At 64.9% G+C, this 115,343-nt stretch carries 109 protein-coding genes and 1 tRNA gene (1 of these 110 only partly in view); 42 read left to right on the forward strand and 68 right to left on the reverse strand.

Features of this window, described 5'->3' with window-relative positions; translation table 11 throughout:
• The 4 genes from sepX to CH281_RS15365 form a co-directional block, all read right to left on the reverse strand.
• Nucleotides 1-161, reverse strand: the 5' portion of a protein-coding gene (gene sepX / locus CH281_RS15350) for a divisome protein SepX/GlpR (protein WP_032371228.1). It extends 712 nt beyond the left edge of the window; the window shows 161 of its 873 coding nt (coding positions 1-161); it begins with the start codon at nucleotides 159-161; its stop codon lies beyond the left edge, outside the window.
• Between the two features lie 149 nt (nucleotides 162-310).
• The gene (locus CH281_RS15355) at nucleotides 311-958 is read right to left on the reverse strand and encodes a GNAT family N-acetyltransferase (RefSeq protein ID WP_032364078.1); all 648 of its coding nucleotides are present in this window, start codon (nucleotides 956-958) and stop codon (nucleotides 311-313) included.
• 37 nt (nucleotides 959-995) lie between these two features.
• Nucleotides 996-2,255, reverse strand: coding sequence for a molybdotransferase-like divisome protein Glp (glp, locus tag CH281_RS15360; protein WP_027496053.1), 1,260 nt, complete (start codon nucleotides 2,253-2,255; stop codon nucleotides 996-998).
• A 33-nt stretch (nucleotides 2,256-2,288) separates the two neighbouring features.
• Complete coding sequence (locus tag CH281_RS15365) at nucleotides 2,289-3,242, reverse strand: UTP--glucose-1-phosphate uridylyltransferase (RefSeq protein WP_027496052.1); 954 nt, start codon at nucleotides 3,240-3,242, stop codon at nucleotides 2,289-2,291.
• A 106-nt stretch (nucleotides 3,243-3,348) separates the two neighbouring features.
• Here CH281_RS15365 and CH281_RS15370 point away from each other — a divergent pair, with 106 nt between their 5' ends.
• The 4 genes from CH281_RS15370 to mscL all read left to right on the forward strand — a co-directional run bounded on the left by CH281_RS15370 (nucleotide 3,349) and on the right by mscL (nucleotide 5,759).
• Complete coding sequence (locus tag CH281_RS15370; RefSeq protein WP_094694731.1) at nucleotides 3,349-3,945, forward strand: 5-formyltetrahydrofolate cyclo-ligase; 597 nt, start codon at nucleotides 3,349-3,351, stop codon at nucleotides 3,943-3,945.
• 143 nt (nucleotides 3,946-4,088) lie between these two features.
• Nucleotides 4,089-4,433 carry an FmdB family zinc ribbon protein gene (locus CH281_RS15375; RefSeq protein WP_027496050.1) on the forward strand — a complete coding sequence of 115 codons (345 nt, stop codon included), beginning with the start codon at nucleotides 4,089-4,091 and terminating at the stop codon, nucleotides 4,431-4,433.
• 89 nt (nucleotides 4,434-4,522) lie between these two features.
• Nucleotides 4,523-5,185, forward strand: a complete 663-nt coding sequence (locus CH281_RS15380; protein ID WP_032388588.1) for an RcpC/CpaB family pilus assembly protein — start codon at nucleotides 4,523-4,525, stop codon at nucleotides 5,183-5,185.
• A 94-nt stretch (nucleotides 5,186-5,279) separates the two neighbouring features.
• Nucleotides 5,280-5,759 (forward strand): large conductance mechanosensitive channel protein MscL, encoded by a 480-nt coding sequence (mscL, locus tag CH281_RS15385; RefSeq protein ID WP_032371230.1) that lies wholly within the window; start codon nucleotides 5,280-5,282, stop codon nucleotides 5,757-5,759.
• A gap of 110 nt (nucleotides 5,760-5,869) precedes the next feature.
• Here mscL and CH281_RS15390 read toward each other — a convergent pair whose 3' ends face one another.
• The 7 genes from CH281_RS15390 to CH281_RS15425 all read right to left on the reverse strand — a co-directional run bounded on the left by CH281_RS15390 (nucleotide 5,870) and on the right by CH281_RS15425 (nucleotide 13,047).
• Nucleotides 5,870-6,319: a hypothetical protein gene (locus CH281_RS15390; RefSeq protein ID WP_094694733.1), complete on the reverse strand. Its 450-nt coding sequence runs from the start codon at nucleotides 6,317-6,319 to the stop codon at nucleotides 5,870-5,872.
• A gap of 120 nt (nucleotides 6,320-6,439) precedes the next feature.
• Nucleotides 6,440-7,231 carry an MspA family porin gene (locus tag CH281_RS15395; RefSeq protein WP_094694735.1) on the reverse strand — a complete coding sequence of 264 codons (792 nt, stop codon included), beginning with the start codon at nucleotides 7,229-7,231 and terminating at the stop codon, nucleotides 6,440-6,442.
• 764 nt (nucleotides 7,232-7,995) lie between these two features.
• On the reverse strand, nucleotides 7,996-8,493 hold the full coding sequence (locus CH281_RS15405) for a MogA/MoaB family molybdenum cofactor biosynthesis protein (protein WP_197077495.1): 498 nt from the start codon (nucleotides 8,491-8,493) through the stop codon (nucleotides 7,996-7,998).
• A gap of 89 nt (nucleotides 8,494-8,582) precedes the next feature.
• A complete protein-coding gene (locus CH281_RS15410; RefSeq protein WP_080735530.1) occupies nucleotides 8,583-10,118 on the reverse strand; it encodes a S1C family serine protease in 1,536 nt (511 codons plus the stop codon).
• Nucleotides 10,119-10,218: 100 nt separating this feature from the next.
• Nucleotides 10,219-11,613: a HAMP domain-containing sensor histidine kinase gene (locus tag CH281_RS15415; protein WP_094666207.1), complete on the reverse strand. Its 1,395-nt coding sequence runs from the start codon at nucleotides 11,611-11,613 to the stop codon at nucleotides 10,219-10,221.
• A gap of 56 nt (nucleotides 11,614-11,669) precedes the next feature.
• On the reverse strand, nucleotides 11,670-12,356 hold the full coding sequence (locus CH281_RS15420; RefSeq protein WP_027496041.1) for a response regulator transcription factor: 687 nt from the start codon (nucleotides 12,354-12,356) through the stop codon (nucleotides 11,670-11,672).
• Between the two features lie 76 nt (nucleotides 12,357-12,432).
• Nucleotides 12,433-13,047 (reverse strand): trimeric intracellular cation channel family protein, encoded by a 615-nt coding sequence (locus CH281_RS15425; RefSeq protein WP_032364082.1) that lies wholly within the window; start codon nucleotides 13,045-13,047, stop codon nucleotides 12,433-12,435.
• Between the two features lie 114 nt (nucleotides 13,048-13,161).
• Here CH281_RS15425 and CH281_RS15430 point away from each other — a divergent pair, with 114 nt between their 5' ends.
• Nucleotides 13,162-13,443: a PASTA domain-containing protein gene (locus tag CH281_RS15430; RefSeq protein ID WP_032371235.1), complete on the forward strand. Its 282-nt coding sequence runs from the start codon at nucleotides 13,162-13,164 to the stop codon at nucleotides 13,441-13,443.
• On the opposite strand, the gene CH281_RS15435 is transcribed toward CH281_RS15430, so the two are convergent.
• On the reverse strand, nucleotides 13,440-13,868 hold the full coding sequence (locus tag CH281_RS15435) for a VOC family protein (protein ID WP_094644505.1): 429 nt from the start codon (nucleotides 13,866-13,868) through the stop codon (nucleotides 13,440-13,442). The genes CH281_RS15430 and CH281_RS15435 overlap by 4 nt on opposite strands.
• 78 nt (nucleotides 13,869-13,946) lie before the next feature.
• On the opposite strand from CH281_RS15435, the gene CH281_RS15440 reads away from it, so the two are divergent.
• Nucleotides 13,947-14,963, forward strand: a complete 1,017-nt coding sequence (locus CH281_RS15440; RefSeq protein WP_094694737.1) for a magnesium and cobalt transport protein CorA — start codon at nucleotides 13,947-13,949, stop codon at nucleotides 14,961-14,963.
• A 64-nt stretch (nucleotides 14,964-15,027) separates the two neighbouring features.
• Here the strand turns inward: CH281_RS15440 and CH281_RS15445 are convergent, their stop codons facing one another.
• Complete coding sequence (locus CH281_RS15445; RefSeq protein WP_094694739.1) at nucleotides 15,028-16,746, reverse strand: metallophosphoesterase; 1,719 nt, start codon at nucleotides 16,744-16,746, stop codon at nucleotides 15,028-15,030.
• 445 nt (nucleotides 16,747-17,191) lie between these two features.
• Between CH281_RS15445 and CH281_RS15450 the strand changes: the two genes are divergently transcribed.
• Complete coding sequence (locus CH281_RS15450; protein WP_032381732.1) at nucleotides 17,192-17,488, forward strand: hypothetical protein; 297 nt, start codon at nucleotides 17,192-17,194, stop codon at nucleotides 17,486-17,488.
• A gap of 86 nt (nucleotides 17,489-17,574) precedes the next feature.
• Here CH281_RS15450 and CH281_RS15455 read toward each other — a convergent pair whose 3' ends face one another.
• From CH281_RS15455 to mrf, 5 genes are all read right to left on the reverse strand, one after another.
• Entirely contained in the window at nucleotides 17,575-18,756 is a 1,182-nt protein-coding gene (locus CH281_RS15455) for an RtcB family protein (protein ID WP_094694741.1), read from the reverse strand.
• Nucleotides 18,757-19,068: 312 nt separating this feature from the next.
• Entirely contained in the window at nucleotides 19,069-20,133 is a 1,065-nt protein-coding gene (locus CH281_RS15460; protein ID WP_048319434.1) for a VIT1/CCC1 transporter family protein, read from the reverse strand.
• A gap of 78 nt (nucleotides 20,134-20,211) precedes the next feature.
• The gene (rpmF, locus tag CH281_RS15465) at nucleotides 20,212-20,379 is read right to left on the reverse strand and encodes a 50S ribosomal protein L32 (protein ID WP_032388658.1); all 168 of its coding nucleotides are present in this window, start codon (nucleotides 20,377-20,379) and stop codon (nucleotides 20,212-20,214) included.
• Between the two features lie 3 nt (nucleotides 20,380-20,382).
• Nucleotides 20,383-20,643, reverse strand: a complete 261-nt coding sequence (locus tag CH281_RS15470) for a type B 50S ribosomal protein L31 (RefSeq protein WP_032365913.1) — start codon at nucleotides 20,641-20,643, stop codon at nucleotides 20,383-20,385.
• Complete coding sequence (gene mrf / locus CH281_RS15475; protein WP_094694743.1) at nucleotides 20,640-21,872, reverse strand: ribosome hibernation factor-recruiting GTPase MRF; 1,233 nt, start codon at nucleotides 21,870-21,872, stop codon at nucleotides 20,640-20,642. The genes CH281_RS15470 and mrf overlap by 4 nt, the downstream gene beginning before the upstream one ends.
• Before the next feature lie 137 nt (nucleotides 21,873-22,009).
• Between mrf and rpmB the strand changes: the two genes are divergently transcribed.
• The 7 genes from rpmB to CH281_RS15510 all read left to right on the forward strand — a co-directional run bounded on the left by rpmB (nucleotide 22,010) and on the right by CH281_RS15510 (nucleotide 25,107).
• Nucleotides 22,010-22,246: a 50S ribosomal protein L28 gene (rpmB, locus tag CH281_RS15480; protein WP_032365915.1), complete on the forward strand. Its 237-nt coding sequence runs from the start codon at nucleotides 22,010-22,012 to the stop codon at nucleotides 22,244-22,246.
• A complete protein-coding gene (rpmG, locus tag CH281_RS15485) occupies nucleotides 22,243-22,413 on the forward strand; it encodes a 50S ribosomal protein L33 (protein WP_170944568.1) in 171 nt (56 codons plus the stop codon). Before rpmB ends, rpmG begins: the two co-directional genes overlap by 4 nt.
• Before the next feature lie 3 nt (nucleotides 22,414-22,416).
• A complete protein-coding gene (rpsN, locus tag CH281_RS15490; protein WP_027496028.1) occupies nucleotides 22,417-22,722 on the forward strand; it encodes a 30S ribosomal protein S14 in 306 nt (101 codons plus the stop codon).
• A gap of 14 nt (nucleotides 22,723-22,736) precedes the next feature.
• A complete protein-coding gene (gene rpsR / locus CH281_RS15495) occupies nucleotides 22,737-22,991 on the forward strand; it encodes a 30S ribosomal protein S18 (protein ID WP_008719028.1) in 255 nt (84 codons plus the stop codon).
• A gap of 80 nt (nucleotides 22,992-23,071) precedes the next feature.
• A complete protein-coding gene (locus tag CH281_RS15500) occupies nucleotides 23,072-23,998 on the forward strand; it encodes an AEC family transporter (RefSeq protein ID WP_032381729.1) in 927 nt (308 codons plus the stop codon).
• Nucleotides 23,999-24,044: 46 nt separating this feature from the next.
• A complete protein-coding gene (locus CH281_RS15505; RefSeq protein WP_027496026.1) occupies nucleotides 24,045-24,509 on the forward strand; it encodes a hypothetical protein in 465 nt (154 codons plus the stop codon).
• A 25-nt stretch (nucleotides 24,510-24,534) separates the two neighbouring features.
• Nucleotides 24,535-25,107 carry a DUF1707 SHOCT-like domain-containing protein gene (locus CH281_RS15510; RefSeq protein ID WP_094694745.1) on the forward strand — a complete coding sequence of 191 codons (573 nt, stop codon included), beginning with the start codon at nucleotides 24,535-24,537 and terminating at the stop codon, nucleotides 25,105-25,107.
• On the opposite strand, the gene CH281_RS15515 is transcribed toward CH281_RS15510, so the two are convergent.
• The 11 genes from CH281_RS15515 to CH281_RS15565 form a co-directional block, all read right to left on the reverse strand.
• Nucleotides 25,108-27,054, reverse strand: coding sequence for a vWA domain-containing protein (locus CH281_RS15515; RefSeq protein ID WP_094621657.1), 1,947 nt, complete (start codon nucleotides 27,052-27,054; stop codon nucleotides 25,108-25,110).
• Nucleotides 27,054-28,439: a sigma 54-interacting transcriptional regulator gene (locus tag CH281_RS15520; protein WP_027496024.1), complete on the reverse strand. Its 1,386-nt coding sequence runs from the start codon at nucleotides 28,437-28,439 to the stop codon at nucleotides 27,054-27,056. Before CH281_RS15520 ends, CH281_RS15515 begins: the two co-directional genes overlap by 1 nt.
• A 116-nt stretch (nucleotides 28,440-28,555) precedes the next feature.
• Nucleotides 28,556-29,428 carry an endonuclease domain-containing protein gene (locus tag CH281_RS15525; protein WP_094694747.1) on the reverse strand — a complete coding sequence of 291 codons (873 nt, stop codon included), beginning with the start codon at nucleotides 29,426-29,428 and terminating at the stop codon, nucleotides 28,556-28,558.
• 149 nt (nucleotides 29,429-29,577) lie between these two features.
• Nucleotides 29,578-31,134 (reverse strand): bifunctional phosphoribosylaminoimidazolecarboxamide formyltransferase/IMP cyclohydrolase, encoded by a 1,557-nt coding sequence (gene purH, locus CH281_RS15530; RefSeq protein ID WP_094694749.1) that lies wholly within the window; start codon nucleotides 31,132-31,134, stop codon nucleotides 29,578-29,580.
• A complete protein-coding gene (gene purN, locus CH281_RS15535) occupies nucleotides 31,131-31,745 on the reverse strand; it encodes a phosphoribosylglycinamide formyltransferase (RefSeq protein ID WP_094694751.1) in 615 nt (204 codons plus the stop codon). Before purN ends, purH begins: the two co-directional genes overlap by 4 nt.
• A 79-nt stretch (nucleotides 31,746-31,824) precedes the next feature.
• Nucleotides 31,825-33,195 carry a cell division protein PerM gene (locus CH281_RS15540; RefSeq protein ID WP_256983595.1) on the reverse strand — a complete coding sequence of 457 codons (1,371 nt, stop codon included), beginning with the start codon at nucleotides 33,193-33,195 and terminating at the stop codon, nucleotides 31,825-31,827.
• Between the two features lie 171 nt (nucleotides 33,196-33,366).
• A complete protein-coding gene (locus CH281_RS15545; protein WP_057473741.1) occupies nucleotides 33,367-34,575 on the reverse strand; it encodes a DUF5336 domain-containing protein in 1,209 nt (402 codons plus the stop codon).
• A gap of 93 nt (nucleotides 34,576-34,668) precedes the next feature.
• Nucleotides 34,669-35,793, reverse strand: a complete 1,125-nt coding sequence (gene sfnG, locus CH281_RS15550; RefSeq protein WP_057473740.1) for a dimethylsulfone monooxygenase SfnG — start codon at nucleotides 35,791-35,793, stop codon at nucleotides 34,669-34,671.
• Nucleotides 35,794-35,901: 108 nt separating this feature from the next.
• Complete coding sequence (locus tag CH281_RS15555) at nucleotides 35,902-37,125, reverse strand: acyl-CoA dehydrogenase family protein (protein ID WP_094694755.1); 1,224 nt, start codon at nucleotides 37,123-37,125, stop codon at nucleotides 35,902-35,904.
• Nucleotides 37,126-37,190: 65 nt separating this feature from the next.
• Complete coding sequence (locus tag CH281_RS15560) at nucleotides 37,191-37,532, reverse strand: DUF2200 domain-containing protein (protein WP_094694757.1); 342 nt, start codon at nucleotides 37,530-37,532, stop codon at nucleotides 37,191-37,193.
• A gap of 9 nt (nucleotides 37,533-37,541) precedes the next feature.
• Nucleotides 37,542-38,030, reverse strand: coding sequence for a hypothetical protein (locus tag CH281_RS15565; protein WP_027496016.1), 489 nt, complete (start codon nucleotides 38,028-38,030; stop codon nucleotides 37,542-37,544).
• 155 nt (nucleotides 38,031-38,185) lie between these two features.
• On the opposite strand from CH281_RS15565, the gene CH281_RS26915 reads away from it, so the two are divergent.
• Nucleotides 38,186-38,359, forward strand: coding sequence for a hypothetical protein (locus CH281_RS26915; RefSeq protein WP_155288490.1), 174 nt, complete (start codon nucleotides 38,186-38,188; stop codon nucleotides 38,357-38,359).
• 117 nt (nucleotides 38,360-38,476) lie between these two features.
• On the opposite strand, the gene sucD is transcribed toward CH281_RS26915, so the two are convergent.
• The 3 genes from sucD to CH281_RS15580 all read right to left on the reverse strand — a co-directional run bounded on the left by sucD (nucleotide 38,477) and on the right by CH281_RS15580 (nucleotide 42,569).
• Nucleotides 38,477-39,388, reverse strand: a complete 912-nt coding sequence (gene sucD / locus CH281_RS15570; protein WP_027496015.1) for a succinate--CoA ligase subunit alpha — start codon at nucleotides 39,386-39,388, stop codon at nucleotides 38,477-38,479.
• A gap of 8 nt (nucleotides 39,389-39,396) precedes the next feature.
• Nucleotides 39,397-40,560, reverse strand: a complete 1,164-nt coding sequence (gene sucC / locus CH281_RS15575) for an ADP-forming succinate--CoA ligase subunit beta (RefSeq protein ID WP_027496014.1) — start codon at nucleotides 40,558-40,560, stop codon at nucleotides 39,397-39,399.
• 146 nt (nucleotides 40,561-40,706) lie between these two features.
• On the reverse strand, nucleotides 40,707-42,569 hold the full coding sequence (locus CH281_RS15580; RefSeq protein WP_256983597.1) for a hypothetical protein: 1,863 nt from the start codon (nucleotides 42,567-42,569) through the stop codon (nucleotides 40,707-40,709).
• Between the two features lie 232 nt (nucleotides 42,570-42,801).
• Between CH281_RS15580 and CH281_RS15585 the strand changes: the two genes are divergently transcribed.
• The gene (locus CH281_RS15585) at nucleotides 42,802-43,806 is read left to right on the forward strand and encodes a M23 family metallopeptidase (RefSeq protein ID WP_032365931.1); all 1,005 of its coding nucleotides are present in this window, start codon (nucleotides 42,802-42,804) and stop codon (nucleotides 43,804-43,806) included.
• A gap of 73 nt (nucleotides 43,807-43,879) precedes the next feature.
• Here CH281_RS15585 and pcrA read toward each other — a convergent pair whose 3' ends face one another.
• Nucleotides 43,880-46,369 (reverse strand): DNA helicase PcrA, encoded by a 2,490-nt coding sequence (gene pcrA / locus CH281_RS15590; protein ID WP_094694759.1) that lies wholly within the window; start codon nucleotides 46,367-46,369, stop codon nucleotides 43,880-43,882.
• Between the two features lie 328 nt (nucleotides 46,370-46,697).
• Between pcrA and CH281_RS15595 the strand changes: the two genes are divergently transcribed.
• A complete protein-coding gene (locus CH281_RS15595; RefSeq protein WP_027496010.1) occupies nucleotides 46,698-46,988 on the forward strand; it encodes a chorismate mutase in 291 nt (96 codons plus the stop codon).
• 44 nt (nucleotides 46,989-47,032) lie between these two features.
• On the opposite strand, the gene CH281_RS15600 is transcribed toward CH281_RS15595, so the two are convergent.
• Nucleotides 47,033-48,484 (reverse strand): NAD-dependent succinate-semialdehyde dehydrogenase, encoded by a 1,452-nt coding sequence (locus tag CH281_RS15600; protein WP_094694829.1) that lies wholly within the window; start codon nucleotides 48,482-48,484, stop codon nucleotides 47,033-47,035.
• 83 nt (nucleotides 48,485-48,567) lie between these two features.
• Here CH281_RS15600 and pgi point away from each other — a divergent pair, with 83 nt between their 5' ends.
• Nucleotides 48,568-50,217 carry a glucose-6-phosphate isomerase gene (pgi, locus tag CH281_RS15605; protein WP_094694761.1) on the forward strand — a complete coding sequence of 550 codons (1,650 nt, stop codon included), beginning with the start codon at nucleotides 48,568-48,570 and terminating at the stop codon, nucleotides 50,215-50,217.
• A 154-nt stretch (nucleotides 50,218-50,371) separates the two neighbouring features.
• Nucleotides 50,372-51,340 carry a type IV toxin-antitoxin system AbiEi family antitoxin domain-containing protein gene (locus tag CH281_RS15610; RefSeq protein ID WP_094694763.1) on the forward strand — a complete coding sequence of 323 codons (969 nt, stop codon included), beginning with the start codon at nucleotides 50,372-50,374 and terminating at the stop codon, nucleotides 51,338-51,340.
• 65 nt (nucleotides 51,341-51,405) lie between these two features.
• On the opposite strand, the gene CH281_RS15615 is transcribed toward CH281_RS15610, so the two are convergent.
• On the reverse strand, nucleotides 51,406-53,022 hold the full coding sequence (locus CH281_RS15615) for an acyl-CoA dehydrogenase family protein (protein ID WP_094694765.1): 1,617 nt from the start codon (nucleotides 53,020-53,022) through the stop codon (nucleotides 51,406-51,408).
• On the reverse strand, nucleotides 53,009-53,611 hold the full coding sequence (locus CH281_RS15620; RefSeq protein ID WP_094694767.1) for a TetR/AcrR family transcriptional regulator: 603 nt from the start codon (nucleotides 53,609-53,611) through the stop codon (nucleotides 53,009-53,011). Before CH281_RS15620 ends, CH281_RS15615 begins: the two co-directional genes overlap by 14 nt.
• Before the next feature lie 60 nt (nucleotides 53,612-53,671).
• On the opposite strand from CH281_RS15620, the gene CH281_RS15625 reads away from it, so the two are divergent.
• Genes CH281_RS15625 through CH281_RS15635 form a run of 3 tightly spaced genes read left to right on the forward strand, consistent with a single transcriptional unit; the run spans nucleotide 53,672 to nucleotide 55,951 of the window.
• Nucleotides 53,672-54,436: a crotonase/enoyl-CoA hydratase family protein gene (locus CH281_RS15625; protein ID WP_027496004.1), complete on the forward strand. Its 765-nt coding sequence runs from the start codon at nucleotides 53,672-53,674 to the stop codon at nucleotides 54,434-54,436.
• Nucleotides 54,433-55,689, forward strand: a complete 1,257-nt coding sequence (locus CH281_RS15630; protein WP_094694769.1) for a hypothetical protein — start codon at nucleotides 54,433-54,435, stop codon at nucleotides 55,687-55,689. Before CH281_RS15625 ends, CH281_RS15630 begins: the two co-directional genes overlap by 4 nt.
• Before the next feature lie 16 nt (nucleotides 55,690-55,705).
• Entirely contained in the window at nucleotides 55,706-55,951 is a 246-nt protein-coding gene (locus CH281_RS15635) for a DUF2630 family protein (RefSeq protein WP_027496002.1), read from the forward strand.
• 33 nt (nucleotides 55,952-55,984) lie between these two features.
• On the opposite strand, the gene CH281_RS15640 is transcribed toward CH281_RS15635, so the two are convergent.
• Nucleotides 55,985-56,743, reverse strand: a complete 759-nt coding sequence (locus CH281_RS15640; RefSeq protein ID WP_032371257.1) for an SDR family oxidoreductase — start codon at nucleotides 56,741-56,743, stop codon at nucleotides 55,985-55,987.
• Between the two features lie 29 nt (nucleotides 56,744-56,772).
• Here CH281_RS15640 and CH281_RS15645 point away from each other — a divergent pair, with 29 nt between their 5' ends.
• Nucleotides 56,773-58,203: a dihydrolipoyl dehydrogenase family protein gene (locus CH281_RS15645; RefSeq protein WP_094694771.1), complete on the forward strand. Its 1,431-nt coding sequence runs from the start codon at nucleotides 56,773-56,775 to the stop codon at nucleotides 58,201-58,203.
• A 5-nt stretch (nucleotides 58,204-58,208) separates the two neighbouring features.
• On the opposite strand, the gene CH281_RS15650 is transcribed toward CH281_RS15645, so the two are convergent.
• The gene (locus CH281_RS15650; RefSeq protein WP_094694773.1) at nucleotides 58,209-59,615 is read right to left on the reverse strand and encodes an APC family permease; all 1,407 of its coding nucleotides are present in this window, start codon (nucleotides 59,613-59,615) and stop codon (nucleotides 58,209-58,211) included.
• Nucleotides 59,616-59,675: 60 nt separating this feature from the next.
• Here CH281_RS15650 and CH281_RS15655 point away from each other — a divergent pair, with 60 nt between their 5' ends.
• Nucleotides 59,676-60,284, forward strand: a complete 609-nt coding sequence (locus tag CH281_RS15655; protein ID WP_027495998.1) for a TMEM175 family protein — start codon at nucleotides 59,676-59,678, stop codon at nucleotides 60,282-60,284.
• Nucleotides 60,281-61,054, forward strand: a complete 774-nt coding sequence (locus CH281_RS15660) for an IclR family transcriptional regulator (RefSeq protein ID WP_228139160.1) — start codon at nucleotides 60,281-60,283, stop codon at nucleotides 61,052-61,054. Before CH281_RS15655 ends, CH281_RS15660 begins: the two co-directional genes overlap by 4 nt.
• Here the strand turns inward: CH281_RS15660 and CH281_RS15665 are convergent.
• The 5 genes from CH281_RS15665 to CH281_RS15685 form a co-directional block, all read right to left on the reverse strand.
• A complete protein-coding gene (locus CH281_RS15665; protein ID WP_032385703.1) occupies nucleotides 61,042-62,031 on the reverse strand; it encodes a 2-hydroxyacid dehydrogenase in 990 nt (329 codons plus the stop codon). The genes CH281_RS15660 and CH281_RS15665 overlap by 13 nt on opposite strands.
• Nucleotides 62,028-62,951 (reverse strand): hydroxymethylglutaryl-CoA lyase, encoded by a 924-nt coding sequence (locus tag CH281_RS15670; protein ID WP_032385704.1) that lies wholly within the window; start codon nucleotides 62,949-62,951, stop codon nucleotides 62,028-62,030. The genes CH281_RS15665 and CH281_RS15670 overlap by 4 nt, the downstream gene beginning before the upstream one ends.
• On the reverse strand, nucleotides 62,952-64,163 hold the full coding sequence (locus tag CH281_RS15675; protein WP_032385705.1) for a CaiB/BaiF CoA transferase family protein: 1,212 nt from the start codon (nucleotides 64,161-64,163) through the stop codon (nucleotides 62,952-62,954). It abuts the gene before it with no gap.
• A gap of 29 nt (nucleotides 64,164-64,192) precedes the next feature.
• Complete coding sequence (locus CH281_RS15680) at nucleotides 64,193-65,584, reverse strand: GntP family permease (RefSeq protein WP_032385841.1); 1,392 nt, start codon at nucleotides 65,582-65,584, stop codon at nucleotides 64,193-64,195.
• Between the two features lie 125 nt (nucleotides 65,585-65,709).
• Complete coding sequence (locus CH281_RS15685; RefSeq protein ID WP_032365947.1) at nucleotides 65,710-66,270, reverse strand: molybdenum cofactor biosysynthesis protein; 561 nt, start codon at nucleotides 66,268-66,270, stop codon at nucleotides 65,710-65,712.
• A gap of 74 nt (nucleotides 66,271-66,344) precedes the next feature.
• Between CH281_RS15685 and CH281_RS15690 the strand changes: the two genes are divergently transcribed.
• Complete coding sequence (locus CH281_RS15690; protein ID WP_032385706.1) at nucleotides 66,345-67,889, forward strand: carboxylesterase/lipase family protein; 1,545 nt, start codon at nucleotides 66,345-66,347, stop codon at nucleotides 67,887-67,889.
• On the opposite strand, the gene CH281_RS15695 is transcribed toward CH281_RS15690, so the two are convergent.
• Nucleotides 67,882-68,748, reverse strand: coding sequence for a DNA-formamidopyrimidine glycosylase family protein (locus tag CH281_RS15695; protein WP_027495990.1), 867 nt, complete (start codon nucleotides 68,746-68,748; stop codon nucleotides 67,882-67,884). The two genes, CH281_RS15690 and CH281_RS15695, sit on opposite strands and share 8 nt — an antisense overlap.
• Before the next feature lie 29 nt (nucleotides 68,749-68,777).
• Between CH281_RS15695 and CH281_RS15700 the strand changes: the two genes are divergently transcribed.
• Genes CH281_RS15700 through CH281_RS15710 form a run of 3 tightly spaced genes read left to right on the forward strand, consistent with a single transcriptional unit; the run spans nucleotide 68,778 to nucleotide 70,465 of the window.
• Entirely contained in the window at nucleotides 68,778-69,578 is an 801-nt protein-coding gene (locus CH281_RS15700) for a thymidylate synthase (protein ID WP_027495989.1), read from the forward strand.
• Entirely contained in the window at nucleotides 69,575-70,084 is a 510-nt protein-coding gene (locus CH281_RS15705; RefSeq protein WP_032385707.1) for a dihydrofolate reductase, read from the forward strand. Before CH281_RS15700 ends, CH281_RS15705 begins: the two co-directional genes overlap by 4 nt.
• Before the next feature lie 54 nt (nucleotides 70,085-70,138).
• Nucleotides 70,139-70,465, forward strand: coding sequence for a cupin domain-containing protein (locus CH281_RS15710; protein WP_027495987.1), 327 nt, complete (start codon nucleotides 70,139-70,141; stop codon nucleotides 70,463-70,465).
• On the opposite strand, the gene CH281_RS15715 is transcribed toward CH281_RS15710, so the two are convergent.
• Both CH281_RS15715 and CH281_RS15720 read right to left on the reverse strand, forming a co-directional pair.
• Nucleotides 70,458-71,318: a universal stress protein gene (locus CH281_RS15715; RefSeq protein ID WP_032373071.1), complete on the reverse strand. Its 861-nt coding sequence runs from the start codon at nucleotides 71,316-71,318 to the stop codon at nucleotides 70,458-70,460. The genes CH281_RS15710 and CH281_RS15715 overlap by 8 nt on opposite strands.
• Nucleotides 71,319-71,421: 103 nt before the next feature.
• A complete protein-coding gene (locus CH281_RS15720; RefSeq protein ID WP_032385708.1) occupies nucleotides 71,422-72,327 on the reverse strand; it encodes an acyl-ACP desaturase in 906 nt (301 codons plus the stop codon).
• A gap of 334 nt (nucleotides 72,328-72,661) precedes the next feature.
• Between CH281_RS15720 and CH281_RS15725 the strand changes: the two genes are divergently transcribed.
• The 7 genes from CH281_RS15725 (at nucleotide 72,662) to CH281_RS15755 (ending at nucleotide 81,167) form a co-directional block, all read left to right on the forward strand.
• Nucleotides 72,662-73,894 carry a PucR family transcriptional regulator gene (locus tag CH281_RS15725; protein ID WP_027495984.1) on the forward strand — a complete coding sequence of 411 codons (1,233 nt, stop codon included), beginning with the start codon at nucleotides 72,662-72,664 and terminating at the stop codon, nucleotides 73,892-73,894.
• Nucleotides 73,895-73,968: 74 nt separating this feature from the next.
• A complete protein-coding gene (locus CH281_RS15730) occupies nucleotides 73,969-74,673 on the forward strand; it encodes an ABC transporter ATP-binding protein (protein ID WP_179274207.1) in 705 nt (234 codons plus the stop codon).
• Nucleotides 74,670-77,141 (forward strand): ABC transporter permease, encoded by a 2,472-nt coding sequence (locus CH281_RS15735; RefSeq protein WP_032385709.1) that lies wholly within the window; start codon nucleotides 74,670-74,672, stop codon nucleotides 77,139-77,141. Before CH281_RS15730 ends, CH281_RS15735 begins: the two co-directional genes overlap by 4 nt.
• A gap of 152 nt (nucleotides 77,142-77,293) precedes the next feature.
• Complete coding sequence (locus tag CH281_RS15740; RefSeq protein WP_179274208.1) at nucleotides 77,294-77,920, forward strand: isochorismatase family protein; 627 nt, start codon at nucleotides 77,294-77,296, stop codon at nucleotides 77,918-77,920.
• 115 nt (nucleotides 77,921-78,035) lie between these two features.
• Nucleotides 78,036-78,111: transfer RNA gene (locus CH281_RS15745), tRNA-Arg, on the forward strand.
• A 106-nt stretch (nucleotides 78,112-78,217) separates the two neighbouring features.
• On the forward strand, nucleotides 78,218-79,579 hold the full coding sequence (locus CH281_RS15750; protein ID WP_094694775.1) for an HNH endonuclease: 1,362 nt from the start codon (nucleotides 78,218-78,220) through the stop codon (nucleotides 79,577-79,579).
• Between the two features lie 223 nt (nucleotides 79,580-79,802).
• Nucleotides 79,803-81,167 carry a DEAD/DEAH box helicase gene (locus CH281_RS15755; protein ID WP_052068934.1) on the forward strand — a complete coding sequence of 455 codons (1,365 nt, stop codon included), beginning with the start codon at nucleotides 79,803-79,805 and terminating at the stop codon, nucleotides 81,165-81,167.
• Nucleotides 81,168-81,196: 29 nt separating this feature from the next.
• Here CH281_RS15755 and CH281_RS15760 read toward each other — a convergent pair whose 3' ends face one another.
• Complete coding sequence (locus CH281_RS15760; protein ID WP_032365954.1) at nucleotides 81,197-82,453, reverse strand: MFS transporter; 1,257 nt, start codon at nucleotides 82,451-82,453, stop codon at nucleotides 81,197-81,199.
• A 39-nt stretch (nucleotides 82,454-82,492) separates the two neighbouring features.
• On the opposite strand from CH281_RS15760, the gene CH281_RS15765 reads away from it, so the two are divergent.
• Both CH281_RS15765 and CH281_RS15770 read left to right on the forward strand, forming a co-directional pair.
• On the forward strand, nucleotides 82,493-84,523 hold the full coding sequence (locus CH281_RS15765; protein ID WP_230591090.1) for an ABC transporter ATP-binding protein: 2,031 nt from the start codon (nucleotides 82,493-82,495) through the stop codon (nucleotides 84,521-84,523).
• Complete coding sequence (locus CH281_RS15770; RefSeq protein ID WP_032371267.1) at nucleotides 84,520-85,257, forward strand: energy-coupling factor transporter transmembrane component T family protein; 738 nt, start codon at nucleotides 84,520-84,522, stop codon at nucleotides 85,255-85,257. The genes CH281_RS15765 and CH281_RS15770 overlap by 4 nt, the downstream gene beginning before the upstream one ends.
• Before the next feature lies 1 nt (nucleotide 85,258).
• Here CH281_RS15770 and CH281_RS15775 read toward each other — a convergent pair whose 3' ends face one another.
• The 14 genes from CH281_RS15775 to CH281_RS15840 all read right to left on the reverse strand — a co-directional run bounded on the left by CH281_RS15775 (nucleotide 85,259) and on the right by CH281_RS15840 (nucleotide 102,117).
• Nucleotides 85,259-86,869, reverse strand: a complete 1,611-nt coding sequence (locus tag CH281_RS15775) for a VWA domain-containing protein (RefSeq protein WP_230591091.1) — start codon at nucleotides 86,867-86,869, stop codon at nucleotides 85,259-85,261.
• Nucleotides 86,870-87,017: 148 nt separating this feature from the next.
• On the reverse strand, nucleotides 87,018-88,649 hold the full coding sequence (locus CH281_RS15780) for a substrate-binding domain-containing protein (protein WP_094694777.1): 1,632 nt from the start codon (nucleotides 88,647-88,649) through the stop codon (nucleotides 87,018-87,020).
• A gap of 20 nt (nucleotides 88,650-88,669) precedes the next feature.
• Nucleotides 88,670-89,101, reverse strand: coding sequence for a type II toxin-antitoxin system Rv0910 family toxin (locus CH281_RS15785; RefSeq protein ID WP_027495972.1), 432 nt, complete (start codon nucleotides 89,099-89,101; stop codon nucleotides 88,670-88,672).
• Between the two features lie 84 nt (nucleotides 89,102-89,185).
• Nucleotides 89,186-90,820: a solute symporter family protein gene (locus CH281_RS15790; RefSeq protein WP_032373078.1), complete on the reverse strand. Its 1,635-nt coding sequence runs from the start codon at nucleotides 90,818-90,820 to the stop codon at nucleotides 89,186-89,188.
• Nucleotides 90,821-90,831: 11 nt separating this feature from the next.
• Complete coding sequence (locus CH281_RS15795; protein WP_063216896.1) at nucleotides 90,832-91,131, reverse strand: DUF485 domain-containing protein; 300 nt, start codon at nucleotides 91,129-91,131, stop codon at nucleotides 90,832-90,834.
• Nucleotides 91,132-91,332: 201 nt separating this feature from the next.
• A complete protein-coding gene (locus CH281_RS15800) occupies nucleotides 91,333-93,075 on the reverse strand; it encodes a sodium/solute symporter (protein ID WP_032371271.1) in 1,743 nt (580 codons plus the stop codon).
• 6 nt (nucleotides 93,076-93,081) lie between these two features.
• Nucleotides 93,082-93,441 (reverse strand): hypothetical protein, encoded by a 360-nt coding sequence (locus CH281_RS15805; RefSeq protein ID WP_032371272.1) that lies wholly within the window; start codon nucleotides 93,439-93,441, stop codon nucleotides 93,082-93,084.
• A 13-nt stretch (nucleotides 93,442-93,454) separates the two neighbouring features.
• A complete protein-coding gene (locus CH281_RS15810) occupies nucleotides 93,455-94,258 on the reverse strand; it encodes a LytR/AlgR family response regulator transcription factor (RefSeq protein ID WP_032371273.1) in 804 nt (267 codons plus the stop codon).
• A complete protein-coding gene (locus CH281_RS15815; RefSeq protein WP_032365963.1) occupies nucleotides 94,255-95,427 on the reverse strand; it encodes a sensor histidine kinase in 1,173 nt (390 codons plus the stop codon). Before CH281_RS15815 ends, CH281_RS15810 begins: the two co-directional genes overlap by 4 nt.
• Complete coding sequence (locus CH281_RS15820) at nucleotides 95,424-96,605, reverse strand: alpha/beta hydrolase family protein (RefSeq protein ID WP_179274209.1); 1,182 nt, start codon at nucleotides 96,603-96,605, stop codon at nucleotides 95,424-95,426. The genes CH281_RS15815 and CH281_RS15820 overlap by 4 nt, the downstream gene beginning before the upstream one ends.
• 29 nt (nucleotides 96,606-96,634) lie before the next feature.
• The gene (locus CH281_RS15825; protein WP_032381694.1) at nucleotides 96,635-98,260 is read right to left on the reverse strand and encodes a Na+/H+ antiporter; all 1,626 of its coding nucleotides are present in this window, start codon (nucleotides 98,258-98,260) and stop codon (nucleotides 96,635-96,637) included.
• Between the two features lie 76 nt (nucleotides 98,261-98,336).
• Complete coding sequence (locus CH281_RS15830) at nucleotides 98,337-98,525, reverse strand: antitoxin (protein WP_032371276.1); 189 nt, start codon at nucleotides 98,523-98,525, stop codon at nucleotides 98,337-98,339.
• A gap of 41 nt (nucleotides 98,526-98,566) precedes the next feature.
• Nucleotides 98,567-100,981, reverse strand: a complete 2,415-nt coding sequence (locus tag CH281_RS15835; protein ID WP_094694779.1) for an HAD-IC family P-type ATPase — start codon at nucleotides 100,979-100,981, stop codon at nucleotides 98,567-98,569.
• A gap of 20 nt (nucleotides 100,982-101,001) precedes the next feature.
• Entirely contained in the window at nucleotides 101,002-102,117 is a 1,116-nt protein-coding gene (locus CH281_RS15840) for an MBL fold metallo-hydrolase (RefSeq protein ID WP_094694833.1), read from the reverse strand.
• A gap of 94 nt (nucleotides 102,118-102,211) precedes the next feature.
• On the opposite strand from CH281_RS15840, the gene htpG reads away from it, so the two are divergent.
• Nucleotides 102,212-104,137: a molecular chaperone HtpG gene (htpG, locus tag CH281_RS15845; protein WP_094694781.1), complete on the forward strand. Its 1,926-nt coding sequence runs from the start codon at nucleotides 102,212-102,214 to the stop codon at nucleotides 104,135-104,137.
• Nucleotides 104,138-104,201: 64 nt separating this feature from the next.
• On the opposite strand, the gene CH281_RS15850 is transcribed toward htpG, so the two are convergent.
• Together CH281_RS15850 and shbA are read right to left on the reverse strand one after the other, a co-directional pair.
• Nucleotides 104,202-105,848 carry a purine-cytosine permease family protein gene (locus tag CH281_RS15850; RefSeq protein WP_094694783.1) on the reverse strand — a complete coding sequence of 549 codons (1,647 nt, stop codon included), beginning with the start codon at nucleotides 105,846-105,848 and terminating at the stop codon, nucleotides 104,202-104,204.
• Nucleotides 105,849-105,961: 113 nt separating this feature from the next.
• The gene (gene shbA / locus CH281_RS15855) at nucleotides 105,962-106,543 is read right to left on the reverse strand and encodes an RNA polymerase sigma factor ShbA (RefSeq protein WP_027495956.1); all 582 of its coding nucleotides are present in this window, start codon (nucleotides 106,541-106,543) and stop codon (nucleotides 105,962-105,964) included.
• 196 nt (nucleotides 106,544-106,739) lie between these two features.
• On the opposite strand from shbA, the gene CH281_RS15860 reads away from it, so the two are divergent.
• Complete coding sequence (locus CH281_RS15860) at nucleotides 106,740-107,687, forward strand: alpha/beta fold hydrolase (protein WP_057473705.1); 948 nt, start codon at nucleotides 106,740-106,742, stop codon at nucleotides 107,685-107,687.
• Nucleotides 107,688-107,754: 67 nt separating this feature from the next.
• On the opposite strand, the gene CH281_RS15865 is transcribed toward CH281_RS15860, so the two are convergent.
• The 3 genes from CH281_RS15865 to CH281_RS15875 form a co-directional block, all read right to left on the reverse strand.
• Nucleotides 107,755-108,429 carry a hypothetical protein gene (locus CH281_RS15865; RefSeq protein ID WP_027495954.1) on the reverse strand — a complete coding sequence of 225 codons (675 nt, stop codon included), beginning with the start codon at nucleotides 108,427-108,429 and terminating at the stop codon, nucleotides 107,755-107,757.
• Nucleotides 108,430-108,621: 192 nt separating this feature from the next.
• Nucleotides 108,622-109,956: an ammonium transporter gene (locus CH281_RS15870; protein ID WP_032375364.1), complete on the reverse strand. Its 1,335-nt coding sequence runs from the start codon at nucleotides 109,954-109,956 to the stop codon at nucleotides 108,622-108,624.
• Nucleotides 109,953-110,684 carry an enoyl-CoA hydratase gene (locus CH281_RS15875; protein ID WP_094694785.1) on the reverse strand — a complete coding sequence of 244 codons (732 nt, stop codon included), beginning with the start codon at nucleotides 110,682-110,684 and terminating at the stop codon, nucleotides 109,953-109,955. Before CH281_RS15875 ends, CH281_RS15870 begins: the two co-directional genes overlap by 4 nt.
• A 55-nt stretch (nucleotides 110,685-110,739) precedes the next feature.
• Between CH281_RS15875 and CH281_RS15880 the strand changes: the two genes are divergently transcribed.
• On the forward strand, nucleotides 110,740-111,813 hold the full coding sequence (locus tag CH281_RS15880; protein ID WP_032388670.1) for an NAD(P)-binding domain-containing protein: 1,074 nt from the start codon (nucleotides 110,740-110,742) through the stop codon (nucleotides 111,811-111,813).
• Here the strand turns inward: CH281_RS15880 and CH281_RS15885 are convergent.
• Nucleotides 111,810-112,631: a uroporphyrinogen-III synthase gene (locus CH281_RS15885; RefSeq protein WP_094694787.1), complete on the reverse strand. Its 822-nt coding sequence runs from the start codon at nucleotides 112,629-112,631 to the stop codon at nucleotides 111,810-111,812. The genes CH281_RS15880 and CH281_RS15885 overlap by 4 nt on opposite strands.
• 102 nt (nucleotides 112,632-112,733) lie before the next feature.
• Entirely contained in the window at nucleotides 112,734-113,582 is an 849-nt protein-coding gene (locus CH281_RS15890; protein WP_063216894.1) for an aldo/keto reductase, read from the reverse strand.
• A gap of 57 nt (nucleotides 113,583-113,639) precedes the next feature.
• On the opposite strand from CH281_RS15890, the gene CH281_RS15895 reads away from it, so the two are divergent.
• Nucleotides 113,640-115,304 carry an ABC-F family ATP-binding cassette domain-containing protein gene (locus CH281_RS15895; protein ID WP_094694789.1) on the forward strand — a complete coding sequence of 555 codons (1,665 nt, stop codon included), beginning with the start codon at nucleotides 113,640-113,642 and terminating at the stop codon, nucleotides 115,302-115,304.
• The last annotated feature ends 39 nt before the right edge of the window (nucleotides 115,305-115,343 follow it).

Genomic DNA, 115,343 nt, shown 5'->3' on the forward strand with positions numbered 1-115,343 from the left:
GGGCCGCGCTGCTTGCGCTTGGTGCCACCCCGATGCAACACGCGCGTGGCGAGTGCTGCGTCCGTGGTCTGCATGATCTGCGGACGCTTGGTCATCAGCATGGGAAGAAGAACGAAGAGCCAGACGGCCACGAGACCGATCCAGATGATCGAGTTCGGCATCGGCGATGTTCTCCTTCCTCAGGCGACAGCGACAGTCGAGACGCCCTCAGGTTATGTGGAGCAGGTGCGAGAACCCCGCAGACGCGCCGACCCGAATTACACTCCTGTCACTTTGACAACATCTGCAACCGAACACCGTGGAGTGAGCGCTATGCCCACGCAGCCCTGCCCGCGCGGACCAATCGATCGACGACCGATCCCTGCACCTCTCCCGAGGTGATCGCGACGAGTTTGTGGTCGCGCCACTCGCCGTCGACGTCGAGGTACTTGTAGAGCAGGCCCTCTTCGCGGAAACCGACGTTGCGCAGCACGGCCTGGCTGGCGAGGTTCTCCGGACGCACCGTTGCCTCGACGCGGTGCAACCCGACCGGTCCGAAACAATGATCGAGTCCGAGCGCCAGCGCCGCGGTGGCGACACCTTTGCCGTTGACTTCCTTGGACACCCAGTACCCGATCCACGCCGACCGGAGCGCGCCCCGCACGATGTTCCCGGTGGTGATCTGCCCGCAGAATTCGCCGTCGACCTCGATCACCATCGGCAGCATGTGCCCCTTGCGTGCCTCGGACTTCAGGCCCGAGCACAGTGTGGGCCACGAGGAGATGTGGTGTCGGGAATTCCAACTGCCCTCACCGCTCGGCTCCCACGGCTCGAGGTGTGCGCGGTCCTGGGTGCGGATTCGACTCCAGGAGGCTGCGTCGCGCATGCGGACGGGCCGAACCGTCACCGTTCCCCCGGCCACTCGCACTGGACCCAATTTCGCCGGCCAACCCGGGTGGCTCGACCACGTTCGCGGCATCAGTCGATCGTATGCGCTGCGCGTGTGAGCGCGTGCGTCAGCCGCGCTGAGCGAGGAACGAGACCTTCACTTCTTCGCCGGTTCGGATCTCGGTGACGTCGGGATCGATGACGACCAGGCAGTTCGCCTCCGCGAGTGTCGCGAGCAGATGAGACGACGAGCCCGGAGCACCGCCGAGAGCCTGGACGAGATATTCGCCGGTGCCCTCGTCGCGCATCAGTTGCCCTCGCAGGAATCCCTTGCGGTCCTCGATCGATGTGATCGGTGCGACGGTCCGCGCGGTGACGGTCCGGCGCAGTGGCTGGCGACGGCCGAGTGCGATGCGAATGAGTGGACGGACCATCACCTCGAACACCACGAGCGCGCTGACGGGGTTGGCAGGCAACAGGAACGTGGGCACCTCGTCGCGTCCGAGCTGGCCGAATCCCTGCACCGAGCCGGGGTGCATGGCAACCCGCTCGACTTCCATGTCCCCGAGTTCGCCCAGCGCCTCACGGACGCCATCGGACGCGCCTCCGCCGACCGCGCCTGCGATGACGACGATCTCGGAGCGGATCAGCTGGCCTTCGACCACTTCACGCAGTCGCTTGGGGTCGGTGCTCACGATGCCGACGCGGTTCACGTCGGCTCCGGCATCGCGTGCTGCAGCAGCGAGGGCGTAGGAGTTGACGTCGTACACCTGGCCGGGCCCGGGGGTCCGATCGGTATCGACCAACTCCCCGCCCACCGAGATAACCGACAACCGCGGACGCGGGTGCACCAGCACCTTGTCGCGTCCGACGGCGGCCAACAGGCCGACCTGCGCGGCACCGATGATCGTTCCCGCCCGCACGGCCACGTCGCCGGGTTGAACGTCGTCGCCGATCTTGCGCACGTAGTCACCCGAGCGAACCGGACGGAACACCTTGACACGGGCGCGGCCGTTGTCGGTGCGATCCAGCGGCAGGACTGCGTCGGCCAACGTGGGCAGCGGCGCGCCGGTATCGACCCGCACGGCCTGACGCGGCTGCAGCCGGATGGGCTGACGCGAACCCGCGGAGACCTCGCCGACGACGGGCAGCGTCAGGTCGATGCGCTCGTCTTCCTCGTTACGCAGGTCGGTACCCGCGGAGGCGACGTCGACACTGCGTACGGCATAACCGTCGATCGCGGCCTGGTCGAAGCCGGGAAGGGGACGCTCGGTGACCACTTCCTCGGCGCAGAGCAGACCCTGCGCTTCCGAGATGGCGACCCGAACAGGCCGTGGAGCCACCGCCGCTGCGGTCACCCTGGTCTGTTGATCTTCGACCGAGCGCATCTGGCCCTTCCTCTATGGCATCGACCCGCGATGCTATTCGTACGTCGTCAGTTCCGGTGCCCAGCTGTCGCTCAAGCGTTCGTTCAGCCATTCACGCAGCGCGGGACCGTAGTCGTCGCGCTGCAAAGCAAAGTCAACCGCAGCGCGTAGGTATCCCCCGGGATTTCCGAGGTCGTGTCTCGATCCACGATGCACCACCACGTGAACGGGATGGCCCTCCTCGATCAGAAGTGCGATGGCGTCGGTCAGCTGCAATTCGCCGCCGGCACCGGGCTCGATGCGTCGCAACGCGTCGAAGATCGCGCGGTCGAGCAGATAGCGGCCCGCGGCAGCCAAGTTGGACGGTGCCTCTTCCTTCTTGGGCTTTTCGACCATGCCGGTGACTTTGAGGACGTTCGGATTGACGGCATCGGGCACGATTTCGACGGAGAAGACGCCGTAGGACGAGACCTTGTCGTCGGGAACCTCGATGGCGCACAGCACCGAGCCGCCGCGCTTGGCGCGCACCCGGGCCATGACGTCCAGCACGCCCCGCGGCATCACCAGATCGTCGGGCAGCAGCACCGCGACCGAATCCTCGTCGTCGTCGAGTGCTTCCTCGGCGCATGCGACGGCGTGACCGAGTCCGAGCGGTTCGTGCTGAATGACCGATTGCACGTCCAGAAGCTTGGGGGCGACGCGTACCTTCTCGAGCATTTCGAGCTTTCCGCTCGCTTCGAGCTTCTTTTCCAGAACGAGGTCCTCGACGAAGTGGGCGACGACGCCGTCCTTGCCGGGAGAGGTGACGATGACCAACCGTTGTGCACCGGAATCTGCCGCTTCTCCGGCGACGAGCTCGATACCGGGAGTGTCGACGACCGGAAGTAGTTCCTTCGGAACGGTTTTCGTGGCCGGCAGGAACCGGGTACCCATGCCTGCGGCGGGGACGATGGCCGTGCGGAAGTGCACAGGCGTGGCGGCGGTCGTCGCTGAAGCGGCTTCTGTCATGGTGCTCACCCTATCCGTGGTTTCTGGAGATTGGCTCGGCGTGTGCCCCGTTCGACCCCCGAGTGCATATCGTTGAACGACAGCACGAGAGGGAGAGTGAACCGTTGTGAGCGTTCCCGAATTTTCGGAGAACACGCCGAAGGATCTGTGGCGGGAGCATGTCCTCGCCGAACGCCGACTGCTCGACGATGCGCAACGCGCGATGGAGTCCTCCGCACTCTGCCATGCCGTCGGCGAATTGGCGGCCGAACACTCGGTCGTGGCGGCGTACGTTCCGATCGGCCGGGAGCCGGGGTCGATCGAGATGCTCGACGCGATGGCCGCGGCCGGAGCCACGGTTCTGCTGCCGAGTGCCCATGAGCCGGGGCCGCTGAAGTGGGCGCGTTACGAGGGTCGCGATGCGTTGGTGCGGGCACCGTACGGGCTGCTCGAGCCGTCGGGTCCACTACTAGAGCCCGACGCCGTCGGGCAATGCTCGGTGGTGCTGCTACCTGCGCTGGCCGTCGATCGCCGCGGTGTTCGGCTGGGCCGCGGAGCCGGGTTCTACGACCGGACTCTCGACCTGTGCAACCCCGAGGCCATGCTGGTCGCCATCGTGCGCGACGAGGAGCTGTTCTCCCGGCTCCCGGCCGAACCGCACGACCGCCGCGTGACGCACGCGCTGACTCCCGGCGGCGGGCTCGTACGCTTGAGTACGGAATAACGCTACGATTCGATTCGTTGGCACTCCTGACTGTAGAGTGCTAATGCTCTCCCCAGTTTCGACGAACAGACAAGACACCGGCGGTGTTCGGCCTCGGCCAGCAGAGCGCGAACCTCCTCGGTGACCAGCGCGGAGGAAACACGATGCCCACCTACTCATACGCCTGCACCGAGTGCGACAACCGCTTCGACATCGTCCAGTCCTTCACCGACGACACGTTGACGGTGTGCCCGGCTTGCTCCGGCAAGCTCCGCAAGTTGTTCAATTCGGTCGGCATCGTCTTCAAGGGCAGCGGCTTCTACCGCACCGACAGTCGGGGCAACTCCGGCACCGCCAGCGAAGGCGCGAGCGAGAAGAAGTCCGACGCCGCGGCCACGAAGTCGGAGACCAAGAGCGACTCGAAGCCGGCCGAGAAGAAGTCGTCGGATTCGTCCTCGTCGAGCAGCTCCTCCTCGTCCTCCACCACGAAAGCTGCTGCCAGCCAGTAGTTTTCGGATCCATCCACAGGCCGGTCTGTTATCCACAGGCCGGCCTTTTCGGTCTCTTCAGGCCAGTTGGGACCGCTACCGTTCCGGTCATGGCTGCCCGCAAGAACCGACTGGACTCGACGCTGCTCGACCGCTTCGCTCAGCGTCCCGCGTGGGTGGGATCGGTGAAAGTTCGACGCATCGCCGCGGGCATTCTGGTGGCCGTCGCAGTCCTGCTGTTCGTCGACGACGCCGCAGGCGACGATCGCGTCCGCGTCGTCACGGCCGGCCGCGACCTGACGCCGGGAACGATACTGACGGCGGCCGATGTTGCCGTCGCCGAATGGGATTCGGCCACGGTGCCCGACGGCGCAGTGCTCGATTCCGTCGACGTGGACGGGCGGACACTGACCGGCCCGGTTCGAGCAGGCGAATTGCTCACCGATGTCCGACTGCTGGGCTCCCGAACAGCCACCGCGGCGGTGGGGGTCGAGGCACGCGTCGTACCGGTGCATCTCGCCGATGCGGGCGTGACCGACCTACTCAGAGAAGGCGACCGGGTGGACGTCCTGACCGTCGAAACTCAGGAGAATCCCGACGCCCCACCTGCAGCTCGGATACTGGCATCGGGGGCGATGGTGGTGCTCGTCTCCGCCGAGGCCGGCGGGGGTCGGCAACGAGATCGGGTGGTGTTGCTCGCCCTACCGACCGAGGATGCGACGACGGTGGCGGCCGCGTCGCTGGTGAGCGCTTTGACGGTGACATTGCATTGAGTCGGTGCCCGGGCGATTCACGGGGTCCGAAGTCGATCGATCTGGGTTAACGTCTGGCGAGACCGAAACATACCAAGAGATCGGAGAGCGGCTCATGCTGAAGGGATTCAAGGACTTTCTGTTGCGAGGCAACGTGGTCGACCTCGCGGTCGCAGTCGTCGTCGGCGCAGCATTCACGGCAATCGTCACTGCGTTCACCACGAACATCATCAACCCGTTGGTCGCCGCTGTCGGTGGCAGCAACGAACTCGGGTGGGGAATCAAGATCCTCAGTAGTAACGACGCCACGTTCATCAATATCGGCGCGGTCATCACGGCGATCATCAACTTCATCATCATCGCCGCGGTCGTGTACTTCGTGCTGATTCTGCCGGTGAACACCGCGAAGAAGCGCTTCGTCAGCCAGCCGGAGAAGGAACTGAGCGACGTCGACGTGCTGGTGCAGATCCGCGACATTCTCGCGGGTGGAACCACTGCAGGACAGAAGCTTTCGACGGCGGCCGACACCACAGGCGGCAGCGGCGAAGCAATCGATTCCTCCTCCCCCGACCTCGGCAAGCACTCGAAGGACTGACACCGGTCTGCTTCAACGAATGAATGCGCCATTCACGCTGTCTGACAGCGTGGATGGCGCATTCATTCGTTGTGGGGCGTGCGACAGGCCGAGAGGGGCCCGTCAGGCGATCAGTTGGTGAACGTGGTCAGCGGTAGCTCGTCGAGCGTGATCGAGGTGCCATCCGCCTCGCAGGCGGACTTCACTGCTGCGCCGTTGTCGACGAACGCCTTGCCCGACTCGCTGTCGGGTTCCGACAGTTCGAGCGTGTCAGCCGGAATGGCGTCCGCGAACGTCGTCATCGCGCTGGCGACGTCACCGGACGCGGTGCCGGACAGTGACTTCGCCTTGTCGACGGCCGCCTGCTTGTCCGCAGTCCACTGCTCGATGTTGGCTGCCGACCCCGGGCCCGCCTTCACCAGACCGACGAACGCATTGTGGTCGGCTGCGAAAGAGTTGCACACGTCGGTGTTCTGACCGGTGGCTGCCGAGTCGTCACCACCACTGCAACCGGTGAGCAACCCGAGAGCAACGACGGCTCCGGCGGCGAACACTGTGAAACGGGCTTTCGGGTAAGTCACTGCTTCTGCGCCTCTCTACATGTCGAACTGCGTTCGAGCCGAACATAGTTCAGGCCCGCACGGAGAATCCGTGCGGGCCTGAACCGGAAGAACTAGGAAACCAGAATCAACCGATCGAGATCAGTTGAGGCGAGTTGCCGGGCCGTACGTGGTGATCGAGTCACCCTTTGCACTGAGCAGGGTGACGTACGGACGAACCGTGACGTTGCCCAGGATGCCCGTAGCGGTGCCGTGGACGCCGGCGAGCTGGATGGAGCCCTGAGCGCCTGCAGCGTCACCCTCGGTCTTCGAGATGTTCGCCTCTTCGTTGAAGGTGGCGATTGCACTCTCGGACTGAACGACGCCGCCGCCGGGAGCGAGATCGATGGTCGCGGTTGCCTGCGGGATCAGCTGAACGCCGATGTCGAGGTTGCTGTTGGAGGTGGCCTCGGTGCTGATCGGGAGGTCAAGGAGATCGCCGGCACCGATGTCAGCGATGTCGCCGATGGTTCCTTCGATACCCGTCTTGGAGCTGTTGCCACTGCCGATGCCGAGCTTGGCCGAAGGCGAAGCCCACTCGACCGACACGCCGCCGTCGAGGCTCAGCGGGTAGCCGATCTGCAGGCCGGCGGTGAGGGTGCCCTCGAAGTCGTCAGCCGTGGGTCCCTGAACGTCGAAGGATGCGCGGCCGTCGTAGAACCACTCACGGGTGAGCGGGTTTCCGTCGAGAGGCGCAACGCCGCTGACGAAGGAGTCGGACAGCGTCAACGTCACGGTGTTGCCATCGGCGTCGACGATGGACTTCGCGCTGTCGACAGCGGCAGAAGCGGTTCCGGTACCGAGCACCAGGCCGACTACCGAAGCGCTGGCAGCAACTGCGACGCTCATGGACTTGAGTCCCCGGCTGCGCCGCGACTTCTGGATCTCCGTCATTTATTCCTCATCATGTTCAGTCCCAGCGCGGTGTCGCACGGGGAAGCTTGTGGCTTTCACCCTCGAACTGAATCGCACGCGTCAGTGTGTGCGAGCCCGAGCCGGATGGAGCCTGAAGGCCACATCCTCGATCGATCTGTTCCGAGATGAAGGGCGCGGCACCGGTTGGTCCCACGCCCTGATCCCTTGGAAGCTGAGGGGAACATTAGAGGAGATGCCTGACCGTGACAATCCCTACGATCGACGCCCAAACGTTGCCATCTCGTGATGTGTTTCGTCGGCGTGAACATCTTTCACACCCGTGTTAGCGATAACCTGCGTCACAGCATCTCCCGAGAAGTCGAAACCGTTACACGTGCCGATCAGGAGTAAAACGACCCTGATATGGGAAGACGCAGCGGGAGTCCTGTCCGGATTGCACGATTGGACCGTTCCACATCCCGCCTGTGGTGTCCGTTTTCGGCGGCTTCGCCCGGCACTACCGCCGGGTAGGTCGCTAACGACAGGTAAACGACTAACTAACAGAGCTGTCATTCCAGCCAGCAAAATGTGTTGTGGATCACACTAAAAGTAATGGGGTGGTCGCTGCTGCTTCAACCAATCGACCGACAAAGAGTCGCCATCGGGCCCGTCGGCCCGGTCGTCTCCCGTGGTCTCCGGCAGCACGTCTCCGAAGATACGAGCGAGCCGGGCCCGTTCTGCTCGGGCCCGGCTCGCTTCGTCGTCCGGTCGATTCTCGATCGGCTCGTCGTTCATCGCAGTGCCTACGCGTCCAATCCCGACAGCTCGGCAATGACCTGACTCGCCAGCGGAGTCAGCGTCGCCATGCCGTCACGGATGGCCGCACGGGACGACGCAAGGTTGACCACCAGCGTGCTGCCCGATACTCCGACCAGCCCCCGCGACAGGCCTGCGTCCAACGATCCGGCTGCCAGACCGGAAGAACGTAGCGCCTCACTGATTCCCGGTATCTCGCGATCGAGCACCTCGGCCGTGACGTCGGGAGTGACGTCGCGAGGCGAGACACCCGTGCCGCCGACGGACACCACCAGATCGACACCGCCGATCACCGCGGTGTTCAGCGCGTTCCGCACGTCCACTTCGTCGGCCGTCACTGCCACCACACCGTCGACCAAGAAACCGGCCTCGGTCAACAGTTCGGTCACCAGCGGACCCGTCGAATCCTTCTCGTTGCTGTGAGCAGTGCGGTCGTCCACGATGACGACCAACGCGCGGCCGGCCAAAGGTGCGTCGAGTTCCATACCGCTCACCGTAGTAGTAAGGCCCGTACCCGGCTCACGCTGTGCGTAAATAGTTGCAATGGTTCCGTGCCTACCGGCTTCCCTGAGCATCAGCGACCGCCCGGGAACGACGGGATCTGCAGTGACGGGACCTGCGCGGCGGGTGCCGCAGCCGGCTCGGCCGTGCCCAGCGTCACGTCGACGGTCTTCTCGCTGCCACCGTCCGTGTAGGTGATCTTCACCGAATCGCCGGGTGCATGCGAGCGCACTGCCGCGATCAACGCGTCACCGCTGGCGACGATCCGATCGTCGACCTTGGTGATGACCGCGCCCTTCGGAATGCCTGCCGCCGCAGCCGGGCCACCCTCGGTGACCTCGACGACGGTTGCGCCGTTGGCATCGTCCTTGGACGGCACCTGCACACCGATCATCGCTTGGGTGGCCTTTCCGGTGGTGGTCAGCTCGTCGGCGATCCGCTTGGCCTGATCGACCGGGATCGCGAATCCGAGACCGATCGAGCCGCTCTGCGCGCCGGAGCCCTCACTACCGCCGAGAGTGGCGATGGCGGTGTTGATGCCGATCAACTGGCCATCGGTGTTGACGAGAGCGCCACCGGAGTTGCCGGGGTTGATGGCCGCGTCGGTCTGAATGGCGTCGATCACCGAGTTCTGGTTGCCGGACTCACCGGACGTCGATACCGGGCGGTTGAGCGAGGAAACGATGCCGGTGGTGACGGTACCGGCCAGGCCCAGAGGCGAGCCGATGGCGACGACCTGCTGGCCGACCTCGAGGTTGGACGAGCTGCCCAACTCGATCGGCGTCAAATTCGTCTTTCCTTCGGCTTTGATGACGGCCATGTCCGAGACGGAGTCGGCACCGACGATGGTCGCGTCGGCCACCGACCCGTCGGCGAACGCGACGGTCAGCTTGCCGTTGGCCCCTGCGCCGGTGGCCACGTGGTTGTTCGTCAGGATCAGACCGTCACTGCTGAGGATGACGCCGGAGCCCTCACCTTCCTGCTGCGAGCCCTTCACCTGAATCTGCACGACACTGGGCAACACCTTGTTCGCGACGGCCTGAACGGAACCGTCGGGGAAATTGGCGGCCGGCTGAGCGGCGGTGATCGGTGAGTTCAACGAATTGGTGACACCGGCGTTGTTGCCGTTGGCGTTGTTGGTCGCGATGGCACCGACAGCGCCGCCGATTCCGCCGCCCACGAGAACGAGAGCAATCGCTCCGGCCACCAGAGCAGACCGACCCGGCCGGGACTTGACGGTGCCGGATGTCGAATGCGGTTGCGGCGCAACCTGTTGGGGCTGCGCATGCTGGCCCGGGTTGTGCTGACCGGCCTGCGAGTCGCTGTGCTGGCCATAGGGGCCGTAGCCGGGTTGGTACTGATTCTGCCCGTAGCCCGCGTACTGCTGCGGGTAGCTCTGCTGGGGATGCGCCTGCTGGGGCGGGAACTGCTGCGTGGGATTCTGCTGCGTCGGATTCTGCTGGGTGGGCTGCTGAGCCGGCTGCTGCTGGGTGGGCTGGTGCTGAGTCGAGGGATCGTGCTCGCCGCCGTGTGAAGCCCGGTCCGCAGGATGATGCTGTGCACCGGCATCCCGTCCGGGCTGTTCTGGTTCGTTACGGTCGTCGCTCATCGCTGTTGCTTCCTTCGATAGAGACCTCGGCTTCGAGGTCGCCCGCCTTCTTGCTACTCACTGTGCAGGGCGGTACTGAGAGCGCGCTGAGACTCGCCTATCAGTTTGCCGAGAGTGTCTCGTGGTCCGCGGCACCCTCACCGGGCAACACGATTCGAATGAGAGCTCCACCCCGCTCGGACACCTCGACGGCAATCGTGCCGCCGTGTTTGACGACCACCTGTCGCACGATGGCAAGTCCCAGACCGGATCCGGGCATCGAACGCGATGCCGTCGAGCGATAGAAACGCTCGAAGACGAGTTCGCGGTCTTCCTCCGGAATGCCGGGGCCCGCGTCGTCCACCGTCAACTCGAGCAGGCCTTCACCGATCTGCCGCATGGCAATTCGGACTTCTCCGCCGCTGGGGCTCCACTTGGCCGCGTTGTCGAGCACATTGAGCACTGCCCTCGATAGGCCCGCCTGATCTCCGTAGACGAACCACGGCATGAGCGTGGCATCGAAGTCGATCTCGTTGCGACGCCTGCGAGCTCGTTCGAGGCTGCGCTCGACGGCATCGGCCAGGTCGACCCGCTCGAACACCGTCTCGGGTGCGTCCTCGCGTGCAAGGTCCACCAGATCACCCACCAGCGTGGACAATTCCTGGATTTGCGCCACCACGTCGGTTCGCAGTTCTGCCATGTCCTCGTCGGGAATGGACGGTGCACCCGGACGCCCGGCCGCGATCAACAGTTCCATGTTGGTGCGCAGCGACGTCAACGGCGTTCGAAGTTCGTGCCCGGCGTCGGCGACCAATCTGCTCTGCCTGCCCCGAGATTCGGCCAGCGCGCGGAGCATCGTGTTGAAACTCTCGGTCAACCGGGCCAATTCGTCGTCGCCCGTCACCGGGATAGGCGTCAGATCGTCGGTACGCGCCACTCGCTCAGCGGCCGCAGTCAATCGTGCGATAGGCCGTAAACCGGTGCGCGCCACGGCCATGCCCGCACCCGCCGCCAGCACGACACCACAGGCACCCACGATCAGCAGAACCCACGCCAAACGATCCAGCACTTCTCCGGTGGGCAGCAGTCGCTGCGCCACGATCAGGGTGCTGCCGTCCTTGGTACGCAGTGCCAGCACCCGCTGATCGTCGAGTGTACGCAGCGACGAAGCCTGCTCTCCGCGCACCACAGCAAGTTCCGAATCGCCGACGGGCACCTTGGGCCCGGGCGGGTTGTAGCTGGTCATGTCGGGGTAGATCAACGCCACACTGACATCGGTGCTGTACAGCGTGGCACCGGCCACGAACCGTGGGTCGTAGGACACCAGGTCCGATTCCGCCAATGCCGATGCGCGAGAACGCAACTGCGTGTCCACGTCGCCGTACAGCGCGCGCGAGACCACGGTGTAGGCAGCGATGGCCATGACGGCCACCGCGATCGCCACGACGGACGCAGCCAACAGCGTCACCCGCCACCGCAGCGACACCGATCTCGTCAACGGCGTCGGTGGCCGCATCGGTGCCGGCGGAAGTGCGACACCGTCGGGCGTCTTGCGCCCGAACGAACTGCCTATCACGGGGGCGTCTCGCGCAGGACGTATCCGACACCGCGAACGGTATGGATCAGCCGCGACTCCCCTTCGGCCTCGGTCTTGCGCCGCAGATACCCGACGTACACCTCGAGCGCGTTGCCGGAAGTCGGGAAGTCGTAGCCCCAGACCTCTTCGAGAATGCGACTTCTGGTGAGCACTCGGCGCGGATTGGTCATGAGCATCTCGAGCAACGAGAACTCGGTCCTGGTGAGGCTGATCGAACGCTCGCCGCGCGAGACCTCACGGGTGACCGGGTCCAACGACAGGTCCGCGAACGTCATGGTCTCCGAGTCGATGCCGGCTTCCATCGCTGTGCGCCGCAACAATGCCCGCAGCCGAGCCAGGAGCTCCTCGAGCGCGAACGGCTTGGGCAGGTAGTCGTCGGCACCGGCGTCGAGACCGGCTACGCGCTCGGACACCGAATCACGCGCCGTCAGCACCAGGATCGGTAGGTCGTCGCCCACGCTGCGCAATCGCCGACACACCTCGAGGCCGTCGAGACGCGGCATCATCACATCGAGCACCAACGCATCGGGACGCGCCGCAGCTACCTGTTCCAGGGCATCGAGGCCGTCGACCGCCAGGTCCACGGTGTACCCGTTGAACGTGAGCGATCTGCGCAGCGATTCGCGCACCGCTCGATCGTCGTCGACCACCAGTATCCGCATCGGTACAGTTTGTCCTGGTCGACTGAGACACGGCTGAGAGGGGTGGTCGGTCGGTACGCGCTCCGGCAGTCGAAGCTCACAACGTAGGTAGGTTCCGAGCCTGCGGCAGATTCCATTTACGCCACAGAGCGAGCAATCTCAGGCCGGTCGCCAGTATCGTCCCCGCGACCAACCCGACGTTCTCCGGCAGAGTGAGCGCCTCGGCCACCACGACGGCCGTCGCGCCGAGCAGCGCAGGTAGGGCATACAGGTCGCGGTGCAGCAGCAGGGGAACGTCGTTGACGAGGACGTCCCGGATGACGCCACCGGCTACGGCCGTCGTCGTCCCGATGAGCGCTCCGGACAGGGCACTACCGCCGACACTCAGGGCGATCGTCGCGCCCGTCGAGGCGAACAAGCCCATCCCGAACGCGTCGAGCACGAGCACACCCCGGCGCACCTTGCCCATCTGCCGATGCGCGACGAACACCACCAGCGAGGCGAAGAACCCGACGGTGACGTTCGGCCAGGTGTCCAGCGACGTCGGTGGATGGATACCGAGCAGCACATCGCGAACGATGCCGCCCCCGATGCCCGTCGTGATTCCGACGACGCAGACCCCGAACAAGTCGAGTCGTCGATATACCCCGACCAGTGCACCCGACGCCGCGAAGACTGCGATACCGATGTATCCGAGGAGGTCGAGAAGCACCGAACGAGCATGTCATGCGACTGACAGCTGCTTCACAGCAACGTCGAAACGCTGTCACAGCCTCCAGGAGCACGGTTGCGTTGTCAGAGAGCGCCGACGAGTAAGGACGAAGACATGGGTATCGGATTCAAGAAGACGATCGCCACCCTCGCAGTGGCTGGGGCACTGACCCTCGGCGGCGGCGCTATCGCCGACGCAGCACCCGACCGCGCGACGCTTCCCGCAGTGGCCGGAATGACCGAATCGGACGCGGTGCAGGCGTTGTCGGATGCAGGCTTCTCCGACGTCAGCTCCGACTACGACCGTCCCGACGCGACGGTCGTCGGAACCAACTTTCAAGCCGGTGACAAGGTCAGCGAGAACGCCGCCCTCCTACTGATAGTCGGTGCCGGCTAAGTCAGCCGAACCGTCCCGTCGTCGTCGACGCTCCAACCGGGGTTGTGGCAGATTTCCCAGATGACTCCGTTGGGGTCGGCGATGTGGGCGTGATAGCCACCGAACGATGTTCGCTGAGGTGTCTTGATCGGTGTCGCGCCCGCCGCGAGAGTGGCCGCGAACATCGCGTCGACGGCTGCCGCGTCGTCCACGTTGTGCGCCAACGTGACCGAGCCGAGGTCGTGCTCGCGCGGCGGCCGTCCCAGATCCCCGTCGAACGCGGTGGCGTCGTACAGACCGAGCACCGCACAGGGCCCGATCTGGAAGAACAGGATTTCGCCAGGAACGTCGAGCAACGGCGTCCACCCCAGCCCGTCGCAGTAGAACGTTCGGGCTGCATCGAGATCCGCAGTGGCCAGAGTGGTGAAATGAACTTGCTGCTGCATCGCCCCATTGTTTCAGGCGATAGTCTCGATCGGGTGCCGTCCGGCACATTCGAAGTTCTCGAACCGAGGTGACCCGAAGTGCCGATCGTCGACAATGCCGTCTACGTCGAGGGAAAGCGGACCGCAAATCCGGAGAGTCTCGACATCACGTTCGAGTGCATGCGTGACCGCCACGGCATGGCGTGGTTCGGCCTGTACCGTCCCGAGATCAGCGAAATCAACGCGGTAGCTACGGAATTCGGGCTTCACCGACTCGCCGTCGAGGATGCCATCGCGGCACATCAGCGGCCGAAGCTCGAACGCTACGCCGAGCAACTGTTCGTCGTGCTGCGGCCCGCCCGATACATCGACGAGACCGAAAAGGTCGAATTCGGTGAATTGCACATTTTTCTCGGAGCCGATTTCGTCGTCACGATCCGTCACGCCGAATCACCCGAACTCGGCCTCGTCCGCCACCGGCTGGAGGAATCGCCCGAGTTGCTCGCGCTCGGACCCGAAGCCATTCTGTACGGAATCCTCGACCAAGTGGTCGACGAGTACGTCCCCGTGGTGAAAGGACTGCAGACCGACATCGACGAAATCGAGGATCAGCTGTTCACCGGCGATCCCAGCGTATCGCGGCGCATCTACTCACTGCTGCGTGAGGTTTCCGAATTCGACCGTGCTGCAAAGCCTCTGGTGGAGATGATCGAATCCCTCAAGCGCGGGTCCGACAAGTATCACGTCGACGTCGAACTGCAGCGAAATCTTAGGGACGTGCTGGACCACGCAATCCGCGTCTCCGACCGCATCGAGTCGTTCCGATCCAACCTGCAGAACGCGATGACGGTGCACTCCACCATGGTGGCGCAGCAGCAGAACGAAGAGATGCGGAACATGACGCAGGTAAGCCTGGAGCAGAACGAACAGGTCAAGCGCATTTCATCCTGGGGTGCAATACTTTTCGCGCCCTCGCTCATCGCCGCGATCTACGGCATGAACTTCGAGGACATGCCGGAACTGAAGTGGCACTTGGGTTATCCACTGGCGCTGGTCGCCATGGTGATCTGCTCCAGCGCGCTCTACGTGGTGTTCAAACGTCAGAAGTGGCTGTAGAGCGGCTGCGCCGCACGTGAGTGGAAGTTCGTAGCAGGGGTCGAAGTTCCACTCACGTGGGCGCTCAGGAGGAACCGAAGATCGGGCCCACCGCGATGTCGCGCTCGAAGGTGAGGCGATCGAATTCGTTGCCGTATTCGTCGATCGCTCCGATGGACATCGTGCTGGCCTTGATACCCGGAATACCCGGCACCACATCGACTCTGACGAACGAGTAGTTCAGGAATCTCACTCGCGACCACGTGATGGACTCGGCCGACTTGGTGCCGTCGGGTGCCCATACGTAGCTGTTCGGAACAGCCGTGTCCGGCAATTCGTGGCCCCGGTAGCTGACGCCCTCGCCGTCCTGGAACGTGTAACGCGGACGGCCACCTCCGCCGACGGTGTAATACACGGTGCCGTCGGTCTTTCCGCGAACCGTGGCGTTGTCGCCGGCGACCCGCGTCGCACGGTTGGAGCGGATCGGATCGGTGCGCTCGAACACGTGGTTATGCGCCTGGAGCACCACGTCGACCTCGTACTTGTCGAACAGCGATACCCACGCGTCACGTACGCCGCCGTCGCTCGCATGCGTCGACGTGGTCGAGTAGGCGCAGTGATGAAAGAAGCAGACGATGAAGTCGATGTTCGGGTCTGCCCGATACTTGGCGAGAGTCTGCTCCACCCAGGTGTTCTGGGCTCCGCCGCTGTAGCCGGTGTTGGCCTTGATCTCGTAACTGACGTCGTTGGCGTCGAGCGAGAGCACCGCAGTGTTGCCGTACACGAACGAATACGCCGACGGGCACCCCTTCGGGCCAGTGCTGGGCTGATCTAGACGTGCAGCGTGGCCGCCGTATCCGTTCGGGCTGTACAGCGCCTCCATGTCGTGATTGCCGGTGGCGAACAACCACGGTGCAGTCGATGCGCTGGCCTCGATGGCCTGAAAATAGCCATCCCAGACGAAGGGATTGAACTTGTCGAATCCCTTCGGTGGCGTCTTGCCGTGGCCCGCGAACTGCGGTGGCAGACCGGCACCCGACGGATCCGCGTAGGCGATATCGCCGGCAAGAATGTGGAAGTCCGGACGCGACGCCTCGATCTGACGATTGATGTTGCGCGCGTGCTTGACCGTCGGTTCGTTGTCGGCCTTGTAATACAGGTCGTCGTAGTCACCGGCGACCAGACCCGCTGGCTGCGAGGGGGTCTCGTCGACCCCTTGGTCCCCCATCATGGTGAAACGGAACGGGGCAATGCGTCCGGTCGGCAGCGCGGGAGATGCGCTGCGAATGTCGCTGACGAAACCGTCCGCGGTACGCCATCGGTAGTAGTGCGGCAGCTTGGGCGTCAGATTGTCGACGGGCACGTGCACGTAGTACTGCTCGGCCGACAGGATGCCGCCATCGGTCTGCGGAACTTGGCTGACGAGGTTGCGCACCTCGGCGGAGGTCGTGGCTCCCAGTGCAGGCGTCGGGCCGTGATCGAGAAAGACACCGGTGATGCCGGGATTACGGGAAAGCTGAGCGGAGAATCGCAACTGGGTCGCCGGATCGTTGCCGAAGCCCATGTGTCGACCGGCCACCGCCAGCGGAGCGTCCTGCGCATAGGCGGTGCGAGTGAACGCCGAATTACCGACGCCCACCGCGGCTGCCGTCGCTGCGGCACCCACCAGGAAGTTACGTCGACTCACCGGGTGTCGCCGCAGGAACGACCGATGCCAGTCATGCTGCTCGGCCATCGTCATGTTCTCGGCGAGCGTGCCCGGAATTCCGGTCGCGACGGTCTCGCCTGCGGGATTGAGCGTCATGAATCGATGGTGACCGCCGAGCCCTCTCGGGCGCTGAACAGAAGAGCGCATTACAGGTGAACAGACGGAGAACAGCGAGGCACAACAGGACGAACGAGGACAATCCCGTCGAGAACGAAGGCCCCCACCGGACCAAGGACAACGGCGGTTCCGAAAGGCCGCAACCTCACGCAACACTGCGGTAAAGATCGGTAGATATCCAGGCACACGAGCGCCAGTCAGAGCTCCAGACCTATCCGAGTAGACAATCGCGACAATTTACTTGCCCATTCGGTGGACAACCAGCGCGCCGACGGCCGTACGCACTGCTACTGTGAGCACGAAACTTGAGGTCAGCGCCCGTTGGCTGAAGTTCGACGTGAGTTATACACCTCCGGTGATTGCACGCGCCCCCGTGGCTGCAGCCAGTCAACGGGAGCCAACAGTTGAAAACCGAGGAGAAGTCATGCTGAAGAAGTCGTTGACCGTAGCTGCACTGTCCATTGCCTGTGCGGTCGGATTCGCCCCGCTGGCGCAGGCCGCCGACGTGCCCGATTTCAAGGACAAGATCGAGGGCAAGTCGATCTCCGCCGCGCGAGCAATCATCAAGGACAGCGGCAACCTGATGCTGATCAAGCGCGATGGACCCATCAACGGGTGCGACGACGCAGATCGCACAGCGACGGCCCTGCGCTCGGTGTACTTCGCGCCCATCGACCGCAGCAACGTGACCATCACCTTCTCGTGCCCCGAAGAGGAGTGAGTCTTCTCCGCCCCTAACGCCACGAAGGACGCGCACCGAGAACATCTCGGTGCGCGTCCTTCGTCGTTCAGCAGGCCCCTGCGCCCTCAGGTCCCCTTGACGTTGAGGATCTGACGTAGCTCGTGCTCGACGCTCACCAGGTCGCAGGCGTCCTCCATCACGACATCGATGGACTTGTAGGCGTCGGGAATCTCGTCGATGAAGTCGGCACTGTCGCGAAACTCGATCCCCTTCATCCGCTCCTGCAAGTTCTCGTGGGTGAACCGCTTCCTGGCCTCGGTCCGAGAGAACTGTCGACCGGCACCGTGGGGTGCCGAGCACAGGCCGGCCTTGGAACCCTTACCGGCGACCACGTACGAACGCGTCCCCATCGACCCCGGGATGATCGCCTTCACACCCTCGTGTGCGTCCACCGCACCTTTACGGGTGAGCCACACGTCCTTGCCGAAGTGCGTTTCCTTCACCGTGTAGTTGTGGTGGCAATTGATCCGCTCGACCTCGCGGTGGTTGTCCGTTCCCATCCATTCGGCAAATACCGCGCCGAACCGGTCCATCATCTCGGCCCGGTTCAGGTACGCGAACCGCTGCGCCCACTTCAGATCTCTGATGTACTGCCCGAATTCACGAGAGCTCTCGGGCAGGTACGCCAAGTCTTTGTTGGGCAACGAGATCCACCACTGCGCACACAGACGCTGCGCAATCGCGATGTGCTTCTTCGCGATCTTGTTCCCCACGCCCCTCGACCCACTGTGCAGAAACAGCCACACCTGATCGGTCTCGTCGAGGCACAACTCGGCAAAGTGATTGCCGCCGCCTAACGAACCGAGCTGCTCCCGCCACTGCGGTGAGTGGTTCAGCTCTACACCGTCCCTGGCCGCCAACTCATCGAGTTCGAGCAGCTTTGGCGCAGTGAACTGCCATCGATCGACACCGACGTTGTAGTTGCCGGGCGAGAGGGGGATGCTGGCCTCGATGGCGAGTCGCAAATCCTTCAGGTTCCGTCCGTCGAGGTCATCAAGGGTGAATTCTGTTCGGACACCGATCATTCCACATCCGATGTCGACACCGACGGCAGCCGGAATGACAGCGCCCAACGTCGGAATGACTGTTCCTACAGCACTTCCCATGCCGCTGTGCGCGTCGGGCATCAGAGCGACGTGCGGATGCACGAACGGCATCGATGCTGTTTCGCGAGCCTGCTCGAGCGTCTTGTCCTCGAGCTGTGACGCCCAGCTGAGCAGCCGTAAGCCCACCTTGTTCGGGGGCATGATGTTCCTTTCTGCCCCCTCGTCGAGAGAGAGAGCTATTCGATGGGTCGCTGTTTGCCGGTGAGAGCAGCACACAGCTCGGATGAATAAGCGCGCAGCACAATGCTCGGACGGACTCTCGTGTCGAGATCCGCGCAGGGCAGACAAGTGGCGCGCATGGCGATGACCCTATCGAGCTGAAAGTCTCCGACGCGAGCTAATTAATTCGACGGCGAGGATGGGAGACGGGACAGAATGCACAGAAGTGCGCCGCTCGGACGGGATCCCGTCGATGTGCGTCGCTATTGTGCATTCCGTCCCAAAAAGCGAAACCTACACGCCCCCACCGAATGCGAGTCCCAGTAGATACGTCGCCCCGGCCGCGCCGTATCCGATGGCGAGTTGTCGCAGTGCGCGCTTGACGGGCGGACCGCCGCTGAGTAGTCCGACGATCAGGCCCGTACAGATCAGCGCCAGTCCGACGAGCACCGCTGCAACGGCAAGGGCGACATAGCCTTCGAGACCGAACAGGTACGGCAACACCGGGATGACGGCACCGGAGGCGAAGAAACAGAAGCTCGCTGCGGCGGCACCGAGTCCGGTTCCGATGGATTCGTGCTCGTCGATGTCGGTGGCCGGTTCTTCGACGGCGGGGAGCAGTCGGATGACGTCCGCGGCTTTCGCGTCGGCTTCCTCGTGGGTCATTCCGCGAGCGCGGTAGACGAGGGCGAGTTCGTTGGCGTCGACGTCGAGGTGTTGAACGGCCTCATTCGCGGCGCTGTCGGGCGACGATGCCTCGAGCAGTTCGCGTTGTGAGCGCACCGAGACGTATTCGCCTGCTCCCATCGACAGCGCGCCGGCGAGCAGGCCGGCGAGTCCGGTGACCAACACGATCTGGTTGGACACTCCGGATCCGCTGATGCCGAGCACCAGGGCGAGGTTGCTGACCAAGCCGTCGTTGGCACCGAACACCGCAGCGCGGAAGGTTCCCGAGAGTCGATTACGGCCGCGGGCAGCCAATGCCCGGATGACCTCGGCGTGGATTTGCTCGTCGGCCGTCATGGCGTCGGTGGCATCCGCGTCGGTCGCGTAGGGCGAGCGGGTCTCGGCGCGTTGCGCGAGGGCGAGCACGAACACCGATCCGAAGCGGCGCGCCAGCACGCCGAGGATCCGGGTACGAATGTCGCCTTTGAGTGGCATCCCGACGCGATCGCCGAGCAGATTGCGCCAATGCTGTTCGTGGCGGCCTTCCGCGTCGGCCAACTCGAGCAGAATGTCGCGTTCCTCACCGCTGCGCCTACCCGCCAGGTCGCGATAGACGGCGGCCTCGGCCCGCTCGTCGGCGAGGTACTGCCGCCATCGCTTGACGTCCTTCGACGAAGGTTCTGTTCCGTCCATCGAGCAAACGTACCGGGCTCCGCCCTCGTGCGCGTTGTGCGTACCTGGAAGGGCGCACAACGCGCACGAGGGGGGCAGTCAGCTCGGGTCGTAGACGCCGGTCTGAACTGCTTTGACCAACCTGCGCGGCACTCTGAACTCTCGACCCTGAAAACGCACCGTCACCAGATCCGGGGCGACGGCCTTCCACTGTGCCCGTCGGCTACGCGTGTTGGAACGCGACATCTTTCTCTTCGGAACAGCCATGTCTCACGCCTCCTTTCGGCTTCGACGGCCGTAGCGCTTCTCGAACTTCTCGACGCGTCCCTGGGTGTCCATGACGCGTGTCGCCCCGGTCCAGAAGGGGTGCGATTCGGACGAGACGTCGACGACGATCAGGGGGTAGGTGTTGCCGTCTTCCCACTCGGTCTCGCGGGCGGACGTGACGGTGGATCGAGTGAGGAACTTGTTCCCGGTGCTCGAGTCCTGGAACACCACCGGATGGTAATCGGGGTGGATGCCTGGCTTCATTCTGTTGCCTCTCGTGACTGGTCTGCGTACGGGGATTCGCTGCTCTCGCAGGGGTCTTCGTGCCATTGGCCGAACGGGTCGGTCCACGTGGCCCACTGAGCGGGATCGGTCATCTCGTCGTCGGACACCAACGCCCACTGCAGAGTTCGGTCGATCTCGGTGGGGTCGGCCTGATGTACCAAGATCACCAACGACGTGTCTCGATCACCGAAGTGCTCGTCCCACCGCAGCGCAGCCATCGCTCGCCTGGTGGTGTCGACGCGATCCTGTTCCACCGGAGTCATTGCCGCAAGCCACTTTCCGGCGCTCGCCACCCGTAGTCCGCCGCCGGCCGATTCGATCCACAGCGCTTCGTCGGGTTGCGTGGCCACCCATGCCCGTCCGCGAGCGGTGACGACGCCGTCGAGCAACACGTCGATGGCCTCGTGCAGTCGTTCGGGATGGAACGGCCGAGTTGCGGTGAACTCCACGAGTGCGACTCCGCAGTCGACGGACAAGGGCGGCTGGCCGCGCAGCAGCGGCGAGTGAGCGTCCGTGATCTCACCGCGCCGGGCATCGAAGGGAACGGACGCGAGAACTGCTGGGCCGTCGACCATCGAGTCCTGAGAAACCCAGACGACGGGTGCGTTCGGTGCCAACCGCGCGAGGACAGCCGCGAGCCGGGCGCGCTCCCACGCGTCGACATCGGGACCTGCGGTGACAACGAGCGCGTCGGAGTAGTCCACCTGGCCTACTACCAACTGCGCGACGGTTCGATCGTCGTCGCCGCTGGCGACGATGCCGCGGTCGGCCAAGGTGTCGTCGCCGGTGGCGTCGGCCAACCAGGTTGCGGCGTCGAGGCAGCCGATCACGGCCTCGATACGGACGTCCCTCGAGGCCGGTCCGTCGATCTGCCCCACCACGTCGGCGACGATGACGTTGTCCACCGCCCAGCACAACGCCTCGGGCTCGAGCGCAGGGTCCAGTACGAGCACGATGCGATCGACACTGCTGCGGGTCGACAGTGCACGCAACAGCGGCAGCAGGTCCTCGCGCAGCGTGCAGGAGACACAGCCGTGCGCCAGTTCCAAGATCGTCTCGCGCGGGTTCTCACCCAGGACGAACAACGTTCGGCGTACGACGCCCTCGGTGACGCGGCTCAGGTCGTGGCGGACTGCGACAGTTCCCGGCGCGAGCAGCGATGTCACGACAGCGTCCATGGCTCCGGTCCAGCCGGAGACGAGGACCATCGGGGTTCGATCGTCCGGTGATGTGTTCACGAGCGCCTTTCTTCTCGACAACGATTGTCATTCTCTGAGGATGCACGCTACATTCGCTTGAACGCTTTGTCGAAAACGATTGTCATAACGGCAAGAAAGGAGTGCTCATGTCAGCGCACTGCCAAGTCACCGGCCGCACCCCCAGCTTCGGAAAGTCGGTCTCGCACTCCCACGTGCGCACCAGCCGCAGGTGGGATCCCAACATCCAGCGCAAGACCTACTACGCCCCCAGCCTCGGACGCCGCGTCACCCTCACGCTCTCGGCCAAGGGCATCAAGACCATCGACCGCGACGGCATCGACGCCGTGGTGGCCAAGATCCGCGCACGTGGGGAGAAGATCTGATGGGCAAGAGCACCGACGTCCGCCCCATCGTCAAACTCAAGTCGACCGCGGGTACCGGCTACACCTACGTCACCCGCAAGAACCGCCGGAACGATCCCGACCGACTCGTGATGAAAAAGTACGACCCGGTCGTCCGCAAGCACGTCGATTTCCGAGAGGAGCGCTGACCGGTGGCCAAGAAATCGAAGATCGCGAAGAACGAGCAACGCAAGGTCGTCGTCGCCCGCTGGGCAACGCGTCGCGCCGAGCTCAAAGAGATCATTCGCAAGCCCTCGAGCAGCGATTCCGAGCGCGCGGAGGCCCAGGCGGCACTGCAGCGTCTGCCACGCGATTCGAGTCCGGTACGATTGCGCAATCGTGACGCTGCGGATGGACGTCCGCGCGGTTACCTACGGAAATTCGGGCTGTCCCGCGTGAAGATGCGCGAGATGGCTCACCGCGGGGAGCTGCCAGGCGTCCACAAGTCGAGCTGGTAAGGGAAAAGGTAGAGATGGCAGTCAAGAGAGCACCGTCGAAGAAGGTCCGCGCAGAGGCGGGTCGTCGACCGAAGAAGAACCCGTTGAACGCCGCCAAGGTCACCACGGTGGACTACAAGGACATCAACCTTCTTCGTCAGTTCATTTCCGACCGCGGCAAGATCCGTAGCCGCCGGGTCACCGGGCTCACCCCGCAGCAGCAGCGCCAGGTCGCTGTCGCAGTGAAGAACGCTCGTGAAATGGCATTGCTGCCGTTCACCAGCCGCTGAATCAGCTTTCGAGAAAGGCCACGTAGCCCTGGGCTACGTGGCCTTTCTGTCGTTCCTAGCAAGAAACGAGCAGTTCTACGATGTCCGGCGTTCTCGAAGGCTTCACCGTCATCTTCGTCGTCATCGCACTGGGCTACCTGCTCGCCCATCTGAAAATCCTCGGCGAACACGGCCAGTTCGTTCTGAGCCGACTGGTCTTCTTCGTGGCGACGCCGTCGCTGCTGTTCGTCACGTTGGCCAATTCGGACCTGTCGGTCATCCTGTCCCCCGTTCTTGCCGTCGCCGGTTCCACAGCGCTGCTCGTCGGGGCCATCTACTTCGTCATCGCGAAGCTCGCGCTGAAACGCGCCGTGCCCGACGCGACCGTCGGCGCACTCGCGAGCTCCTACGTCAATGCCGCGAACCTCGGTATCCCGATCGCCGTGTTCGTTCTGGGCGACGCCAACTTCGTCGCTCCCCTGCTGCTGTTCCAAATCATGATCTACACGCCGATCGCGGTGACAGTCCTCGACATCTCCACCAAGATCGACGAGGTCTCCCTGTTCAAGACGGTCACGACGCCGTTCCGAAACCCGATCGTGCTGGCCGGGGCCGCGGGTCTCGTACTGTCGATCACCGGATTCGAGCTCCCCGAGGCGCTCATGCAGCCGTTCCAACTCGTCGGCAACCTGTCCGTTCCGGGTGCACTGCTCGCGTTCGGACTGTCGCTGTACGGCGCGCGGGTGCTGCAGAAGGGCATCAGCCCGCGACGAGACGTGGCTCTGGCGACCCTGTTCAAGATGGCGCTGCAGCCCCTGCTCGGGTATCTGATGGCCCGATTCGTCTTCGGCCTCGATGGGCACGACCTGTTCGCCATCGTCGTCGTCTCGGCGCTGCCCACCGCGCAGAACGTCTTCGTCTTCGCGAGCCGCTACCAGCGAGGGGTCGTTCTTGCCCGCGACACGGCATTCGTCACGACCCTGGTCTCGATTCCCGTCATCGCACTCGTCACGGTGCTGCTGGCATGAGACGAACACAAAGGTTCTCCTCAGCTCCCAGCGCTACTTTGGGTTCATGAGGTTTCTCGCTGCAGGTGTCATGCTGTGCCTGCTCTTGGCCGGCTGTAGCACCGCCGCCGGTGACGACGACGAGACGACACCGACAACGAACTCCACCACCCCCATCGGGTTCGTCCAGCAACCGAGCGCGCCGCCCGTCCCCCACGAGGTTCCCGTCGGCGACGTCGGCACGATGTTCGAGTCGACCCCGGATCTGATTCGCGCGACGACCACTCCGTTCGAGTCGTGGAGCCAGGTCTCCCCCAACACCATCGCGGTGCACTTCGTCACCGGCACGCCCGAGTGCTACGGAGCCGACGCGACGGTGACCGAGACCGACACGGCCGTCACGATCGAACTGCGGACCGGGACCAGACCGGACGCCGAGGACAAGTCCTGCATCATGGTTGCCGTCTACGCCACCATGCAGATCACGCTGGCGTCGCCGCTGGGTCATCGCGCAATCCTGAATGCGGCCTGACCCGGTCGCCGGTAATGTCCGACCGGTGAGCGACCAACTACCCGACCGAAATCGAAGTACGGTGCGCGCTGCCGATGCCGATCGAAACCTCGTGGCGCAGCTGCTGAGCGACGCGTTCGCCAACGGTCAACTGACCGTCACCGAGTACGACGAGCGGACGGCCGCGGCGTACCGAGCGAAGACATACGGCGACTTGGACCTGTTGACCGACGATCTGGCCCTCACCCCACCTCCGCAGACGACGCAGACCGGTGCGCCCCAGACCGATCGGGCCATCGCGATCATGAGCGGATCGGTTCGCAAAGGCGAATGGACCGTCGCCGCACGCATCGACGCGCTCGCTTTCTGGGGCGGAGTGCAACTCGACCTACGCCGAGCGACATTCTCGGCCCAGGAAACCACGATCAACTGCGTCGCGATCATGGGCGGCATCGAGATCACCGTGCCGCCCGGCATCGGCGTCGAGGTCCGCGGCACCGGGATCATGGGCGGATTCGAGCACGTGAGCGCCTTTCACCCCGGTGCGCCCCGAGTGGTCATCATCGGACTCGCCTTCTGGGGCGGAGTCTCGGTGGACATCAAGGCAGCAGAGAAGTGACTACGATCGCCGACGCTTGAGGTAGTCGCTCACCACCGCAGCACCCAATCCGTCCAGATCCGGCGCGATGACCCTGCCGCCGACCCGCTCGGCCATCTTGTCGACCACCCGGGCCAGACCGGGATCGTCACCGAGACGGAAAATCGTCACCTGTGCACCGAGTTTCGCGACGGTATCGAGCTCACGCACCGTCAAACCCAACGTCTTCGACGACGGCGGGTAATCGAAATACGCATGGCCGTCCGGCTCCAGATGAGCCGTCGGTTCACCGTCGGTGACGATCAAGACCACCGGCTGCGCATTGGGATGACGACGCAGATGCCGCACTGCGAGCATCAGCGCATGATGCAGATTGGTGCCCTGATCGTAGGCACCGTCCAGGCCGGCAAGCTCCGAGGCCGTCAAAGTCTGTGCATGCCTGCCGAATCCGATCAGCTGCAGATCGTCACCGCGAAAACGAGTACTCACCAGGTGATTAAGAGCCAATGCGGTGCGCTTCATCGGCACCCAGCGGCCGTCCATCACCATCGAGAACGACGTGTCGACCAACAACGCCACCGCAGCCTGCGTCCGGGTTTCGGTCTCGCTGATCTCCACATCCGTCACCTGTAGCTGCACCGGAAAGCCCGATCCCTGTGCAGCCGTACGCAAGACGGCGTTGTTGACCGTGCGGGTCACGTCCCACGGTTCGGTGTCGCCGAATTCCCAGGTGCGCGACGCTCCCGTCGGCTCACCCATCGCGCCGGCCTTACGAGTATCTCGCTCGCCGCCGCGTCGAGACAGCTTTCCAGCGACATCCTTCAACGCCGACTGCCCCAGCTGACGCATGGCCTTGGGCGACAGACGCCACTGACCGTCGGCACCCTTGTCCATGAAACCCTGCTGCTGCAGCGCCTTTTCGAGCTCCGAGAGCATCCGGGCGTCGGCAGCAGCCTCCGGTCCGAGCTGTTTCAGCAGGGCATCGGCGTCGATATCGTCCAGCGCCGCCCCGTTGTACTGCTGCGAGAGCTGATTGCCCAAATTCTCGAGATCGGCAATGTCCTGGAGCGCTCCGGTACCGTCACCGAGTCCCATTCCGTTCTCTCCGCGGAAATTCTGCGAACCGTCCCAGTCCTCACCGGGCCGTGCCTGCTGCAGGTTCTGATCGAGTTGATCGAGCTGATTCAACAGGTTCGAGTCACCGAAGGCTTGCTGCGCCAACGCATCCAACTCGGCTCTCTGCTCGGGAGTCAGAGAGTTGCGTAGTCGCTGCGCGGCGGCAGCCCTTTCCGCCAGTGAATCGAGTAGCTCGTCGACATTCTTCGGATTCTCCGGGAAATGCTGACCGTGCTTGTTCATGAACTCGTCGAACTGCTCGTCGGTGTTCTCGCCCTTGTTGTGGGCGTCGAGCAGTTCGTTGAGGTCCTTCAGCATCTCGCTGATGGCCTGACGATCCTGCTCGGTGGCACCTTCGAGAGCCTGCTTCATGCCGGCGAATCGCTGATCGAGCATCTCGCGGCCGAGCAGATCCTTGATCTTCTCGTAGTTCTCGCGCCCCTCCGACGAACGCCAATCGTAATCCGAGAGCTCCTGCACCGCCTGGGCGGTGGACGGAGACAGATCGCCGATCTGCATCTCCTGGAACCGCGCATCGTCGTCGAGGGCACGCGCCAACGCCTTACGCTCCTCGAGCACCGCCTTGTCCAGCAGCTCACGCACTTCCTGCAGCGTGCCGTCGAGGTTGTTCTGCTTCAACAGATCTCGGCGACGCTTGGCGGCCTGGGCCGCGAGGTCGTCGAGCCCGCGCATGTTCTTCGTTCCGCGCCGCAGCATCTCCTGCAACGCCCGGCGAGGCGACGCCCCCTCGAGGACGTCCTCGCCGATCGCATCCAGCGCCTCCCGCAGATCGACGGGAGGAGCCAGTGGATCCGGGCCCTCGTGATAGCGCCCGTACCTGGAGCGACGCATCAGCTGTACACCGTCTGGCCGTCGTCGTCGGGGTCCTTCGATATCCGCCGCGCGAGGTAGAGACCTTCGAGTGCCAGTTCGACGGCGGCTGCCTTCTCGCCGTCCGAGGTCGCCTTCAACCGCTCGGTGATGTCGCCGATCACGGCCACGTCGGGCAGCTCGTCGAGCAGCGCCTTGGCGGTGATGCGATCGCCGGTGACGATCGGGTCGCCGGTCTCCACGGCCGTCACCAACGCCGCGAGGTTCAGGCCACCCAGGTGTGCCCGGACGGTATCCGCCGTCGCGCGTCGCAGCATGTGTTCGAGGACCTCGATTTCGCGGCCTTCTTCGCCCGACTCGAACTCGACCTTGCCGCGCAGCACCTCGATGATCGTTCCCAGGTCCACCGGCCGCGCCACGGCGTCTGCTTCGCCGAGTATTGCGGCGCGGTGAACCGCTGCGGCAGCGATCGTTTCGGCTGCGGCGATCGCGAATCGTGCCGAGACGCCGGAGCGCTGGTCGACCGACGGCGATTCGCGCAGCAGCCGAGTGAATCGAGCGAGCACCTCGAGCAGGTATGCCGGGACCTCGGCCTGCAGGTCCGCTTCCTGATCGATGACGGCTACCTCGTCGTCCAGCTCGAGCGGGTAGTGCGTTCTGATCTCGGCACCGAAGCGGTCCTTGAGCGGAGTGATGATGCGTCCGCGATTGGTGTAGTCCTCGGGGTTGGCACTGGCCACCAACATGACGTCGAGCGGGAGCCGCAGGGTGTAGCCGCGGACCTGAATGTCGCGCTCCTCCATGACGTTGAGCAGCGACACCTGGATGCGCTCGGCGAGGTCGGGAAGTTCGTTGATGGCCACGATGCCGCGGTGACTCCGCGGAACGAGACCGAAGTGAATGGTCTCCGGGTCGCCCAAGCTGCGGCCCTCGGCGACCTTCACCGGATCGACATCGCCGACGAGGTCGGCAACCGAGGTATCCGGGGTCGCGAGCTTCTCTGCGTACCGCTCGCTGCGGTGCCGCCACTCGATGGGCAGGTCGTCGCCCAGTTCCTTCGCTCTACGAATGCTCGCAGGGGTGATGGGCTCGTACGGATGCTCGCCCAGTTCGGCACCGGCGATCACCGGCACCCACTCGTCGAGGAGCAGGTTGAGGGTACGCAGCAGACGGGTCTTGCCCTGCCCACGCTCACCCAGCAGAACGACGTCATGACCGGCCAGAATCGCGCGCTCGAATTGCGGCAGCACCGTCGACCCGAAGCCGACGATCCCCGGCCACGGATCTTCGCCGTCACGCAACGCCGTCAAAAGATTTTCGCGGAGCTCTTCCTTGATCGACCGCTGCCGATGTCCGGATGCCTTGAGTTCGCCGAGAGTGGAGATGCCAGGTTTGGTGGAGGTCACTTCTCCACGCTACGAGCGTTTGACGATTGCTGCCATCTAGTGGTCCGTTGTGGTTCCGTCGAGTTCGCACTTATGCAACCCGAACTGGACAAATCCCCTGCACAACTGCGATCTCGCTAGATCGGTGCTCCTGCCTCACGGAGCTTGGCCCGAACTCGACGGACCACTTCGTCGGGACGACGGCGGAGTTGTTCGGAATTGACCCGAACGATATGCCAGTCGCACTGCTGCAAGTCCTCGTACCGCTCGATGTCGCGGGTCCGCTGACGCTCGTCGAGCCAGTGCTGCACCCCCTCGTATTCCACCCCGACACGCCACCTCTCCCACCCCATGTCGATCCGCGCGACAAATCGACCACGTGCATCTCGAACGTCGATCTGGGTGGTGGGTTTCGGAAGTCCAGCGTCGATCAGCAACAGTCGGGTGCGCGTCTCCTGCGGCGATTCCGCACCTCCATCCACCCGACCGAGGGCGTCGAGCAGCACCCGGATACTCCGACACCTCGGACGCAGTGACGCGAATGCACTCACCACATCCCGCTCGAGGCCGGTCGCGGCCATGAGTGAATCGAGGAAGATCACGGACTGCGGTGACGGAACCCATCGCCCGATATCGAACGCGGTCCGTACCGGGGTGGTCGTCACCGCCACCCCGCCGACCACGAGCACATCGCCAGGCTCGATCGAGTCGCGCCGGAGGATCAGCCCTGGTATTCGATGTGATTTTTTCGGCGCAAGCACAGTGGGCGGCACCGAGGCGTCGACCCATCGCGCGCCATGTACGGCGGCCGCCGAAGTACCCGCGACAATTGCGCTGTTGCCGACGCACACAGATGCCGCCGCAGCCAGGGTCCGCGCATCCAGGGTGGTTCCTGCGGGCACATACGTGTCACGGAACACTCGTACATAGTCGCGGCTCAGTCGGTGACGACTCAATGCTCCCGACTGCACTGCAACCGACCCACGAAACGGTCCTGACTCGATCCCCATCGCTCAACCCTGGCAGGGTCGAGCTCCTCGAAACGGCCAGCAGGCCAATCTGTGGATTATGGTTTCGTTCATCCACAGATCGTCGAGATCGCAGTTATGCGAGCGGAAATGGTGTAAAAGGCTGCACAACTGCGATCTCGACGGAGCAGCTAGTGCGCGAAGTGCCGCGAACCCGTCAGATACAGCGTCACGCCCGCGTCCTGGGCAGCAGCGATCACTTCGTTGTCGCGGACCGAACCACCGGGCTGCACAACGGCTTTGACGCCCGCCGTCATGAGGACCTGCAAGCCGTCAGGGAACGGGAAGAAGGCATCGGAGGACGCGACCGAACCGACGACGCGATCCCCGGCACGCTGGACCGCGAGGTGGGCGGCGTCGACGCGGTTGACCTGGCCCATTCCGACGCCGACCGACGCGCCGTCGTGAGCGAGCAGAATTGCGTTGGACTTGACGGCTCGTCCTGCGCGCCAAGCGAATTCGAGATCCTTGAGGGTCTGCTCGTCGGCGGGTTCGCCCGCAGCCAGGGTCCAGTTGGCCGGATCGTCGCCGTCGGCGTCGATGACGTCTCTCTGCTGCAGCAGTGCCCCGCCGGAGATCGGCTTGAGTTCGACGCCCGACGTGGGCGGCGCTTCTGCGAGCAGAACTCGAATGTTCTTCTTGCGCTGCAGCACTCCCAGTGCGCCGTCGGCGTAGGACGGCGCGATGATGACCTCGGTGAAGATCTCGGCGACCTGCTCGGCCATCTCGACGGTGACCTCACGGTTGGCCGCGATGACGCCGCCGTAGGCGCTCACCGGATCGCACGCATGCGCCTTTCGGTGCGCCTCGGCGATGTCGGTGCCGACGGCGATGCCGCACGGGTTGGCGTGCTTGATGATCGCGACGGTGGGCTCCGAGTGATCGAACGCTGCCCGCCAGGCCGCATCCGAATCGGTGAAGTTGTTGTACGACATCTCTTTTCCGTGCAGCTGCTCGGCCTGAGCGATGCCGGCAGCAGCGGAGGAGTCGACGTACAGGGCAGCCTTCTGGTGCGGGTTCTCGCCGTACCGAAGTACTGCGGAGCGGTCCCAGGTGCCGCCGATCCACTCGGGAAACACCGTCTCGGTGTCGGGAGTCAGGACGCTCGACATCCACGACGCCACTGCGACGTCGTATGCCGCGGTGTGCTGAAATGCCTGCGCGGCAAGAGATGTGCGCTCGGCGAGCGTGAATCCGCCACCGGAGACAGCGGAGAGTACGTCGTCGTACCGGCTCGGATCGACGACAACCGCGACCGACGGGTGATTCTTGGCTGCGGCGCGCACCATCGACGGGCCGCCGATATCGATCTGCTCGACGCATTCGTCGGGCGTCGCACCGCTGGCGACGGTCTCGGTGAACGGGTACAGGTTGACCACGACGAGCTCGAACGCCTCGATGCCCAGCTCGTCCAGCTGAGCCAGGTGGTCGGGCTTGCGGGTGTCGGCAAGGACCCCGGCATGGACGCGAGGATGCAGCGTCTTGACGCGACCCTCGAGGGTTTCGGGGAATCCGGTGAGGTCCTCGACCTTGGTGACCGGGATTCCGGCGTCGGCGATCTTGCTCGCCGTCGATCCGGTGGACACCAGAGCGACGCCCGCGGCATGCAAACCGGTCGCAAGTTCGATCAGTCCGGTCTTGTCGTAGACACTGACCAGTGCGCGGCGCACCGCTTTACGTTCACTCATCGGATTATCTGAGCCTTTCGTCCATCGGAGGTGACACCTTTGGCTGCGACCGCTGCGATCACGTCGACCAGCAACCGTCGTTCCACAGTCTTGATGCGTTCGTGCAATGCCGCTTCGTCGTCGCCGTCGAGAACGGGCACGGCTTCCTGAGCCAGGATCGGCCCGGTGTCGACGCCGGAATCGACCAGATGCACCGTCGAACCGGTCAGTTTCACGCCGTGGTCCAGCGCGTCCCGAACGGCGTGCGCACCCGGGAACGACGGCAACAGCGCGGGGTGCGTGTTGACGATCCGGCCGGCGAACGCGTCGAGAAATCGAGGACCGAGGATCTTCATGAACCCTGCGGTGACGATCAGATCGGGCTCGAACCCCAGTGCAGCGTCGGTGAGCGCCTCATCCCAGGCCGCCCGACCGGCGAAGTCTCGCAAGCCGATACGAAAATGTGGGATCGCGGCATCGTCGGCATGACGAGCGGCCGCGCACTCTCGATCGACTCCGACGGCCACGATGCGCGCCGGGTAGTCCTCGGCAGTTGTCGCGGCGACGAGCGACTGCAGGAGCGAGCCGGTCCCCGACGCGAGGACGACGACCCGCGCGGGTGTCTCACGCAAGGCAGTCAGCGCACTACTCCTGAGGTATCGAGGGGATCGTTCGAGCCAGCAGAAAGCCTAGTCGCTCCGACCCGCGCCCCTACCGGGCAGGTCCGTCCTCCGCAGTGCTCGACGCGTCGTCCTGGGCCGGGGGCGGAGCGACGATCTCGGCTTCGAGCGGTTCCTCGGATTCGGCGTCTGCCGCGATCGGATCGTCTGCTTCCACTGTCGCGACCGGCTTCTCGTCGACGACCTCGGCCTCGACGACGGTGTCCGCGACAGCCTCGTCCGGTTCCGACGAAGGCGCTCGAATGGCCAGTTCTGCTGCGGGCACGGTCACCGGCACGGGCTGCTCGGTACCGGATCGGTCGTGGGGTTCGTGGTCGGGTTCCGGGTCTGCTCGACGCCACACGACGAGGGCGGCCGAGGCGGATCCGACGACGCCGAGCCAGGCGAAGGTCAGCAGTGCGAAGCTCCACACGGTGACTTCGACTGTGCCGAACGTGCCCAGGTTCCCGCCTGCGGCGTAGCCGAACACCGCGGCGAGGGCTCCCATGACTGCAGCGACGGCCCACACCGAGGAGACCGCGACCTGGACGTCCACGCTTCGGATCGCGCAGTCGCGTCCCAGGAGTAGCCCCGCTGCGATGGGAACGACGAGCATGACGATCCAGATCGTCTGCGCGGATCCTTCGGGGAGGACGGCGAGGATCGGAAGCGGCGGGAGCTGCCCGCCCGTCGTCGAGAACAGGCTGACCGTTGCGTCTCCGAAGCTCGCCGAGGACCCCGTCGCGACGGCGAGGGCACCGAGGACGATGTTCGGCAGGTACAGCACCGACAGCACGGTCAGTCCCAGCATGCCGACGAGGGTGCGTCCGTTGTCGAGCAGCGAACCGGCGGTGTCCCAGGAAGCGAGCAGCGCCAACAGCACGATGGCGGCGCCGCCTGCCGTCAGCACCGCAACGGACCGCACGAGCGGCGCAACGAGTGCGCGTACCCAATCTGGAAGATGTCGATCGATCACCAGGGCATCCCAGCGAGCGAGGATCAGGCCGGTGCCCGACGCCGCTGCGTGCACTCCGGCCACCCACGAGAAGGCGACGAGTGCGTTGGGGCTCGACAGTCCGATGACCGTCGACGCATCCTTGGCGACGGCCAGAGCGATGGCCGTGAAAGCGAGGGGTCCGGCCATCGACGCGGCGAACACCCACCTGACCATGCGGCGGTCGGTGGTCTCGTCCACCGCGTGGTGAACCGTGCGTGCGACGGACCAGGCGACGACGAGGGTGGGAAGCATCGGGGCGACGCCCATCGACGTGCCACCGATACTCAGCGGCACCAGGTGCACCGCGAACCAGGAACCGGCGATGGCACCGAGGGTTCCGGTGAGATCGCTGTTGACCGAGACAAGGGTGATCAGGACCAGAGTCGTGGCGATGACCACCACCAACCCGGAGGTTTTGAAGGCCACTGCAGCGAGCGTTCGTGACTGATCGGGCGTAGGCCCGGTGCTCACACGGGAACTGCGTGCGGCCGCGCGTCGAGTATCTCGGTTCAATAGATCGCTCATCACTACGAGATTCGCATCAACGACGCGGCACGCCGGTCAGGCGCGCCGCGAAGTCGAGTGTGACGTGCGAAATCAGTCGCGCTTGTTGTCGTCTTCCGCGGGAGTCGCGCCGAACGATTGAGTCGGTGCGCCGTACGGCGTCGACTGTGAGCCCGACTCGGACTCGTCGGGTGTGCTCGACGGCTGACCGTAACCGGACGGCTGGTTGCCGTACTGGTACTGGTTCGGCGGGTACGCCTGCCCTGCGGGCGGACCGCTCGGACCGGTGTAGGGCGGCGGCGAATAGCCACCCTGCGGTCCGGTGTTCGGCGCAGGCTGATTGCCGTACGGCGACTGTGCGCCGGGACCGTAGGAGTGCTGGCCGGACGTCTGTCCACTCGGCGCTTGTCCGAAGTTCGACGAGCCTGCTGTGTTCGACGGGGCCTGACCGTATGCCGGCGGGTTGCTGTAGTTCTGCGGTCCGGACGGTCCACCGAACGACGTCGTCGGCGCGTTGTACGGATTCTGCTGGCCGTAACCGGACTGCTGACCCTGGTTCCCGAAGCCGGACTGCTTGGGTGCCGGAGCCTTGACGATGCCTGCATCGAGCAGCAGCGCAACCACAGCGGCCGATGCTTGCACGAAGCCCAACACGAGCACCAGGATCGCGCCGATTCCGAGCGAACTGCTGGTGCTGGCGAACTCGTTGCCCTCGGCACTGGGCAGGCTGAACGACTGGAAGACGAGCACCAGGAATCCGGCGATGGCCAGTGCCGCGATCACGGCCTGGTTCCGGGCATCCTTCTGCAGCAGCGACGCACCTGCGATCAGACCGGCGGCGAGCAGGAACGCGATCGACGCCGCACTTCCGCCGGACTCGAAGAAGTTGGTGCTGAACGAGGTCTGGATGCCGCTGGGCAGTTGCTCGGACGACGACACTTCGGCGGTGACGAAATCGAGCAGGCCGAGCAGGAAGTTGACGATACCGAGACCGAGCACCACGAAGGTCAGGATCTTCGGCAGTTGTGCGAGCCCGGCACCGGACGACTTCGTCGAGTGCCCGGACGTGCCCGGCGCGGACCCGCTCGGTGCGGAGGTTCCTGGCACGGGCGGGCCGAACGGGTTGGATACCGACGGCTGGTGGAACGGCTGGTTCTGACCCGACTGGGGGTAGGCACCCGACGACGGCTGATTCGGCGTGGACTGATTCGGCGTGGACGGGGGGCCGTAGGACGGTCCGCCTCCGCCGTAGCCACCAGAGTTGGAGCCCCCGTTGTCAGGGCTGCCGGGCGAGTAGGTCATCGCGTCTCCTCATCCTGATAGTGCCGTACCCAGGTCGGTCGGGTCCGAGATCTCACGCTACTGCACGGACCCGACCGCTCGAGGAACTCCAGGTCAGTGGGACGTGACCAACTCGTGGTCGTTCGATTCGGCCGCTTCGAGCTCCCGCACCAGCGGCAGCACCTTTCCTCCGAAGTATTCGATTTCCTCCTGAAAGTGCAGGAAGCCTCCGAGAACGAGGTCGACGCCGAGGCGTCGGTAGGCGACGATGCGTTCGGCAACCTGCTCCGGGGTGCCGATCAACTGCGTCTTGAACCCGTCGTTGTACTGAACGAGGTCCTCGAACGTCGAGTCGGCCCACATCCCCTTCTTGTCGGCCGTCGAATTGCCCGCCTGCTGCACCGCACCTCTGAAACCCTCGACGGCAGGCTTGTTGGCCTTGTCGATGATCTCTCGCAACGTATCTCGCGCTTCCTTCTCGCTGTCTCGCGCGATGATGAATCCGTTGAGCCCGAACTTGACCTCACGTCGGTGATCGCGCGCGACCCGACGCAGGTTGTCGAGCTGCTCGGTGACGCCGTCGAAATCCTTGCCGTTGCTGAAGTACCAATCCGAGTACCGGCCGGCATTCTCCTGCGCGGCGGACGAGTTACCACCTTGGAAGAGTTCAGGATTGGGCCGTTCCGGGGTGTTGAGCGGCTTCGGCTTCAGCGTGAAATCGTGGATCCGATAGAAATCGCCCCGGAAATCCACGTCGTCCTCGGTCCAGATCTTGCGCAGTACCTGCAGGAATTCGGCGCTGCGACGGTATCTTTCGTCGTGCTCGAGCCACGGCTCACCGAGATGGGTGAACTCGTCCTTGAACCAACCACTGACGACGTTGACCGCAAAACGTCCGTTCGAGAGGTGGTCCGCGGTAGCGCCGAGCTTGGCCAATACGGCAGGCTGCCAGAGCCCGGGATGCACGGCGGCAATGACTTTCAGACGTTCGGTGGCCAACAGCAACGCGAGCGAGAAGCTCGTCGACTCGTGCTGGAACTCGGCCCCGTAGCTCGCCTCGTAACGGACCTGACTGAGCGCGTACTCGAAGCCGTTGTTCTCGGCGGTCTGCGCCAGCTTCTTGTTGTACTCGTAGTCCCAACTGGTCCGTTGCTCGATGGTGCTGGTGACCAGGCCACCCGAGACGTTGGGAACCCAGTATGCGAACTTGATTGCGTCGGCGATCTTTTCGGTGCTCATGTGTGCGTCATCCTTCATCGGATGAATGTGCCACCCACGCACTCAGATGGCGTGGATGGCACATTCATCCGGAAATCGGGGGTCGGATCGGGGCCGGAGATGTCGGGACTACGAGTACCAGGTGGGCTCGGGCAGCTCCCCGGTGAGCACCCAGCGGCCGACTTCGCGTCGCTTGTAGGCAACCGGATCGTGCAGGGTGTGGGTACGGACGTTGCGCCAGAAGCGATCGAACCCGTACTTGCTGGCCGTGGCGCGGGCACCGAGGGCCTCGAACACGGTCGAGGTGATCTCGAGCGAGACTTCGGTGGCGCGAGCCTTGACTGCGGCCACCCGGACCTCGTGGTCACCGCGCTCCTCGGCGGTGACGTTCCACGCGTTGTCGTGAATCTTCTGGCCTTCCAACGCCACTGCGTCGGCCAGAGCCTCGACGGCCCACAGTTTGGCAGTCAGATCGCCGTAGATGTCGATGATGTACGGCTCGTCGACGGCCTTGTCCACCGTGCTGTGCAGCCACGCGCGAGTCTTGTCCTTGGTGTACGACGCGGCTTCCTCGAGAGCACCCCTCGCGATTCCGAGGTAGAAGTTGACGAACACCAACTGGATGGTCGGAACATTGAGGGTGTTGTAGACGCGTGGCTGAAACACTTTGTCCACGAACCCCGCTGCACTTGCCCAGTCGACGCGAACCTTGTCGATCGTGACGCTGCCACTTTCGGTCTGACGCTGGCCGATGTTGTCCCAGTCGTCGTGGAAGGACAGACCCTCGATGTTCGACGGCACGATTGCGAACACGTGATCGGTGCTGCCCTCGAGCGCACCTTCGAGCACGGTCACGTCCGAGACACGACTGCCGGTGGAGAACGTCTTGGAACCGTCGAACACGATGGTGTCGCCCTCGTCGGTGACCGACACGTCGTTGTCGCGGGGATTGACAGCACCGCCGAAGAACCACTTGTTCTTCGTGGCATCGGCTTCGACGGCCTCGATCTGCTCGGGGGTACCGACCAGACGCGCGGCCCAGAACCAGAGAAGGTGGTAGCCCAGCAGCTGACCGATCGAGCCATCAGCCTTCGAGACGGTGCGAATCACCTGGTAGGCCGTGGGCCAATCCTGGCCGCCGCCACCGTGCTCGACGGGACCGAGCAGCGTGACGAGCCCGGCGTCCTTGAGCAACTGAACCTCTGCGGACGGAAGCTCACGACCCTTGTCGCGGGCAACGGCATCGACAGCGAGCAGCTGCGCTACTTCACCTGCGCGGGAAATCCATCCGGCAGCAGTGGTGGGAGCGTCGGGCCAGTTCTTGGCGAGTGCACGATTTTCGGTAGTTGTCATGACGCACAGTGAAGTCCCGCGTCGAAGCAATGACCACAGTTCGATTCAGCGTGATTCTAACGGGATCACCCACGCAGAATTTTCTCCATCTTCTTGCCCTTGGCCAGCTCGTCGATCAGCTTGTCCAGCAATCGGATTTTCTTCATCAGGGGATCTTCGACGTTCTCGACGCGGATGCCGCAGACAACTCCGGTGATCAGCGTCGCGTTCGGGTTGAGCTTCGCCGCCGCGAAGAAGTCCTCGAATGTCGTCTCGGCCTCGAGGTGTTCCTTCAGCGTCGCTTGATCGAACCCGGTGAACCACCGGACGATCTCGTCGACCTCCGCTTCGGTGCGGCCCTTTCGCTCCACCTTGTTGATGTAGAGCCGATGGACCGTCACGAAGGCGGTGGTGAAGATGTTGTGCACGGGGCCAATCTAGTCCACCGACGCGCCCGCGAAGTAGGCCCGCACACGAGGCGTGAACAGCAGCACTGCGACCGCCAGCAGGATGACCATTTGAACCGCTTGCACCACGTGGGTCCACGGAAGATTCGGGGTGAAGATCAGGTAGGAGTAGGCAGCAACTCCGAAGATGCTCCAGCTCAACAAGAGCCGATGTTCGGATGGACTGCGCCTGGAGAGTCGCTGGACAAGATACGAGTAGCCGAAGATCAGGCTGACCACAGTGATCACCCGCAGCGAGTAGGCCCCGTAGACGATCGCTTTCGCCGAGGCCGGAAGGGAGTCGTCGTCCATGCCCTGTCGATGCATCTGGAAATCCGCCAGCGACTTCGCCAGCGCCACCGAGGCGAGTGCATACAGACACGAGACCACCATGGCCGCGATCATCAACCGGCCGACCGGTCGTACAGCCGGGTCCGCGTGCCACCCCTGTCGATACAGACGGTGCAGAAATTCCGACATCAGCCCTCCCCGAACGGTGTCACAGAGATTGTGACATGATGTCGTTACTTTAGCTATTGACTCCCCTTTACCTTCGCTGTGAATTTCAATTACTATGCAACACAACACTTTTCAGGAAGAATGGGCAGCGACATCGTCGAACGGGAGGGCAAGACATGACACGCAAGAGGTTCGAGTACTTCAAAGTCGCGTTGTTTCTGATGTCCGCGATCGTCCTGGCATGGGCTGCAGGAACTTTCGAATCGCTCTACTACGCACTCGCGGCGGCGCTGTTCGGAGCGATGACAGTGTTCGTCCTGTGGCGAGTGGACAAGTTCGAGACCGAATAGCGCTGCCCATACGTCGTGCGCGTTTTGCGTACCTTCAGGTACGCAAAACGCGCACAAGGGATTGGGGCACGAAAAAGCCCGCCACCGAATCGGTGGCGGGCTTTCGCGTACTGAAAGTTACTTCACAGACAGCGATTCCAGGATTTCGCGCGCGAGGGCAGCGGTCTCGGACGGCGTCTTGCCGACCTTGACGCCTGCGGCCTCGAGTGCGTCCTTCTTCGCCTGTGCCGTTCCCAGCGAGCCGGAGACGATGGCGCCGGCGTGGCCCATGGTCTTGCCCTCGGGAGCGGTGAAGCCTGCGACGTAGCCGACGACCGGCTTGGTCACGTTGGCCTTGATGTAGTCGGCTGCACGCTCTTCGGCGTCGCCGCCGATCTCGCCGATCATGACGATGATCTTGGTGTCGGGGTCCGCCTCGAACGCCTCGATGGCGTCGATGTGGGTGGTTCCGATGACGGGGTCGCCGCCGATGCCGATGGCCGTCGAGAATCCGAAGTCGCGGAGCTCGAACATCATCTGGTAGGTCAGGGTGCCACTCTTGGAGACCAGGCCGATGGGGCCGGTTCCCGAGATGTTGGCGGGCGTGATGCCGACCAATGCCTCACCGGGAGTGATGATTCCGGGGCAGTTCGGCCCGATGATGCGGGTCTTCTTGCCCTTCTCCACGTTGTAGGCCCACGCGTATGCGGAGTCCTGCACGGGGATGCCCTCGGTGATGACGACGAGCAGCGGGATCTCCGCGTCGATCGCTTCGACGATGGCGTCCTTGGAGAATGCCGGCGGCACGAACGCGATGGACACGTCGGCTCCGGTCTTCTCCATGGCCTCGGAAACCGAAGCGAACACCGGCAATTCGATGTCGTTGCCCTGCGCGTCGACGTGCTTGACCGTGGTTCCGGCCTTGCGTGCGTTGACGCCACCGACGACCTGGGTGCCGGCCTTGAGCATCAGGGCGGTGTGCTTGGTGCCTTCGCCGCCGGTGATGCCCTGGACGATGACCTTGTTGTCCTTGTTCAGAAAGATAGACATTGTTTCCTCTACTTCGCTGCCAGCTCGGCGGCCTTGTCGGCGCCCTCGTCCATGGTTCCGGCGAGCGTCACCAGCGGGTGCGCGGCGTCGGCGAGAATCTTGCGGCCCTCTTCGACCTTGTTGCCGTCGAGACGGACGACCAGCGGCTTGTTGGCGTCGTCGCCCAGCTTCTTCAGCGCGCCGACGATGCCGTTGGCCACTGCGTCACACGCGGTGATGCCACCGAAGACGTTGACGAACACGCTCTTGACCTGCTCGTCACCGAGGATGACGTCGAGGCCTGCGGCCATGACCTCGGCCGAAGCGCCGCCGCCGATGTCGAGGAAGTTGGCCGGCTTGACGCCGCCGTGTGCCTCGCCTGCGTATGCGACCACGTCGAGGGTCGACATGACCAGTCCGGCACCGTTTCCGATGATGCCGACCTGTCCGTCGAGCTTGACGTAGTTGAGGTCGTTCTCCTTGGCCTTGGCCTCGAGGGGATCGGCTGCGTCCTTGTCCTCGAACTCGGCGTGGCCGGGCTGGCGGAAGTCTGCATTGGCGTCGAGCGTGACCTTGCCGTCGAGGGCGAGGATCTGATCGTCGGGGGTGCGAACCAGCGGGTTGACCTCGACCAGGAGAGCGTCTTCGTTGATGAAGACCTCCCACAGCTTCTGGATGGTCACCGCAGCGGCGTCGAGCACCTCGGCGGGCAGCTTGCCCTTCTCGGCGATCTCACGAGCGAACGCGAGGTCGACGCCCTTGACTGCGTCGACGGGGATACGTGCGAGTGCGTCGGGGTTCTCCTCCGCCGTCACCTCGATCTCGACTCCACCTTCGACCGAACACATCGCGAGGTAGGTGCGGTTGGTGCGATCGAGCAGGAAGGAGATGTAGTACTCCTCGGCGATGTCGGAGGCTTCTGCGACGAGAAGCTTCTTGACGACATGGCCCTTGATGTCGAGTCCGAGAATCGCTTCGGCGTTCTCGGTTGCTGCTGCGACGTCCTTGGAGTACTTGACGCCGCCGGCCTTGCCGCGGCCGCCGACCTTGACCTGCGCCTTGACCATTACTGGCTTGCCGATTTCTTCGGCAATCTGTGTTGCTCCGGCGACCGTGTCGGTGACACGACCGGCGGAGGTGGGTACGCCATGCTTGGCGAACAATTCCTTCGCCTGGTATTCGAAGAGATCCATCAGCTCACCGTCTCGTCTACGTTGACGCCCGCTCCAGGGGTGTGAGCGGGTCTGAGCATGGACTTTATCCAGGTGCCCCGACGGCGCATCGGGCGCATGGATGCTATGTGGTCTATCTCACCGCTGCGGCCGCAGTGAAACCGGCGTCACCGATCGGTGCGACGAGCCGAAAGTGCCGCCGCGACACCGAGAACGACGATTCCGGCGACCGATGGCACCACACCGGGCCCCATCTCCGGGTCGGCTGCGCGAGCGGACGTCAGTGGCCACGACGCGAGATGAACGACACCCGCGACGGCCGCGCCGGCGAGCAGAACGCTGCCACGCGCGGGGCGGGCCCGGGCGGCAACGAGGGCGGCGACGACGACGCCGACAGCGAGCAGCAGCTGCCCCCAGGTGTCCCAACCCCACGGGAACTCGGTGATGGTCGCCGCGGTCAGATCGCTGCCTCGATACAGGGGCAGGGCCAATCCGACTGCCAGTAGAAGGGCCCCGACGAGCGCAGTTCCCAGCACCGGGAAGTAAGTGGCCGCATCCTCGGACGTGTCGACGTCGTCACGCTCGGCCGATCCGGCGAACAGGGCCAGCAGTCCGGCGACGGCCGCGAACACGACGCCCGCGATGATCAGCAGAGCACCCGTCCCGGTATCGACGCCCGCGAGATCCTCGGCCAGCACCACCGACTGCAACACGGCCGCCGCGGCCGACACCGCGGCGAGCCAGAAGACGGACAAGAACGGACGAGCCGCCGCAGCGAACTCGGAGAACAGCAGCGGCACCGAGGCCAGAATCGAGACAAAGCCCGCTATGAGCACCACGCGGGTCGCCAGGATCGTGGGCGCAGTTCCTGCGGCGTCGGTTTCGAGAATCGGCAACAGGGACCCCACCACCAGCAGTACGCCGGCAACTACGCCCGCACTGCCTGCTGCCGCATGCCACCTCGTGGTGCCGGGCCCCGAGACCCCGCGCGGACCCCGACCACCCTCGGCGACGGATCGCGCCGCCGCCAGAGCGCGGCGATCACGGCCGGAGGCAACAGGTGCGAGTACAGCGCCTCCGACGGTCAATCCGAGCCCGGCAACGGTGCCGAGGTATGCCCCGAGGCCGGCCTCGATCCGAGCACCGGTAGCCACTCCAGCGAGCAGACCGACACCCGCGAACGAGAGGACCCCGAGACCCGCGCCGACGGCGGCACCGGACGCGACCACCGGCGAGAGCGACGCCAACGCCGAGGCCGTGACCACGAGTGCGCCGATTCCGACCAGCGCGGACCCCACCGCCACGAACACCGGCGACTCCACCACCGCCGAGACGATCACCACCGGATCGGCCGACCGGTACAGCGAGGCGAATGCCGCTGCGGCGGCCACGACACCGAACGCTCCGAGCAGGATCGACAACAGCGGACCCACCCGGCCCGCTGTCGCTCGTCCCACGTGCTCCGAGTAGACCGAATGTCCGTACCCGTCACCGAGCGCTGCACGATGCACTGCCGACCACCCCGCCGCACCCGCCAGAACCGACGCAGCGTGACCGGCGAGCAGAACATGAGAGCCGAGGGTGGCGTCGAGCATCGCGGCGCTCAGGGGACGGAACAGCTCGAGCCGGTTCGCATCGATCGGATCGGACAGCACAGCGAGATCGAGGATCGCAATTCCGAGCGTCACCGCGCCGAAGCCTGCGAGCAGAGCGGCACCGAATTCGACGCGTCGCATCGCAGCACTGACGGCGCCGGCAACCGCCACCACGACCGGGAGCGCAACGGCCAGCACAGCGGCCGACGAGACCCCGTCGCCCACCGGCGAACCGTCGACGGCCTGGACGACGCCGATCAACGGAGCTGCAGCGGCACACAGTGCGGCGACGACAGCGAGCACGACGGCGACGACGATGCGCGACGTGGGCGAATGATCCTCCACGCCGCCGCGGGCATCCTGCGGCGCTATACGTTGCGGTTCGGCTCGGTCGGAGCCGTGGGCGGACGAGTCGTCGAAGGTGGGGGTCGGCACCCGTAGGACGGTATCGGCTCGGTCGCGCCCCGAGCCGTCGGTCACGGTGCGTGCCGCATTCGTGTCCGATTACGGATGTGGCGTGTCACCACATAAACCCTGGTCACCCTGTGAGCCATCTCACATATTGCCTTGGTTTCGGCTGTTAACTTGCGCGCGCCGCAACCATTTCGTTACCGTCTGCCGAGTCTTTCAGTAACGGCCAGGTCACAGATATCGGAGGTTGTAGGTCTTGCAGCAGCACCGCGCGTCCTTTACTTCCAGCCGATTCTCTCGCCCGACGGCGGACGACGCGACCACGGTGTACAGCTACGAGCCCACCACCGAGCCGAGTGCATACGAGGCCTATTCCTACCCCACGTACGAGTACGTCGAAGCCGATTTCGCCGGTGCAGTAGCAGCCGACGAGACACCGACCGTCGTCACGACCTACGCAACCACCGCAGACGCCGCACCCGTGGCTCGTCGCGGCGGAGCGCACCGCATCCCCGTTCCTCCGACTGCACTGAAGGGTCGCGCCGCCGTGCTGGCCGTGGCCGCCGGTGCCGTCGTTGCCGCAGGGCAAGCCGTCATCAACGACGATGCGCCCACCGCAGTCGCCACCTCCGAGTACGCACTCGCCGCGGGTGAAGCACCGGCCGCCGCAGCACTCGCAGCCACCACCGCACCGCAGGCCGACGAGCCGGTAGCCGACGCTTCGAGCGCAACTCCCTCGCAGGCACCGCAGATCCTCAGCGTCGCCGCGCCGGTCGACCTCAGCCAGTTCAACGACCTGCTCGCCAAGGGCCAGCGTTTCAGCGAAGAGCGGGCCGCACGCGAGGCCGCAGCCCGTCGCCCACTGTTCTCCCTCCCGGCGCAGGGCACGTACACCTCCAACTTCGGCACTCGATGGGGCGTCCTGCATGCCGGCGTCGACGTCGCCAATGCCATCGGAACCCCCATCTACGCCGTCGCCGACGGCAAGGTGATCGATTCCGGTCCCGCGTCGGGCTTCGGAATGTGGGTTCGCCTGCAGCACGCCGACGGCACGATCACGGTCTACGGCCACATCGACACCTCGACAGTCACCGTGGGCCAGGACGTCATGGCCGGCGACCAGATCGCAACCATGGGCAACCGTGGCTTCTCCACCGGCCCGCACCTGCACTTCGAGGTTCATCTCCCGGGTGAGGTCAAGATCGATCCCCTCCCCTGGCTCGCGTCCCGAGGAATCTCCCTCGGACCCGAAATGGACTGAGTCCTTCTTCACCGCTTCACAACAAAGCCGGACCCCGCTTTCGCAGGGCCCGGCTTTCGCATTGTCGGGACTTCTACAGCTTGGTCATCGGAACGCCGCCGATGAGCATCATCTTGACGCGACCTGCCGAGCCGAAATCGATCAGCACCATCGCCTTGACTCCGGCACCCGTGGATTCGAGCACCGTACCCAGTCCATACTTGTCGTGGCTGACTCGATCACCCACGGCCAGAACCAGATTGGAGTTTCGGCCCTTCGCGGCACCGAAGCTCGGAGACGTACTCTGGCTACGACTCGACGACCCGCCGTAGCTACCGGAGCCGTAGTTGCCCGAGCCGTAACCGCCGCCCGAGCCGTAACTGTTCGATCCGTAGCTGCCGGATCTACCGCCGCCGATTGCGCGGCCGCCGCCGGTGCCCGGGTCTTCGCGACGCCAGTCGATCAGATGTTGAGGAACCTCTTGCAGGAAGCGTGATTCCGGGTTGGCGATGGGCTGACCCCACGCCGACCTCATGATCGCGCGCGTGAGATAGAGCCGCTGCCGCGCGCGAGTGATGCCCACGTACGCCAAGCGTCGTTCCTCGGACAGCTCGTTCGGATCACCGAGCGCACGCATGTGCGGGAACTGGCCGTCCTCCCACCCGGTGACGAAGACGACCGGGAATTCCAGCCCCTTGGCGGTGTGCAGCGTCATCAACGTCACGACGCCGGTGCCCGAGTCGGGGATCTGATCGGTATCGGCAACCAGAGAAACCCGTTCGAGGAACGCGGCCAACGAACCGGGCTCGGCCAGACCGTCGACTCCGCCGTCCTCGTCGTTTCGGTCGTCACCTGTTTCGAGCGCCTCTTCGGCCACTGCGGCCTGGTTGCGCGCCTCCGACGTGAACTCTCGTGCGACGCTGACCAATTCGTTGAGGTTGTCCAGGCGAGCACCGTCCTGCGGGTCGCTGCTGGCTTCGAGCTCGGCGCGATAGCCGGTGCGGTCCAGAACTGCTTCGACGACGTCACCGATATCGGCGATGTCGTTGCCGTCTCCGTCGGTGGCCGTCAGTACGGCACGCAACTCGTCGAGCAGTTCCATGAACTGAGCGATCAACTTCTGCTGCCGCGAGTTGAGCAACGCCACCTTGCCCGCGGCCGCGTCGTGCAGCGCTCGCGAGAAGCTGATGTCGCGTTGCTCGGCGTGTACGGCCACACACGCCTCGGCGCGGTCTCCGATGCCGCGTCGGGGGGTATTGAGGATGCGCCGCATGCTGACGGTGTCGTCTTCGTTGGACAGCACGCGCAGGTACGCAACGAGGTCACGGACCTCCTTGCGCTCGTAGAACCGGACGCCGCCGACGACTTTGTACGGCAGACCCAGACGAATGAAGATCTCTTCGAGCGCGCGCGAGGAGTTGTTCGTCCGGTAGAACACTGCCACCTCGTCGAAACGCACATCCCCGCTGTCGACGAGACGATCGATTTCCGACGCGACGAACGACGCCTCGTCGTGCTCGTTGTCGGCGACGTACCCGACGATCAGTTCGCCTTCACCGGTGTCGGTCCACAACTTCTTCTCGCGTCGTCCGATGTTGCGCGAGATGACGGCATTGGCCGCCGACAGAATGTTCTGCGTCGATCGGTAGTTCTGCTCGAGCAGAATGGTGCGAGCGTCGGGGTAGTCGCGTTCGAACTCCTCGATGTTGCGAATGGTCGCGCCGCGGAATGCGTAGATCGATTGATCGGCGTCACCCACCACGCAGAGTTCACCCGGCGCGACGGTGCCCTCGAGCGCGCCGTCTGCATCGGGCGTGCCGACGAGTTCGCGAACCAGCATGTACTGGGCGTGGTTGGTGTCCTGGTACTCGTCGACCAGTACGTGCCGGAACCGGCGTCGGTAGTACTGCGCCACCTGCGGGAAGGCCTGCAGAATTCCCACCGTTTCGCCGATGAGGTCGTCGAAGTCCATGGCGTTGGCTGCGCGCAGACGCTGCTGATAGATGCGATAGACCTTCGCGACGAGTCGGGGCAGCTCGGCAGGGTCGCCGTCGGCGTCCTCGGCGGCCTTGTCCGGGCCGATCAGCTCGTTCTTGAGGTTGGAGATCGCCGTCGAGAGCAGACGAGCCGAGAACTTCTTGGTGTCGATCTGCAGGTCTTTGGAGATCATCGTCAGCAGCCGGCGTGAGTCGTCCGCGTCGTAGATCGAGAAGTTGGAGTTCAATCCCGGCAACAATGCCGCCTGGGCGCGCAGGATGCGCACGCAGCTGGAGTGGAACGTCGACACCCACATGGCGTTCGCCCGCGGCCCCACCAGACCTGCCACTCGCTCGCGCATCTCGGCGGCGGCCTTGTTGGTGAACGTGATCGCCAGGACCTGCCCCGGCGACACCCCCCGCTCCGCGAGCAGATATGCGATGCGACGCGTCAGCACCGCTGTCTTGCCCGAGCCTGCACCGGCCACGATGAGCAGCGGCGATCCCGTATGTACGACGGCCTCGCGCTGCTGAGGATTGAGCCCCTCCAGCAGCGCGTCGGACGAGGAGTTCTTACGGGACTCGAGGCCCTGGAGGAATGTGTTCATCGTCTGGCCAGGCTACCGGCGCGTACCGACAAACCCACATCCCGTGGTCGTCGGCGTCATCTCCGACTTTTCAGGACGGTTACCCCGTGGCACACTGGATCGGTGATCGAAAAAGTCGTGCGTCATCGCTTGCGTCGGATCGGCCACTGCGCAGCCGGACGAGCGGGAGCCTGTCGACAGTCGTAACGCCCCAGCTTTCCCGGCGGGAATCTCGTCGATCTCGGTCCTTCGAGACGAAACCCAGCCGACAGCCGCTGCAGTTCCGAATACGAAAGGCGTAACGGTGCCGGACGACGCAACGATCCAAGATGTGACCCGAGGAGAGACGATGGCTATGACGACGAAGATCGATTCAGAGACTGCATTGCCTTCCAGCGAAGCCGAGATCAACGATCTGCGTCAGGAGATCGATCGTCTCGACGCCGAGATTCTCGCGGCAGTGCGGCGTCGCTCCGAGGTCTCGCAGATCATCGGACGCACCCGCATGGCGTCCGGCGGCCCGCGCCTCGTGCACAGCCGTGAGATGAAAGTTCTCGAGCGTTTCAGCAGCCTCGGTCAGGAAGGCCACACGCTGGCCATGCTCCTGCTCCGCCTCGGCCGCGGTCGCCTCGGCCACTGACCGAACCCCGGTTGGGCGCGCAGGATGCACGCCCAACCGATGCTCTACTTCAGTGCGATGTACTTGGTCTCGAGGTATTCCTCGATTCCCTCGGATCCGCCCTCACGGCCGAATCCGGATTCTTTGACCCCACCGAACGGTGCTGCCGCGTCCGAGATCACTCCGCGGTTGACACCCACCATGCCGCTGTCGATCGCGTCGGCCACTCGTAGCGCGCGATCCAGGCTCTCGGTGTAGATGTACGACGCTAGGCCGTACTCGGTGGCGTTGGCTGCGTCGATTCCTTCCTGTTCGGTGTCGAATCCGACGATCGGGGCCACCGGGCCGAACACTTCTTCCTTCAGAATGCGGGCCGACGTCGGCATGTCGGTGAGCACGGTCGCCGGGTAGAAGTAGCCGTCGCCACCCGGTGCGCTACCGCCGAGCGCTACCGTCGCGCCCTTCTTCACTGCATCGTCGACGAGCTCCTGCACGGTCTCGAGCTGGTCTGCGTTGATCAGCGGGCCGAGCTTGGTGTCGGGGTCGACGCCGGGTCCGAGTTTCATCTCGGACATCTTCGCCACCAACTTGGTGGTGAATTCCTCACGCACGCTGTTGTGCACGTGCAGCCGGTTCGCCGCCGTGCAGGCCTCGCCGCCGTTGCGCATCTTCGCCAGCATCGCGCCGTCCACTGCGTCGTCGATGTTCGCGTCGTCGAACACGACGAACGGGGCATTGCCACCGAGTTCCATCGACGTCCGTAGCAACCTCGTCGCGGACTTCTCGACGAGCGATTTGCCGACGCCGGTGGATCCGGTGAAGGTGAGTTTGCGGAGTCGAGGATCTTCCAACAGCGGCCCGGTGACGTCGCCGGACTTCGACGTCGTCAGCACGGAGAGCACGCCCTCCGGCAGGCCGACCTCGTCGAAGATCTGCGCGAGCAGCAACATCGTCAGCGGGGTCTCCCGGGCCGGCTTGACCACGATGGTGCAGCCGGCGGCCAGAGCGGGCCCGATCTTCCTGGTGCCCATCGCCAACGGAAAGTTCCACGGGGTGATCGCCAGTACGGGGCCGACCGGAGCCTTCGTCACGAGAATGCGGCCGTTGCCTGCCGGGGCCGGGGTGTATCGACCGCCGATGCGCACTGCTTCCTCGGCGAACCACCGGAAGAACTCCGCGCCGTATTTCACCTCGGCCTTCGACTCCGCGAGGGCCTTGCCCATTTCCAGAGTCATCAACAGCGCGATGTCGTCGGCACGCTCGGTGACCTTCTCGAACGCCGCTCGAAGAATTTCACTGCGTTCGCGGGCAGGTGTTGCCGCCCAGCTCTTCTGCGCCGCAGCAGCCGCGTCGAGGGCCTTCATCGCGTCGGCCGGAGATGCGTCCGCCACCTCCGTCAGGGGCTTGCCGGTCGCCGGATCGTTCACCGCGAACGTCTTACCGCCCTCGGCGTCGACGGCCTTACCGCCGATCCACAGTTTTGCCGGAATCGATTCGATCAATGCACGTTGGTCCATACCGTCCATGATGCCTCCGCAGCGCCCGATGCAAACGACAAACGACGCGCGCATGACTCGGCACCGGATTACTGTTGGTTCGTATGAGCGTCGATATCACCGGCACGGATGCCTGGCAGAAACTGACCGATCACCACTCCGAGATTGCCGATACTCATCTCCGAACTCTGTTCGCCGATGACGCCGACCGAGGGCGCACCTTCACCCTCGCCGCCGCGGATCTTCACATCGACTACAGCAAGCATCGCGTCACCAGCGAGACTCTCGCCCTGCTGATCGAACTGGCCCGCACCGCAGACGTCGAAGGCAAGCGCGACGCCATGTTCGCAGGCGAGCACATCAACACCTCCGAGGATCGCGCTGTTCTGCACACCGCGCTGCGCCTTCCCGCCGATGCGTCGTTGACCGTCGACGGCCAGGACGTCGTAGCCGATGTGCACGAAGTCCTCACGGCCATGGGCGAATTCACCGATCGCGTGCGTTCGGGCGAATGGGTCGGTGCCACCGGCGAGAAGATCTCCACAGTCGTCAACATCGGTATCGGTGGATCCGATCTGGGCCCGGTCATGGTCTACAACGCACTCCGTCACTACGCCGACGCGGGAATCTCGGCGAAATTCGTCTCGAACGTCGACCCCGCCGATCTCGTCGGCGCGCTCGACGGACTCAACCCGGCGTCGACGCTGTTCATCATCGCCTCCAAGACCTTCTCCACACTCGAGACGCTGACCAACGCCACCGCGGCCCGCCGCTGGCTCGTCGACGCACTCGGTGAGGACGCCGTCGCCAAGCACTTCGTCGCCGTGTCCACCAACGCCGAACGCGTCGCGGACTTCGGCATCGACACCGCCAACATGTTCGGCTTCTGGGACTGGGTGGGCGGACGCTATTCCGTGGACTCGGCAATCGGACTGTCGGTCATGGCCGTCGTCGGCAAAGAGGCGTTCGCCGAATTCCTCGACGGTTTCCATCGGATCGACGAGCACTTCCGGTTGACGCCTCTCGCCGAGAACGCACCGGTTCTGCTCGGCCTCATCGGCCTGTGGTACAGCAACTTCTTCGGCGCGGAAACCCGTGCAGTGCTGCCGTATTCGAACGACCTCTCCCGCTTCGCCGCCTACTTGCAGCAGCTGACCATGGAGTCGAACGGCAAGTCCGTCAAGGCCGACGGCTCCCCCGTCACCACGCCGACCGGCGAGATCTTCTGGGGCGAGCCGGGTACCAACGGTCAGCATGCCTTCTACCAATTGCTGCACCAGGGAACACGTTTGGTGCCTGCGGACTTCATCGGTTTCGCCGAGCCCACCGACAATCTTCCCACCCGTGACGGCACCGGCTCGATGCACGACCTGCTGATGAGCAACTTCTTCGCACAGACCAAGGTGCTCGCCTTCGGCAAGACCGCCGAGGAAATCGCCGCCGAGGACACACCCGCAGATGTGGTGCCGCACAAGGTGATGCCGGGCAACCGACCGTCCACCTCGATCCTCGCCCCCAAACTGACCCCATCCGTCGTCGGACAATTGATCGCCCTGTACGAACACCAGGTCTTCGTCGAAGGCGTCATCTGGGGAGTCGACTCCTACGACCAGTGGGGCGTCGAACTCGGTAAGACCCAGGCACTCGAACTGACACCGGTACTCACCGACGCCGAAGCCCCTGCCGTGCAATCGGATTCATCCACCGACGCCCTGGTTCGCTGGTACCGATCGCAGCGGGGTCGTTCGGCCTGAGTTCGGTCGGCCTGAGGTCGGTCGGGCCCGGCCGGGACGCAGATCAGCTCCCCAGTTTCGGATTTATGCCTCCGATCGGCGTCGGATATCCGAAACTGGGGAGCTTTTTCGCTGCATACGGATCCGAATCGACGGTCGGCGCGTCCAAGCATCCATGGACCTACCTCACACCGACCTGTTCACCAGAGCTGACGCACTTACTTTCGGGTTGACCGACGACGACCTGAAAAGGCTGCGCCGCGCCGGTGAATTGTCGGTGCTGCGACCGGGCTTCTATGTGCCTACCACGCTGATGCACGAGGCCAGCCTGACCGAACGTCATTTCCTGCTGGCGCGGTCGTATCTGATGTCCGCACCGGCGCACGAAGTGCTCAGCCACGTCTCGGCGGCCATCGCCTGGGGCTTCGACGTCTGGAAGCTGCCGCTCGACAAGGTGCACATGACACACGGTCTCGATTACGCGAGCAAGCGTCGCCCGCTCCGAATTCTCCACGGGACTACATTGGACCCCGCCGAACGCACAACCGTCAACGGCTACCCGGTCACCACCGCGGCTCGAACGGTCGTGGACATCGCTCGCACCAGCAGTGTGGATCGATCGGTATGCGTCGGCGACAGTGCACTGAGATCCGGCCACACGGACTCGGACGCGCTGGCCCACGCGGTCGAATCCGAACGATTCCGAACCGGCATCGCAGCCGCCCGACGCGCGGTGTCTCTGATGAACGGGCGTAGTGAGAGCGTCGGCGAATCGCGCAGCCGAGTGCTGTTCGAAACCCTCCCGCTCCCCACACCTTTGCTCAACCAATGGGTGCACGACGGAGCCGGCCGCTTCGTGGGAAGAGTCGACTTCCTGTTCTGGGAGCTGGGTGTCATCGGCGAATTCGACGGCGAATCGAAGTACGACTCAAAACGCGTTCTGTTGGATGAGAAGTATCGCGAGGACCGACTTCGCGAACTGGGTTGGGTCATCGTGCGGTGGAACTGGCGTGAACTCGACGATCCCCGAGCACTGCTTCGCCGCTTCGAGCAGGCCTTCGCCCGCGCAGCTGCGCTACCGGCACCCAGCGGATGGTTCGGCGACCAGAGGATGGCGGCGGATCAGCTCCCCAGTTTCGGATAACCGACTCCGATCGGCGTCACATTTACGAATGTGGGGAGCTGATCCGCAGGACACGAGCCAAATCGTCACACCCGACCCAACACAGCTGAGGTATCGACTCCGACGGGCAGGGTGCCGAAGGCAATGCCCCAGTCTCGGTCGAGTCGGCTCGCACAGAAGGCGTCGGCCACTGCGGGATTTCCGTGCATCACCAACTGTGCGCCTTGGAAGGTCAGCGCCATGAGTTCGACGACGCGGCGGGCCCGGTATTCCATGTCGGAGGTGTCGGAGAGTTCCTTGCCGACGCGGGCGATGGCGTCGTCGAGGCGAGAATCCACACCCGACGCCTTGCCGATCTCACCGAAGAAGGCCTCGACACTGTCGGGTTGACGGGCCAAGGCACGCAGGGAATCGAGTGCGGCGACGTTGCCCGACCCTTCCCAGATCGACATCAATGGCGATTCGCGGAACAACCGAGGCATGCCCGATTCTTCGACATAACCGTTGCCGCCCAGGCATTCGAGTGCTTCGGCGGCGTGGGCCGGCGCTCGTTTGCACACCCAGTACTTGGTGATGGCCAACGCAATTCGGCGTAGCGCACTCTCCTGCTCGTCGCCGCGAGCGGAACCGTCGGTAGCCTGCGCCAGGCGAATCATGGCCGCGGTCGCCGCTTCGGATTCGATGGTCAGGTCTGCCAATACGTTTCGCATCAGAGGCTGATCGACGAGCGCAGCTCCGAACGCGGCTCGGTGCCGCGCATGATGGACTGCACGCACGGTGGCGTTGCGAATACCGGCAGCAGAGCCGATGACGCAGTCCAGCCGGGTCATGTTCACCATCTCGATGATGGTGCGCACCCCGCGGCCCTCCTCGCCGACGAGCCAGCCGGTCGCACCGTCGTACTCCAGTTCTCCCGAGGCGTTGGACTTGTTGCCGAGCTTGTCCTTCAAGCGCTGCAACATCATTCGGTTACGGGTGCCGTCGGGCAGCACCCGCGGCAACATGAAGCACGACAGCCCGCCCGGTGCCTGGGCCAACGTCAGGAACATGTCCGACATCGGTGCCGAGGTGAACCATTTGTGACCGACGATCGAATAGGTGCCGTCCGACGACGGGGTAGCGGTGGTGGTGTTGGCGCGAACGTCCGAGCCGCCTTGCTTCTCCGTCATCGACATACCGGCGATCAAGCCGCGTTTGCTCGACGGCTCGCGCAGCCCGAAGTCGTACTCCCGGGATGCGAGCGGAGGCTCGAACTGCGCGGCGAGAGAGGGGTTGTGCCGCAACGCCGGTACGACGGCGTAGGTCATCGAGATCGGGCACATGTGGCCTGCTTCGGCCTGTCCCCATACGTAGAATTTCGCGGCGCGGGCCACGTGCGCACCCACTCGGTCGTCCGTCCACGGGCTGGCGTGCAGTCCGTGCTGCACCGCGACGGTCATCAGATCGTGCCAGTGCGGATGGAATTCGACCTCGTCGACGCGATGGCCGTACCGATCGTGAGTCCTGAGCACCGGCGGGTTCTCGTTCGCGAGCCTGCCCCACTCCTGGGCCTCGACTCCGCCTGCGAGAGCGCCCAATCGCCGCACCTCGTCGCGCGCCCAACCGCCGCCGGCTCGGTCGAGGCCGTCCAGCAGCGAGGCGTCGTCGGACACGTCGTAGGGCGTCAGGTCGGTCGCCTGATTGAAGACCTCATGTGTGTTCATCTCGAACTCCTAACGCACGCAACGAATAAGCGACGAGACCGGGGACCACGTCCACGGACTCGTGCGAGGACAAAGGACCGACCAGCACTTCGCCGACGGCACCCACGAGGCCGGCGGCCGAGATCGCCGCGTCCTGATCGGGAATTTCCCCGGCCGCGATTCCTGCCACGATCGCGTCGGCGAACGCAGCGGTGAATTTGCGCCGGAACACCAACCGCTCGGCGTCCACTGCTGGATCGACCGGTTCGGCGAGCAGCGCGTAGGCCATCGTGCGGTTCTTCAGGGCCCGCCCGGCGAAGGTCTGCACCACCGCGGCGACTCGCTCGGATGTGCTGCCGTGTGCGGCGACGGCGACCACCGCAGCCACTTCTCGGGTGCAGACCTGCCGGAAGATCTCGACGACCAGGTCGGATTTGCCGTCGAAGTGCGTGTAGACGCTGCCCGCGGACACGCCTGCGGCCGCGGCGACCGAGGCCACCGACAGGCCCGCGTATCCCTTGGTGGACAGGACCTCGACAGCGGCAGCAAGCAGTCTCGTTCGGCCGGCATCGAGCCGGGCTTGCACTGCGGGTGTTCGCCGGTAGGGCATTGAAGGATTGAAGCACTGATTCAGTGCTTCACGCAAGGGGACTCGAGTAGGTTCGTAACCATGCCGGTACGGATCGAACGATCAGGCCCCGTCACCACCGTGGTCCTCTCACGCCCGGAGGCTCGCAACGCCGTCGACGGGCCCACTGCTCAGGAACTTACCCAGGCCTTCGAGGAATTCGATGCCGACGAATCCGCGTCGGTCGCCGTGTTGTGGGGCGAGGGCGGCACGTTCTGCTCGGGAGCCGACCTCAAGGCACTGGGCACACCGCGCTCGAATCACGCGACCGAACACGGGGACGGACCGATGGGCCCGACACGAATGCGGTTGTCCAAGCCGGTCATCGCCGCGGTGTCGGGATACGCCGTCGCGGGTGGGCTCGAACTCGCCCTGTGGTGCGACCTACGCATCGCGGAGGACGACGCGACTTTCGGCGTGTTCTGTCGGCGCTGGGGCGTGCCCCTGATCGACGGCGGCACAGTGCGATTGCCGCGCATCATCGGCACCGGACGAGCGATGGACATGATTCTCACCGGACGCGCCGTGGCAGCCCAGGAGGCGTTGGACATCGGCCTGATCACCCGGGTGGTTCCGGTCGGCCGTGCCCGATCCGAGGCCGAGGCGCTGGCCGCCGAACTGGCGTTGCTGCCCCAGACCTGCATGCGCGAGGACCGGCTGTCCGTCCTCGAGCAGGACGGCCTCGACGAGGAAGCCGCGCTGAAGAACGAGTTTCGGCACGGTGCCATCTCGATCACCGCCGACGCGCTCACCGGAGCGAGTCGGTTCGCCTCGGGCGCGGGGCGACACGGTACCCCCAGTCCGTGATCTCGACCCGCCTGTCGGTGATCGACGAGATCTTTCTCCGCACACATCGCGGGTACGGCACACCGATTGCACTGCAGGGTATTTGGCGTACTGCTGAGTCGGTGACCCAGGACGAACTCGATCGGGTACACGCTGCGCTCGCACGTGGGCAGCTGGGTCGACAGGTCGGCGTGCCTCGCATCCCCGGTGCCCGGCTCCGATGGGACGTCTGTTCCACCTCGCTGCCGCTGACGGTCGCCTCCGAGCCGGTCGACGACGCCATCGAGTGGGCCGACCACCAGGCCGATGTGCAGTTGGATCCGCAATACGGACCGGGCTGGCGGTTGACGGCAGCTCCGCTGGCCGACGGCGGTACCGTCGTATCGCTGGTGTGCTCGCATGCGCTCGCCGATGCCCGTGGTCTCATCGACGCTGCCGCACAGTCGTTTTCGGGCTCGGTAGAAACCGCACCGATCGCCTCCCCCGGTTCGGACGCGGCGGACGCTCTGCGCATGGTCGTCACCGTGCTCGTGCGGTCGATCGTCGCGACCGCTCGACTGTGGGTGAGCGCGAAGGCTCGGGCCGAGCTGCGCGCGTTCACGGCATCCGACTCGAATCGCACACGCCCCCACCGTGTTCGACGGGCCTTCTCGGTGGTCGTGGACGTCGATGCAGCGCAGTGGGATTCGGCTGCCGAGCTCGGCGGTGGCTCACCCAATTCGTTGTTCGTGTGCGTCGTCGCCGCGACCATGGCAGAACTCGGCTCACCCACGGTGACCGTCGACATCCCCTTCCGCACCGGATCCGGAGACGCGAACTCGATTGGTATGGCCACCGTCGACGTTCGCGGAGACGATTCGCCGACGGCAGTGCGCGCGGCGTGCAAAGCTGCCTTCGCCGCGCCCGTCGGAGCCCCCGCGGGGTACCCGCCCGAGGTTGTCCAACTGCTCCCCCACCGCCTTGCGGCGAAGTTGACCTCGACGCCGGGGCGCGGAGAAGTGTTGTGCTCCAACATCGGCGACATTCCGCATGCGCTGACGACCCTCGGGTCACATCGATCCTGCGGTCTGGCCACCCGCGCGATCCACCCCGCACCGACGGGACCGATCCCGCTGTCGACGATCAGGCTGTCGACCTACCTGTCCCGGATGGACGGGCGCTACACACTCTCCCTGGTGTGCACCGACGACGCGCTGGTCGGATCGGCGGCAGAGCTCACCGCAGCGGTGCACCGCGCTCTGGCGCGGCGAAACCTGGCCGGTACACCCTGGTAGGTCTACCGTTGCAGCCATGAACGAGCACGATATCCACACCAAGATTCAGCAGCTGATCGCCACCGAGCACAAGCTGCGCACCGACACCCAGGCCGGGGAGATCGACCCCGACACCGAGAAGGCGCAGCTCGCGTCACTCGAACACGCTCTCGATCAGTGCTGGGACCTGCTCCGGCAGCGCCGCGCACGCATCGACGCAGGCAAGGACCCCGACTCCGCGACGGCCAACAGCGTCAACCAGGTCGAGGGATACCTGCAGTAACGTCCGGCCATTCCGCAGGCTCCACTCCTGCAGTCAGACCATTCGATCCGTCAGCACGTTCGGCAGGAACCGCAGCGCCGCGTCGATGCCTCGCCATTTCAGGCCGGGCAGCGCGGCGCGGCGCGTTTCGCTTTCGATGGCCCGGACCATCGCGGTGACGCCTTCGTCCAGAGTGGCTGTGAGAGCAGCACTGTCGCCTGCGCCGGCCGACATGTCGGTGGCGATGAAACCCGGCAGAAGCGTCGTGACGACGATGTCGGTTCGGGCCAACTCGGTGGCCAACGATTCTCCCAGAGAGGCCACCGCCGCTTTGCTGGCCGAGTAGGTCGCCTTGGCACCGGGCAGACCCCGATCGGCGCTGATGGACGAGACGAACACCAGGTGCCCGTGCTTCTGGGCCCGGAATATCGCCAACGCGGCCTCGGCCTGCGACAGCGCACCGACGAAATTGGTGCGCGCGGTCTGCAGATTGGCGTCCGCGCGACCGGATCCGATTTTCGCACCCTTGCCGAGTCCGGCATTGACGACAACTCGATCCAGGCCGCCCAACTCGTCGCGCAGTTCGCCGAACACCGTCACTACAGCATCGTGATCGGTGACGTCGAGTGCGCGCACCGCCACGGTGATCCCAGGATGCTGCTTCATCAGTTCGGAACGAAGCTCGTCGAGCCGCTCGACCCGTCGCGCACAGAGCGCGAGATCACGGCCCATGGCTGCGAAGCGGCGCGCCATCTCCTCACCGAGTCCTGAACTCGCGCCGGTGATCAGAATCTTGCTCCGAGTGGTCGCCATAAGCGGGGAGCCTATGTCACTGTGGAGCAATGGCCCCAGAGAGCTCGGAATTCGATGTGATCGTCATCGGCGGAGGACCCGTCGGTGAGAATGCCGCGCAGTACGCGATACAAGGCAGCAGCCGCACCGCCGCCATCGTCGAACACGAACTCGTCGGCGGCGAATGCTCGTACTGGGCATGCATGCCCAGCAAGGCGCTCCTGCGGCCGAGCGAGGTGCTCGATACCGCCCGAAACATGCCGGGTGTGAAAGAACTGGTCGGCGATCAGCCCCTCGACGCCGACGCCGTATTGGCCCGACGCGAATCCTTCACGCACGGCCTCGACGACTCGTCTCAGGTGTCGTGGGCCGAGTCCGCGGGCATCTCGGTGATCCGTGGCCACGGACGGCTCAGCGGGGTCAAGACCGTCGAGGTCGACGGCAGAACGCTCACAGCTCGGCATGCGGTGGTGCTGGCCACCGGCACCACCGCGTCGGTACCGAACACGCCTGGCCTTCGCGACGCCCGACCGTGGATCTCCCGCGACGCCACGAACATTCACGAGACCCCCGGCCACGTGGCCATCATCGGCGGCGGTGTCGTGGCGAGCGAGGCAGCGACGTGGCTGCTGTCCCTGGGGGCGAAAGTCACGATGATCGTGCGCGGCTCGTCCCTGCTGGCCGGCTCCGAGCCGTTCGCCGGGCAGCTCGTCGCCGATGCACTGAAACAACGCGGCGCAACGATCATGCTCGACGCGTCCCTGACGGCTGTGTCGCGACAAGATCCCGCCGACACCGGCGTCGGCCGAATCCACGGTGGTCCGGTCACTCTCACGGTCGGCGGCGAGGACCTCGTCGTGGACGAGGTGCTGGTCGCGGCGGGCCGCTCCCCGGCGAGCTCGGATCTGGGACTGTCCACCGTCGGTCTTCCCGACGGCAGATACGTCGACGTCGACGACCACCTCACTGTGGGGGACCACGACTGGCTCTATGCCGTCGGCGATCTCAACGGCCGGGCACCGTTGACGCACATGGGCAAGTATCAGGGACGGGTGGCCGGTGACGTCATCGCCGCCCGGGCCGAGGGAAAGCCGCTCGATCACAGAAAGTTTCGCGCCACCGCCGACCACGGACAGATTCCCCAGGTCGTGTTCACGCCCCTCGAGGTCGCCTCGGTCGGGCTCACCGAGGCCAAGGCGCGCGAAGCCGGTATCGACGTCGAGATCGCGGCCCAGGACATCGCCGTCGCGGGTTCCTCCCTACAGCAGGACGACTATTCGGGTCGTGCGCAGTTGGTGATCGACAGGGCCACCGACACTCTCGTCGGGGCGACCTTCGTCGGTCCGGGTGTGGCCGAGTTGGTACACGCGGCCACCGTTGCCGTGGTCGGGAAGGTATCGCTCGACGATCTGTGGCATGCGGTGCCGTCGTATCCGACGGTCAGCGAAATCTGGCTCCGACTACTCGAATTGCGCCGGTGACAGGTTCAGCTCCGCGCATATGCCGCAGCTATGCCGGCGTAAGTTGTCGGGTCGGTTCGCCTCAGGCGTAGAGCCACCAGGACTCCGAGGATCGCTGCGAAGATGAGCACGACCGGTACCGCGTTGACGACGGCAGAATCGGATCCGGTGAGCACGCTGTAATGCGTTCCGGCGAGAATCAATCCGGTCGTGAACCCGAGAAATCCGATGCCCGGGGCAATCGCGGTGCGCCACACGGATCGATCGGGATGGCCGATGAAGAACACGACCACCGACAGTGCCGCGGCGGCCTGCAGCGCAATGACACCCAGAGTGCCGAGGCCGATGGCACCGGCCGCATAACTCAGGTAGGGGTCGGCACCGGCCACCGCGAAGCCCGTCAGCGATACCGCTGCCACCACCGATGCGGTGATGCTCCCGATATGGGGGCTCGCGTGCCGCGGGTGAATTCGGCCGAGCCACACCGGAAGTACCCGCTCACGCCCCAGCGCGAACAGATAACGACTGGCGGCGTTGTGCACTGCCAGATACGACGCGAGCACGCTGGTGCACAGCAGCACTGCGGTGCCGTCGTACAGCACGGTTCCGCCGTACTCACGCGCCAGCGTGAACAGTAGGTTGCCCAGTTCGGTCTGGGCCAGCGCCGGAGCGTCGACACCGCCTGCCGCACCGACGACGATCCAGCTCGTCGTGACGTAGAAGACCGCGATGATCGACACCGCAATGAACGTCGCACGCGGGATGCTCCGCCGCGGGTCCTTGGTCTCCTCCCCGTACAACGCTGCGGATTCGAACCCGATGAAGCTCGAGAAGGCGAACATCATGGCAATACCGAGCGAACCGGAGAACACCTGAGTGGGTGTGAACGACTCCAGTGGCACTGCGGCAGCACCCTTCTGCCCGACGACCAAACCGTCGAACACCACCAGAAAAGCGAACTCGAGCACCATCAGTGTCCCCAAGACCTTGGCGGAGAGGTCGGCATTTCGGAACCCGAGAATTGCCACGATCACCACGGCAACGCCGGTGAAGACGTACCACGGAATATCGATGCCCGAATCGGCGAAGACCAGATGGGTGAAATAGCCGAATGCTCCCGAAAGCCCGCACGCAAGTGACGTATACGCGACAACTGCGACATATGCGGCAGCAATTCCGGGCGGTTTACCCAACGCGAGACCGATGTAGGTGTAGAACGCACCGGTACTGTAGACCTGCTGCGCGATCGCCGCGAACCCCACCGAGAAGCAGAGCAGCACAACGGAACTGATCGCGTACGCAGCAGGCAACCCAGCCCCGTTTCCGCGAATCAATGCCAGTGGCACATTACCGATCATGGCCGCCATCGGTGCTGCGGCAGCAACCACCAGAAACACCACTCGCCCGGTGGTCAGAGTACGTCGCTCGGACATCGTTGGGACGCTACCCGTACTGGGAGCACAATGCTGACATGGAATACGAGATGGGCTGACATGGAATATCAACGCGGTTTCGAGAGACTGGTCAATTTCAGCGATGCCGTGGTAGCCATCGCGGCCACGCTGTTGGTTCTACCGCTCGTCGAGTTGGCCGACCCTGGCCGGAGCGACAGCTTCGTGGACGTCTTTCGTGAGCACGGTGTGGAATTCTATGCATTCGTCCTGAGCTTTCTGGTGATCTTCACTCAATGGCTCAGCCACCACCGCGTCTTCCGAAATCTGATCGGCTACACACCTGCACTGATGTGGATCAATTTCGTGTGGCTACTGTCCATCGTGTTCCTCCCCTTTCCGACGAAGCTGATCGCCGAGAAGAACGGATACGACTCGAGTTCGTCGACGCTGTACGTCGCCACAATCGCTGTCTCCGTCATCGCCATGTTCGTCGCGGACGTCGTCGTCTCGCGGCACCCGTCGATCGTGGCCGCTGACTCTCGCGACGTGGAACGAGTCCGCACCGGCGCCGTCGGCTCGGCGTTGATCCTGATCGCGTTCGGTCTGGCGTTCACACCACTCGGCCTGTGGTCACTGCTGATCCTGCTGCTGGCCAAGCCGATCAACCACTTCGCCGATCGACGCACTACACGTAGATTGGTCGAGTGACCGAGAATTCACCGAAGCAGCAGCCGCTTCTCGTGCTGGGCAAGATCACCGAGATTCTCGATGCGTTCTCGTTCGATCGCCCGGCCATGACGCTGGGCGAGATTCAGCAGAGCACCGGGCTGCCCACCTCGACGGTGCAGCGTCTGGTCACCAACCTGGTTCAACAGGGCTTTCTGGATCGAGGCGGCGATCGCATCCGCATCGGGGTGCGGATGGCGTACTGGGCCGCGACGGCGACCAAGGATCTCGACGTGTTGTCGGTCGTCAACCCGATCCTCAAGGACATGCGCGATCTGACGACCGAGACAGCGTGCTTCTTTCGGCCCGAGCAGAACTACCGTGTATGCGTGGCCATCGCGGAGACGCGGCATGCGTTGCGACGAGACATGTACGTCGGCAAGGTCATTCCGCTCAGCGCAGGATCGGCCAGCCGTGTCCTACTGGCCTGGGACTCGGAACTGGCCGAGCGTGTTCTGTCCCGCGAACTCGAATCGTTGACCGAGCAGACGGTGACCGAGGCCGAGACGATGCGGGAACTGTTGGCGCAGACAAGGTCCGACGGCTACGCGATCACCACCGGTGAGCGCGAAACCGGCGCATCGGGGCTGTCCGCTCCGGTGTTCGATTCGGCCTCGGACATCGTCGGTGCCGTCACCATCAGCGGCCCGACACTACGGATGCCGCAGTCGCAGTGCGAGGCCTGGGTGGACCTGCTGATCTCGCATGCCGAACAGATCACCCGGACCCTCGGCGGCCGCTACCCCGCGTGACCCCAGGCCTCGGGATTGACCGGGTGCGGCGGGAGCTCACCGCGCAGCATCGCCACGGCATTGGTGGCGCACAGGCGCGCCATCTCCGAGCGCACCGAGACCGTCGCGCTGCCCACGTGCGGTAGGAGCACGGTATTGGACAGTTCGGCCAGGCCCGGTTCGAGCGTAGGTTCGCGTTCGTAGACGTCCAATCCTGCTGCAGCGATCCATTTCTCACGTAGAGCAACCACCAGCGCTGCCTCGTCGACCACCGGCCCACGCGCGGTATTGATCAGAATCGCCGACGGCTTCATGGCCTCGAACACGGCAGCATCGACCAGATGCCGGGTGGAGTCCGACAACGGGACGTGCAGAGACAGAAAGTCACTCGTTGCGACGATGTCGTCCCACGCCGCATGTTCGATGCGGCCGGCGAACTCACCGAGTTCGTCGTCGGAGACCTCGCGGTCGCCGGGCGGCCGGGGGCAGAACTTCACCGTCATGCCGAAGCCCAATGCCCGCCGAGCGGTGGCCCGAGCGATCCGACCGAAACCGGCAAGGCCCAGCACGCGGCCCGAGACATCGCTGCCCAGCAGCAGTTCGGGCTCCCACCCGGTGAAGGATCCGGACCGAACGAAGGCATCGGCCTCGACGGCGCGGCGGGCCGTGGACAGAATGAGGAGCATCGCGATGTCTGCGGTCGAATCCGTCAGCACACCTGGAGTGTTCGCGGCGGTGATTCCGTGGCGTGTGGCGGCCGCGATGTCGATGTTGTCGAATCCGACGGCGTAGTTGGAGATCCCGGTGATCGACGCCGTAGCGAGAAGTTCCGCGTCGAACCGGTCACGCAACTGCGAGACGACCACGGAATACGTACCCGATGCGCAGGCGTCGAGAAGCTGCTCGTGGTCCAACTCGCGGAGGTCGACCTCGCCGGCAGCCCGCAGAATGTCCATGCCGGGAGCCGGGATTTCCGACGTGACGAGAATGCGGCTCATAGGACCCACTCGAACACGTGCGCCTCGGACCTGGCACCCTGCACGGTTTTCGATCGCATGGGCTCCTCCAGTTCGGCCAGCAGGCCCTCCGACAGAGAGACCATGCGTGCCAGCGTCTTCGGCTCGAACCAGTCCGGCCTCGTCGCGAAGAGAATGTCCTCGGACGAGGTGTTGCCACTGGCACCGGGGGCGAAGGGGCAGCCGCCCAGTCCGCCGAGCGAACCGTCGACCATCGCAGCTCCGGCCGAGATGGCGGCCAGAGTGTTCGCGACGCCCAAACCCCAGGTGTCGTGACCGTGGAACACCACCCGGCGATCCGGCGTTTCCGCGCGCACCCGTGAGATCAGCGACGACACCTGAACCGGTACTGCCTGTCCGAGGGTGTCGCAGATGACAATATCCGTTGCGCCCGTGGCCCGTTCGTCGTTGGCGATCTCGATGACCCGATCCGGCGGTACCTGTCCCTCGAAAGGACAGGTGAACGACGTTGCGATACACAACTCGATCTGTCCGCGCACCGAACGGGTGATGTCGACGGCATCGGGCATCGCGGCCAGCGACACCTCGGTGGTGCGCCCGATGTTGGCCTGGTTGTGCGAGTCCGACGCGGAGAAGCAGTACTGGAAGTTGCGAGCCCCTGCAGCAGCGGCCTTCTCGACGTGGCGTGGAGTGGCGACCCACACCCAGCATCGCTCGAGTTCCTCGGCGGTCAGCTCGCCGATGACCTCGAGGGTGTTGGCCATGGGCGGCACTTTGTCGCCGCGTGCCATCGAGCCGACCTCGAGTGCCGGCACGCCGAGTTCGATGAGGGCCCTGATGATCTCGAGTTTGCGTTCGGTGGGGAGCATCTTGCCGGTGAGCTGCAGTCCGTCGCGCATCGTGACGTCGCGTAGCTCCGCGGTGGGGGTGAAACGGTACATCTACAGGCCCATCTCTTCGTCGGTCCGGCCGAGCAGCGTCGACAGTACTTCTCTGGTGTGCTCGCCCAGATCCGGCCCGACCGAACGGATCGGCAGGGATGCATCACCGATCACCGGGACAACTCCGACGAACCCGACGTCGGTGGGCTCTCCCTGGCCGGTGTCGACCGGAAAGTGCTGAATCATGTTGCGGGCCGCGTACTGTTCGTCGGCAACGATGTCCGCGGCGGTGTAGATCGGACCCGACGGCACCCCGGCGGCGTCGAGTATCTTCAATGCCTGCTCGCGCGAATGCAATCCGGTCCAAGCCGAGATCGCGGCGTCCAGCTCGTCCCGGCGACGCCACCGGCCGGCGTTGGTCGCCAGGTCCGGATCGGCTCCCAGATCGGGACGGTCGATGGTTTCCATGTAACGCTGGAAGATGGCGTCGCCGTTACCGGCGATGATGATCGAGTGACCGTCGTTGCACGGGTACGCATTCGAGGGCGCGATGCCCTCCATCCGGCCGCCCGTCCGTTCACGTTCGACGCCGTAGGCCAGATAATCCGGGATCAGCGACTCCATCATCGACAGGATGGATTCGTTCAAGGCCACGTCGATGGAACGCTGTTCGAGCGACAACGGGTCCGATTTCTCTGCTGCGCGCTGCGTCTGTCGCTGGAACAACGCCATGACACATCCGAACGCCGCATAGAGACCGGCGATCGAGTCGCCGATCGACACACCGACCCGCACGGGCGGCCTGTCCGGATCACCGACGAGGTTGCGGAAACCGCCGTACGCCTCTGCCACAGCGGCAAATCCGGGTCGCTGCGACATCGGACCGGTTTGCCCGAATGCCGAGATGCGCGTGATGATCAGCTCCGGATTGGCGGCACTGAGAACCTCGGGCGAGATCCCCCACTTCTCGAGTGTGCCGGGCCGAAAGTTCTCCAGCACGATGTCGCAGTGCGCGGCGAGGTCGACCACATCTTTGCGGCCCTGCTCGGTGCGCAGGTCCAACACGATCGATTTCTTGTTCCGGTTGATCGTGCGGTACAGCATCGACGTCGTACCGGAATACAGCCGCCAATTGCGCAATTCGTCGCCGGTACCCGGCCTTTCGACCTTGATCACCTCGGCACCGAAATCGGCGAGCATCCTGGCCGCCGTGGGTGCGGCGATGTAGTTGCCGAGTTCGAGAACTCGAACTCCACTGAGCGGCAATGCCATTGTGTTCCTTTCGATATTCGCGGAAGAGGTCACAGGATCCAGCTCATCGGCACGATCAAGGCAATGGCAATGACCGATGCCACCGACACACCCACCGAGCACGTCTTGAGTGTGCCCCTCGTCGACTGGCCCATCAAGGACTGCAGCAGCCAGAACGTGTTGCTGGTGACGTGCACGGCGAACAGCGATCCGGCACCGGCGGCGAGCGCGATGAACACCGGGTCGAGACCGATCAGCGGCGCGACAGGCGCGAGGATGCCGGCCGAGGTGATGGCGGAGATCGTCACCGATCCGACGGCGATGTGCAACGCGGCCGCAATGACCCACACCATCAACAGTGGAGCCGCGGTACTGGCCGTGAAGTACTGGCCCAATATGTCGCCGAGACCCGCCTCGTTGATGACGGCTGCGAGCGATCCACCGACACCGGTGAGGATGAGGATCTGGCCGCTCTCGGCGAAACCACGAGCGAGAGCTTTCTCCACCCGCTCCTGACCGACGTGGTAACGGCCGATGAGGCACGTCCCGACCAGTCCGAGGAGCAACGCGATGACCGGGCTGGCGATGAATTCGACCACCGGAACCGAGATCTCGGCGACTTCGAGAACGGCACCGATCGCGATCAGGACGAGCGCGAGCAGCAACGGCGAGAGCAACACCAGCAGCGAGGTCTGTTTCTCGGTGCGCACTTTCTGGGCCACGCCGCCGCCGGCGTCGAGTGGCTCGTCGTCGGTTTCGACAGGCTCCGGGCCCCCGGGCTCAGTGACTACGGTGATCTGTTGCTCGTCCTTCTCCTCGTTCCACCAACCGTGCCGGAAGACGAACGACATGATGGCCACCGACAGCACGACGACAGGAACGATGAGGATCAGTCCGTAGATCATCATCTTGCCCAGCGGCACGCCGAGCAATCCGGCCAGCGCGAGCGTCGCGACTCCGGGAACCATGAACACGATGCCGCACTCCAGGGCGATGGCCAGCGCCGTGGCCATCCTCGCCGTGCCGTATTTGCCGATCTTAGGGGCGAGGTTGCGTGCGAGCGGTGCGGAGATCACGAGCAACACGTCGAGGAAGATGGACTGCAACAGAGTCGCGATGGTCAGCGACAGCGCGTACGGGAGCCGCTTGGGGCCGAAGGCTCTCAGCAAGGTGCCGACGAGACGCTGGATGGCGCTCATCTCCTGCAGCACCGAACCCATCAGGACGCCGAACGCGATGAGCAATCCGACCTCGGCCATGATCTCGCCGAATCCGCCAGTGATCGTGTCGACAGTGGTCGACACTCCCAGCTTGGTCGCCAGGCCCAGGTACGCAGCCCCGAGCACCAGCGAAATCACCGGGTTGAAATGGAAACGAACGATGAAGACCACCACCGCCAGTACCGCGACGACGGTGTTGATCACGATCCACAAATCGGACATCGGTAGGTCTTTCCACCAGAGAGTGACCGCCGCCATGCATGACGGGCCGGTGTGATGCGTCGCACCATTGCTCACATTATGGGCACAGATTTACTTCGTGAGCAAGAGCGACCCCTGGCTTCGCGTCAGATGGGCTGCGCGCGCCGAATCGACAGCGCAGCTCGCGAGGCATCCAGTTCGACCGGGGAACGCACCGACAGCGGCCCGACTCGCAGGATTCCGTCCGAGAGCGGCTCGACCCGCAATCCACCGCGACCGATCAGTGCCTTGCGAGCGCCGTCGACCACCATGCGGTCCATCCACGCGCACGGATGGGCAGGTCGGCCGCCCCGGAAGCGAATCCAGCCGTCACCGGAATCGAGCTCGAATTCCAGTCCGCGCAGTGGGTCGAGTTCCAACCCGCGGACCACAACGTTTCGTCTGGCCACGGCCGGGTCGGGAACGTCGACGCCCAGTACCTCGCCGACGGCGTCCCAGGCTTCGAGTGCCAGAAAGCTCACCGCTGCCTCGGTATGAGCCTTGACCCCGAAGAACCGATCGCCGCGGATGCCCTTGTGGGCGACGATCTCGACGCTGTCCGGCAATTCGGTCGGCACCTCGGCTGGGCCGTCCTTGGATCTCCCGAAGTACGCGTGCGAGGGCGCTCGCAGCAGCTCCACTATCTCGGCTCGATACTCGAAAGGCATGCTTTCGAGTCTGCCCGGTACCCGACCCTGCCGGTTCTTACCACCGGGTAAGAAGCGCCCGGTAGTATCGCGAAATGGCTGTGAAAACACGCGTGACCACTACGGACGGCATGATCGAGGGAAAGCCGGTCGGCAATCTCACCACCTGGCGGGGCATTCCCTACGCCGCCCCTCCCGTCGGTCCGCTTCGGTTTCGCGCACCTCAACCCACCCAGCCGTGGCAGGGCGTGCGCGACGCGACCGAGTGGGGCAACGCATCCGTTCAGCACAAGCGGGGCACGATGCTCGCAATCGGCAAGTACCAACCGTCGAGCGAGGACTGCCTGACACTCAACGTCCTGGCACCGAGCACGCCGAGCACGACACCCAGACCGGTCATGGTGTTCATCCACGGCGGTGCGTACACCCTCGGCACGTCGGCCACCCCGCTGTACGGCGGAGGTTCGCTGGTCCGGCGCTCGCTGCAGGACGGCGACGGCATCATCTACGTGTCGGTCAACTACCGACTCGGCGCTTTGGGCTACCTCGACATGTCGCGATTCTCGACCCCCGAGCGGCCGTTCGATTCCAACCTGGGACTACGCGACCAGGTGGCGGCATTGGAGTGGGTAAAGCGCAACATCGCCGAGTTCGGCGGAGATCCCGACAACGTCACCGTCTTCGGCGAGTCCGCAGGCGGCAATGCCGTCACCACCCTGATGACAGTGCCCGCCGCGAAAGGCCTTTTCGCCCAAGCAATTGCCGAGAGTTCGGCACCGGGCATGACGACCGCCAAGCATCGTGCGGACCAGTGGGCGAGCGAGTACGTCGGGTACCTCGGAGGCACCGCCGAGACCGCGGTGGAAACCCTGGAGAACGCCGAGGTACTGGCACTCGGCCGAGCAGGCACCAAGCTCGGACTCACCACGCTGCACCGCACTCCCGGCCTGCTCCCCTTCGGCCCGGTGATCGACGGCGATTTCCTTCCTGTCGATCCGGTCGAGGCGTACGCGAACGGCACCGCACACAACGTGCCGCTGATCATCGGCACCAACGCCCGTGAGGGAACACTGTTTCCGAAGTTTCTGGATGCGTTGCCCACCAACCCCGAACGCATTTCCAAACTCTTCTCCCTTACCGATCCCGCGGCAGAACCGGTTGTCACCGGCGGATACCGGGGATACCCGAGCGAGCGGGCCGCCATCGACTTCGGCGGGGATTTCACGTTCTGGAAGCCGTCTCTCGAAGTGGCCGAAGGACATTCGCGTCACGCACCGACGTACTTCTATCGCTTCGACTTCGCCCCTCGGTCGATGAAGTTGCTGGGCCTCGACGCCACTCACGGGTTCGAGTTGTTCGCCGTCTTCGGCATCAACGAGACGTTGTTCGGCAAGGCCCTGACCGCGACAGGGGGACGAAAGTCGTTCGCGGAGGTCACCGAGCAGGTGCAGTCACACTGGATTGCGTTCGCCACCAACGGAAAGCCGTTGGAATCGTGGCCGGCCTACGACGAAGCCGAGCGCAAGACACTGATCTTCGACACGCGCACTCGGGTGCAGAAAGATCCGCGCAGCGATCGCCGCAAAGCGTGGGAAGGCTATCGCGGCTACGCCAGCCAGACGCTCGAACCCGCTACTTGAGCAACCGCGACATCCGGCGGTCGGCAAGAATCTTGCCGGCCGTCTGGCACGTCGCGCAGTACTGAAAAGAGCGGTCCACGTAGGCGACCTCGCGCACCGGATCTCCGCAGACCGGGCACGGCAGCCCGGTTCTGGCGTGCACCCGCATGCCGGATCGCTTCTCCCCCTTCAGACGCGCCGCATCCTGCCCGGCCGAGCGGTCCACCGCGTCGGACAGGACCGAACGCATCGCGGCATAGAGAACCGCGACGGATTCCGCGTCGAGCTTGCTCGACGACGCGAACGGCGAGAGCTTGGCGACATGCAGAATCTCGTCCGAGTAGGCGTTGCCGATTCCGGCGAGCAACGATTGGTCCACCAACGAGGTCTTCAGACGAGCTGTGGTGCTGCCCAGTATCTCGGCGAATTCGAGCTCGGTGACCGTCATCGCGTCCGGCCCGAGCCGGGCGATGCTCGCAACCTGCTGAGGGTCACGGACCACCCAGACCGCCAATCGCTTTTTGGTACCGGCTTCGGTCAGGTCGATGGCGGGTGTAGCGCCTTCGGGAGTGAAGAAGTGGATCCGCAGCGCCAGCGGCCCCTTGCCCGGTTTCGGCGGAGCAACACTGGGGTTGTCCACCCATCGCAGCCAACCCCCACGCGACAGGTGGGTGATCAGCCAGAGGTCACCCGCCTGCAGCGCCAGATGCTTTCCGAAGCGCGCGGCATCGGTGACGTCGCGACCCTGCAGATCGGTGATCGGCGGATCGAAGGTCTTGAGAACACTGAGTGCCGCGATGTCGATGCGGCCGATCACGGCACCGACGGCATGCTCGCGCAAGAAGCCGGCAAGGGCTTCCACCTCGGGTAATTCCGGCATGCGTCCAGTATGCAGCTACGATGGCCGTCGTGATGGTTCCGACTCCGTACGAAGATCTGCTGCGCCGCATCCTCGACACCGGTACAGCCAAATCCGACCGGACGGGAACCGGGACGACCAGCGTGTTCGGGCATCAGATGCGCTTCGATCTGGCCGCGGGCTTCCCGTTGATCACCACCAAGAAGGTCCATCTCAAGTCGATCGTCTACGAACTGCTGTGGTTTCTGCGCGGAGACTCCAATGTCACGTGGCTGCAGGAACACGGCGTCAGCATCTGGGACGAGTGGGCAGCGCCGGACGGCGAACTCGGCCCCGTCTACGGAGTGCAGTGGCGTTCGTGGCCGACCCCGTCGGGCGAGCACATCGACCAGATCAGCCAGGTCATCGAGACCTTGAAGACCGATCCGGATTCGCGGCGAATGATCGTCTCGGCGTGGAACGTCGGTGAAATCCCGCAGATGGCCTTGCCGCCGTGCCATGCGTTCTTCCAGTTCTATGTCGCCGACGGCAAGCTCTCGTGCCAGCTGTATCAACGCAGCGCAGACATGTTTCTCGGCGTGCCCTTCAACATCGCGAGTTACGCACTGCTGACCCACATGGTCGCCGCACAGACCGGCCTCGACGTCGGCGAGTTCGTGTGGACCGGCGGTGACTGCCACATCTACGACAACCACCGCGACCAGGTTGCCGAGCAGCTCTCCCGCGAGGCGTACCCCTACCCGACTCTGAAACTGGCACAGCGGGATTCGATCTTCGACTACACCTTCGACGACGTCGAGATCGTCGACTATCAGCACCACCCTGCAATCAAGGCCCCGGTAGCAGTGTGAGTGCACCGCGCTTCGTCGGTCTGATCTGGGCTCAGAGCACCGCGGGCATCATCGGAGACGCCGGATCGATCCCCTGGCACGTGCCCGAGGACATGGCGCACTTCAAATCGAAGACGGCCGAGCACCCGGTGATCATGGGCCGGAAGACGTGGGACTCCTTGCCCGCGAAGTTCCGTCCACTGCCGGGCCGTCGCAACCTCGTGGTCACCCGCAACTCCTCGTGGGCCGCAGACGGTGCCGAGACCGCACCGAGTGTCGCCGACGCAGTGGCCCTGATAGGCGACAGCCCGATCTGGATCATCGGCGGCGGCGAAATCTATCGCAGTGCAATGGGTATCGCGACCCACCTCGAAGTCACCGAGATCGATCTCGACGTCGACGGCGATACGAGAGCCCCCGAGATTTCGGACGAATGGAGTGCCGAGGCGGGCGATTGGCAGAACAGCCGCGTGGACGGAACGCGATTCCGTTGGGTCGAGTACGGAAAGCCTACCCAAACTGTTTGAGCGCGTTCATGATTCCCCCATCGCGGCTGCGGGTGGTGCGTCATACTGGCGGCTATGGACAAGAAGTCACTCACCGCACTTGCCCGTCAGCAACTCAAGCTCGCAGTCGGCGCGTCGAGTGGCCGCAGTTCGCAGACGGTGTACGGCGGCCACAGTCGCAAATTGAGGCAGACCGTCGTGGCGCTGGCCGCGGGTAACAAGCTGGCCGAACACGATCTCAGCGGTGAGTCGACCGTCCTCGTCCTCAGCGGCAAGTTGGAACTGATCAGCGGTGAGAAGACCTGGAAGGGCTCCACCGGCGATCTCCTCGTCATCCCCGACGCACGGCACAGCGTCGAAGCCCTCGAAGACGTCAGCTTCTTGCTGACCGTCGCTATGTGACCGCTTTCCTGACGACCAACACCGGGCAATCTGCGGTGTTGACCAGAGCGAAGCTCGTCGACCCGAGCAGCATTCCCCCAAATCCGCCGCGCCCCCGGTTACCCACCACGATCAGCGCTGCCGTTTCGGACAGTCCGCTGAGCACTCGAACGGGACGATCCTGGGCGACGACGCGTTGGACGTCGACCTCCGGGAACCGCTCTTGCCACCCGGCGAGACTTTCCGCCAGCAACGCTTCCTCGGTGTCGGCGATGGCCTGCCAATCCGCGGGCGCGCGACCGAACGAGCGCGTCAGATCCACGTCGGACCACACGTGTACCGCGATCAACGGAGCATCACGCGCCGAGGCCTCGGCGAACGCCCACTCGACCGCTGCCTGATTGACGTCGGAGCCGTCCACGCCGACGACGACCGGGCCCTCGGCGACGGGACGGCCGTCGATGTCCCGGCCGCGTACGACGGCGACGGGTGACACGCTGTGGGCGGCCAGAGAGAGTGTGACAGCGCCCGTTTCGCTCGCTCCGATCACCAGGAGCTCGGCTTGGGCCGATACGCCGATGAGTACGTCCATCACGCCGCCTTCGACGGCACTGGAGGTCACCTCGAACGTCGGGTCGTCGACGACCGACACGGCCAGCGTTTCCGCGGCTGCGAGCCGGGATTTAGCCGTGGCGACGAATTCGGTTGCCTCGCCTGCGAATTCGCTCAGATCGACAACGCCTGGCATGTCGACGGCCGTCACGATGTGCAATCGCCGATCCCGTCGCCGAGCGCACAGGGCCGCCCAGATCACAGCCTTGTCGGCCGCAGCGGAACCGTCGATGCCGACGATGATCGGTCGATGCCCTGTCACGTGTCGGCCTCCGGTAGTAGCCCCGAGCCCGGTGGCTCGGTGAATGACGAACAGGGGTTCAGGCTAGTCGATGAATGGTCGCCGAAGGCGTGATGCACTCACCTCAGCTGGCGCGCAGCGCGTCTGCGTACCCCGGAGTTCGGGTGCGGTTCGCCTCGGCTGCCGCGGCCCGGGTGTCGAGATGGACCAGGTAGTCGGCCAATTGGTCGCGGCTGCGGACACCGACGCCCAGGTCGGTCCGCTCGAAGACGCGCCACCGAGCGAGCGTCGGCAGCAGCACCTCGTCGAGATGACGTCGAAGATCGAAGATCCCGTCCCGCTCGATGAGCATGGCGCTCCGACCGAAGCCAGGCAGGTTGGTACCCGGCAACTGCGCGTTCATGACTACTTCGGTGATCGCCGTGACGGTCGGAGCGGGGGCGACGTCGAGCGCTACCGACACCAGATTCGCAAAGAAGGTGACGTGCAGTTTCTGGTCGTCGACTATCCGGCCGAGCAAGCGATCGGCAACCGGATCGTGGCACTGGTGCGCGGTATTCGTATGGCAGACGCTGCTGATCGATTCGTCGAGAGTCACCTGCGCCAGCGAACGAAGGAGGTGAGCGCCGTTCATCGGGGAGTCGAATCCCACCGTCTTGCACTGTGCGCGAGCTCGACCGAGCGCCGCCGGATCGACACTGCGGGTAGCGACGAGGTAGTCGGTGACGGCGGCAGCATGCCGGGTGCGCTCGGCGCTCCACTCGGTGAGCCATGCGGGCCACGAGCCGGTACCCGAGGCCGCGACCTCGCACCGATACAGCGGAATGTTCTGCTCGGTGAGGAGATCGGTGACCAGTGCCGCCTTGGCGGCTTCGGTCAGCGGTGACGTACGCGTTCCCCAGTACATCTCGGTCCGGACGAAATCCGTGGGCTGCCAGGAGACAGCTGTCGAGCGGTGGCGCGCGAGGTTGTCGTCGATCGTCGGCTGCAGTTCCCGTAGAACCGTGAACTGCCCGATGTCGCTGCGCATACTCGTCCTCTCACCCCGCTCGTCCGGACCGATCCGAGATCAAAGTAGGCGTGTAGCGCAGGCGATGGGACCGCCTTCTGCATTGTTTAGGGCAAGTCGCAAGGCCTCTCGTGGCCCGCTCGAGATAAATCACAACGAGTTTTGCCGAAACCATGGATCACACGTAGATAACAACCTATGATCGATCCTGTTAGAGGCCAGGAAACAAACTCAAAGTTTGAAAAACCTGCCATTTCGGCTGAAGTTGCATAGATTCACGACAGGAAGCGCGTTTCTACGCGTGAGTACGTTAGCTCTCTCAAAACCTGAAGAATCCAACACGAAGGGTTGATCTGTGACCGTTCACAACTCGACTGGCCTCGGAATCATGGTCGCAGGGCAGCCTGCTTCGGCTCCCCTTCGCGATTTTCGCGCAGTGGCGCGCCTCCTGGTAGGCCACTTCGCCGCCAATACTCCCTGCGGTTCACTTCCCGGTGAACAACTCCACGGAGACGTCACCGAATTCACCGTCAAGTGCATCAGCATCGCCGTGCAGATGCTCGACGAGCGCCGCGCACCTGCCGAGTCCGACTTGGCCGAACTGCGCGCCAAGGCCAGTCAATGGGCTCGTGAGGGTGTCCCGCTCGAGTCCGTCCTCAGCGTCTACCACGAGGGCATTCAGATCGGTTGGAATCTGGTGTCCAAGCGGGCAGGAGAAGGCGACGCCGCCCAGTTGATCGAGGCTGCACGCATGTTCGTGCTGCTGTCTGAGAAGGTCTCGATCGCGGCCAGCAAGAGCTACGTCGAAGAGCTTCAGGCAGTGGCGAGCGAGCATCACACAGCCGCGCACACGCTGGTCACCTCGTTGCTGAGCGGACACAACGCCGTCTCGATGGCCCGCCAGTCGGGCATCGAACTCGCCGACAGTTACCTCGTGCTCGCACTGTCGGTACCGCCGCACCCCGACGAGAACGACCCCAACATCCAGAAGACGGTGGCTGCACGACGCAAACTGCGTCGCGTGCAGGCCGAATTGGCCACCGTGTGCGGACGCACTCCCCTGTCGCTGCTCAGCACCGAGGGCGGAACCGTCCTGATCCCCGGCGTCCACGACGACGAGTGGGTCGAGGCGCTGGTGCACCGCATCGGTACCGCCGCAGAGGTCCCCGTCACCGCGACCGCCGAGCAGGCTGCGACAGCCGACATTCCCACCGCCGCAGACCAGGTCCACGAACTGCTGTCCCTGGCTCATCAGCTGCACCGCCCGTCCGGGTTGTACCGGATGGACGACCTGGTGCTCGAGTACCAGCTCACTCGTCCCGGACCGGGTCGACGCCACCTCACCCAGATCCTCGAGCCACTCGATTCGTCACCCGAATTGCTCGAGACCCTCGAGATCCACATTTCGCACGACCTCAACCGTCAGCGCTCCGCCCGGCAACTCCATCTGCACACCAACACCGTCGACTATCGCCTCAAGCGAATCGCACAACTGACCGGGTTCGACCCGACTCGTCCCTCCGGTATCCGCCACCTCCAGGCGGCACTGGTGGCCAGACGGCTCGAATCCTCGCGCGGCGCAGCGTGATCTGAGAACTCCGACCGGTTTCTCGACCCGACGGCAGGTAGCGTCGGAAGTATTCGAGAAGCAGGGGATCATGCATGACGAAGTTGAAGCTCCAGTTGTCCGGCGTGGTCAAGGAGTACCCCACCGGCGAACAACGGGTCCGTGCGTTGGACGGCATCGATCTCACGATCGACGGTGGTCAGTTCGTGTCGCTGGTTGCGCCGTCCGGAGCAGGTAAGTCGACACTGCTGCACATGCTCGGCGCGCTGGACACCCCGACGGCCGGGTCCATCCGATTCAACGACGTCGAGGTCACCACCCTCGACGACAACGCCCAGTCCGATTTCCGACGCCACCAGGTGGGCTTCGTCTTCCAGTTCTTCAACCTGCTCCCGACCATGTCGGCGTGGGAGAACGTCGCCGTTCCGAAGCTGCTCGACGGCACCCCCATCAAGAAGGCGAAAGCCGACGCAATGCGGCTGTTGGACATGGTGGGGTTGGCGCAGCGATCCGAACACCGCCCGGCGCAACTGTCGGGCGGTCAGATTCAACGCATCGCCATCGCCCGAGCCCTGATGATGGACCCGGCGCTGCTGATCGCCGACGAACCGACGGGCAACCTCGATTCCAAGACCTCCCACAACGTCCTCGAAATACTTGCCGACGTCGCCCACGGCAGCGAGGGGCGTCGGGCAGTGGTGATGGCAACCCATGACCTCGAGGCGGCTCGGTCGACCGATCGCGTCGTCAGCATGATCGACGGCCGCGTCGACACCGACACCGCTGGTACACCTCGGTGATCGGTACCGCGCTCAGCAGATTTCGCGTCATCAGCCTCCGAGACCTCCGAATGCACTGGGTGCGTTCGCTGGTCTCGGCGGGAGTCGTGGCCGTCGCCGCGGGTTTGCTCATCGCCGTCCTCGGCACCTACGGATCGCTGACCGGATCCGTCGAACGTCTGGCGGTGTCGATCGCAGGCAACGCGCAGTACGAAGTGGTCGGCGTGACCGATTCGGGATTCGACCAGAACGAACTCGACGTCGTACGCGGTGTTGCGGGCGTCGATGCGGCGGTACCCCTGCTCCGCAGCATCGTGCGATCCGATGTCGGCGAGCTGACGGTACTGGGTGTCGATTCATCGATCACGGCACTGCAGTCAGATCTGCAGGGTGCGGTCGGCAACGCAGCGGGTCTGCTGTCCGACCCGTCGGGCGTATTGGTCGGAGCAGCAACGGGATTGACGCAGGGTGACACGGTCACGATCGCCGACAGACCCACTGCGGTAGTGGGCGTGATCGACGGCCCTGGCACGCAGCGCATCGGTGGGGGCATGTTCGCCGTCACGTTGCTGCCCACCGCGCAGGCGTTGACCGACCGGCCGGGCCAGCTCGACTCGATTTTCGTTCTCGGTGGCGGGGACGACCTGCGATCGGACCTGGACGCGGCGTTGGCCGGCCGAGTGTCGGTGATGAATCCGGAATTTCGGGCCGACAGAGCCGATCAGGCCATGAGCCTGACGCGTAATGCGACGCTGATGGTCTCCCTCATCGCGTTCGTCGTCGCGGCGTTCCTGGTGTTCAACGTCATGAACATGGCCATCGCCAAGCGTCGCCCCACCATCTCCCTGCTCCGAGCGGTCGGCGGTCGGCGCGCGGACATCGTCCGCGACCTGTTGTTCGAGTCGGTACTGGTGGGTCTCGTCGGCGGTGCCGTCGGGGTACCTCTCGGAATCATCATGGGCCGCATCGCCATCGAGAGCCTGCCACCGTTCCTGTCGCAAGCATTCGATGCGCGAATCGAATACGTGTTGCCGAGCTTCGCCATTCCCGTCGCGATCGTGGCCTGCGTGCTGGCCTGCGTCGGCGCGTCCGCTCTGGCTGCCGTTCAGGTGTATCGCATCTCGCCGATCGAAGCATTGGCGGTCGGCGGCGGAGAAACAACCGGCGGTCCGAAGCTGTCGTTCACGTTGGCCGCCACGGTGTTCGGTCTGCTCGCCATCGCCGGATCGTTCGTGTTCGCCGTCAACGTGGACGGGCAATTGACCCTCGGTGCCGGTGCCCTGTTCATGTTCGGAGTCGTCGCACTGTGCGTCGGCGGAACCGGGCCGATCGTCTGGGCCACCGGCGCTGTGCCCCGCCGATGGGGTGGTGCCGGACGCCTTGCCACCGCGACCATCGAACGCGCTCCGCGGCGCATCTGGGCGACGGTGATGACCATCGTCATCGCCGTGGGAGTCAGTGTGGGAGTGTCCGGTTCGTTGACGAACATGACCGACTCCGCCGCCGAATCACTGTCCTCGCTCGCCGACACGGACCTGTACGTATCGATGAGCTCACCCGACGCCATACCGTCGGGCCCGATCGTTCCCACCGCGGTCGACGAGGCCGTGCGGGCGACGGCCGGCGTCTCCCGCGTCGTCGAAGGACAGTGGGCCTACGCGACCATCGACGACGAGCTGGTCTCCATCCAAGGCGTCGCCGACGGAAGCAACGCAGTGACACTGGCCTCGCTCCCCGCAGACGTACGCGCGGGATTGCTCGCGGGCGACGGGGTGGCGCTCTCGAAGGCGCTCGGTACGACGCTGGGAGTGACGGCGGGAGACTCCATCGATCTACCGACGCCGACCGGAGTGCAGAACGTACGCGTGCTCGATCTCGTGGACTACATCAACGCCGCAGGCGGCACGATGGCGATCTCGCTGGAATCGATGCAGCGCTTCTACGACCGCCCGGGTGCGACGTACCTCGAGATCACCGTCGACGGAGACGTTGCAGCCGTGCAGGATTCGCTGCGATCTACTCTGCCGCCCGAAGCATTCGTGTACACGGGTGCCGCGGCACTCGAGGGCACCAGCGCGGCCATCCGCCAATCCGGTGCGCTCGCTATCGCACTGCAGTGGATCGTCGCACTGGTCGCTGCCGTCGCATTGCTGAACACATTGACGCTGTCGGTACTCGAACGTCGACGTGAGCTCGGAGTACTGCGCGCCATGGGCGGCGGCCGAGGAACCCTGGCACGCATGGTGTTGGCGGAGGCACTGTCCGTGGGCATCGTCGGCGGCATTCTGGGGCTGATCATCGGTGCCGGCCTGCAATACCTGAGCACACTGATCCTCGGTGCCAGCATCGGAATTCCCGTGCAGTACAACGCCAGTTGGACGGTGCTGTTGTACGGACTCGTCGCGTTGGGCCTCTCACTACTGGGATCGGCTCCGCCTGCGGTACACGCATCACGCCTGAACATCGTGGATGCAATTGCCGCGGATTGAGTGGTGGGGATCGGGCTCGTTCTGCGGTGCTGGGGCCTAGGGATCCGCAAACGCGCGCGCGTTCGTCAGGTGCGAGCGAAATAGACAGCCAGCGGCTGACGACTCTGCGCGCGTCTGGCAAATGCGCGCGCGTTTGTACGAGGATGACCGACGTGGCCACATTCAGCGTCGAAGTAGAGAAGTACGCGGTCGAGACTCTGCGCGACTGTGTGGGTGGTCCCGAGTGGGAGTTGCGGCCCGAGCGCGCGGCACTTCTGGTCCACGACATGCAGCCGTACTACCTGAACGTGCTGCACTCCTCGGTTCATGCGCGGGTGGCCGAGGAAGGCTCGGCGGTGGTCGCGCGCGCCAGGTCTGCCGGAGTGCCGATTCTGGCGAGCGGTCCGCGAGCGGCTGAGGCGATCGAACAGCGTGGACTGCTGGGGCCGATGTGGGGGTTGGGCCCGTCTACCGAGGACGTGGCGGTCACCGAATCGGACTTCGTTCCGATCGCGAAGCGCAGCTACAGTGCGTTCTACGCGTCCGATCTCGAGGTCGAACTACGCCGACGAGGCCGTGACCAGCTGGTCATCGTGGGCGTCTTCGCCTCGGCGGGAATTCTCGCGACGACGTTCGACGCTTTCGCCCGAGACATTCAGTGCTTCGTCGGCATCGAATCGGTCGCCGATTACACCGCCCACCAGCACCGCACCGCTCTGAATCTGATCACATCACTGACCGGTGTGGTGACCAGCAGCGCGAACCTGCTTCACGATCTGCGGTGCGGACCGCTAGACTGACGACCGCGATGTGGGCCCACTGTGCAGTACGACAGCGACCCACCCGCAACCCGATTGTTCGATTGATCGAAAGACCTTGCCGCACAGGGACTTTGGAGCACTCGTTCGATCACCAGCCTTCGTAGCTCAGGGGATAGAGCAACCCTCTCCTAAAGGGTAGGTCGCAGGTTCGAATCCTGCCGAGGGCACCAGCCTCGCTTTTCGGCGCGCACTCTCAGATTTCACACCCCGCCCTGTTGCACTACCTTCCGAACCGGCGTACTTTCGAACATGCATTCGAGTACTGGGGAGGAACTCGTGGTCACAGCTGTACAGAAATCACCGCTCACATCCGCTGAGGTGTTGAGGTTCGTTGCGCGTCTTCAGGCGTCCGACATCGTTGTCGACGCAGCAGCGGGCATCGATCTCATCTCTGCTCTCGAAACCGTCAAGTGTGTCAGCGTGGCAACCCAAGCCGTGGTGACCGATGCCGTTGCAACCGTGATCAGCACCGAACGTCGTGAACGTGGCAAACCGAAAGCGCAGTGGCGCACAGGAATTGCGTCGCAGATCGGCCTGGCTCGACGAGAGTCACCCAACCGCGGCGGCACTCATCTCGGGCTTGCTCGTGCGCTCGTTCACGAAATGCCACACACCCTGGCCCGCCTGAAAGCCGGCGAACTCAACGAGTGGCGCGTCATGATTCTCGCCCGCGAAACCGCGTGTCTCACCGTCGACGATCGCCGAACCATCGATGAACGTCTGTGCGCAGACCCCGCCACCCTCGCCGGTGCAGGAGATCGCACCATCGAGGGTCGCGCCCGCGCACTCGCCAACGAACTGGACGCCGCCTCCCAGGTCAAGCGACGCGCAAAGGCATACGCCGCACGCCGAGTCAGTACGCGACCCGCACCCGAATCGATGGGATTCTTCACCGCGCTCACCTCGATGGAGAAGACCGTCTGCATGTGGGCAACCCTGCGACGCGACGCCGACACCGACACCGTCATCAACGCAGGTGGCGACACACGCAGCCGCGACCAGATCATGGCCGACCTGGTGTTCGAGAGAGTCACCGGCGCATCGGCCGCTCAAGGTCCACCGGTCACCGTCGACATCGTCATCTCGGATTCGACCCTGCTCGCCGGCGGCGACACGTCCGCATATCTGCACGGCTACGGCGACATCCCGTCGGACGTCGCACGCCAACTCGTGCGCGACGCACTCGACGGCGCACAGGGCAATGAGACGCGCGTCGCATTACGTCGCCTCTATGCCCACCCGAAAACCGGCGCACTGACAGCCGTCGAATCCACATCCCGCGCATTTCCCACCGCATTGGGACGCCTCATCGATCTCCGCGATCGCACGTGCCGCACCCCGTGGTGCGACGCGCCCATCCGGCACCACGACCACATCACCGCACACACCGCGGGCGGAGCGACAAGCGCCGAAAACGGCGCAGGTCTTTGTGCCGCATGCAATTACGCGAAAGAAGGCGAAGGCTGGACGGCCGAAGCACTACGAGACAAACGGAACGCGCGACATCGGTACAGGCTCATCTCACCCACCGGGCACACGTACGATTCGAGCGCGCCGCCGATGCCGGTGGTCGAGCTCTACAGCTCGCCGGCGGAGAACGTCTACATCGACGGACTGTTCGGCTCCGACGCCGCGTGACCGTCGACCGCGGGAAGAGATCGGGTCCGCACTCGGTTACACTCGGTATCGACGCGCGTAACTGCACGTCAGACGTCGTGGAATGCTCCCGAATCACCATGTGCACCCCGCACAGGCTTCTCTTACGGCGATCGAAACTGCCCACCGGCAGTCTCGCCACCTTGCATCTCGGCCCGAAGGCCCGCAGGTGCAACACCCTGCCCGAAAGGCACTTTTCATCACAATGACGACCCCACAGACTTTTGCTGCACTCGGAGTACCCCAGGCCATCGCAGACGTACTCGCGAGCCAGGGCAAGACCGAGGCCTTCCCCATCCAGGCCGACACGCTCCCCGACACACTGCAGGGACGCGACGTACTCGGACGCGGAAAGACCGGCAGCGGAAAGACACTCGCATTCTCCATCCCCATGGTCGCGCGCCTCGCCGGCCAACTCCCCGGCAACCGCAAGCCCGGCCGCCCGCGCGGACTGATCCTTGCGCCGACGCGTGAGCTTGCCACCCAGATCGCCGTCGCGATCGAACCCCTCGCCGCCGCATACTCGTTGAAGGTCACGACGATCTTCGGTGGTGTCTCTCAGGTTCGCCAGGTCTCCGCACTCAAGTCGGGTGTCGACATCGTCGTCGCCTGCCCCGGACGCCTCGAAGACCTCATGAAGCAGCGCCACCTGACCCTCGACGGCGTACAGATCACCGTCCTCGACGAGGCAGACCACATGGCCGACCTCGGGTTCCTGCCCGTCGTCACCCGGATCCTCGCCGCCACCCCCGACAAGGGTCAGCGCATGCTGTTCTCGGCGACCCTGGACAACGGTGTCGACAAACTGGTCAAGCGCTTCCTGCACAACCAGATCACGCACTCCGTCGACGAGGCCACTTCACACGTCGAGGCCATGACTCACAGCGTGTTCGAGGTCGACGGCGTCGAAGCCAAGAAGAAGCTGGTTCACCAGCTCGCCTCCGGCACCGGACGTCGCATCCTGTTCATGCGCACCAAGCACCAGGCCCGCAAGCTCGCCAAGCAGCTCACCGACGCCGGAATCCCGTCCGTCGACCTGCACGGCAACCTCTCGCAGGCCGCACGTGACCGCAACCTCGCGGCCTTCTCCTCCGGCCAGGCCCGCGTGCTCGTCGCCACCGACGTCGCAGCCCGCGGCGTTCACGTCGACGACGTTCAGCTCGTCGTCCACGTCGATCCCCCGGCCGAGCACAAGGCTTACCTGCACCGCTCCGGCCGCACCGCGCGCGCCGGAAGCGCAGGCGACGTCGTGACCGTGGTTCTGCCCGAGCAGCGCAAGGACACCGCCGTGCTGCTGCGCAAGGCCGACATCAAGGTCACCCCGATCCGCGTCACCGCCGACTCGCCTGCAGTGGCGAACCTCGTCGGCGAGCAGGCCCGCTACGTCGAGCCTGCACCGAAGGCAGAGCCGGCACCGGCACGCACCGGAGCCCCGCGCAACAACAACGCGCGACGCGGCGGCCCGGCCCGCTCGGGTGGTCAGCCGCGCAGTGGTGGACAGCCGCGTTCCGGTGGCGGCGGCCACAGCCGTCGCGCAGCAGGCCCGGCCACGAGCCAGCGCAGCCGCTGACCCGAACCTCGGAAACAGGGAAGCCCTCGCTACGAGGGCTTTCCTGTTCTGATGCTCACGACGGCAGCAACCGCGCACAAGCCGGCCGCGCCGAACCACGCCATCGTGTATGCGCCGGTGGCGTCACGCACAATGCCCGCGACGACGGACGCGATGCCCGCTCCGATCTGGTGTGAGGCGAACACCCATCCGAACACCAGAGAACCCTTGTCGCCGAACACCTCTCGGCACAGAGCAATCGTGGGCGGAACCGTTGCCACCCAATCCAATCCGTAGATCACTACGAAGATGACGATCGACGGTTGAATGGTTGCCGACAGCAACCACGGCAGAAACAGCAGCGAGATTCCGCGAAAGCCGTAATAGGCCGCCAACAGATACCGCGGATTCACTCGATCGGTCAGCCAACCCGATGCGATCGTCCCGACGATGTCGAAGATTCCCACCACCGCCAGCAGACCCGCTGCGGTGGTTTCGTGCATTCCGTGGTCGTGCGCCGACGGTATGAAGTGAGTTCCGATGAGCCCGTTGGTCGTTGCGCCACAGATCGCGAATCCGAGCACCAACGCCCAGAAGGTTCGTACTCGGCTCGCGTCGCGTAGAGCCTGCACCGCTGCGCGCGCGGGGTTCACGGTCGACACCGCCGCCGGCGGGACGTAGTCGGCGGGTGCGCCGTACGGAGTCACGCCGACATCGGCCGGCATGTTGCGCAGCCACCGCAACACGAACGGCACCACGATCAGCGAGCCCCCGGCGATGAGGAACGACGCTGCGCGCCAACCGGATCGGTCGACCAGCTGAGCGATCAACGGCAGAAAGATCAACTGCCCCGTCGCGCTGCCCGCGGTCAACACGCCCGAGACGAGCCCTCGACGCTGTACGAACCATCGATTCGTCACCACCGCCGCGAACACCAGAGCCATCGACCCCGTGCCCAACCCGATCATGACGCCCCACGTCAACACCAACTGCCATGCCTGGGTCACGAACACGCTCAGAGCGCTGCCCGCTGCCACGACGACCAACGCCGTCGACGTCACAGCTCGGATCCCGAAACGCTCCATCAACGCCGCGGCGAACGGTGCCGTCAGACCGAACAGCACCAGGTTGACGCCCACCGCGAGCGACAGCATCGACCGCGGCCAGCCGAACTCTTCCTGCAGCGGCACCATCAACACACTCGGTGCCGCGCGGAATCCGGCTGCGCCGACCAGGGCAAGGAACGCCACGGCCGCGACGATCCATGCCGGATGAAGTCGCCTGCGGGTCGCGATCTCGGAAGTCACGCAGACAGTGTGCCTCAGTCGAGCTGGCACACTGGAGCGGTGACCGTCAGCGCTGCCCACCGTCCCGAGTCCGGGCCCCTCGGTCCGCAAGAATTGGCGACCGCTGCGGTGATGAGCAGCTTCACCGTCGCGCTGACGGTGATCGGCGTGCTGGTGCCGATGGCAGCGATTCTGCAGGTAGTCGCCGCTATTCCCATGTCGGTGGTGGCCCTGCGCTATCGCACGCGAGCATTGGTCACCTCAGCGGTGGCGGGCATACTCGTAGGATTCGTCGCGGCCGGCACTCAGACGGCGCTCACCGTGGCCAGTGCGGCATTGCTGGGCGGTCTGGTCGGCCGGGCGAAGCGCCGGAAACAAGGCCTGTTCGGCGTGCTCGTCACGTCGGCAATCGTCGGACCGGCACTCGGAGCCCTCGCGGTGCTGTTGCTGCTGATCCTCGTCCCGCTACGGCAGCTGTTTCTCGAGACGCTCCGCAACACCATCGAAGGCATCTCCCGACTGTTCGAGCGGGTATCCGCCCCGCAGGCCATCCCCGATGTCATTCGCAGCAGCAGCACAGCGGTACTCGACAACTGGTGGTGGTGGGTCGGCGGGTCCATCGCATTCGGCATCGTCACCGGAACTCTGTTCGCGTGGCTGATCCTCACCGCCATCCTCGACCGCCTCTCGGCCATCCCCACACCGGAGCCGTTCGTCTCGGGCATCGACGACGAGATCGCGCCACTGCCCGTCACCCTGACCGCCGTGGGCTACCGATATCCCGGCAGCAGATCGGCAGCGTTGAGCGGCATCGACCTGCACATCGAACCGGGAGAATTCGTCGCGATCGTCGGCCACAACGGATCCGGCAAATCCACGCTGACGCGCATCCTCGCAGGCCGTGAACCCTCCGAGGGCTCGGTGACTCGTCCCGGCTCCACCGGACTCGGCCGGTACGGCGGCACCGCAGTGGTGTTGCAGCGACCCGAAAGTCAGATCCTCGGTACCCGCGTCGCCGACGACGTCGTATGGGGACTGCCACCCGGCGACTCTCGCCCCGACGTCGACGCCCTGCTCGACGAGGTGGGGTTGAGCGGCATGGGTGCTCGCGACACGGCCTCGCTTTCCGGCGGCGAGATGCAGCGACTCGCTGTCGCCGCGGCCCTGGCTCGGCGTCCCGCTCTACTGATTGCCGACGAGGCAACCGCCATGATCGACGCCTCGGGCCGGGAACATCTGGTCTCGCTACTCGCGGCACTGCCCCGTCGGCACGGGATGTCGGTCGTACTCGTCACCCATCATGTCTCGGAAACTGTTGCCGCTGATCGCGTCGTACATCTACACGAGGGCATGCAGGTGGAGCACGACACTCTGTGGATGCAGACCAGGACCGGCAACGCTGCTGTTCTGCACGACAATTCGAGCCCGCGCCTGCTCGAACTACGCGACGTGCGGCACGTCTACAACAGGCGCACCCCGTGGGCACAATCGGCGTTGAACGGCGTCGACATCACCGTCAAGCGAGGCGAGGGAGTTCTCGTTCTCGGCGGAAACGGTTCGGGCAAGTCGACTTCGGCGTGGATCATGGCCGGACTGACCGGGCCCACCACCGGCGTCGCGCAGCTCGACGGCAAGGCGATGACGTCGCGAGTCGGCGACGTCGGGCTGGCCTTTCAGCATTCGCGCCTGCAGTTGCAGCGGCGCACCGTCTCCGAGGACATCGCCGCGGCCGCGGGGCCCGAAACCGGTTCTGCCACAGTGTCGGCCGCGATGGATGCCGTCGGCCTCGACCGGTCACTGGCCGCACGCGACGTCGACTCGCTCAGCGGCGGGCAGATGCGACGCGTGGTGCTGGCCGGTCTGATCGCTCGTCGACCCCGCATCTTGGTGCTCGACGAGCCGCTGGCCGGACTCGACCCGCCCGGACGCGACGACATCATCGGCGTCCTCGCCGGCCTGCGTGAGCGCGGCGTATCGATCGTGGTCATCTCGCACGACGTGGACGGTATGGACGCCGTCTGCAGTCGAACCATCACGATGGCCGACGGCCACATCGTCTCCGATTCGATTCATGGGAGCGTGCATTCGTGACGACCGTCGTACTGCGCCAGGTTCCGCGGTTCTCACCCATTCATCGACTGTGGGCGGGCACCAAGCTCATCGTGGTGTTGCTGCTCAGCATCACGCTCGTCGTGGCTCCGACGTGGCCTGCCCTCGGCATCGTGTTCGCACTGCTGGTCATCGCCGCTGCCATTGCCCATATTCCGATCACAGCACTACCGCGCCCGCCGTGGTGGATCTGGGCACTCTTCGGCGTCGGAGCATTGATCAATCTGCCCATCGGCGGCGCAGCGGTTCTGCTGTACTTCCGTGCGACGCTGTTCGTGTTCGTTCTGCTCGGTGCATCGATGATGATCGGGTGGACGACGTCGATGAGTGATATCGCTCCGGCGGTGTCGAAACTCGGTGCACCGCTGAAGAAGCTGAAGCTGCCGGTCGACGAGTGGGCGATCGCCGTAGCGCTCAGCCTGCGGTCGCTTCCACTGCTCATCGAGGAGATGCGCACCCTCAACGCCGCCCGACGGCTGCGCCCGAAACCCGTGGTCAACAGTGCGTCGGACAACTCGCTGGTCGACATCGTGACCACGGTGATGTCGGTGGCCATCAGACGCGCGGACGAGATGGGTGAAGCCATCACCGCACGCGGGGGCACCGGCATGATCACCGCCACCGAGGCACGTTTCAAGGCCTCGGACGCGGCGACTCTGGTGGTGGTGACGCTGGCCTGCGCGGCCGCGATCGCGATCAGCTTCCTGCTGCGGTGAGCTACTCCCCCGCGAGACGCTCGGTGCGTGAGTTCAACGCCTTGACGAACACGTCCGGGATATCGCGGGGATCCTCCGCGACATAGCTCGTACCACCGGTGGCCGCGGAGATCTGCTGCAGCGCAACCGGATCGGCATCACTGGTGACGCCGACCGTGATGATCACGATGGGACGCACCGGATCCTGCTCCTTCTGCAGGGCGGCGAGAAGCTGGTCCAGGGAAATACTGCCGTTGTCCTCGTTCGCGCCGTCGGTGAGAATGATGACGCTGTTGACGTAGTCCGGGTCGTAGCCCTCCTTGACACGTCGGAACGCCGCAAGAGTGGTGTCGTAGAGCCCGGTTCCGCCTCCGACCAGAGCCGGTAGCCCACGGACCGCATCGAGAATGGCCTGACGCTGCGGCTTACCGTCGAACGTGTTGCTGACCGGGCCGAGCGGCACCAGTTCTCGATAGTCCTGCTTTCCACCACCGAGTCCGATGGAGAAGGCCCACAGCCCCATCTGCGTCTGATCGCTGAACAGATCGTTGGCACCGAGCGAGGCATCGACGGTCAACGCGATGCGGGTGGAGTCGCCGGATTTCGCCGCCATCGAACCCGATACGTCCTCGACGACGAGGGTCCGGAGCGGCAACGCGAGCACCGCCCAGTCGCGCAGCGTCGTCTCGATCGACAGCGGATTCTTGATTTCCAACGCGGCGACCGAGCCGACGCCTCTGCCGTCGGCCAAGGGGGTTCCACTCGACGTTCGGAAGCCGGCTGCAACGAGTGTGTCCGTCGCCGACTGCGAGGCCAGCACCGACGCCAACGCGGCCCCGGCGGCCTTGACGCGGTCGTACTCCGGCCCGGCCGGAGCCGTGACGGCGAGGGGGTAGTTGAGGAAGTAGCTGCCCGTCGGCGGCACCGACTCGGCGAGCGACGATCCGGGGTTCGCTGCCTCGTAGGCCAGCACGGCCTGTTCGGTGGCGACGCTGGTTCCGCCCTCGGTCGCCACCTGGGCGACGAGGTCCGGGGTGTCGTGGGGCGTGTCGGCTATCCGGCCGAAGTCCTGTGCCATGGGCACCAGAGCGGCAGACACGGCTTTGGCGTCGGAGATCGCGACCTCGGACTCGGCCAGCGCACCGAGGATCGCAGCGTTGGACGCACTACTGGTGAGCGGATCGCCGATGCGTTGGCCCGGCATCTGCAGCACGCTGAGCCAGGTGTCGGTCACCGGGGCGCCGTCGGACGCCGACACCAGCACGGGCAGTGTGTTCGCCACCGACGTCTTGGCGAGTTCGGGCAGGGCTCCGGTCGAACGCAAAGTCTTGAGCAGCCACAACGTCGAGTCCGGGATCCACAGGTCGGGGCGGTTCTCGTCGGTACCTGCGATCTCGGTCGCCGTGTCGGTGGGGCGCTCGGCCCGCACCTCGAAGTCGACGCAGCCGCGGTCCACCTCGCCCGCCTGGGCCAGGATCTGCTGCACCGGTTCGGCGATCGAGGTGTCCACCGCGAGCGAGACCGTGTCCAGCGATTCGCACGAGTCCGAACCCGCTGCGCGTACGGCCTGGACGCCGAACCAGCCACCGGCCGCGACCACGACTACTGCCAGCGCGGCCGCGCCCCAGGTCACGACAGGACTGAACCTGCGACTACTGCCGCTGTGACGTCCTGACATCGCTGACTCCCCTACTTATACCCCCGACACGACTGTGTTGCGGGACTTCTCCGCACTACCCCACGTGACGGAGAGCACGCGGCGCACAGCATAGCCGCTCCCGTCAGCGACCGGAACGGCTTCTCAGTGCATTGACGAAGACGTTCGGTATTTCGGCGGGGTTTCGCGCTACGAAGCTGGTGCCCCCGGTGGCAGCAGAAATTTGTTGCAGCACACCCGCATCGGCGTCGTCGGTGATACCGATGGTGACGATGACGACCGGACGAGACGGGTCCTGTTCGGTACGCAGTGTGGCCAGCAGTTCGTCGAGCGAGATGCTGTTCGGATCCTCGTTGGCACCGTCGGTGAGGATGATGACGCTGTTCACCGCATCGGGGTCGTAGCCCTGCTGCACGGTGCGGAACGCGGCCAACGTGGTGTCGTACAGTCCGGTTCCACCACCGACCAGGGACGGAAGGGTGCGGGTCTGCTGCAGCAGCACTTCACGCTGGGTCGTGTCGCCGACCTTCTCGTCCATGCGCCGGATCGGTGCCAGCTCACGGTAATCCTGATCGCCGCCGCCGAGCCCGATGGAGAAGGCCCACAATCCCATCGACGCATTGTCGGGAAACAGTCGATTCCCGGTCTCGCTGGCCTGCACCGTCATCGCGATCCGGGTGTTCGCCCCGGCGCTGTAGTTCATCGAGCCGGACACGTCTTCCATCACGAGCGCTCGCGACGGGAGCGCGAGCACCTGATATTGACGCAGCACCGATTCGGCAGCCTGCTGGTCGCCGATCGCCAGACTCTCGACGGCACCGATACCACGATCGGACTCGAGGGGCGCGTTGTCTTCCGACCGAAAACCGGCCTCGGACAACATCTCCCGACCTCGATCGGATTCGATGACCGCGGCCAGCGCGCTGCCGACCGACTTCGCGCTGTCGTGCCGCTCGCCTGCAGGCTCGGTGACGGCCAGCGGGAAGTTCAGAAAGATGCTGCCCGTCGGCGGCACCGTCGCACCGAGTTCGGCACCGGTGTCGTTTCGGTACTCCAACATGGTCTGCTCGGACACCACGGCCACGCCGCCGTCGGCCACCAGATCGTCCAACCGGGTGGTGGGATCGGCTTCGCCGCGGGTGGCGGCCTGAGCCTGAGCGATCGGCACGAGCGCCGTCGACACCGCATCGAGGGCCTTCTCGTCTCCACCCGCCTCGGCTACCGCCCCGAGGATCGCCGCGTCGGAGATGGTGTTGGCCAACGGATTACCGATGCGCAAACCTTCGAGCTTCAGTGCGGTGAGCCACGTGTCGAAGAACGGAACCTCGTCCTTGCGGGTTGCGAGGACGGCCGGGGTGCTTGCCACCGACTGGCTCGCCAGGTCGATCAGCGACGCGGTCGATCGCACGGTCTTGCCGACCCACAGCGACGAATCGGGAATCCAGAGCGAGGGAACGTCGTCGCCTTTGGCCACTGCGGCCGACACCTGACCCGACTCCATCGCCGTCACCGCCACCTCGGCACAACCGAGATCCTCGGGCGCGGAGTCGTCGACGATCTTCTGCAGTACCGGCGCGATCGCGGGGTCGGCAGCCAACGTGTAGTTCGACGGGTCACCGCAGTCGCTGCCGAAGACCTTCTGCGCCAAGAACACTCCGCCTGCGACGATCAGAAGCAGGACGACGGCAACGACGACGTACTTGGCGAACCCTCTGTTGCCCGTCGCGGACGACGGCGCACTGTGCCTACCGGGCATGCATCTCCACTCCTACACCGTCAGGCGTAGATCTTGACGAACGTCTTCAGCGAGTTCTCGATGTCGCCCTTGAGTGCGCGAGCGACACCGGACCCGATGGGTCCGAACAACGGGGCACCGCCCAGATTGACGTCGATCGTGATCTCGGACCCGTCACCCTTGGACTTCACCGACAGGTCGAGACCGATCTTCACTCCGCCCTTACCGTTGCCCTTGAGCTCGAGCTTCCGGGGCGGATCATAGGACTCGATCTTCCACGAGACGCGGTTGCGCATGCCCTTCACGCTGGCGATGGAGTCCAGGGTGGTGCCGACGGCCAGCTGCTCGGGCAGCTCACCGCGCCACGCTTCGTGGATGGAGAGCCACTGCTCGTAGCCGGACAGATCGGACGCATGCGCCCACGTCTGCTCGGGGGTCAGCGGGACGTCGAGGGAAACCTTCAGCTTGGCCACAGCAGGGATGGTAACCGCTGGACGAAAAATGCCCGTGTGAGGCCTTGCTCACACGGGCACTTCGCGAACAGTCCTACAGGTGGATCAGTGGGCGCTGGCCTTCTCCGCACCGATGCCGGTGAGAGAGCGAACCTCCATCTCGGCCTGCTTGTCGGTGTTCTCGGTGTCCTTCGAGATCAGCGTTCCGACGATACCGAGGATGAATGCCAACGGAATCGACACGATGCCGGGGTTGGACAGCGGGAACCACGCGAAGTCCGAGCCGGGGATCATCGACGTCTTCGATCCCGACACGGCCGGGGAGAAGATGATCAGCACGATCGTCGAGATCAGGCCGCCGTACATGCTGAACAGTGCGCCCGTGGTGGTGAAGCGACGCCAGAACAGCGAGTACAGGATGGTCGGCAGGTTCGCTGCTGCCGCGACGGCGAACGCCAGCGCCACCAGGAAGGCGATGTTCTGCCCGTTCGCGAGGATGCCGAGGCCGATGGCCAGAATGCCGATGACGACGGCCGTGATCCGCGAGACCTTGACCTGCTTCTTGTCGTCGACCTTGCCCTTCTTGATGACGCTCGCATAGATGTCGTGAGCGAACGACGCCGACGCGGTGATCGTCAATCCGGCGACGACGGCGAGGATGGTCGCGAAGGCGACCGCAGAGATGACGCCGAGCAGAATGACGCCGCCGAGCTCGAAGGCCAGCAGCGGAGCCGCGGAGTTCTGACCACCGGCGGAGGCCAGGATGCGGTCGGGTCCGACGATCGCTGCGGCACCGTAGCCGAGCACGAGGGTGAAGAGGTAGAACGCACCGATGAGCGCGATGGCCCACACGACACTGCGACGAGCTTCCTTGGCGGTGGGCACCGTGTAGAAGCGCATCAGCACGTGCGGCAGACCTGCCGTACCGAGGACGAGTGCGATGCCGAGCGACAGGAAGTTGATCTTCGAGGTGGCGCTGCCGCCGTACTGGGCACCGGGCTCGATGACGTCACGAGCACCGACGATCGGGTCGGCCGAGCTCGACACCATCGCCTGCGCGCTGCCGAGAAGCTCGGAGAAGTTCAGGCCGAACTTGGCGAGCACGAGCACGGTCATGAATGCGGCACCGGCGATGAGCAGAACGGCCTTGATGATCTGCACCCACGTGGTGCCCTTCATACCGCCGATGAGCACGTACGCGATCATCAGCACACCGACGATGGCGATCACGATGGACTGTCCGGTGCGGTCGGAGATGTCGAGCAGCAGTGCGACGAGTCCGCCTGCGCCTGCCATCTGAGCCAACAGGTAGAACAGCGACACCGTCAGCGTCGACAGTGCGGCCGCGGTACGAACCGGGCCTTGCTTGAGCCGGAAGCTCAGCACGTCCGCCATCGTGAATTTCCCGGTGTTCCTGAGCAATTCGGCGACGAGCAGGAGCGCGACGAGCCAGGCGACGAGGAACCCGATGGAGTACAGGAAGCCGTCGTAGCCGTAGACGGCGATGGCACCGGCGATACCGAGAAAGCTTGCGGCCGAGAGGTAGTCACCGGCAATGGCGACGCCGTTCTGCGGTCCGGAGAATCCGCCGCCCGCGGTGAAGAACTCCGCAGACGTCGCGTTCTTCTTGGAGGCGCGAATGACGACGGCCATCGTGATGAGGACGAACGCGCCGAAGATCGCGATGTTGACGAGCGGTTCACCGACCGTGGTGTCGGCGGCCTGGGCAAGTACATTCACGGCTTCTACATTCACGGCTTCGCTCCCTGGGAGGCTTCCATCTCGGCGCGCAGGGCTGCGGCGCGAGGATCGAGTTCACGGTTGGCGAACCGCACGTAGATGCCGGTGATGGCGAACGTGGTGACGAACTGGCCGAGGCCGAGCAGCAGACCGACGTTGATGTTGCCCCACACCTTGGTCGACATGAAGTCGACGGCGTAGGTGCTGAGCAGCACGTAGATGACGTACCAGACCAGGAAGAACCCGGCCATCGGGAACACGAAGCTACGCAGGCGGTGCCGGAGTTCCTGGAACTCGGGACTGGCCTGCATGTCGACGAACGCTTGCGCGTCCGGTGGCGAATTGGTTTCCGGTGCGGTCACCTTGGACTCCTGAAGTTGATGTGAGCTGTAGCTGACTCGGAACAGTAGTGAGAGTCAGGTCACAACATCAGGGGGTGGCGTCGATCACACGACGGGCTGCGGGAGTGTGCGACGAGCGGTAGCGCAGACCCGACGAACGGCCTTCTCTCACTACAGCTCGCGCTCTCGGTCTTTGCCCATGTCGAGGCCTTCGGGCAGGTGCAGTCGGGCGAAGATTCGGGAGATGTCCGACGGCACTGTTCGCCGGGTGGCGAGGCTGACGACGATCATCGCGGCGAAGGCCACGGGAACGCTGACCGCGGCCGGGTAGCCGAGTATCGCTGCCGCCCAGCCCCCGAGGACGCCGTCGGAGATGGGGGTGACGACGGAGATCGACGCGGCGACGAGGGAGAGTCCGCCGCCGAGGAACAGCCCGGCCGCGGCTCCTGCTGCGGTGAGTCCGCGCCACCAGATGCCGAGCACGAGCAGCGGACACAGCGTGGACGCGGCGACGGCGAACACGAGCCCGACGGTACGCGAGAGATCCAGTGACACAACGCCGATCGACAGTGCGAGTGGCACTGCGCCGGCAAGGACGGCCGCGACACGGAAGTCTCGGACCTTGCCGGAGAGTACGTCGGTGCTCAGGACGCCCGCGATGCTGACCAGCAGGCCGGACGACGTGGACAGGAAGGCGGCGATGGCTCCGGCCGCGACGAGTGCGGCCAGCAACTGGCCGGGTACCCCCGACAGCACGGAGCCGGGCAGCAGCAACACTGCGGCGTCTGAGGCACCGGTGATCAGCAGCTGCGGCACGTAGAGCCGGGCGAACACTCCGAGGACCGTCGGGAACAGATAGAAGGTGCCGAGCAGCGCCAGCACGGTCAGCGAGGTCAATCGCGCGGCTCGGCCGTCGGGGTTGGTGTAGAACCGCACCAGCACGTGCGGCAGCCCGAGGGTGCCGAGGAACGTGGCCAGGATCAGCGAATACACCTGGTAGAGCGGGTGCTGACCGCCCAGTCCCCCGCCGGGCATCGCCCAGGCGCGGTCGGTTGTCGGTGCGCCGGCGACCACCGGAACCGGCGAGCCCGCGTCGAGGGTGAGCAGTGTCCCGGACCCGAGCCGGTGTTCGCCTGCATCGAGATTCACACGTCCATCGACGCTCTGCTCGTCCAGGGTTCCTGTCACGGACACCACGACCGGCGAGTCGACCTGCACGAGCACGTCGGTGGTGATGTCGACCCGGGTCTGCTCGGCGACGGTCGGCGGGGCCGCGCTACCGACGCTGCGGTCGTCGGCGACGAAGTGGACGGTCAGCACCAGTGCGGGGATGGCGATCGCGGTGAGCTTGAGCCAGTACTGGAACGCCTGCACGAAGGTGATCGAGCGCATTCCGCCGCCGACGACGTTCGCGATGACGATCAGACCGACCGCGAGTGCTCCCACCCAGCCCGGCACTCCGAGAAGGATGTTCAGCGTCAGGCCCGCGCCCTGGAACTGCGGCACCAGATACAGCGCGCAGATCACCACCACCACGAGCATGGCCACGGTACGCAACCATGGTGCGCCGAGCCGGAATTCGACGAAGTCGGGCACCGTGTACGCACCGCTCCTGCGCAGTGGAGCGGCGACGAACAGCAGCAGACCGAGATAGCCTGCAGTGAAGCCGACGGGATACCACAGCGCATCGGCACCGTACTTGGCGATGAGACCAGCGACACCGAGAAAGGATGCGGCAGAAAGGTATTCACCCGAGATGGCCGCGGCGTTCCACCGCGGTCCGACGGTCCGCGAGGCCACCAGGAAGTCGGACGTGGTGCGGGCCAATCGAACTCCGTAGACACCGATGCCGACGGTTGCCACCGCGGCCACGATCAACGCAATCAGTGTCGCGACGGGTATCGATCCGTTCACCGGCGCCTAGTCCTCGACCAGGCCGACGAACTCGGCCTCGTTACGCTCGGCGCGGCGCACGTACGCGCGGCCGACGCCGAACAGCAACGGATAGATGGCCACCCCCAGCAGCAACCACGGCAACCCGAAACCGAACGGCGCGACATCGGTGAAACGGGTGAGCAGCATGCCCAACAGGGGAATCGCGAACAGGATCGACAACGTCATCACTGCCAGGCGCAGCGACAGCAGGAGTTGCGCACGCACCAGGCTTCGCACCAGCGCGTCGCCCACCTCGGTTTGCTCCTGCACCTCGACGCGGGTGCGCACCAGGCGCGCGCCGCGGCGCTGCGAGAGCACCACCCGCTCCCGGTGCGGCTGACTCACCGCGCACCTCTCGTCACCGTGACGACCACGACTGCAGCGGACCGCGCACGAGCCGGTCCTTCAGTTCTCTGGTGTGCCGCCGGCTCACCGGGAGTTCACAGGCCGGCAGCGCGCCGGTGGCGCGCAGACACACCACCAAGCCCGAACCGACGCTTCTGATTCCGGTGACCAAGGAAAGCGAAACCAGATACGAACGATGCACTCGCAGGAAACCGGCATCGGCCCAACGACTTTCGAGAGCCGAGATGGGAATTCGCACCAGGTGCGAACCGGTGGCGGTGTGCAGCCGCGCGTAGTCACCGTCGGCCTCCACCCACGCCACCGACGACCGGTGTACCAGCGTGGTGGTTCCACCGAGCTCGACCGGGATGACCTCGTCGGCAGCCGATTCGGCCGACTCGGCGGGCCGACGACGGGCGAGCAGAACCCGTCGGACGGCCTCGGCCAAGCGGTCGTCGCGCAACGGCTTGAGGAGGTAGTCCACCGCGCCCAGATCGAAGGCAGCCAATGCCCGATCGTCGTGCGCGGTGACGAACACGACCGCAGGTGGCCGAGCGAACGCCGACAGGATTCCGGCGAGCTCGAGGCCGTCGAGGCCGGGCATGTTGATGTCGAGAAACACTGCATCGACCACGGATTGACCGGAGGTCTGCTTGAGTTGGCGCAGGGCGGTGGTCGCGTCCTGCGCGGTGTACACCTCGGCCACGGCCTCCTGCTCGCGCAGCAGGAAAGCCAGCTCGTCCAGGGCAGGCCGCTCGTCGTCGACCGCCAGCACGACCAGCCCGCGCGCCGAACCGGAGTTCGCTGGATGCGTCATGCCCGCACCCCCGGCCTGAACTTGGGCACCCGCATGCTCACTTTCGTGCCTGCTCCCGGTGCGGTGTCCACGACGAGACCGTAGTCGTTTCCGAAGGCCGCCCGCAGCCGATCGTCCACGTTCGCCAGTCCGACGTGGGCCGCATCCTCGGTGTGCAGGCTGCCCGATCGCAGTACCTCGGGGTCCATTCCCACTCCGTCGTCCTCGATGCTGATCACGGCGTCGGTGCCCTCGTCGGCGGCGATGATCGTGACGCGACCGCCGTCGGCCTTGCCCGACAAACCGTGCCGGACGGCATTCTCCACCAGTGGCTGCAGCGCCAGAAACGGCAGGGCCACCCCGAGCACCTCGGGAGCAACCTGCAGGGTGACCTGCAGCGAATCGCCGAACCGGGCCCGTTCGAGCGTCAGGTACCGATCGATATTGCGTAGTTCGTCGGCGAGCACGGTGAATTCCCCGGCGTTGCGGAATGAGTACCGGGTGAAGTCGGCGAATTCGAGCACCAGTTCCCGTGCCCGATCCGGATCGGTACGGACGAACGACGCGATGGTGCCCAGCGCGTTGTAGATGAAATGCGGGCTGATCTGGGCCCGGAGTGCACGCACCTCGGCTCGGTCCAACCGCGCCCGCGATGCGTCCAGTTCGGCGAGTTCGATCTGACCGAACGCGTAGCGCGCGACCTCGGCGATGGCCCCGAGCATGCCCGGGCCTGGTTCGGCCACCACCGCGGCACCGAGCACCCCCACCACCGGCGAATCCTCGTCGATCAACGGCTGCACCACCAGGGCTTTGACCTCGTGGATCGAGCCGAGCGGAAGCCGCACGAGCACGCGCCGCTGCCCGTCGACGGCGCGTCTGGCCGCCTCCACGAACGCCGGAGTCAACTCCGGCCACGGCCCGTCCCAGGCCAGCAGCGACGCACTCGGATCGCAGATACCCAGTGCATCCGCCCCGGTCAGGACTCGAAGATGGGGAGCAGCGGCGGCAGCCGAGCGGGCATCGAGACCGTTCCGCAGCGGCTTCGCCGCCAACGACGCGGTATGCAGGGTGGCATGAACCGCACGCTCCTCGGGGGTGGTCAGATCGCGTCGCCCGCGCAGGCTGATCAGCGCGATGGCGGTGACGATCGCCGCCACGATCACCGCCATCCACGCCAGTGCCGCGGTCATCGTGCGCAGGTGGTCGAGTTGGGCACGTTCAGGAAACGCTCGACGAGCCAGTCGACGCCGATACCGTTGGCGGCCAGATCCGCGTGCCCCTGCTCGGGTTCCGAACGCAGTTCCACGTCGTCGCCGAGTCCGCAGGCTTTCGCCACGGCGTCGCGAGTCCACTGCGGATCGATCAGGTCGTCGCGCTCGCCGACCAGAACGAACAGCGGAACATCGGTGCGGGACGTCGGCAGCGCCACCGATCGGAGCCAGTCCGTCATTCGATTCGCGGCCCGGTCATCGGCCGGGACGGCATCGGCCGGATCGATGACGGCTCCGGCGTCGGCCTTGGAGAAACCGAGCAGATCGCTGCACGCCGTCAGCGCGGTCACGTTGTCGGCGAAGGTGCCGCGGATGTAGTCGGAGCGCTCGACGCTCGGATCCGTGACGTGCAGACCCTCGTAGAGAAACGGCACCAGCAACTGACGGGACAGGGTCTGTTCGGTGTCGGCTGCGAAGTACCGCGTGAGATCGGCTGCAGGCGACAGCGCGGCGACTCCGACCAGTTCCAAACCGTCGCCGTACTCCGCATTGCGCTCGGCAGCGGCCCAGACCGCTTGTCCCCCTTGAGAAGTGCCGATGGCGCCCCATCGGGTTCCGACGTCGGGCACCACTGTACGCGCGGCGCGCACGGCATCGATGACGTCGTAGGCCGCAGCATCGATATTCAGATACGCCGGATCCCCCGGAGTCCCCAGACCCTGGTAATCCGTCACCACCACGACGGTGCCGCGCTCGAGGAAAGGCGTCACCAGGCCGATGGTGCCCAACAGGTTCGGATACAGCGAGGGCGCACACTCGTCGGTGACACCGGTGGTGCCGTGCCCGACCGAGACGATCGGCCAGCCACCGGCAGGCGCAGAACCCTTGGGTACGAACACCGTTGCCGATGTCTCGGTTCCGCCTCCGGTGACGCCGTCGGTGGTGCGGTAGACGATCTTCGTGGCGGATCCGCCCAGAAATGCAACACCGATGTCGACCTGACCGAGCGGCATCGACGAGACGATCGAACCGCGGTCGGAGCCCTCGGGTGCCGGATTCGACGTGGGTGCCGGAGCCACGGGAGGCACGGCAGGCGAACTGCACGCGGCGAGGGCGAACACGAGTGCCGCGGCGGCCACCAGTCCGGTCGACCTCACTGTCTCAGCGCTCCCACTGTGTTCGTCGTCTACGTCGTGCGTCGTTCGATGCGTGCCTCGGCCGCGATCTCTTCCACGTCCAGACCATTCAACACTGCGCGTAGGGCTTCGTCGTCCAACTCCCCCGAGTCGCGGGCGGCGATCAGTGCGGCCCGCTGCGCGACCAGGACATTGTGCCGCAGGGTGTCGAACAGCGCGCCGGCCGCCGCGATTCGCTTCTCGCGGTCCTCGGTCTCGTCCGCGTCCATCCGGGCCCGCACCGACCGTCGCACGCGGGCGATCACCTCGGCTACCCGGTCACTGTCGACGCCGGAGATGCCGTCCTTCGCGGCCCGCTCGAGGTACGTCTCGGCAGCCGTGCGGGCGATGGCCTGCGAGAGCAGTCGTTGATTGTCGTTGCGTTGCTGCTCGAGTGGATCGGCGACGTCCAACCGCCGAATGAGGAGCGGAAGCGTCAGGCCCTGCAGCAGCAACGTTCCGACTGCGACGACGAACGCGACCGCTTGAATCACCGCCCGCCCGGGAAATTCCTCGCCGAGCACGGTGGTGAACGGAACACCCGCGGCTGCGGCGAGAGTCACCACTCCGCGCATCCCGGCCCACGACAGCACCAGGTTCTGCTGCCACGTCAGGCCGTCGGCCACCCCCTCGCGCCGAAACACCGTGCGAAAGAGCAGGTTTCTCCCCGAGTTGAAGAAGATCCAGGCCGGACGAACGACGATGACCACGAGCAGCACCAGCAGCGCGTACCCGAAAATGTGATGCACCGGAAGACCCTCGCGCTGCACCTCGGAAATGACGAACTTCAGCTGTAAACCCATGTACGCGAACACGAATGCTTCCAGCAGCAGGTCCACCGTCGGCCACACCTGGCGCTCCTGCACCCGGGTCGAGACCGACACGTCGGCCGTGACACGGCCCAGTACGAAACCTGCGGTGACGACGGCCAACACGCCGGACGCGTGAATCTCTTCCGCTGCCAGATACGCCGCGAACGGCAGGACGAGTCCGAGCACCGTCTCGAGCGCCGAATCGGCGATCCGGTTTCGCACGAAACGAACGATGCGCGAGAGGACGAATCCGACCAGCACGCCGCCGACGATCTCGTACAGAAAGAACAGAACCGGTGAGCCGAGTTCGATACGACTGCCCGTCACCGACGCAACGGTCAAGGTGAACAAGGTCAACGCAGCCGCGTCATTCACCAGGCTCTCCCCGGTGAGGATGGCCATCATTCTCGCGGGCAGGCCGAGCTTGCGGCCGACGGCGATCGCAGAGACCGCGTCGGGTGGGGCCACGACGGCACCGAGCACGAGGGCCGCACCCAGAGTCAGCTCGGGAACGAGCAGGTTGGCGAAGTACCCGACGGCCACGGTCGTCACGATCACCATCACCAGACCGAGGCGCAGGATCTGGCCGATGTTGCGGCGAAAACTGACGAAGGAGTAGTTCAGCGCCGCGGAGTACAGCAACGGCGGCAGCACGACACCGAGGATGAGCTGGGGCGAGAGACTGATGTGCGGTACGCCGGGCACGAACGACGCGATGGATCCGACGGTCACCAGAACGAGCGGGACCTGCAGGTCCAGACGCTTGGCGAATCCCGCGACTGCGATCGCGAAGATGACTACGAGAAGAAGTACCGGTCCGTCCACCCGCCCGATTCTGCCGCCCGCAGCGCCCTACGGCACCACCGACGACCCGAACACCGGGTGGACGGCCCGAATCGACCTACTTGTCCGGAATTGCCTTCTTGGCGGCTTCCTGCGCCTTGTCGATCTTGTCCGCGTACTTGCCGCCGGTCTTGTTGTCGATGAAGTCCCCGGCCTTCTCCACGACGTCGTCGATCTTGTCCGCGTTCTCTGCCGCAAGGTTCTTGCCCTTGTCGACCATGCCCTTCAAATTGTCTGCGAAGCCCATGAAACTCTCCTGCCAGTCGGGTGAAACGGAACGCCCCCAGTCTACGTTTCGCTCTGTCCGTTACGCAGAGTCGTTCGATTACGCAGTACCGATCCGAATCGGTGGGCAATCTCGACGAGTGCGATACCGACAGCACCGATGATCAAGGCGCTCGTGGTGGCACCGACGTTCGAGGGATCGAGCTTGAAGAAGGTGCGGCAGAACGGGATTGCGAACAACAGCAGGTATCCGCCGACGGATCCCGCGAGCAGCACCACCTTCCACCAGGTGTACGGCCGCGCGACGACGGCCAGTACCCACAGCGCGATCATGATCAACGTGATCAGTGCGGTGGTGCTCGCCTGGGTCACCTGAGTCTCGGTGGCGTTCGGACCCGCGTAGGCCAGCAGATACGACACGAACGTGCACGAGCCGACGATCAACCCGGACGGAACGGCCAACCGCATCACCCGCGAGACGAACCCGCTGCGTGCCCGTTCGTTGTTCGGGGCCAGCGAGAGCACGAACGCCGGAATGCCGATGGTGAACCACGCGGCGATGGTCACGTGCCTCGGCAGGAAGGGATACGGGATCGGCTCGAAATGGAAGACCTGCGACAGCACTCCCGAGAGCCCGATGAGAAACGCCAGCAACACCGAGTACACGGTCTTGGTCAGGAACAGGTTGGACACGCGCTCGATGTTGCCGATGACGCGTCGCCCCTCCCCCACCACATAGGGAAGCGTCGCGAACTTGTTGTCCAACAGCACGATCTGTGCGACGGCACGCGTGGCCGCACTACCCGAGCCCATCGACACCCCGATATCGGCGTCTTTCAGTGCGAGCACGTCGTTGACGCCGTCACCGGTCATCGCAACGGTATGACCACGAGACTGCAACGCGCCCACCATCGCCCGCTTCTGGTCCGGCCGAACGCGGCCGAACGTCGTCGAGTTCTGCACGGAGTCGGCCAGTAGCTCGGAATCCTCGGGCAGGTCACGAGCGTCGATCGGGGCGTCGCCACCTGGAAGTCCGAGCGAGCCGGCGACCGCGCCGACCGACACGGCGTTGTCCCCGGAAATGACCTTGACCTGAACCTGCTGACTTGCGAAGTACTCCAACGTGTCTCGGGCGTCCTCGCGCACCTTCTGCTCGAGAACCACCAGAGCCCGCGGGGTGACGACTCCCGGTGCCGCGGTGTCGTCGACGGCGAGGTCGCTGCTGGCAAGCAGCAGTACCCGCAGCCCCTTGGATCCGGCGTCTTCGGCCTGCCGAGCGGTCTCCGAGGTCGGGTCGAGCAACACGTCCGGGGCACCGAGCAGCCAGTTACCGTGCTCGCCGTACGACAGACCGCTCCACTTCTTGGCCGAGGAGAACGGGGCCACCGCGCTCTGCGTCCACCCCGGCGCGTCGGGATACGCCTCGGCAACGGCCTGCACACTGGCATTGGGACGCGGGTCGTCGTGTGCCAGAGACGCCAGTACTTTTGTCACCGAGTCGGAGTCGTGCTCGTCGATCAACACCAATTCCGATAGCCGCATGCCGTTCTCGGTGAGGGTGCCGGTCTTGTCGGCGCACACCACGTCGACTCGGGCGAGCCCTTCGATCGCAGGCAGCTCCTGCACCAGACATTGCCGCTGACCAAGCCTGATGACTCCCACGGCAAAAGCGATGGACGTCATCAGTACGAGACCCTCGGGGACCATCGGGACCAGGGCCGCGACCATGCCGTTCAAAGCAGGCTTCAAAGCCTGCCCGCTGGAGAACAATTGGTTGTATATGATGAGCGCCCCGGCCGGAATCATCAGGTAGGTGATGAATTTCAGGATCTTGTCGATACCGCTGCGCAGCTCGGACTTGACCAGGGTGAACTTGCTGGCCTCTTCGGCGAGCTTGGCCGCATAGGCGTCGCGTCCGACCTTCGTCGCCCGGTAGGCCCCGCTGCCCGAGACGACGAAGCTGCCCGAAAGTACCTGCGCTGCTTCGAGTTTGTGCACCGTATCGGCCTCGCCGGTGAGCAACGACTCGTCGATCTCCAGGCTTGCCGTCTCGATGACCTCGCCGTCGACGACGATCTGATCACCCGGTCCGAGTTCGACGATGTCACCGAGGACGACCTCGTCGGGCGGAATCTGTTGCGAGACACCGTCACGTCGCACCTGCGGCTTGTTCTGGCCGACGATGGCCAGCCGATCCAGCGTGCGCTTCGCGCGGATCTCCTGAATGATTCCGATGCCACTGTTCGCGACGATCAACAGCCCGAACATGCCGTCGATCACCGAACCGGTCGAGAGCACGATGATCAGCAGCACCCCGAGAATTGCGTTGATTCGGGTGAACACATTGCCCCGGACGATGTCGCGAACCGAACGTGAAGCACGAGCGGGAACGTCGTTCGATTTCCCCTCGGCCCGCAGTGCGGCGACCTCCGCCTCGGTCAGCCCGGTATCCCGCTGTGCATCGGCGTCGATAGACATGGGTGCAGCCTAGTGCTGCCTCAGCCCAGACGGGTCCACCAGCGATCGTCGTGCAGGGCCCTCGTACCGTCGACGCGTTGACCCGGCATCGGTACCGCAACCTGCACACCCACGTCCTGGGCGGCGGCGTGCAGTCGCACGATCGGTTCGGACCACGGATGGAACGCCAGGTTGAACGTCGCCCAGTGGATCGGCACGAAGATTCCCGACGGCGTCAGATCCACGTGCGCGGTGACAGCCTCCTCGGGATTCATGTGAATGTCCGGCCAGCGCACGTCGTAGGCCCCGACCGGAAGAAGCGTCAGGTCGAAGGGTCCGTACTTGCTGCCGATCTCCGCGAACTTCGGTGTGTAACCGGTGTCGCCGCCGAAGAAGACACGCCGCACCGGACCGGCGAACGCCCAGGACGCCCACTGCGTCGAATCGCGAGTCAGGCCGCGGCCGGAGAAGTGACGAGCCTCGGTACACGTGACGGTGAGGCCACCGATCGCCGTCTGCTCGTCCCAATCGAGTTCGATGATGCGTTCCTCGGGCACCCGCCACTTGCGCAGGTGCGCGCCGATGCCCAGAGGCACGACGAAGGGAGCCGACTGCGTGCTCGCCAGCTTCTGTACCGTCGCCTTGTCGAGATGGTCGTAATGATCGTGGGAGATCACGATGGCGTCGACCCGAGGTAGGTCCGTCAGGTCGACCGGCGTCGGATGCAGCCGTGCCGGGCCCACCACCGAGGACGGGGACACGCGATTGCTCCACACCGGATCGGCCAGAATGCGATACCCGTCGACCTCGACGAGCACACTCGAATGTCCGTACCAGGTGACCGCCAGCTCGCCCGCGTCCACCGGCGCGATCGGCGGTGCCAGTGGGATCGGCCGCTGCGGCCTGCCCTTACCTCGCTCGGTGAACAGCGAGACGAGCATGTTCTTCTGCCCCTTCTCGCCGCGACCCGGGACGTAACTCGAACTGGGGTCGGAGTTGTGGAACCGGCGATCGCGGTATCGCGGCGACCCGGCCGCGTAGGGAGTGATGTGCACTCTCCTGGCACCGATGGCCGACGGAAGCCCCCACAGCGCACGCGCCAACCATGCCCCGCCCAACGCTGCGGTTGCTCCTGCTGCCAACTTCGTCTTCGTCACGGGCACCACAGTAGGCGGCGCCGACGTCTTCGCAGCTCACCCGTAGCCTTGCCGTAGAATATTTGCGTCGGTTTTGCTGCTAGAAGGGGAGACATTGAGTACCGAACAGCTCGAATTCCAGGCGGAGACGCGTCAGCTCCTGGATCTGATGGTGCACTCCATCTACTCCAACAAGGACAGCTTTCTCCGTGAACTGATCTCGAACTCCTCGGACGCGCTGGACAAGCTGCGCCTGGAGTCGTACCGCAACAAGGATCTGGACGTCGACGTCTCGGATCTGCACATCGAGATCGACATCGACTCCTCCGCTCGTACCCTCACCATCCGGGACAACGGCATCGGCATGTCGCGCTCGGAGGTCATCGACCTCATCGGCACACTCGCCAAGTCCGGCACCGCAGAAGTTCGCAAGAAGCTCAAGGAAGCCAAGGACGCCGCCGCCTCCGAGGAACTGATCGGCCAGTTCGGCATCGGCTTCTACTCCACGTTCATGGTGGCCGAGAAGGTCACGCTGCTCACCCGCAAGGCAGGCGAGAGCACCGCCACCAAGTGGGAATCCACCGGCGAGGGCACCTACGAGATCACCGACGTCGACGACGCCCCGCAGGGTTCCTCGGTCACGCTCGCTCTCAAGCCCGCCGACGAGGAAGACCACCTCCACGACTACGCGTCCGAGCGCAAGATCAAGGAACTGGTCAAGAAGTACTCCAACTTCATCGCCTGGCCCATTCGCATCGACGTCGAGAAGCGCGTCAAGAGCGAAGAGGAAGGCGGCGAGGACACCGTCACGATCGAGACGGAAACGATCAACTCGCAGAAGGCGCTGTGGACCCGCTCCAAGGACGAGGTGTCCGAGGAGGAGTACAAGGAGTTCTACAAGCACGTCAGCCATGCCTGGGACGAGCCGCTCGAGGTCATCCCGTTCAAGGCCGAGGGCACGTTCGAATACCAAGCGCTGCTGTTCATTCCGTCGCAGGCGCCGTTCGACCTGTTCATGCGCGAGAGCAAGGCCGGCGTACACCTGTACGTCAAGCGCGTGTTCATCATGGACGACTCGCAGGAACTGCTGCCCGAGTACCTGCGCTTCGTCAAGGGTGTCGTCGACGCAGCGGACCTCTCGCTCAACGTTTCTCGCGAGATCCTGCAGCAGGACCGGCAGATCCGCGCGATCCGTCGTCGCCTGACCAAGAAGGTGCTCTCGACCGTCAAGGAGCTGCAGAGCGAGCAGCCCGACAAGTACAAGACGCTGTGGTCGCAGTTCGGCACGGTCCTCAAGGAAGGCCTGATCTCCGACTCCGACAACCGCGAAACCCTGTTGGGCATTTCGTCGTTCGCGTCCACCCACTCCGAAGAGGGTCTGACGACCCTCGCCGAGTACGTGGACCGGATGAAGGACGGCCAGCAGCAGATCTACTACATGACGGGCGAATCGCGTCAGCAGATCGAGAGCTCGCCGCACATGGAGGCGTTCAAGGCTCGCGGTCTCGAGGTGCTGCTGCTCACCGATTCGGTCGACGAGGTGTGGGTCGGCAACGTCACCGACTTCGACGGAAAGTCGTTCCAGTCCATCGCCAAGGGCGAGGTGGACCTCGACACCGAAGAGGAGAAGAAGGAGTCCGAGGCCAAGCGCGAGGAGCAGGACAAGGAATTCGCCGACCTGCTCACCTGGCTGACCGACACCCTCGGCGAGGACGTCAAGGAGGTACGTCTGTCGACGCGACTGACGACGTCACCGGCCTGCGTCGTCGGCGACGAGTTCAGCTTCTCCCCGCAGCTCGAGAAGATGTACAAGGCGTCGGGCCAGTTCGTGCCGACCTCCAAGCGCATCCTCGAACTCAACCCGAACCACGACCTGGTGACGGGATTGAAGAAGGCCCGCGAGGATCGCAGCGACGATCCGCACCTCGCCGAGACCGCCGAATTGCTCTATGCGACGGCACTTCTCGCCGAGGGAACCGAGCTGAAGGATCCGGCCAAGTTCTCCAAGTTGCTCGCCGATCGGTTGACGCGGACCATCTGAGCGGCTTCGCCCCATGTGAGTGGAACTTCGTAGCCTGCTACGAAGTTCCACTCACATGCTGAGTTCACTGAGGCGGGAGAATGTGCTCCCCCGTCTTGTCGGTGCTCAGTGACAGCGAACTGATGTACTGCTTCTCCCCTTTGGGTCCCGGCACGTTGGACGCGATCATGTCGGGTCGCTCGAATTCCATGCCGCTGACGTGGCACATCACGAGCTCGTCGGACGGGTTGCCGTGCTCGTCGAACATCGGCAGATCGATGCCGTCATCGGTGCGTCGCAGGTAGCACTTGCCCTTGGTCGCCACCGCCAGGATGGGCGGAAGCACCAGTGCGAGAACGAGAGCCACGATGGGCGAATACGGTTTGATCGCAGATCCGAATGCGCCGAAGAACACCAGAATCGACAGTATCGCCGACACCGCCATCGATCCGAAGCCGACCGGATTGATGTTGTAGAGCATGCCGCGTCGGAACTCGGGCACCTTGGGCGAGAGCTTCAGGATGTACTTGTTGAACACGATGTCCGAGGCCACCACCGCGATCCACGCGATACCGCAGTTGGCGTAGAAGCCGAGGATGCTGTTGAGGAAGTCGAACATGTTGGCTTCCATCAGGATCAGCGCGATGGCCAGGTTGAACAGCACGAACACCATGCGGCCCGGATACGTCTTGGTGAGGCGGGTGTAGGAGTTGGTCCACGCCAGCGATCCCGAATAGGCGTTGGTCACGTTGATCTTGATCTGGCTGATGACGACCAGGATCACCGCGAGGGTCATGGCGAGCCAGCCCGGCATGAAGTTCTCGTAGATCTCCAGGAACTGGTGCACCGGCTCGTTGGCGATGCTGGATCCGTCGACGACGTTGGCGATCAGGTACACGGCGAGGAAGAGGCCGACGACCTGCTTGAGGGCACCGAAGATGACCCAGCCGGGGCCGGCGAGAAGCACTGCGGCCCACCAGCGTCGGGAGTTCTCGGGAGTCTTGGGCGGCATGAAGCGCAGGTAGTCGATCTGTTCGGCGATCTGCGCGATGAGCGAGAGACAGACTCCGGCCGCGAGCATCACCGATCCGATGTTGACGCCCTTGCCGTCGGCCCCGTCCTGACCGCCGTAGGCGAAGAACTCCCCGACCGAGTCGGGATTGCTGATCACCAGGTACACGAACGGCAGTACCATCAGGACGAGCCACAGCGGGGTGGTCCAGACCTGAAGTTTGGCAAGGGCTTTCATGCCGTAGATGACCAGCGGGATGACCATGATGGTCGAGACCGCGTACCCGATGGGCAACGGGATGCTCAGCCCCAGTTCGAGTCCCTGCGCCATGATCGAACCTTCGAGCGCGAAGAAGATGAACGTGAACGTCGCGAAGATGACGTTGGTGACGACCGATCCGTAGTAGCCGAAACCGCTTCCACGCGTGATCAAGTCGAGGTCGATGTTGTAACGGGCCGCATAGTAGGCAAGCGGAAGGCCGGTCAGGAAGATGACGACAGCGAACACCAGAATGCCCCACAGTGCATTGCCGGTTCCGTACGAGATTCCGATATTGGCACCGATGGCGAAATCCGCGAGATACGCGATGCCGCCGAGCGCGGACGTCGCGACAACACCGGTCCCCCACTTACGGTAGCTACGCGGCGCGAAGCGCAGCGTGTAGTCCTCGAGCGTCTCTTTCAGCGCGGTGTCTGTCGGCGCTGGCTGTACGGCGGTCATGGCTCAGTAACCTAGAACCGCCACGTTGCCGACGTGTCTTGAGCCGATGTAGCTGGTGTTACTCAATCCGGCGATTCGGACATACGTCTCGGACACCCCTCCACCGGGCGGTGTCAGGCAGCTGTGCGGGCCGCCAGTAGCGAGAAGTTCGACAGTTCGGCGCGCAGCATGTTCATCGCCCGGTGCTGGGCGACCCGCACTGCACCGGCCGTCATTCCCAGAGCTTCGCCGGTCTGCGGTGCGGTCAGGCCCCACACCACTCGCATCAGGATGATCTTGCTGTACTTCGGGGGCAAGGTGTTCATCAGGGCCTGCGCATGGGAGCGGAGTTCGTCGCCGAGCGCGACCTGCTCGGGACCGTCTTCACCCGACACCTCCTCGGGCAGCTCGGCCGTCGAGAACGTCTGCCGCAGAGCCGATCGTCGGCCGGCATCGGCCAGTTTGTGAGCAGCGATTCCGTAGACGAATGCCATGAACGGTTTGCCCATGTCGCGGTACTTGGGAATCGCGGTGACCAGAGCGAGGCAGACGTCCTGCACCACGTCGTCGGCCGCGACATCGAGATTGCCGATCCGAGAGGCGCAGTAGCGGCGAATCGGAGGCTGGATCAACACCAGTACGCGTTCGAGTGCGGCGCGGTCACCCGCGACGGCCCGCGGTACGACGTCTTCGAGCGTGTCCATGGAAGTGCTCATGGCCGATCTCCTTCTTGGCAACGCGCGCCCTCACCTGAACGCTCACCAGTACTTCGAGGCAGCCGACCGTTCGGCTTGGTCGGATCGGCTACCACAATCGAGAAGAATGTGACTCAGGTAACACGGCGTGTCGTCCGAGCGACGTACCGGACAACATCCACGTCGCGTCACGTGACCCTGACACCGCGGAGCGCACATGAGTACCAGTGAGCAGAACCACCTGGTCGGTCGCCGGAGCACCGTCGCCGCAGGGGACGGCACCACGCTCGCAGTGCGCGAGTTCGGACGGTCCGATGCGGCTCTGACCGTGGTGTTCGCCCATGGGCACTGCCTGCGGATGCAGTCCTGGACCGAGCTGCGCACCCACGTCGAGGATGTCTGGGGCGAGAACACGCGAATCGTTCTGTACGACCACCGCGGCCACGGCGAATCCGGTGCCGCATCGCCCGACAGCTGCACCATCGATCAGCTCGGCGAGGACCTGGCCGACGTGATTCGCGCCGTCGTCCCGGTCGGTCCGTTCGTTCTGATCGGCCACTCGATGGGCGGCATGACGGCGCTCTCCTACGCGCGTCAGTACCCGGATGCCGTCGGATCGCGCCTGGTCGGGGTCGGGTTGATCGCGACATCCGCGGGCGGGATCACCGATGACGGGCTCGGTAGTTGCCTCGCGCATCCGGCCGTGTCGGCGTTTCAGGCAGCTGTTCGACGGGCCCCTCGACTGATGTCGGGTGCCAAGAGGCTCAGTCGCGGGGTGTGCGCGCCCATCGTCAGGACGGCGGGATGCGGCTCCCACAAAGTCAGCCCGCGGGTGGTCACTCTGGCGACGGCCATGCTCGGCGACACGTCCATCGTGACGATGGCCGGCTTCCTCGGCGCGTTCCGTGGACTCGACGAAGTGGCCGGTCTGGCCGCGCTGGCCTCGATTCCCACCCTGGTGCTGTGCGGTTCGGACGACCTGATGACGCCGATGCGACACTCGGAAACCCTCGCCGCCCACCTGCCCGACGCACGTTTGGTACGGATCGCGCAGGCCGGACACATGGTGATTCTCGAACGAGCACACGAGGTGGCGGACGCCATCGTCGAACTCGTGACGGCAGCTCGGCGAGCTCACGTGGGGGATCTCGCCCTGGCTCGCTAGACCTTTCGACGACTGTGGCCCGCACCGGATATCCGATGCGGGCCACAGCACTGTTGTCGAGGCGGCGTTACTTCTTCACTGCGGGAGGAGCGTTGAGCAGCTGGATGAACTGTCCGGCGTTACCGATGACTGCGCCGAGGCCACCGGCGGAGGTGCCGGCGAGCGATCCGATGGCACCGAGGGCGATTGCGCCGATGACGCAGCCGCCGATGGGGCCTGCTCCGAGAAGAGTCGCGACCGGTGCGGTCACGACGACTCCGGTGATGATTCCGAGGATGCATCCGCCGACTATTCCGGTTGCAGCACCGAGGAATCCACCGACGGAGGCGGTGAGGCTGAGGTTGTCCTTGACGCCTGCGACTGCGGCGGGCAGGTCGACCTGCTGCAGGCCGGGAAGGGAGGTGGAGACCGGGGTTGCCGCGGCAGGCGAGACATCAGCGGTCAGAGTGGCGTGGTTGCCGTCGATGTCGGCGGCGACGGGGTGCGAGAATCCGTCGGCGGCGATGGCGAGCGGTACGGAGTCGACGAGTGCGCCGTTGGCGTCACGGACGACCAGGTGGTTGTCTTCGTTGCTCAGGGTGCCGGCCGTCGTGTCGACGAGGACCTGGTTGCCGGCCTGGGTGACGTTCCACCCGACGGCAGCGGCGGGAGCCGGTGCCGGATCCGCATAGGCGGTGCCCATGGCGGTCGTCATCGCTGCAATGACCAATGCGGACGTTGCCGCGAATCGAGTCAGCTTCATGTTCCTCAGTCTTTCGTCGTGTCCATCTCTCGATACCGAGCAGCGAAAAGCTATGGGCACAACGAGCGTGAAGAGCGAACCGAAGATGAACGAGAGGGGTCGAACCGAACAACGATCGATCGCATCAACGCGAAAGGGACAGAACGACTTTCAGCGACCGATCGGTTCGTAAAGGACGCGCAGGGTTTGCCCCTACTTACCGAAAAGACCAGGCTTGTTGCTGCCTCCGTGGCCCACTCCGAAGTCGTAGGCGGACTCGGCGTGCTCGTGCTCGTCCAGGCCGTCGGCCTCGTGCTGCGCGTCGGCGCGCACGCCCATGACGGCCTTGATTGCGAACGCGATAGCGGTGGTGACGACTGCGGTGTACGCGAACACCGCCACGACGGCGATGGCTTGCACCCAGAGTTGATGCAGACCGCCGCCGTACAACAAACCGTCCTTGCCCGCCGGCATCTGCGCACTGGCGACGAGTCCGATCATCAGCGTTCCGACGACACCGCCGACGAGATGCACACCGACGACGTCGAGTGAATCGTCGTAGCCGAAGCGATATTTGAGGCCGATCGCCAACGCGCACAACGCGCCCGAGACGATGCCGATCGCGGCTGCACCGATCGGTGTGACGGCAGTACACGACGGCGTGATCGCGACGAGTCCGGCCACCACTCCGGACGCCGCACCGAACGACGTCGCGTGCCCGTCCCGCCATTTCTCGACGACGAGCCACGCCGCCATCGACAGCGCGCCCGCGCCCATCGTGTTCACCAGCGCCACTGCGGCGACGCCGTCGGCCGCCAACGACGAGCCCGCGTTGAAACCGAACCAGCCGAACCAGAGCAGTCCGGCTCCGAGCATGACGGCCGGAAGATTGTGCGGACGCATGGGATCTCGCGGCCACCCGCTCCGCTTGCCGACCACGAGGGCCAGCACCAGCCCGGCCACACCCGCGTTTATCTCCACGGCCGTGCCACCGGCGAAGTCGATCGCGCCGAGCCTGTTGGTGATCCACCCGCCGAACTCACTGGTGAGCCCGTCGAGCGAGAAAACCCAGTGCGCCACAGGGAAATACACCAGCGTGGACCACAGGGCCGCGAACAGCACCCACGGCACGAACCGCATCCGGTCTGCGACGGCACCCGAGATCAGCGCGACCGTCACCATGGCGAATCCCGCTTGGAATGCCGCGAACACCAACGCCGGAACGGTTCCCACCAACGGAATCGACACCGTGCCCGCCGCCGAGGTGTACACGCCGCCGAGCAAACCCTCGAAACCGGCGTACTGCAACGGGTTTCCGATCCAGCCGCCGATCACGTTGTCGCCGAACACCATCGAGAACCCGAACACCAACCACAGCAACCACACGACGGCGATGGCCGACAGGCTCATCATCATCATGTTCAGCACGCTCTTCGAGCGCACCATGCCGCCGTAGAAGAAGGCCAAGCCCGGCGTCATCAGCAAAACCAGTGCGGTGCTGGCCAGCAACCAGGCCGTGTCGCCCGCGTCGGGCGCTCCGTTGATCACTTGCCCACGAATCTCGGTGCGCGCTTCTCGGCTCTCGCGCGGCGCGCTTCCTTCATGTCCGCACTGCTCCACGCGGCTTCGAATGCCGCGCGCTGTGCGGGCGTCGGATCGTCGTGCGCACCGTCGTCGTTGAACACCAGCTTGAGGTGTCGCAGCGCCAGGGGTGCGAGGGCAGTGATCGAGTGCGCCCACTGCACGGCAACATCGCGATCGCCGAGCTTGTTGGCCAGACCGCACGTGTACGCCTGATCGGCGTGCACCCGTTCGCCGCCGAGCAGGATCGTGCGCGCCACGCCGCCGCCGGCCAATGCCGCCAGTCGCTTGATCGTCCAGTTGCTCACTGCGATTCCGAGACGCGTGGAGGGAATCTCGAAGAATGCCTCGGGTGCGACCACCCGCAGGTCGCAGGCAATGGCCAACTGCGTCCCCGCTCCGACGGCAGGCCCGTTGATCGCCGCCACGACGGGAACGGACACTCGCTCGATGGCGGTGAGCATGCCTTCCAGCGTTTCGCCGAACGCGTCGGGAAACGCATCTCCGGTCAGGTCGGCACCGGCACAGAAGCTACTGCCCTGTCCGGTGATCACCACGACCCGCGCGCCGTCGGCATCCGCCTGCTCGACTTCGCGTCGTAGCGCGACACAGAGATCCGTGCTCAGCGCATTGCGCTTGTCCGGTCGCTGCAATTCCAGGATGACGACATCGCCGTCACGAGTGTGTCCGATCACGCCGAGCAGGTTACCGGCTGGTAGCCGCGGTCACAGGGCGGGGCCTGATCTACTGATACTCGTGATCGACACTCGGGTTGCTGTCATCGGTGCCGGCCAGGCCGGGCTCTCGGCCGGCTACCACCTCAGGCGGGCCGGACTTGCCGCAGGTGCGGGCTTCGTCATGCTCGACCGCTCCCCCGGACCTGGCGGTGCCTGGCAGTTCCGGTGGCCGTCGCTGACGCTCAGCACCGTCAACGGCGTGCACGATCTGCCCGGGATGCCGTTCGCCGACACGCTGGGAGACGAGCCACCCGAATCTATCGCGGCAGCCGACGCGGTTCCCCGCTACTACCGCGCGTACGAGGAACGGTTCGAACTGCATGTCCGACGCCCCGTCACGGTGACCGTCGTGTGCGACCGCGAACCACTCTTTCGGGTCGAGGCCGGGGACACGGTCGTCATGGCCGAGGGCCTCATCAATGCGACCGGAACGTGGGAGAAACCGTTCGTTCCGCACTACGACGGAGCCGAGTCCTTCACCGGTAGACAACTGCACACCAAGGACTACCGAACCGCGGACGAGTTCGCCGGCAAACACGTCGTCGTGGTCGGCGGCGGAATCTCGGCCGTGCAGCTACTCGACGAGATCTCGCAGGTGACCACCACAACATGGGTGACGCGTCGACCACCGGTGTTCCGGGACAGCCAATTCGACCACGACGCCGGACGCAAAGCCGTCGCCATGGTCGAGGAGCGAGTGCGAGCGGGTCTGCCGCCGGGCTCGGTCGTCTCGGTGACCGGTCTGTTGCTCACCCCGTCGCTGGCTGCCGCACGCGAACGTGGCGCTCTCGAACGCAAGCCGATGTTCTCCTCGATCACCGCCGATTCCGTTGTCTGGGAGGACGGTTCGACCCAGCACGCCGACGTGATCCTGTGGGCCACCGGATTCCGCAGCGCCCTCGATCACCTTGCCCCGCTGCGACTGCGCGGGCACGGCGGCGGAATTGTCATGGACGGCCGGCTGACCACCCGGGTGGCCGCGAACCATCGCGTCCACCTGCTGGGGTACGGCCCGTCCGCGAGCACGATCGGGGCGAACCGGGCCGGGCGAGCAGCGGTGACGGAGTTGCTCGAGACTCTGGGTTAACCCAGCTGCTCGACGACGAACTTGGCCAGGGAGCCGAGACGCGCACGGCTCGGCATCGACGTCGGAACGCCCAACGCATCCAACGGGGCCGACGTCACCGGCCCCACGCAGATCGCGGCGACGGGGCCTCGAAGTGCGGCGAGGAAGGCGTCGAGCATGCCGTTGTCCTTGGCCGTCGACAGCAGGGAGGCGACGGCGGGAGCGCTCGTGAACGTCACTGCGTCCACTCGATGCTCGATGATCTGTGCCAACAAGTCCATGAGCGGGGCCTGATCGACGGGGCGGATCCAGCGGTACACGGGGATCGGGCGTACATGCGCACCGAGTTCGCTCAGAGCATCGCTCAGGTGAATCGTCGGTTCCCATTCGGTGATGACGCCGTGCAGTTGCACGGCGATGTCGGCACCGGAAATACCCTGGGCAGCAAGATGATCGGCGACTTCCTGCGATGCTTCGGTGGCGGGCGACCATTCATCACGCAGCCCGGCACCCCGGATCGCACCACGCGCTTTGGGGCCACGCGCAATGATTCGCGTGTGCCCGAGCGCTGCCAGGAGGTCGTCGCGCACACCCCATTCGGCCGCCGCGTCGAGCCAGCCACGGAAGCCGATACCGGTGCTGATCACCACGATCTTCGGGGGACGATCGACAATGCCTTCGGTAGCCGACTTCAGCTCCGAGTCGTCGATCAGGGGCAGAACGTGAATCGCCGCGGCGTGAACGATGTTCGCGCCGCGGCGTTCGAGCATGGTGGCCAATTCGTCTGCACGCCGCTCGGCGGTGAGGGCAACGGTCTTGCCTGCGAGCGGTTCCGACATGGGTACAGACTAGGCCCCCATGTGCGCGCTGTGCCCGCGGTCGTTGCGCAGGCTCCACTCCGGACTTCGTAGTCCACTACGAAGTTCCACTCACATGGCGGGTCAGCTGCTGAACTTGTCCGGGTCCGGGCCGGTGCGGCCGTCGGCGGTGTCCAGAGCGTTGATCTGCTGAATCTCGTCGTTGCTCAGCTCGAAGCCGAACACGTCGAAGTTGCTCGCGATCCGCTCCGGGGTGACCGACTTGGGGATCACGACGTTGCCGAGCTGGATGTGCCAGCGCAGAATCACCTGCGCCGGGGTGACGCCGTGTGCCTCGGCGATGGGCGCGAAGGCCGGGTCGTCCAGCACGGTGCCGGAGCCGAGCGGGCTCCACGCCTCGGTAGCGATGCCCTTCGAGGTATGGAAGGCGCGCAGTTCTTCCTGGATGAAGCGCGGATGCAGCTCGATCTGGTTGACCGACGGGACCTCACCGACGGCGTCCATCAGCTTCTCTAGCGTGGGGATGGTGAAGTTGGAGACGCCGATCGAACCGATGCGGCCGTCCGACTTCAGCTTCTGGAACGCCTTGAACGTGTCGATGTACTTGTCGCGATCGAGCTGCTGCCAGTGAATCAGGTACAGGTCGAGGTACTCGAGGCCCAGACGATCCATGCTGGCGTCGAAGGCCTTCAAGGTGGAGTCGTAGCCCTGATCGTCGTTCCACAGCTTGGTGGTGACGAACAGCTCGTCGCGCGCGATGCCGGACTCCGCGATGGCCTTGCCGGTGCCGGCCTCGTTCTCGTACACCTTGGCGGTATCGATGCTGCGGTATCCGACCTTCAGCGCCTCGGACACGGCGGCCTGGGCACCGTCGTCGGGAACCTGCCACACACCGAACCCGAGCTGGGGAATCGACGTGCCGTCGTTGAGCACGATGGTCGGGACAGTACTGGTCTCGGCTGAATACGTCATACGAATGCCAACGGACGGCGCTGTGAATCTGTTCCCGGTCCCGGGGATACTGGTCCGGTGACTGCCACGCTCCGCATCGACGATCTGGCCGCCTTTCACGGCGATCGAACCCTGTTCTCCGGCCTCGATCTGACGGTGACCGAGGGTGATGTGATCGGGTTGGTCGGTGCGAACGGTGCCGGTAAATCGACGCTGTTGACGCTGCTGGCGGGCGTGGGAACGGCCGATCACGAGGGTGAGATCTACACCAGCCCGCCCGACGCGACCGTCGGTTATCTGGCGCAGGAGCCCGAGCGCATCGCCGGGGAGACGGTGTTGGATTTCCTCGGCCGGCGGACCGGGGTCACTTCGGCCGAAGCTTCCATGAACGCAGCCGCCGAGGCGTTGGGTGGCAGCGACTCCGGTCACTCCGCAGGCTCCGCTCCTGCCGACGAGGACCTCTACACCCCTGCGCTCGAGAAGTGGCTGGCGCTCGGCGGTGCCGATCTGGCGGAGCGAACGGCGAAGGTACTCGCGGATCTGGGCCTCGATGTCGACGGCGGCGCATTCATGACGGATCTATCGGGCGGGCAGGCCGCCCGAGCCGGGCTCGCCGCGATTCTCCTTGCGCGTTACGACATTCTTCTGCTCGACGAGCCCACCAACGACCTGGACCTCGCGGGCCTCGAGCAACTCGAACAATTCGTCGTCGCGACGCGGGCGGCCATCGTCGTCGTCAGTCACGATCGCGAGTTTCTGGCGCGGACGGTGACCGGTGTCGTCGAGCTCGATCGGGCGCAGCGTCGCATCGATGTGTACGACGGCAGCTACCAGTCCTATCTCGCGGAACGAGAAATTGCGCGCCAGCATGCACGGGAGAAGTACGACGAGTTCGCAGACACCAAGTCGGCGTTGGAGTCTCGCGCGCAGATGCAGCGGAACTGGATGGAATCGGGCGTCCGCAATGCGCGACGTAAGGCCACCGACAACGACAAGATCGCCCGCAAGACCCGCGCCGAGTCGACCGAAAAGCAAGCCGCGAAAGCTCGTCAGACACAGCGCCGCATCGAGCGACTCGAGGTGGTCGAGGAACCCCGTAAGGAATGGGAACTGCGGATGGAGATCGCGGCGGCTCCTCGCAGCGGGACCGTTGTCGCGGTGTTGGGCGGCGCTCTCGTACGCCGATCGGAGTTCACCTTCGGTCCGGTGACGACGCAGATCGACTGGGGCGATCGCATCCTCATCACCGGACCCAACGGCTCCGGCAAGACGACGTTGCTCTCGGTACTGCTGGGCCGGTTGACGCCGGACGAGGGAACGGCATCACTGGGTTCGGGTGTGGCGATCGGCGAAATCGACCAGGCACGAGCATATTTCGTCGGCGACGGAACAGTGTCCGACGCCTTGAGTGCAGCAGTTCCCGAGTGGCCCGACGCCGAGGTCCGCACACTGTTGGCCAAGTTCGGGCTGCGCGGCGACGACGCACTGCGGCCGGCGTCGTCCTTGTCGCCGGGTGAACGAACCCGTGCCGCACTCGCATTGCTACAGGCCCGCGGCGTGAACCTGCTGGTGCTGGACGAGCCCACCAACCACCTCGACCTGCCCGCCATCGAACAACTCGAACGCGCGATGGAAAACTTCGAGGGCACCCTGCTGCTGGTGACGCACGATCGCCGCATGCTCGACACCGTTCGCAGCACTCGTCACTGGACGATGAACGATGGGCAGCTGAGCGAGAAGTAGGTCGCGCTGAATCGGGTGCAGCTGACTGCGGTGAGCGCG

The sequence above is a fragment of the Rhodococcus sp. 06-221-2 genome (assembly GCF_002258365.1).
Classification (GTDB): Bacteria; Actinomycetota; Actinomycetes; order Mycobacteriales; family Mycobacteriaceae; genus Rhodococcoides; species Rhodococcoides fascians.

Bases quoted from the DNA above. Each gene is read 5' to 3' on its own strand.
- CH281_RS15445 (WP_094694739.1), bottom strand. From the start codon at position 16,746: ATGACGCTCAATCCCGCAGGCGAGACCGTCGCGACCGGAATTCCGGGC.
- CH281_RS15655 (WP_027495998.1), top strand. From the start codon at position 59,676: ATGGAATATCAACGCGGTTTCGAGAGACTGGTCAATTTCAGCGATGCC.
- CH281_RS15695 (WP_027495990.1), bottom strand. From the start codon at position 68,748: ATGCCGGAATTACCCGAGGTGGAAGCCCTTGCCGGCTTCTTGCGCGAG.
- CH281_RS15690 (WP_032385706.1), top strand. From the start codon at position 66,345: ATGGCTGTGAAAACACGCGTGACCACTACGGACGGCATGATCGAGGGA.
- CH281_RS15430 (WP_032371235.1), top strand. From the start codon at position 13,162: ATGGGTATCGGATTCAAGAAGACGATCGCCACCCTCGCAGTGGCTGGG.
- CH281_RS15460 (WP_048319434.1), bottom strand. From the start codon at position 20,133: ATGGACGGAACAGAACCTTCGTCGAAGGACGTCAAGCGATGGCGGCAG.
- sfnG (WP_057473740.1), bottom strand. From the start codon at position 35,793: ATGAGCACCGAAAAGATCGCCGACGCAATCAAGTTCGCATACTGGGTT.
- CH281_RS15455 (WP_094694741.1), bottom strand. From the start codon at position 18,756: ATGCCCCCGAACAAGGTGGGCTTACGGCTGCTCAGCTGGGCGTCACAG.
- CH281_RS15380 (WP_032388588.1), top strand. From the start codon at position 4,523: ATGGCTGCCCGCAAGAACCGACTGGACTCGACGCTGCTCGACCGCTTC.
- sucC (WP_027496014.1), bottom strand. From the start codon at position 40,560: ATGGATCTCTTCGAATACCAGGCGAAGGAATTGTTCGCCAAGCATGGC.
- CH281_RS15525 (WP_094694747.1), bottom strand. From the start codon at position 29,428: ATGGGGATCGAGTCAGGACCGTTTCGTGGGTCGGTTGCAGTGCAGTCG.
- CH281_RS15640 (WP_032371257.1), bottom strand. From the start codon at position 56,743: ATGGCGACCACTCGGAGCAAGATTCTGATCACCGGCGCGAGTTCAGGA.
- CH281_RS15395 (WP_094694735.1), bottom strand. From the start codon at position 7,231: ATGACGGAGATCCAGAAGTCGCGGCGCAGCCGGGGACTCAAGTCCATG.
- CH281_RS15405 (WP_197077495.1), bottom strand. From the start codon at position 8,493: ATGGAACTCGACGCACCTTTGGCCGGCCGCGCGTTGGTCGTCATCGTG.
- CH281_RS15710 (WP_027495987.1), top strand. From the start codon at position 70,139: ATGGACAAGAAGTCACTCACCGCACTTGCCCGTCAGCAACTCAAGCTC.
- purH (WP_094694749.1), bottom strand. From the start codon at position 31,134: ATGAGTGAACGTAAAGCGGTGCGCCGCGCACTGGTCAGTGTCTACGAC.
- CH281_RS15650 (WP_094694773.1), bottom strand. From the start codon at position 59,615: ATGTCCGAGCGACGTACTCTGACCACCGGGCGAGTGGTGTTTCTGGTG.
- CH281_RS15810 (WP_032371273.1), bottom strand. From the start codon at position 94,258: ATGACGCATCCAGCGAACTCCGGTTCGGCGCGCGGGCTGGTCGTGCTG.
- CH281_RS15620 (WP_094694767.1), bottom strand. From the start codon at position 53,611: ATGCCCTACCGGCGAACACCCGCAGTGCAAGCCCGGCTCGATGCCGGC.
- mscL (WP_032371230.1), top strand. From the start codon at position 5,280: ATGCTGAAGGGATTCAAGGACTTTCTGTTGCGAGGCAACGTGGTCGAC.
- CH281_RS15635 (WP_027496002.1), top strand. From the start codon at position 55,706: ATGAACGAGCACGATATCCACACCAAGATTCAGCAGCTGATCGCCACC.
- CH281_RS15470 (WP_032365913.1), bottom strand. From the start codon at position 20,643: ATGAAGCCAGGCATCCACCCCGATTACCATCCGGTGGTGTTCCAGGAC.
- CH281_RS15355 (WP_032364078.1), bottom strand. From the start codon at position 958: ATGCCGCGAACGTGGTCGAGCCACCCGGGTTGGCCGGCGAAATTGGGT.
- CH281_RS15860 (WP_057473705.1), top strand. From the start codon at position 106,740: ATGAGTACCAGTGAGCAGAACCACCTGGTCGGTCGCCGGAGCACCGTC.
- CH281_RS15865 (WP_027495954.1), bottom strand. From the start codon at position 108,429: ATGAAGCTGACTCGATTCGCGGCAACGTCCGCATTGGTCATTGCAGCG.
- CH281_RS15890 (WP_063216894.1), bottom strand. From the start codon at position 113,582: ATGACGTATTCAGCCGAGACCAGTACTGTCCCGACCATCGTGCTCAAC.
- CH281_RS15665 (WP_032385703.1), bottom strand. From the start codon at position 62,031: ATGAGCCGCATTCTCGTCACGTCGGAAATCCCGGCTCCCGGCATGGAC.
- CH281_RS15730 (WP_179274207.1), top strand. From the start codon at position 73,969: ATGACGAAGTTGAAGCTCCAGTTGTCCGGCGTGGTCAAGGAGTACCCC.
- CH281_RS15885 (WP_094694787.1), bottom strand. From the start codon at position 112,631: ATGTCGGAACCGCTCGCAGGCAAGACCGTTGCCCTCACCGCCGAGCGG.
- CH281_RS15615 (WP_094694765.1), bottom strand. From the start codon at position 53,022: ATGAACACACATGAGGTCTTCAATCAGGCGACCGACCTGACGCCCTAC.
- glp (WP_027496053.1), bottom strand. From the start codon at position 2,255: ATGCGCTCGGTCGAAGATCAACAGACCAGGGTGACCGCAGCGGCGGTG.
- CH281_RS15555 (WP_094694755.1), bottom strand. From the start codon at position 37,125: ATGACAACTACCGAAAATCGTGCACTCGCCAAGAACTGGCCCGACGCT.
- CH281_RS15435 (WP_094644505.1), bottom strand. From the start codon at position 13,868: ATGCAGCAGCAAGTTCATTTCACCACTCTGGCCACTGCGGATCTCGAT.
- CH281_RS15720 (WP_032385708.1), bottom strand. From the start codon at position 72,327: ATGCGCAGCGACATCGGGCAGTTCACGGTTCTACGGGAACTGCAGCCG.
- CH281_RS15410 (WP_080735530.1), bottom strand. From the start codon at position 10,118: ATGAGCGACGACCGTAACGAACCAGAACAGCCCGGACGGGATGCCGGT.
- CH281_RS15505 (WP_027496026.1), top strand. From the start codon at position 24,045: ATGAGGTTTCTCGCTGCAGGTGTCATGCTGTGCCTGCTCTTGGCCGGC.
- pgi (WP_094694761.1), top strand. From the start codon at position 48,568: ATGAGCGTCGATATCACCGGCACGGATGCCTGGCAGAAACTGACCGAT.
- CH281_RS15545 (WP_057473741.1), bottom strand. From the start codon at position 34,575: ATGACCTACTCGCCCGGCAGCCCTGACAACGGGGGCTCCAACTCTGGT.
- CH281_RS15795 (WP_063216896.1), bottom strand. From the start codon at position 91,131: ATGCAGGCCAGTCCCGAGTTCCAGGAACTCCGGCACCGCCTGCGTAGC.
- CH281_RS15450 (WP_032381732.1), top strand. From the start codon at position 17,192: ATGCTGAAGAAGTCGTTGACCGTAGCTGCACTGTCCATTGCCTGTGCG.
- CH281_RS15645 (WP_094694771.1), top strand. From the start codon at position 56,773: ATGGCCCCAGAGAGCTCGGAATTCGATGTGATCGTCATCGGCGGAGGA.
- CH281_RS15415 (WP_094666207.1), bottom strand. From the start codon at position 11,613: ATGCGGCCACCGACGCCGTTGACGAGATCGGTGTCGCTGCGGTGGCGG.
- CH281_RS15850 (WP_094694783.1), bottom strand. From the start codon at position 105,848: ATGACCGCCGTACAGCCAGCGCCGACAGACACCGCGCTGAAAGAGACG.
- rpsR (WP_008719028.1), top strand. From the start codon at position 22,737: ATGGCAGTCAAGAGAGCACCGTCGAAGAAGGTCCGCGCAGAGGCGGGT.
- CH281_RS15835 (WP_094694779.1), bottom strand. From the start codon at position 100,981: ATGTCTATCGACGCCGATGCACAGCGGGATACCGGGCTGACCGAGGCG.
- CH281_RS15600 (WP_094694829.1), bottom strand. From the start codon at position 48,484: ATGGACCAACGTGCATTGATCGAATCGATTCCGGCAAAACTGTGGATC.
- CH281_RS15595 (WP_027496010.1), top strand. From the start codon at position 46,698: ATGGCTATGACGACGAAGATCGATTCAGAGACTGCATTGCCTTCCAGC.
- CH281_RS15685 (WP_032365947.1), bottom strand. From the start codon at position 66,270: ATGCCTTTCGAGTATCGAGCCGAGATAGTGGAGCTGCTGCGAGCGCCC.
- CH281_RS15565 (WP_027496016.1), bottom strand. From the start codon at position 38,030: ATGTCGGAATTTCTGCACCGTCTGTATCGACAGGGGTGGCACGCGGAC.
- CH281_RS15780 (WP_094694777.1), bottom strand. From the start codon at position 88,649: ATGCCCGGTAGGCACAGTGCGCCGTCGTCCGCGACGGGCAACAGAGGG.
- rpmF (WP_032388658.1), bottom strand. From the start codon at position 20,379: ATGGCTGTTCCGAAGAGAAAGATGTCGCGTTCCAACACGCGTAGCCGA.
- mrf (WP_094694743.1), bottom strand. From the start codon at position 21,872: ATGGTCCTCGTCTCCGGCTGGACCGGAGCCATGGACGCTGTCGTGACA.
- CH281_RS15515 (WP_094621657.1), bottom strand. From the start codon at position 27,054: ATGCGTCGCTCCAGGTACGGGCGCTATCACGAGGGCCCGGATCCACTG.
- CH281_RS15680 (WP_032385841.1), bottom strand. From the start codon at position 65,584: ATGTCCGATTTGTGGATCGTGATCAACACCGTCGTCGCGGTACTGGCG.
- CH281_RS26915 (WP_155288490.1), top strand. From the start codon at position 38,186: ATGACACGCAAGAGGTTCGAGTACTTCAAAGTCGCGTTGTTTCTGATG.
- CH281_RS15365 (WP_027496052.1), bottom strand. From the start codon at position 3,242: ATGACAGAAGCCGCTTCAGCGACGACCGCCGCCACGCCTGTGCACTTC.
- sucD (WP_027496015.1), bottom strand. From the start codon at position 39,388: ATGTCTATCTTTCTGAACAAGGACAACAAGGTCATCGTCCAGGGCATC.
- CH281_RS15755 (WP_052068934.1), top strand. From the start codon at position 79,803: ATGACGACCCCACAGACTTTTGCTGCACTCGGAGTACCCCAGGCCATC.
- CH281_RS15830 (WP_032371276.1), bottom strand. From the start codon at position 98,525: ATGGGCTTCGCAGACAATTTGAAGGGCATGGTCGACAAGGGCAAGAAC.
- pcrA (WP_094694759.1), bottom strand. From the start codon at position 46,369: ATGAACACATTCCTCCAGGGCCTCGAGTCCCGTAAGAACTCCTCGTCC.
- CH281_RS15375 (WP_027496050.1), top strand. From the start codon at position 4,089: ATGCCCACCTACTCATACGCCTGCACCGAGTGCGACAACCGCTTCGAC.
- CH281_RS15625 (WP_027496004.1), top strand. From the start codon at position 53,672: ATGCCGGTACGGATCGAACGATCAGGCCCCGTCACCACCGTGGTCCTC.
- CH281_RS15815 (WP_032365963.1), bottom strand. From the start codon at position 95,427: ATGACCGCGGCACTGGCGTGGATGGCGGTGATCGTGGCGGCGATCGTC.
- CH281_RS15420 (WP_027496041.1), bottom strand. From the start codon at position 12,356: ATGCGGATACTGGTGGTCGACGACGATCGAGCGGTGCGCGAATCGCTG.
- CH281_RS15610 (WP_094694763.1), top strand. From the start codon at position 50,372: ATGGACCTACCTCACACCGACCTGTTCACCAGAGCTGACGCACTTACT.
- CH281_RS15675 (WP_032385705.1), bottom strand. From the start codon at position 64,163: ATGGCATTGCCGCTCAGTGGAGTTCGAGTTCTCGAACTCGGCAACTAC.
- rpmB (WP_032365915.1), top strand. From the start codon at position 22,010: ATGTCAGCGCACTGCCAAGTCACCGGCCGCACCCCCAGCTTCGGAAAG.
- CH281_RS15500 (WP_032381729.1), top strand. From the start codon at position 23,072: ATGTCCGGCGTTCTCGAAGGCTTCACCGTCATCTTCGTCGTCATCGCA.
- CH281_RS15670 (WP_032385704.1), bottom strand. From the start codon at position 62,951: ATGTACCGTTTCACCCCCACCGCGGAGCTACGCGACGTCACGATGCGC.
- shbA (WP_027495956.1), bottom strand. From the start codon at position 106,543: ATGAGCACTTCCATGGACACGCTCGAAGACGTCGTACCGCGGGCCGTC.